The organism is Streptomyces antarcticus (assembly GCF_026627255.1).
Lineage (GTDB): Bacteria > Actinomycetota > Actinomycetes > Streptomycetales > Streptomycetaceae > Streptomyces > Streptomyces antarcticus.
Map to the genome: position 1 here is coordinate 57,672 of NZ_JAPNLM010000014.1, position 115,343 is coordinate 173,014.

92 protein-coding genes and 3 pseudogenes (2 of these 95 cut by a window edge) are annotated in these 115,343 nt (G+C 73.8%); 49 read left to right on the forward strand and 46 right to left on the reverse strand.

Annotation, left to right across the window (positions count from 1 at the left end; genetic code table 11):
- Nucleotides 1–6,647, reverse strand: partial view of a type I polyketide synthase gene (locus OTB16_RS21505; RefSeq protein WP_267722053.1) — the 5' portion only. 466 nt of this gene lie to the left of the window's left edge; the window shows 6,647 of its 7,113 coding nt (coding positions 1–6,647); the start codon lies at nt 6,645–6,647; the stop codon falls past the left edge of the window.
- A 707-nt stretch (nt 6,648–7,354) separates the two neighbouring features.
- Between OTB16_RS21505 and OTB16_RS21510 the strand changes: the two genes are divergently transcribed.
- The 4 genes from OTB16_RS21510 to OTB16_RS21525 all read left to right on the forward strand — a co-directional run bounded on the left by OTB16_RS21510 (nt 7,355) and on the right by OTB16_RS21525 (nt 11,762).
- The gene (locus tag OTB16_RS21510; protein WP_267722054.1) at nt 7,355–8,248 is read left to right on the forward strand and encodes a LysR family transcriptional regulator; all 894 of its coding nucleotides are present in this window, start codon (nt 7,355–7,357) and stop codon (nt 8,246–8,248) included.
- A 110-nt stretch (nt 8,249–8,358) separates the two neighbouring features.
- The gene (locus OTB16_RS21515) at nt 8,359–9,624 is read left to right on the forward strand and encodes a putative Ig domain-containing protein (protein ID WP_267722056.1); all 1,266 of its coding nucleotides are present in this window, start codon (nt 8,359–8,361) and stop codon (nt 9,622–9,624) included.
- Nucleotides 9,625–9,798: 174 nt separating this feature from the next.
- Entirely contained in the window at nt 9,799–11,058 is a 1,260-nt protein-coding gene (locus OTB16_RS21520; RefSeq protein WP_324290172.1) for a cytochrome P450 family protein, read from the forward strand.
- Between the two features lie 50 nt (nt 11,059–11,108).
- Nucleotides 11,109–11,762, forward strand: coding sequence for a GOLPH3/VPS74 family protein (locus OTB16_RS21525; RefSeq protein ID WP_267722059.1), 654 nt, complete (start codon nt 11,109–11,111; stop codon nt 11,760–11,762).
- A 213-nt stretch (nt 11,763–11,975) separates the two neighbouring features.
- Here OTB16_RS21525 and OTB16_RS21530 read toward each other — a convergent pair whose 3' ends face one another.
- From OTB16_RS21530 to OTB16_RS21555, 6 genes are all read right to left on the reverse strand, one after another.
- Complete coding sequence (locus OTB16_RS21530; RefSeq protein WP_267722060.1) at nt 11,976–13,052, reverse strand: alpha/beta hydrolase; 1,077 nt, start codon at nt 13,050–13,052, stop codon at nt 11,976–11,978.
- Nucleotides 13,053–13,226: 174 nt separating this feature from the next.
- The gene (locus OTB16_RS21535) at nt 13,227–14,168 is read right to left on the reverse strand and encodes an anti-sigma factor (protein WP_267722062.1); all 942 of its coding nucleotides are present in this window, start codon (nt 14,166–14,168) and stop codon (nt 13,227–13,229) included.
- Nucleotides 14,165–14,725, reverse strand: coding sequence for an ECF RNA polymerase sigma factor SigK (sigK, locus tag OTB16_RS21540; protein WP_267722063.1), 561 nt, complete (start codon nt 14,723–14,725; stop codon nt 14,165–14,167). Before sigK ends, OTB16_RS21535 begins: the two co-directional genes overlap by 4 nt.
- Before the next feature lie 85 nt (nt 14,726–14,810).
- The gene (locus OTB16_RS21545; protein ID WP_267722065.1) at nt 14,811–15,098 is read right to left on the reverse strand and encodes a hypothetical protein; all 288 of its coding nucleotides are present in this window, start codon (nt 15,096–15,098) and stop codon (nt 14,811–14,813) included.
- Nucleotides 15,099–15,338: 240 nt separating this feature from the next.
- Nucleotides 15,339–17,735 carry an alpha-N-acetylglucosaminidase gene (locus tag OTB16_RS21550; protein ID WP_267722066.1) on the reverse strand — a complete coding sequence of 799 codons (2,397 nt, stop codon included), beginning with the start codon at nt 17,733–17,735 and terminating at the stop codon, nt 15,339–15,341.
- Nucleotides 17,736–17,849: 114 nt separating this feature from the next.
- Nucleotides 17,850–19,538 carry an alpha-galactosidase gene (locus tag OTB16_RS21555; protein WP_267722067.1) on the reverse strand — a complete coding sequence of 563 codons (1,689 nt, stop codon included), beginning with the start codon at nt 19,536–19,538 and terminating at the stop codon, nt 17,850–17,852.
- Nucleotides 19,539–19,733: 195 nt separating this feature from the next.
- On the opposite strand from OTB16_RS21555, the gene OTB16_RS21560 reads away from it, so the two are divergent.
- Nucleotides 19,734–20,375 (forward strand): TetR/AcrR family transcriptional regulator, encoded by a 642-nt coding sequence (locus tag OTB16_RS21560; protein WP_267722069.1) that lies wholly within the window; start codon nt 19,734–19,736, stop codon nt 20,373–20,375.
- A gap of 14 nt (nt 20,376–20,389) precedes the next feature.
- Nucleotides 20,390–21,331, forward strand: coding sequence for a serine/threonine dehydratase (locus OTB16_RS21565; RefSeq protein ID WP_267722070.1), 942 nt, complete (start codon nt 20,390–20,392; stop codon nt 21,329–21,331).
- A 7-nt stretch (nt 21,332–21,338) separates the two neighbouring features.
- Here the strand turns inward: OTB16_RS21565 and OTB16_RS21570 are convergent, their stop codons facing one another.
- Nucleotides 21,339–21,800: a universal stress protein gene (locus tag OTB16_RS21570; RefSeq protein WP_267722071.1), complete on the reverse strand. Its 462-nt coding sequence runs from the start codon at nt 21,798–21,800 to the stop codon at nt 21,339–21,341.
- An 835-nt stretch (nt 21,801–22,635) separates the two neighbouring features.
- On the opposite strand from OTB16_RS21570, the gene OTB16_RS21575 reads away from it, so the two are divergent.
- From OTB16_RS21575 to OTB16_RS21615, 9 genes are all read left to right on the forward strand, one after another.
- Nucleotides 22,636–23,970 (forward strand): ABC transporter substrate-binding protein, encoded by a 1,335-nt coding sequence (locus tag OTB16_RS21575; RefSeq protein WP_267722072.1) that lies wholly within the window; start codon nt 22,636–22,638, stop codon nt 23,968–23,970.
- 146 nt (nt 23,971–24,116) lie between these two features.
- Nucleotides 24,117–25,010, forward strand: coding sequence for a carbohydrate ABC transporter permease (locus OTB16_RS21580; RefSeq protein ID WP_267722073.1), 894 nt, complete (start codon nt 24,117–24,119; stop codon nt 25,008–25,010).
- Nucleotides 25,007–25,882 carry a carbohydrate ABC transporter permease gene (locus tag OTB16_RS21585; RefSeq protein ID WP_267722074.1) on the forward strand — a complete coding sequence of 292 codons (876 nt, stop codon included), beginning with the start codon at nt 25,007–25,009 and terminating at the stop codon, nt 25,880–25,882. The genes OTB16_RS21580 and OTB16_RS21585 overlap by 4 nt, the downstream gene beginning before the upstream one ends.
- A 54-nt stretch (nt 25,883–25,936) precedes the next feature.
- A complete protein-coding gene (locus tag OTB16_RS21590) occupies nt 25,937–28,960 on the forward strand; it encodes an alpha-mannosidase (RefSeq protein ID WP_267722075.1) in 3,024 nt (1,007 codons plus the stop codon).
- Between the two features lie 213 nt (nt 28,961–29,173).
- Nucleotides 29,174–31,195, forward strand: coding sequence for an NADPH-dependent 2,4-dienoyl-CoA reductase (locus tag OTB16_RS21595; protein ID WP_267722076.1), 2,022 nt, complete (start codon nt 29,174–29,176; stop codon nt 31,193–31,195).
- 93 nt (nt 31,196–31,288) lie between these two features.
- Complete coding sequence (locus tag OTB16_RS21600; protein WP_267722077.1) at nt 31,289–31,702, forward strand: PaaI family thioesterase; 414 nt, start codon at nt 31,289–31,291, stop codon at nt 31,700–31,702.
- 243 nt (nt 31,703–31,945) lie between these two features.
- Nucleotides 31,946–32,311, forward strand: coding sequence for a hypothetical protein (locus OTB16_RS21605; RefSeq protein ID WP_420717767.1), 366 nt, complete (start codon nt 31,946–31,948; stop codon nt 32,309–32,311).
- Nucleotides 32,312–32,385: 74 nt separating this feature from the next.
- Nucleotides 32,386–32,838: an SRPBCC family protein gene (locus tag OTB16_RS21610; RefSeq protein WP_267722079.1), complete on the forward strand. Its 453-nt coding sequence runs from the start codon at nt 32,386–32,388 to the stop codon at nt 32,836–32,838.
- Between the two features lie 22 nt (nt 32,839–32,860).
- A complete protein-coding gene (locus tag OTB16_RS21615) occupies nt 32,861–33,049 on the forward strand; it encodes a hypothetical protein (protein WP_267722080.1) in 189 nt (62 codons plus the stop codon).
- A 29-nt stretch (nt 33,050–33,078) separates the two neighbouring features.
- On the opposite strand, the gene OTB16_RS21620 is transcribed toward OTB16_RS21615, so the two are convergent.
- From OTB16_RS21620 to OTB16_RS21650, 7 genes and pseudogenes are all read right to left on the reverse strand, one after another.
- Complete coding sequence (locus tag OTB16_RS21620) at nt 33,079–33,711, reverse strand: alpha/beta hydrolase (protein WP_324290865.1); 633 nt, start codon at nt 33,709–33,711, stop codon at nt 33,079–33,081.
- Between the two features lie 10 nt (nt 33,712–33,721).
- A pseudogene (locus OTB16_RS21625) lies at nt 33,722–34,107 on the reverse strand (epoxide hydrolase N-terminal domain-containing protein); the annotation flags it as partial.
- 194 nt (nt 34,108–34,301) lie between these two features.
- Nucleotides 34,302–35,882 carry an alpha/beta hydrolase gene (locus tag OTB16_RS21630; protein WP_267722082.1) on the reverse strand — a complete coding sequence of 527 codons (1,581 nt, stop codon included), beginning with the start codon at nt 35,880–35,882 and terminating at the stop codon, nt 34,302–34,304.
- Nucleotides 35,883–36,055: 173 nt separating this feature from the next.
- Nucleotides 36,056–36,622, reverse strand: a complete 567-nt coding sequence (locus OTB16_RS21635) for a hypothetical protein (RefSeq protein WP_267722083.1) — start codon at nt 36,620–36,622, stop codon at nt 36,056–36,058.
- Nucleotides 36,623–36,821: 199 nt separating this feature from the next.
- A complete protein-coding gene (locus OTB16_RS21640; RefSeq protein WP_267722084.1) occupies nt 36,822–37,886 on the reverse strand; it encodes an SCO0930 family lipoprotein in 1,065 nt (354 codons plus the stop codon).
- Between the two features lie 142 nt (nt 37,887–38,028).
- Entirely contained in the window at nt 38,029–39,444 is a 1,416-nt protein-coding gene (locus tag OTB16_RS21645) for an NADH-quinone oxidoreductase subunit NuoF family protein (RefSeq protein ID WP_267722085.1), read from the reverse strand.
- 29 nt (nt 39,445–39,473) lie between these two features.
- A complete protein-coding gene (locus OTB16_RS21650; protein WP_267722086.1) occupies nt 39,474–40,316 on the reverse strand; it encodes a hypothetical protein in 843 nt (280 codons plus the stop codon).
- Between the two features lie 1,155 nt (nt 40,317–41,471).
- Here OTB16_RS21650 and OTB16_RS21655 point away from each other — a divergent pair.
- The gene (locus OTB16_RS21655) at nt 41,472–42,317 is read left to right on the forward strand and encodes a PucR family transcriptional regulator (RefSeq protein WP_267722087.1); all 846 of its coding nucleotides are present in this window, start codon (nt 41,472–41,474) and stop codon (nt 42,315–42,317) included.
- A 151-nt stretch (nt 42,318–42,468) separates the two neighbouring features.
- On the opposite strand, the gene OTB16_RS21660 is transcribed toward OTB16_RS21655, so the two are convergent.
- The 6 genes from OTB16_RS21660 to OTB16_RS21685 all read right to left on the reverse strand — a co-directional run bounded on the left by OTB16_RS21660 (nt 42,469) and on the right by OTB16_RS21685 (nt 50,792).
- Nucleotides 42,469–43,287, reverse strand: coding sequence for an RNA polymerase sigma factor (locus OTB16_RS21660; RefSeq protein ID WP_267722088.1), 819 nt, complete (start codon nt 43,285–43,287; stop codon nt 42,469–42,471).
- A gap of 163 nt (nt 43,288–43,450) precedes the next feature.
- Nucleotides 43,451–44,812, reverse strand: a complete 1,362-nt coding sequence (locus OTB16_RS21665; RefSeq protein ID WP_267722089.1) for a DUF1996 domain-containing protein — start codon at nt 44,810–44,812, stop codon at nt 43,451–43,453.
- A 9-nt stretch (nt 44,813–44,821) separates the two neighbouring features.
- Complete coding sequence (locus tag OTB16_RS21670; RefSeq protein ID WP_267722090.1) at nt 44,822–45,523, reverse strand: DUF4142 domain-containing protein; 702 nt, start codon at nt 45,521–45,523, stop codon at nt 44,822–44,824.
- 616 nt (nt 45,524–46,139) lie between these two features.
- Nucleotides 46,140–46,376 (reverse strand): hypothetical protein, encoded by a 237-nt coding sequence (locus tag OTB16_RS21675; RefSeq protein WP_267722091.1) that lies wholly within the window; start codon nt 46,374–46,376, stop codon nt 46,140–46,142.
- Nucleotides 46,377–46,724: 348 nt separating this feature from the next.
- Nucleotides 46,725–47,729, reverse strand: coding sequence for an ABC transporter substrate-binding protein (locus OTB16_RS21680; RefSeq protein WP_420717769.1), 1,005 nt, complete (start codon nt 47,727–47,729; stop codon nt 46,725–46,727).
- A gap of 279 nt (nt 47,730–48,008) precedes the next feature.
- Nucleotides 48,009–50,792, reverse strand: coding sequence for a SpoIIE family protein phosphatase (locus OTB16_RS21685; RefSeq protein ID WP_267722094.1), 2,784 nt, complete (start codon nt 50,790–50,792; stop codon nt 48,009–48,011).
- Between the two features lie 132 nt (nt 50,793–50,924).
- On the opposite strand from OTB16_RS21685, the gene OTB16_RS21690 reads away from it, so the two are divergent.
- On the forward strand, nt 50,925–52,115 hold the full coding sequence (locus OTB16_RS21690; RefSeq protein WP_267722095.1) for a PP2C family protein-serine/threonine phosphatase: 1,191 nt from the start codon (nt 50,925–50,927) through the stop codon (nt 52,113–52,115).
- A 124-nt stretch (nt 52,116–52,239) separates the two neighbouring features.
- Nucleotides 52,240–52,398 (forward strand): hypothetical protein, encoded by a 159-nt coding sequence (locus tag OTB16_RS21695; protein WP_267722097.1) that lies wholly within the window; start codon nt 52,240–52,242, stop codon nt 52,396–52,398.
- A gap of 2 nt (nt 52,399–52,400) precedes the next feature.
- Here the strand turns inward: OTB16_RS21695 and OTB16_RS21700 are convergent, their stop codons facing one another.
- Nucleotides 52,401–52,628, reverse strand: coding sequence for a hypothetical protein (locus OTB16_RS21700; RefSeq protein ID WP_267722099.1), 228 nt, complete (start codon nt 52,626–52,628; stop codon nt 52,401–52,403).
- 218 nt (nt 52,629–52,846) lie between these two features.
- On the opposite strand from OTB16_RS21700, the gene panD reads away from it, so the two are divergent.
- Both panD and OTB16_RS21710 read left to right on the forward strand, forming a co-directional pair.
- A complete protein-coding gene (gene panD / locus OTB16_RS21705; RefSeq protein ID WP_267722101.1) occupies nt 52,847–53,266 on the forward strand; it encodes an aspartate 1-decarboxylase in 420 nt (139 codons plus the stop codon).
- A 116-nt stretch (nt 53,267–53,382) separates the two neighbouring features.
- Nucleotides 53,383–54,024: an aspartate/glutamate racemase family protein gene (locus OTB16_RS21710; RefSeq protein ID WP_267722103.1), complete on the forward strand. Its 642-nt coding sequence runs from the start codon at nt 53,383–53,385 to the stop codon at nt 54,022–54,024.
- 398 nt (nt 54,025–54,422) lie between these two features.
- Here the strand turns inward: OTB16_RS21710 and gndA are convergent, their stop codons facing one another.
- On the reverse strand, nt 54,423–55,868 hold the full coding sequence (gene gndA, locus OTB16_RS21715; RefSeq protein WP_267722104.1) for an NADP-dependent phosphogluconate dehydrogenase: 1,446 nt from the start codon (nt 55,866–55,868) through the stop codon (nt 54,423–54,425).
- A 184-nt stretch (nt 55,869–56,052) separates the two neighbouring features.
- Here gndA and OTB16_RS21720 point away from each other — a divergent pair, with 184 nt between their 5' ends.
- On the forward strand, nt 56,053–57,411 hold the full coding sequence (locus tag OTB16_RS21720) for a transglycosylase family protein (RefSeq protein WP_267722106.1): 1,359 nt from the start codon (nt 56,053–56,055) through the stop codon (nt 57,409–57,411).
- Nucleotides 57,412–57,504: 93 nt separating this feature from the next.
- On the opposite strand, the pseudogene OTB16_RS21725 reads toward OTB16_RS21720, so the two are convergent.
- A pseudogene (locus OTB16_RS21725) lies at nt 57,505–58,251 on the reverse strand (DMT family transporter); the annotation flags it as partial.
- Between the two features lie 312 nt (nt 58,252–58,563).
- Here OTB16_RS21725 and OTB16_RS21730 point away from each other — a divergent pair.
- From OTB16_RS21730 to OTB16_RS21740, 3 genes are all read left to right on the forward strand, one after another.
- A complete protein-coding gene (locus OTB16_RS21730; protein ID WP_267722107.1) occupies nt 58,564–60,045 on the forward strand; it encodes an SDR family oxidoreductase in 1,482 nt (493 codons plus the stop codon).
- A 692-nt stretch (nt 60,046–60,737) separates the two neighbouring features.
- Nucleotides 60,738–60,911 (forward strand): hypothetical protein, encoded by a 174-nt coding sequence (locus OTB16_RS21735; RefSeq protein WP_267722238.1) that lies wholly within the window; start codon nt 60,738–60,740, stop codon nt 60,909–60,911.
- Nucleotides 60,912–61,103: 192 nt separating this feature from the next.
- Entirely contained in the window at nt 61,104–62,087 is a 984-nt protein-coding gene (locus OTB16_RS21740; protein ID WP_267722110.1) for an NAD-dependent epimerase/dehydratase family protein, read from the forward strand.
- Here OTB16_RS21740 and OTB16_RS21745 read toward each other — a convergent pair.
- From OTB16_RS21745 to OTB16_RS21755, 3 genes are read right to left on the reverse strand one after another with little or no spacing between them, the layout of a single operon-like run.
- On the reverse strand, nt 62,073–63,512 hold the full coding sequence (locus OTB16_RS21745; RefSeq protein WP_267722111.1) for a lipase maturation factor family protein: 1,440 nt from the start codon (nt 63,510–63,512) through the stop codon (nt 62,073–62,075). The genes OTB16_RS21740 and OTB16_RS21745 overlap by 15 nt on opposite strands.
- Before the next feature lie 20 nt (nt 63,513–63,532).
- Nucleotides 63,533–64,066: a DUF1990 family protein gene (locus OTB16_RS21750; protein WP_267722112.1), complete on the reverse strand. Its 534-nt coding sequence runs from the start codon at nt 64,064–64,066 to the stop codon at nt 63,533–63,535.
- Nucleotides 64,063–64,905, reverse strand: a complete 843-nt coding sequence (locus OTB16_RS21755; protein WP_267722114.1) for a YndJ family protein — start codon at nt 64,903–64,905, stop codon at nt 64,063–64,065. Before OTB16_RS21755 ends, OTB16_RS21750 begins: the two co-directional genes overlap by 4 nt.
- A gap of 326 nt (nt 64,906–65,231) precedes the next feature.
- Here OTB16_RS21755 and OTB16_RS21760 point away from each other — a divergent pair, with 326 nt between their 5' ends.
- The 4 genes from OTB16_RS21760 (at nt 65,232) to OTB16_RS21775 (ending at nt 70,146) form a co-directional block, all read left to right on the forward strand.
- Entirely contained in the window at nt 65,232–66,551 is a 1,320-nt protein-coding gene (locus OTB16_RS21760; RefSeq protein WP_267722116.1) for a DUF6777 domain-containing protein, read from the forward strand.
- Nucleotides 66,552–66,558: 7 nt separating this feature from the next.
- The gene (locus OTB16_RS21765) at nt 66,559–68,619 is read left to right on the forward strand and encodes a SpoIIE family protein phosphatase (protein WP_267722117.1); all 2,061 of its coding nucleotides are present in this window, start codon (nt 66,559–66,561) and stop codon (nt 68,617–68,619) included.
- A gap of 235 nt (nt 68,620–68,854) precedes the next feature.
- Complete coding sequence (locus OTB16_RS21770) at nt 68,855–69,715, forward strand: Fpg/Nei family DNA glycosylase (protein ID WP_267722118.1); 861 nt, start codon at nt 68,855–68,857, stop codon at nt 69,713–69,715.
- Nucleotides 69,716–69,741: 26 nt separating this feature from the next.
- The gene (locus tag OTB16_RS21775; protein ID WP_267722119.1) at nt 69,742–70,146 is read left to right on the forward strand and encodes a hypothetical protein; all 405 of its coding nucleotides are present in this window, start codon (nt 69,742–69,744) and stop codon (nt 70,144–70,146) included.
- Nucleotides 70,147–70,227: 81 nt separating this feature from the next.
- Here the strand turns inward: OTB16_RS21775 and OTB16_RS21780 are convergent, their stop codons facing one another.
- Nucleotides 70,228–70,692, reverse strand: coding sequence for a hypothetical protein (locus OTB16_RS21780; protein ID WP_267722227.1), 465 nt, complete (start codon nt 70,690–70,692; stop codon nt 70,228–70,230).
- Nucleotides 70,693–70,923: 231 nt separating this feature from the next.
- A complete protein-coding gene (locus tag OTB16_RS21785) occupies nt 70,924–71,463 on the reverse strand; it encodes a sigma-70 family RNA polymerase sigma factor (protein ID WP_267722120.1) in 540 nt (179 codons plus the stop codon).
- 303 nt (nt 71,464–71,766) lie between these two features.
- Here OTB16_RS21785 and OTB16_RS21790 point away from each other — a divergent pair, with 303 nt between their 5' ends.
- A complete protein-coding gene (locus tag OTB16_RS21790) occupies nt 71,767–72,960 on the forward strand; it encodes a CapA family protein (protein ID WP_267722121.1) in 1,194 nt (397 codons plus the stop codon).
- Between the two features lie 84 nt (nt 72,961–73,044).
- On the opposite strand, the gene OTB16_RS21795 is transcribed toward OTB16_RS21790, so the two are convergent.
- A complete protein-coding gene (locus OTB16_RS21795) occupies nt 73,045–73,506 on the reverse strand; it encodes a universal stress protein (protein WP_267722122.1) in 462 nt (153 codons plus the stop codon).
- 59 nt (nt 73,507–73,565) lie between these two features.
- Here OTB16_RS21795 and lysX point away from each other — a divergent pair, with 59 nt between their 5' ends.
- Together lysX and OTB16_RS21805 are read left to right on the forward strand one after the other, a co-directional pair.
- Nucleotides 73,566–76,868 (forward strand): bifunctional lysylphosphatidylglycerol synthetase/lysine--tRNA ligase LysX, encoded by a 3,303-nt coding sequence (lysX, locus tag OTB16_RS21800; RefSeq protein ID WP_267722123.1) that lies wholly within the window; start codon nt 73,566–73,568, stop codon nt 76,866–76,868.
- Nucleotides 76,869–77,015: 147 nt separating this feature from the next.
- Nucleotides 77,016–77,909, forward strand: coding sequence for a polysaccharide deacetylase family protein (locus OTB16_RS21805; protein WP_267722124.1), 894 nt, complete (start codon nt 77,016–77,018; stop codon nt 77,907–77,909).
- A 179-nt stretch (nt 77,910–78,088) separates the two neighbouring features.
- On the opposite strand, the gene OTB16_RS21810 is transcribed toward OTB16_RS21805, so the two are convergent.
- Nucleotides 78,089–78,751, reverse strand: a complete 663-nt coding sequence (locus OTB16_RS21810) for a class F sortase (protein ID WP_267722125.1) — start codon at nt 78,749–78,751, stop codon at nt 78,089–78,091.
- A 363-nt stretch (nt 78,752–79,114) separates the two neighbouring features.
- Here OTB16_RS21810 and OTB16_RS21815 point away from each other — a divergent pair, with 363 nt between their 5' ends.
- Nucleotides 79,115–79,615 carry a hypothetical protein gene (locus OTB16_RS21815; RefSeq protein WP_267722126.1) on the forward strand — a complete coding sequence of 167 codons (501 nt, stop codon included), beginning with the start codon at nt 79,115–79,117 and terminating at the stop codon, nt 79,613–79,615.
- Between the two features lie 109 nt (nt 79,616–79,724).
- Here the strand turns inward: OTB16_RS21815 and OTB16_RS21820 are convergent, their stop codons facing one another.
- The 3 genes from OTB16_RS21820 to OTB16_RS21830 form a co-directional block, all read right to left on the reverse strand.
- Entirely contained in the window at nt 79,725–80,468 is a 744-nt protein-coding gene (locus tag OTB16_RS21820; protein ID WP_267722127.1) for a hypothetical protein, read from the reverse strand.
- A 224-nt stretch (nt 80,469–80,692) separates the two neighbouring features.
- Nucleotides 80,693–81,463 carry a bestrophin-like domain gene (locus OTB16_RS21825; protein WP_267722128.1) on the reverse strand — a complete coding sequence of 257 codons (771 nt, stop codon included), beginning with the start codon at nt 81,461–81,463 and terminating at the stop codon, nt 80,693–80,695.
- A gap of 37 nt (nt 81,464–81,500) precedes the next feature.
- Complete coding sequence (locus OTB16_RS21830) at nt 81,501–81,659, reverse strand: hypothetical protein (RefSeq protein WP_267722129.1); 159 nt, start codon at nt 81,657–81,659, stop codon at nt 81,501–81,503.
- 819 nt (nt 81,660–82,478) lie between these two features.
- Between OTB16_RS21830 and OTB16_RS21835 the strand changes: the two genes are divergently transcribed.
- From OTB16_RS21835 to OTB16_RS21845, 3 genes are read left to right on the forward strand one after another with little or no spacing between them, the layout of a single operon-like run.
- A complete protein-coding gene (locus OTB16_RS21835; protein WP_267722228.1) occupies nt 82,479–83,309 on the forward strand; it encodes an SAM-dependent methyltransferase in 831 nt (276 codons plus the stop codon).
- A gap of 59 nt (nt 83,310–83,368) precedes the next feature.
- The gene (locus OTB16_RS21840) at nt 83,369–85,588 is read left to right on the forward strand and encodes a putative bifunctional diguanylate cyclase/phosphodiesterase (RefSeq protein ID WP_324290866.1); all 2,220 of its coding nucleotides are present in this window, start codon (nt 83,369–83,371) and stop codon (nt 85,586–85,588) included.
- Nucleotides 85,585–86,535: an RNA-guided endonuclease InsQ/TnpB family protein gene (locus OTB16_RS21845; protein WP_267722232.1), complete on the forward strand. Its 951-nt coding sequence runs from the start codon at nt 85,585–85,587 to the stop codon at nt 86,533–86,535. The genes OTB16_RS21840 and OTB16_RS21845 overlap by 4 nt, the downstream gene beginning before the upstream one ends.
- Here the strand turns inward: OTB16_RS21845 and OTB16_RS21850 are convergent.
- Nucleotides 86,494–86,844 carry an FAD-dependent monooxygenase gene (locus OTB16_RS21850; protein WP_324290863.1) on the reverse strand — a complete coding sequence of 117 codons (351 nt, stop codon included), beginning with the start codon at nt 86,842–86,844 and terminating at the stop codon, nt 86,494–86,496. The two genes, OTB16_RS21845 and OTB16_RS21850, sit on opposite strands and share 42 nt — an antisense overlap.
- 128 nt (nt 86,845–86,972) lie before the next feature.
- Here OTB16_RS21850 and OTB16_RS21855 point away from each other — a divergent pair, with 128 nt between their 5' ends.
- On the forward strand, nt 86,973–87,617 hold the full coding sequence (locus tag OTB16_RS21855; protein WP_267722130.1) for a TetR/AcrR family transcriptional regulator: 645 nt from the start codon (nt 86,973–86,975) through the stop codon (nt 87,615–87,617).
- Nucleotides 87,618–87,635: 18 nt separating this feature from the next.
- Here OTB16_RS21855 and OTB16_RS21860 read toward each other — a convergent pair whose 3' ends face one another.
- Nucleotides 87,636–88,514, reverse strand: coding sequence for a LysR family transcriptional regulator (locus OTB16_RS21860; RefSeq protein WP_267722132.1), 879 nt, complete (start codon nt 88,512–88,514; stop codon nt 87,636–87,638).
- Nucleotides 88,515–88,609: 95 nt separating this feature from the next.
- On the opposite strand from OTB16_RS21860, the gene OTB16_RS21865 reads away from it, so the two are divergent.
- The 5 genes from OTB16_RS21865 to OTB16_RS21885 all read left to right on the forward strand — a co-directional run bounded on the left by OTB16_RS21865 (nt 88,610) and on the right by OTB16_RS21885 (nt 94,826).
- A complete protein-coding gene (locus OTB16_RS21865; RefSeq protein ID WP_267722134.1) occupies nt 88,610–89,314 on the forward strand; it encodes a succinate dehydrogenase in 705 nt (234 codons plus the stop codon).
- Nucleotides 89,315–89,316: 2 nt separating this feature from the next.
- A complete protein-coding gene (locus tag OTB16_RS21870; protein ID WP_267722136.1) occupies nt 89,317–91,272 on the forward strand; it encodes a fumarate reductase/succinate dehydrogenase flavoprotein subunit in 1,956 nt (651 codons plus the stop codon).
- Nucleotides 91,269–92,015: a succinate dehydrogenase/fumarate reductase iron-sulfur subunit gene (locus OTB16_RS21875; RefSeq protein ID WP_267722138.1), complete on the forward strand. Its 747-nt coding sequence runs from the start codon at nt 91,269–91,271 to the stop codon at nt 92,013–92,015. The genes OTB16_RS21870 and OTB16_RS21875 overlap by 4 nt, the downstream gene beginning before the upstream one ends.
- Nucleotides 92,016–92,246: 231 nt before the next feature.
- The gene (locus OTB16_RS21880; protein ID WP_267722140.1) at nt 92,247–94,121 is read left to right on the forward strand and encodes a stealth family protein; all 1,875 of its coding nucleotides are present in this window, start codon (nt 92,247–92,249) and stop codon (nt 94,119–94,121) included.
- Between the two features lie 63 nt (nt 94,122–94,184).
- Nucleotides 94,185–94,826 (forward strand): hypothetical protein, encoded by a 642-nt coding sequence (locus OTB16_RS21885; RefSeq protein ID WP_267722142.1) that lies wholly within the window; start codon nt 94,185–94,187, stop codon nt 94,824–94,826.
- A 51-nt stretch (nt 94,827–94,877) separates the two neighbouring features.
- Here OTB16_RS21885 and OTB16_RS21890 read toward each other — a convergent pair whose 3' ends face one another.
- Nucleotides 94,878–97,394, reverse strand: coding sequence for an excinuclease ABC subunit UvrA (locus OTB16_RS21890; protein ID WP_420717770.1), 2,517 nt, complete (start codon nt 97,392–97,394; stop codon nt 94,878–94,880).
- Nucleotides 97,395–97,404: 10 nt separating this feature from the next.
- The gene (locus tag OTB16_RS21895) at nt 97,405–98,394 is read right to left on the reverse strand and encodes an LLM class flavin-dependent oxidoreductase (RefSeq protein ID WP_267722145.1); all 990 of its coding nucleotides are present in this window, start codon (nt 98,392–98,394) and stop codon (nt 97,405–97,407) included.
- A 114-nt stretch (nt 98,395–98,508) separates the two neighbouring features.
- Between OTB16_RS21895 and OTB16_RS21900 the strand changes: the two genes are divergently transcribed.
- Nucleotides 98,509–99,000, forward strand: a complete 492-nt coding sequence (locus OTB16_RS21900) for a phosphatase domain-containing protein (protein WP_267722147.1) — start codon at nt 98,509–98,511, stop codon at nt 98,998–99,000.
- 30 nt (nt 99,001–99,030) lie between these two features.
- Here the strand turns inward: OTB16_RS21900 and OTB16_RS21905 are convergent, their stop codons facing one another.
- Complete coding sequence (locus OTB16_RS21905; protein WP_267722148.1) at nt 99,031–99,246, reverse strand: dodecin; 216 nt, start codon at nt 99,244–99,246, stop codon at nt 99,031–99,033.
- 165 nt (nt 99,247–99,411) lie between these two features.
- Between OTB16_RS21905 and OTB16_RS21910 the strand changes: the two genes are divergently transcribed.
- From OTB16_RS21910 to OTB16_RS21920, 3 genes and pseudogenes are all read left to right on the forward strand, one after another.
- On the forward strand, nt 99,412–100,674 hold the full coding sequence (locus OTB16_RS21910) for an extracellular solute-binding protein (RefSeq protein WP_420717771.1): 1,263 nt from the start codon (nt 99,412–99,414) through the stop codon (nt 100,672–100,674).
- Nucleotides 100,675–100,862: 188 nt separating this feature from the next.
- Nucleotides 100,863–101,753, forward strand: a complete 891-nt coding sequence (locus OTB16_RS21915) for a GNAT family N-acetyltransferase (RefSeq protein WP_267722150.1) — start codon at nt 100,863–100,865, stop codon at nt 101,751–101,753.
- A pseudogene (locus OTB16_RS21920) lies at nt 101,750–102,277 on the forward strand (lysophospholipid acyltransferase family protein); the annotation flags it as partial. The gene OTB16_RS21915 and the pseudogene OTB16_RS21920, both read left to right, overlap by 4 nt.
- A gap of 229 nt (nt 102,278–102,506) precedes the next feature.
- Here OTB16_RS21920 and egtD read toward each other — a convergent pair.
- Genes egtD through egtA form a run of 4 tightly spaced genes read right to left on the reverse strand, consistent with a single transcriptional unit; the run spans nt 102,507 to nt 106,895 of the window.
- Entirely contained in the window at nt 102,507–103,481 is a 975-nt protein-coding gene (gene egtD, locus OTB16_RS21925) for an L-histidine N(alpha)-methyltransferase (protein WP_267722152.1), read from the reverse strand.
- Entirely contained in the window at nt 103,478–104,254 is a 777-nt protein-coding gene (gene egtC, locus OTB16_RS21930; RefSeq protein WP_267722154.1) for an ergothioneine biosynthesis protein EgtC, read from the reverse strand. The genes egtD and egtC overlap by 4 nt, the downstream gene beginning before the upstream one ends.
- Nucleotides 104,254–105,576, reverse strand: a complete 1,323-nt coding sequence (gene egtB / locus OTB16_RS21935; protein WP_267722156.1) for an ergothioneine biosynthesis protein EgtB — start codon at nt 105,574–105,576, stop codon at nt 104,254–104,256. Before egtB ends, egtC begins: the two co-directional genes overlap by 1 nt.
- Nucleotides 105,573–106,895: an ergothioneine biosynthesis glutamate--cysteine ligase EgtA gene (gene egtA / locus OTB16_RS21940; RefSeq protein ID WP_267722158.1), complete on the reverse strand. Its 1,323-nt coding sequence runs from the start codon at nt 106,893–106,895 to the stop codon at nt 105,573–105,575. Before egtA ends, egtB begins: the two co-directional genes overlap by 4 nt.
- A 106-nt stretch (nt 106,896–107,001) precedes the next feature.
- On the opposite strand from egtA, the gene OTB16_RS21945 reads away from it, so the two are divergent.
- Nucleotides 107,002–107,826: a TIGR02452 family protein gene (locus OTB16_RS21945; RefSeq protein ID WP_267722159.1), complete on the forward strand. Its 825-nt coding sequence runs from the start codon at nt 107,002–107,004 to the stop codon at nt 107,824–107,826.
- 193 nt (nt 107,827–108,019) lie between these two features.
- On the opposite strand, the gene OTB16_RS21950 is transcribed toward OTB16_RS21945, so the two are convergent.
- From OTB16_RS21950 to OTB16_RS21960, 3 genes are all read right to left on the reverse strand, one after another.
- Nucleotides 108,020–108,493: a type II toxin-antitoxin system PemK/MazF family toxin gene (locus OTB16_RS21950; RefSeq protein ID WP_267722160.1), complete on the reverse strand. Its 474-nt coding sequence runs from the start codon at nt 108,491–108,493 to the stop codon at nt 108,020–108,022.
- A gap of 99 nt (nt 108,494–108,592) precedes the next feature.
- The gene (locus OTB16_RS21955) at nt 108,593–109,960 is read right to left on the reverse strand and encodes an amidase (protein WP_267722235.1); all 1,368 of its coding nucleotides are present in this window, start codon (nt 109,958–109,960) and stop codon (nt 108,593–108,595) included.
- 252 nt (nt 109,961–110,212) lie between these two features.
- Nucleotides 110,213–110,908 carry an alpha/beta fold hydrolase gene (locus OTB16_RS21960; protein WP_267722161.1) on the reverse strand — a complete coding sequence of 232 codons (696 nt, stop codon included), beginning with the start codon at nt 110,906–110,908 and terminating at the stop codon, nt 110,213–110,215.
- Nucleotides 110,909–111,824: 916 nt separating this feature from the next.
- Here OTB16_RS21960 and OTB16_RS21965 point away from each other — a divergent pair.
- The 3 genes from OTB16_RS21965 to OTB16_RS21975 all read left to right on the forward strand — a co-directional run.
- A complete protein-coding gene (locus OTB16_RS21965; protein WP_267722163.1) occupies nt 111,825–112,880 on the forward strand; it encodes a LacI family DNA-binding transcriptional regulator in 1,056 nt (351 codons plus the stop codon).
- 252 nt (nt 112,881–113,132) lie between these two features.
- Nucleotides 113,133–114,332 carry a thiolase family protein gene (locus OTB16_RS21970; protein WP_267722164.1) on the forward strand — a complete coding sequence of 400 codons (1,200 nt, stop codon included), beginning with the start codon at nt 113,133–113,135 and terminating at the stop codon, nt 114,330–114,332.
- 137 nt (nt 114,333–114,469) lie between these two features.
- A protein-coding gene (locus tag OTB16_RS21975) for an aldehyde dehydrogenase family protein (protein WP_267722165.1) crosses the window boundary here: on the forward strand, nt 114,470–115,343 show its 5' portion. The gene runs 566 nt beyond the window's last position; 874 of the gene's 1,440 nt are visible here — the first part of the coding sequence; its start codon is at nt 114,470–114,472; its stop codon lies beyond the right edge, outside the window.

Sequence of the window (115,343 nt, forward strand, 5' to 3'; positions counted from 1 at the left end):
ATGCCGTCGAGCCGGCCGTGGCGGGCCCGCACGCCGGCCACGACGTCCCGTACCGCCCGCTCGTCCGTGACGTCCGCGCAGTGGTAGCGGACGGAGGCGGCCACCGCCCGCAGAGCCGCGAGGCCGGCCCGGACCTCGCGCGCGGCCAGGACGCGCGAGGCCGCCGCCTCGATCTCGGCGGGCGTTCGCAGACCGGTGGCGATCAGCGCGGCCCGCAGCGCCACCCGGTCGAGGGCCTGGCCGAACCCGTCGCCGTCCGGCGGGGGTTCGGGCGTACGTCCGATCAGCTCGACGTGGCATCCGGGGGCGGACCGGGCCAGGGCGAGCGCCGTCCGCGCGGTGATCCCGCGGCCCCCGCCGGTGAGCAGCACCACGGAACCCGGGGCGAGCGGCGCTACCCCGGGCCCGGTCCGCGGCAGCGGTGCGGGGACCGGGGTCCGGGTGACCCGTACCCCTTCGGCGGTGTACCCGACGGAGGCCGGGCCGTCCGCGGCGGCGCCCCCGGCACGGTCCGTGCCGCCGGTCGTTCCGCCGGTCGTCGCGGGGGTCGTCCCGTTCGCCGCCGGGCCGTTGGAGCCGTCGGAGCAGTCGCGGCCGGCTTCGCAGGCACAGCCCAGCTCGGCCAGGAGCTGCGCCGCGATCCGCTCCGGGTCCTCCTTGGGATGGACCTCCACCGCGCGGACGAGCCGCCCCGGGAACTCCAGGGCGCAGCTGCGGGCGAAGCCGTGCAGGCCCGCGCCCGGCGTGCCGTGCGCGGTGACGAGGAGCAGCCGGGGCACGCCGCCGGTCAGGGCGCGCTGCAACCCCGGGAAGGCCTCGGGGAGTACGGGCTCGGCCCCGGCCCGCAGTGCGGACAGGTCCACGATCCCGTCGTACCCGGCCGCCGCCTCGCCGAGGAGGTGCACCTCGGCGCCGTGCGACCGCAGGGCACCGCCGAGCGCGAGTGCGACACCCTGGCCGTCGCCGACGATCCCGACGCGCAGGCCGCGCAGGGCCCCCGGGTCCCCGGCGGGGGCCGGCGCGGGCAGCACGTCCACCCGCAGCCGGCCGACCGCCGGCGCTGCTGCCGGTGCCGGTGCCGGTGCCGGTGTTGGCGTCGGTGTCGTGACCGCCGGCCGCGGTCGTACGGGTGGCGCGGGGGCAGGGGTGCGCGAGGTGACCCACTCGACGATCCCGCGCAGGGTCTTGATCCGGGACAGCTCCTCGACCGCCGACTCGGCGGAGCCGCCGGGGTCCTGGGGGAGACCGATCCGGTCGGCCAGGGCGCCGATGATCTCGACGCGCTTGATGGAGTCCACGGACAGGTCCGCCTCCAGGTCGAGTTCGGGGTCGAGCATCTCCCTGGGGTATCCGGTCCGGACATGGACGATCTCCAGCACCACGTCCATCACCTCCTCGGCGGAGCGCGGACCCGGGGCGGCCGGAGCACCGGCCGGAGCATCGGCCGGCGCGGGCCGTGCCTCGTGCACCGGGGCCTCCGGTGCCGCCGCGGAAACCGGTACTCCGATGCTGCGCGCCGCGTCCCCCGTGACGACCGCGTCCACCGCGTCCACCGCGGGCGCCGCGTCCGCCGGTGACGTCGCGGCCCGGCCGCCGGGAGCCGCGCCGAGATAGCCGAGCAGGACGTCCCGCTGCGCCTCGACCAGCGCGCGCGAGCCGCGGAGGTACTCCATGACCGCCGCTTCCCGGTGGCCGTCGGCCGGAGCCGCGCCGGTCACGCGCGGTGCCGCGGCCGGCAGCGTGGCCGCGGGCTCGGCCGCAGCGGCCGCCCCGGCGGTCGGGGCCGTCATCCCAACCGCCGGTTGAGCGGAAGCGGACAGTCCCGAAGCCGGCAGTCCCGAAGCCGGCGGTTCCGCCGCCGGGAGGACGCGGCGGGCCGGCTGGAGCCCGCCGGCGACCGGGGTGCCGTCCGCCGTGCGGACGAGGTGGCCGTCGACCAGCCAGCCCGGGCGGCGCGGGGCCCGCTCCGGGAGCCTGCCGGTGCGGCCTCGGAACAGGGCCTCCGGCGCGACCGGCACGCCCGCCGCCGCCAGCTCCGCCAGCGCCGACACCAGCCGGACCAGACCGTGTTCGCCGGGCACGTCCAGCGGGACCGCCGTGTGCGGCCGCCCCCGCAGGATGCGGCCGACCAGGCCGCTCAGGACCCGCCCCGGGCCCGCCTCCACGAAGGTGCGGACCCCGGCCGCGTACATCGCCTCCACCTGCTCGGCGAACCGCACCGGCTCCGCCAACTGCCGCGCCAGCAGGCCCCGTACGTCCTCGGCCGCCTCCGGGTACGGCCCGGCCGTCGTGTTCGACCAGACGGGCACGGCGGCCGGTCGCAGCTCCGTCGCGGCCAGTTCCGCGGCGAGCGCCGCGCTCGCCCCCGCCACCACCGGGCTGTGGAAGGCGCAGGCCACCGGGATGGGCTCCGCCGTCAGGCCCGCGGCCCGCAGCGCGGCCACCGCCCCGGTCACCGCCGCCGTCGTGCCCGAGACCACGCACTGCCGCGGCGCGTTGTGGTTCGCCACCGCGCACCCGGCGCGGGCGGCGATCTCCCGCACCTCCTCCGGGGCGGCCGCCACCGCTGCCATCGTTCCCGGGTCCGCCCCGGCGGCCGCCACGATCGCCTCGGCGCGGCACGCGCTCAGCCGCAGCAGGGTGCCGGTGTCGTACGCGCCTGCCGCCCAGAGCGCCGTCAGTTCCCCGTACGAGTGCCCGGCCACGCAGTCGGGCCGGACACCGAGCGCCCCGAGCAGCCGGTGCGCAGCCGATCCGGCCAGCCCCAGGGCCGGCTGCGCCACCCGGGTGTCGGTGACCGCGGCCCGCTGCGCCGCGCGCTCCGTGGGGGTGAAGGCCGACGGCGGGAACACCGCGGACACCACCGTGTCCGGGGCCTCGTCCAGCAGCGTCCGCAGCGCGGGGAAAGCCATGAACAACTCGCCTAGCATGCCCGTGCGTTGGCTGCCCTGCCCGGGAAAGAGGAAAGCCACCCGCCCGGGGTCGGCCGACTCCTCCCGTACGTGGACCCCCGCGCCGGCGGCGAACGCCCGCGCCCGTTCCAGCCGAGCCGCCAGTTCGTCCAGGTCGGCGGCCACGACCGCGACCCGGATCACACCCGGCCCGGCGGCGGTCTCCGCGGCGAGGTCCCGCAGCGTCCACGGCCGCCCGGCCGCGTCGTTCTCCTCCAGCCGGGCCGCGAGCCGGGCCATGGCGCGGCCGGCGGCGCGCCGGTCCTGACCGCGGAAGCAGAACAGCTCGGCGGGCCACTCCTCAACGCCGTGCGCCGGCTCCTCCGCGCCGTCGTAACCGGCCAGCACGGCGTGGTAGTTGGTTCCGCCGAAGCCGAAGGCGCTCACGCCCGCGATGCGCCGCCCCGGGGGCGCCGCCCAGGGCCGGGCCTCGGTGTCGAAGAAGAAGGGACTGCTCCGCGCCCGCCACGCCGGGTTCGGCGTCTCCAGGTGCAGGGTCGGCGGCCGGACGCCCGCGTGGACCGCCCGCGCCGCCTTGATCAGCCCGGCCAGCCCGGCCGCGCACTTGGTGTGCCCCAGCTGGGACTTGACCGAACCCAGCGCACAGGCCCCCGGCGCCGCTCCCGAGGCGGTGAACAGCGCGGTCAGCACGGTGAGTTCGGTCCGGTCACCGACCACCGTCCCGGTACCGTGCGCCTCCACCAGGCCGACTTCGCCCGGGGTGATCCCGGCCCGCGCGTACGCCCTCTCCAGTGCCCGCCGCTGCCCCTCCGGCCGGGGCGCGGTCAGGCCCAGCGACCGGCCGTCGCTGGCGGCGCCGACGGCCTTGACGACGGCGTACACCCGGTCCCCGTCGCGCTCGGCGTCCGCGAGCCGCTTGAGGACGAGCGCTCCCACCCCCTCCCCGAGGGCGATCCCGTCGGCGTCGGCGTCGAACGGCCGGCACCGCCCGCCGGGGGACAGGGCCCGGACGGAGGAGAACAGCAGGTAGTCGTTGATGCCGTTGTGCACGTCGGCGCCGCCGCACAGCACCATGTCGCTGTCTTTGTCGCGGAGTTGCCGGCAGGCCAGGTCCAGCGCGGCCAGCGAGGAGGCGCAGGCGGCGTCGACCGTGCAGTTCGCCCCGCCGAGATCGAGGCGGTTGGCGACCCGGCCGGCGATGACGTTGGCGAGGACCCCGGGGAAGGAGTCCTCGGTGAGCCGGGGCAGTTGCGCGTCCAGCTCGGGCGGCAGCTCGCCCAGGTAGGACGGGTGCAGCGCGCGCAGCCCGTAGGCGCCGGCCAGTTCGGTGCCGGCCTCCGCGCCGAAGACCACCGACGTCCGGGACCGGTCGAAGTCCCGGCCCTTGTCGTACCCGGCGTCCGCGAGCGCCCGCGCCGAGATCTCCAGGGCCAGCAGCTGGACCGGTTCGATCCCGGCCAGCGAGGCCGGCGGGATGCCGTGCGCGAGGGCGTCGAAGGGGACGGGGCCGAGGAAACCGCCCCAGCGGGACGGGGTCCGCTCTCCGGCCCGCGCCGGGTCGGGGTCGTAGTAGAGCGCGGGGTCCCAGCGCTCGGCCGGCACCTCGGTGACGGCGTCCGCCCCCGCCAGGATCCGGGCCCAGTACGAGGCCAGGTCCGGCGCTCCGGGGTACGCGCATGCCATGCCGACGATGGCGATGTCCAGCGGGTCGGCGGCCGCCGTCACGGGCCCGGGCGCGGCCAGCGCGCGGGCCCGCCGCTCCAGCAGCCCGGTCGCCCCGTCGGTGACCTGCGCGTGGAGAGCGGCCACGGTGGTGGTCCCGGACCGCAGCGCGGCGGCCTGCCCGAGCATGAACAGCCCGTCCGCGTACTGCTGTTCCTCCCCGACGGCCTCCAGACCTCCGCTCGACGCCCCGGCCGGGTCCTGCGCGCCGGCGTCGGGAGGGCTCCCCGTCGTGCGCGCCGTTCCGGTCGCGGGCCGGCGCAGCCCCTTGCTGGCGATCCGCAGCCGCCCCAGGTTGAGCCGCTCCAGCTCCTCCCACACCTCCCGGGGCTGCGCTCCGCTCTCCGCGAGGCGCAGCCGGGTCGCCTCGAAGGTCTCGGCGTACGGGGTGGCCGCGCAGCGGGTGGCATGGCCGGGGGCCGTGCGCAGCAGCACCGTCTCCGTGCACTCCACCGCCGCCCGCTGGAAGCGCGGCAGCACCGCCCCGGCCGCCACGGCCTCCGCGGTGAACAGGTACGCCGTGCCCATCAGCACGCCGACGCGGGCCCCCCGATCGGCCAGCGGCGCGGCGGCCGCCGCCGCCATCGCGGCGGAGCGGGCGTCGTGGACGCCGCCCGCGAACAGCACGTCGAGCGCCTCCGGTTCGGGGCACGCGAGCAGCCGCTCGATCTGCTCCTCCCACAGCGGGAACGAGGCGCGCGGCCCCACGTGCCCGCCGCACTCCAGCCCCTCGAACACGAACCGCCGCGCCCCCTCGGCGAGGTACCGCTCCAGCAGCCCGGGGGAGGGCACGTGCAGGTGGGTCCGGGTACCGGCCGCCTCCAGCGGAGCCGCCTGCGCCGGAGTGCCGCCCGCGATGACGGCGTACGGGGGGTGCACCTCGGCGACGGCCGCCAGCTGCTCCCGGCGCAGCTCGGGCGGGGCGAAGCCGAGCAGGCCGACGCCCCAGGGGAGGTCCCCCAGCCGCTCGGCGGTCTCGGCGAGGAGCCGGCGTACGTCCGGGCCCTCCATCACCGCGAGCGCCAGGTACGGGACCCCGCCCTCGGCGGCCACCGCCGCGGCGAAGGCCGCCCGGTCGCTGACCCGGGTCATCGGGCCCTGCGCGACGGCCAGCGGCCGCCCGAGCGGCCGGCTCCGTACGGCTGCCTCCAGGTGCCCGCTGACGGCTGCCCGTACGGCCTGGAGCACGCCCGCCGTCGTCCGGTAGCGGGCGGCGAGCCGGGCCGCCGAGGCGCCGTCCTGCCCGACCGGCAGCAGCTGCCCGCGCAGGTCCCGGGCGCCGAGCAGGGCGGCCACCGGTCCCTCTGGCGGGGTCAGGCCCGGCCGGGAGTACACGCGGTGCCCGTCCGCGATCCGGGTCTCCGAACCGTCCATCGCCCGCAAGGCGTCGGCGACTTCGGCGGGCAGCCCGGGTTCGCCCTCCGCCGTCAGGGCGAGCTGTACGTCGAGCAGGACCCCGGCGGCCCCGCCTGCGACGGCCGCCGCCGCGGTGTGCCGGCCGATCCCGCCGTACGCCCGTACGGGCACTCCCGCGAGGCGGGGGTCGGCGAGCAGCTGCTGGAGGAGCACGAAGGTGGTGGCGCCGCCCACCCGGCCACCCGCCTCGTGCCCCTTGGCGACGAGGCCCCGCGCCCCGGCGGCCACGGCGGCCAGCGCCTCCGCCGGGCCGGTGACCTCGGCCCACACCCGGGGCCGTCCCTCGGCCGCCGCCCAGGCCGCCACCCGCCCGGCGGTGTGCGCGCCGGGGTCGGCGAGCAGCACCGTGTCCACCGCGGCGGGCAGGTCCCGCGGCCCGAGGGGGCAGCCCGGGGGCACCCGCACCCCGTGGCGGCCGCCGCGCAGCCCGCGGGCGACCCCGGCGAGGCCGCGCCGCGCGGCGCCTTCGTCCCGGCCGAGGTCGAGCAGGCCGAGGGCTCCGGCCCGTTCGGCGGCGGTCACGATCCGCGGGTGCGGCTCCTCGAACGGGCTGACCGCGACGACCAGGTCCCGGGAGGCGGGTCGCGGGGACGACACGGGGGGCGCGGACGAGGCGCCGGGCGGGGAAGGCTCGGGCCGCGGGGACGGCTCGGGTCGCAAGGACGCCGGGGTCTGGAGGGTTTGCGGGCTCTGGGGGGACTGCGGGGACTGGGGGGACTGCGGGGACTGGGGGGACGGCTCGGGCCGCGGGGACGGCTCGGGATGGGGGGTCACGGGCGCTCCTCTTCCAGTGCTGTGTGACATGTCGCAGTACAGGGCGGAGGACGGGGGAGCGGTGCCACGAGCGGAGTCCCCCGGCAGACGGCGGAGCCGGGACGTGCGAGACGCATGAGGCGTGTGCGAGCGTGCGACTGTGCGACGTGTGCGTCGGTCGGGCTGCCCGCCACAGAGGGGCGGGATCGAACCGTGGTCTAAATCCCCGACGCCGGGATGCATCGTGCGGTGGCCACCCCGCAGTGTCAACGGGCATGCGGAGGAGGGCGTTTCGCCCCAACCGGGCGTCCGGACCGTTCCGGAGCCCCCGCGCCCGGCCCCGCCGGGCACCCCCGCCCGGCCGGTGGCCTGCGGCGTTGTCCGGACCGGCGCACCGCCCCCGGCGCGCGGTCGCGCGGACCGCGCCGCTCGGGCTCATGCCGCACCGGTATACCTCGTCACCGACCCGGCATGAACGCCACCACCGAGTCGTACGCTTGTTCACCCGATGTGCTCTTACGGGTACAACCTCGCGAGGTTACCGTCCGGTCATGACCCCCACACTCGCGCAGCTTCGCTACCTCGTCGCCGTCGCGGACTGCCGCTCCATCACCGGCGCGGCGGCCGCGGTCTTCGTCGCCCAGTCCGCCCTGTCCCGGGCGGTCCAGGCCATGGAACGCGACCTCGGCGTCGAACTCCTCGCCCGCCGGGGAAGGGGGGTGGACCTCACACCGGAAGGGGCCCGGGTCGTCCGGCTGGCCCGCACCGTGCTCGACGCGGTGGAGGCCATAGACGACATCGGGACCCCGCACTGCGGGGACACCCGGGCCGTCCTCACCCTCGTCACCACCCCCACCCTGGCCCTCGACCTGGCCTCCGACCTGGTCCCGGCCTTCACCCGACGCCACCCGGGCGTCGACGTCAGGCTCCAGCAGTACGACAGCCGCGAGACCATCGTCCAGGAACTCACCCAGGGGCGAGCTGAGTTGGCCCTCGTCGACCTGCCGGTCGACAAGGAGCTCACCACGCACTACATGCAGGAGCGCGAGGTGGTGCTCATCTCCCCGGCCGGTTCGGCGCTGCCCGACCCGATGTCGTTCCGCCTCCTCGACGGGCTCCCGATGGTGCTCCCGACGCCGGGAACCGGCCGGCGCACCGAGCTGGAGGCCATGTTCAGCTGCCTGGGCGTCCGCCCGGTGCCCACGCTGGAGGTCGACGAACGCCTCGCCTGGGTGACCGGCGTGACGGACGGACGCGGCTCCCTCATCTGGTACCGGGACGTCGTCCAACGGGCCTTCGGCAGCCGGGCGGAGATCCGCTCCTTCACCCCGCCCCTGCTGCGCCCGGTGGGCATCGCGCACGCCCGCAGGCCGCTCAGCCGCGCCGCCCGCGCCTTCATCGCGCACGCCAGGCACGACGCCCCCGTACGGGAGCCGGCCCGCTGACCGGAGCGGCGGCCGCCGTGCGCAGTCATGCCCGCCGGGCATTGAACGATGCTCGAACGGGGGGCGGTTGCCCCTGGCGCCCTGCGCTGACCAGCCGTCACATGGTGCGCATGCCCCGACTCCTCACGCCCCCGCCGACCGCGGCGCTCGCCACCGCGGTCCTCGCCACGATCCTGTCGGCCGCCGCATGGGCGGCGACCTCCGGCCCCGCCACCGCGGCCTCCCCGGCCGTGTCCGCACCCCCCGTCGTACGCCCGGCCGCGGCCGGGGAGGCCCTGGCGCCCGAGCGCGCGTGCACCCTCCCCGGCGGACTGGCCGAACTCAGCGGGCTCGCCGCGAGCCGCAAGCACCCCGGCGTCTTCTACGCCGTCAACGACAGCGGCAACACCAACCAGGTCTTCGCCGTCGACTGCGCCGGCGCCACCGGAGTGCTCCGGGCCACCCTGACCGTGTCGGGGGCGGGCAACACCGACTGGGAGGCACTCGCGATCGGCAAGGACGCCGCGGGCGGTCCGGCGATCCTCGTCGGCGACATCGGCGACAACCTCGGTGCCCGCGCGGAGATCACCGTGCACGGCTTCGCCGAGCCCGATCGGCTCGCCAACGCCACGGTGACACCCGTGACGCACCGCTTCGCGTACTCCGACGGCCGGCACGACGCGGAGTCCCTGCTCGCCGACCCGGCCACCGGCCGGATGTACGTCGCGAGCAAGCTCATCGGCGCCGCCGGGCGGCTGTACCAGGCCCCGCTGCCGCCCGTCACGGGCCAGGTCAACTCCCTGACCCCGGTCCGGCCCGGGCCCGTCTTCGCCACCGACGGCGCGTTCTCCCCGTCGGGTGCCTCGTACGCCCTGCGCAGCGGCGGGCCGCTCGGCGCCAACACGGCCTCCGTGTACGACGCGGCGGGGACCAGGCTCGCGGACGTCGCCCTGCCCGCCCAGTCGCAGGGCGAGACGCTGACGTACGCCGACTGCACGAGCCTGCTCGTCGGCTCGGAGAACGACACCCAGCTCTGGAGCGTCCCCCTGCCCCCGGAGGCCACCCCGGGCTGCGACACGACGCCGACTCCCACGCCGACCCCGACGCCCACCCCCACCCCGACTCCCTCTCCCGGCGGGCTGAAGCTGGTCGACCCCGGCCCCCGGACCTGCGCCTTCAACCAGACCTGCACCATCCAGCTCACCGCCACCGGCGGCAAACCCCCCGTCCGCTACACCGCCACCGGACTCCCCTGGGGCCTCACCCTCGACCCCGCCACCGGACGCATCACCGGCAAACCCTGGGCCACCGGAACCCTCCGCATCACCGCCACCGCCACCGACACCACCCCCACCACCGCCACCACCACCTTCCCCCTCACCCTCAACTGGTTCTGAGACGCGGCGGGGTGGTCCGCGGGGGCGACGTGGTGCGGTGCGGTCTTGTACAACCCGTCCGCCAAGCGCCACTGTTGACCGTGTCGTGCCCATCAGGTCAGGAGAGCCGACTTGTCCCGCCACCCTTCGGACGTCCCAGATGTCCCGGACACCCCAGACTCAGCCCCGCACGTGATCGACCCCGCCGGCGGCTCCCCGCACGCCCTCAACGCCCGGCTGCGCGCCGCGGGCGCCGTGGCGGAGGTGGTCCTTCCCGGCGGGATCGCCGGCGCGGTGGTCCTGGGCCACGAGGAGCTGAAGGACCTCCTCGCCCGCGACGACGTGGCCAAGGACGCCCGGCACTGCCCGGCCCTGCACGACGGCACCATCCCCCGGGACTGGCCGCTACGGGTCTTCGCCAATGCCCAGGGCATGCACACCGCCGACGACGCCGACCACCGCCGGCTCCGGGCGCTGGTCGGAAAGGCCTTCACGACCCGCCAGGTCGAGCGGCTGAGGCCCCGCGTGCAGGAGCTCGCCGACGACCTCCTCGACGACCTCCACCGGGCCGCCGCCGCCTCACCGGACGGGACCGCCGACCTGCGCGCGCACTTCGCCCTCCCGCTCCCGATGAGCGTCATCTGCGAACTGCTGGGCGTCGAACCGGAACACCGGGGACGGCTGCACCACCTGTCCAACACGGTGATCGTCGCGACCGACACCACCCCCGCCGAGGCGATGGCCGCCGTACGCGAACTCGTCGAGCTGATCGGGACGATCGCCGCCGCCCGCCGGGCGGCCATCGCGGAGGGAACCGCGGGCGAGGACCTCACCAGTGCCCTGATCGCCGCCCGGGAGGGCGACGGCGACCGGCTCAGCGAGGCCGAACTGACCGGCACCATGCGGCTGATGCTCATCGCCGGCCACGAGACCACCCTCAACCTCATCAGCAACGCCGTCCGCGCCCTGTGCGCCCACCGCGACCAGCTCGCCCTGGTCCTGGCGGGCAAGGCCAGCTGGTCCGCCGTGGTGGACGAGACCCTGCGCTGGGACGGGCCGGTCAGCTGGTTCCCCTTCCGCTACCCCACCCGCGACCTCACCCTCGGCGGCGTGGTGATCCCGCGGGGCACCCCGGTGCTCGCCGGGTACACCGCCGCCGGCCGGGACGAGGCCTTCCACGGCCCGGACGCCGACCGCTTCGACGTCACCCGCCCCACTGCGGCCCGCCACCTCTCCTTCGGGCACGGCGCGCACTACTGCGTGGGCGCCCCGCTCGCCCGGCTGGAGGCCACCCTCGCCCTGGAGCGGCTCTTCACCCGCTTCCCCGACCTCGACCTGGCGGTCCCCGAGTCCGAACTCCCGCGACAGCGCAGCTTCATCGGCAACAGCGTCGAGACGCTCCCGGTCCGCCTCGGCCGCGACCGGGCCGGCTCCGACGGGGAACCTGCCGGGTGAGCGGGACGTCCTTACCGGTGAGAGTGCTGTCGAACGCGGGGGTGGCGGGTATGGCGATCACGCTGGCCGAGGAGATCATGCTGCTGTCCCTGGACGACGAGTCCGGATCGGCCAAGCAGCGGGAGGCCGCCGGGTGGGCGGTGGCGGGCGGGATCCTGCTCGAACTGGTCCTGGCCGGGCGGGTCTCGGTCACCGGCAGGTTCCTCGAACTGAAGGACACCACTCCCACCGGGGAGCGACTGCTCGACAGCCGGACGGCACTGATCGAAACCTGGCTGCGGGGCCGCGGCAAGCGCCGGGTCACGGACTGGCTGACGAAGGACCAGCCCAAGGCCGTCGCGGCGGCGCTCGAGAGCCTGTGCGAGCGCGGGGTGGTCACCGAGGAGAGGCGCAAGGCGCTGGGCGTGTTCCCGGTCCGCCGCTACCCCGAGGCCGACGGCGCGATCGAGGGCGAACTGCGCGCCCGCCTCCGGGCCGTCGTCCTCGACGGCGCCGAGCCGGACGCCCGGACGGCGAGCCTCATCGCGCTGATCCACTCCGCCAAGCTGCACCGCCTGGCCTTCCCCGGAACCGACCGCAAGCAGGTCGCCGCGCGGATGGCGGAGGTCGCCACAGGGCAATGGGCGGCCGAGAGCGTCCGCAACGCCATCCGCGACATGCAGCTGGCGATGATCGCGGTCACGGTCGCCGTGGTCGGAAGCTAGTGCTGTGAGCGGCAGGGTTCACCGTGTCGCGGCGCCCGGCACGGCACCTCGCCGCGTTGTCGGACCACACCGGTAGGCCCAGTACGAAGCGTGGCCCTCCGCCTTGCGACGCACCGCGCCGGACCGCGCCGGACCGCACCGCACCGGCCTGGCACCACGACCCGGCAAACCACCCGCCAGCCGCCGCGTCCCCAACCTCACAGGGCAAGACAACTAGAGCGTCCCTCTACTCGGCGGCGCGAGTTCCGTGCTCAGCCAGGCCAGGGCGTCCGGGTACATGCCGATCCAGGTCTGGACGTTGTGGCCGCCGACCGGGCGGACGAGGGTCTTGACCCGGACCCCGCTGCCCGCGGCGGCCGCGCTGAAGGCCTCCAGCTGTTCGGGCGGGCTGTCCTTGTCCTGGGCGGACGTGGCCAGGAACAGCCCGACGTCCGCCTTCCCGGAGTGCCCGACCAGCCACATCGGGCTGTTGCGCTCCCGCAGGCCCCGGTCCGGCAGCACGTCCGGGTCGCCCGTCAGTGGATCGGGGTCGAGGGCCGCGCCCGCCCGGAACACCTTCGGGTACTGGAGCGGCAGCTTGGCCGCGCAGAAGCCCCCGGTCGAGACGCCCATGAGCCCCCAGCCGCCCGGGGACGGCAGCGTGCGGAAGTTCCGGCCGACCAGCTCCGGCACGTCCAGCGCGAGCCAGTCGGCGATCCTGCGGTCCGGGGTGTTGCTGCAGTCGGTGTTCACCCCGCCCGGGTTGATCTCCGGGATCACCACGACGAACGGGTGCGCCGCCCCGGTCCCCACCAGCCGCGTCAGCTGTCCGGGCAGGTCACCGGGGTCGATCCAGGTACGGGGCGTGCCCGGGTAGCCGTGCAGCAGCACCAGCACCGGGAACCGGGTCCGGTCGGCGCCCGGCGCGGCGTACTCCGGGGGAGTCCAGACCGTCACCTGCCCGGCGAGCTTCGAGTGGGAGCCGCGGAAGTACGTGCTCCGCGTGCCGTCGCCGCTCTCGGTGAACCGCGCCCGGCCCACCGGCGGTCCCGTCATCGCGCCCGCCGTGTCCGGGCCGGTGTCGGTGCCCAGCAGGTCGTCCCATGAGGAGTACAGCCCGTAGCTGCCATTGATCCAGGTGGCGACCACGCAGATAGCGGTGAGCTGGCACAGCCCGAGCATCAGCACCCGCGCGGGCCACCGGGCCCAGTCGGGCCCGGGCACCCGGTTCCACAGCAGCAGCGCGGCGAGCATCGCGAGCGCGGTGACGCCGATCAGGGTGACGAGGAACGCCGTACTGGTGAGCTCCACGGCGCCGGCTCCCGACGTACGGGACGACATGCGACTGATGTCCGGATTGCGTGGTCAATGTACCGGCGCACCGGGACAGCTCCGCGCACCGGGACAGGTCCGCGCCGCGTGCCGGTCGTGCGGGGCCCGGACCCGCAGGGCCCGGCGCTACGGGGCCTACGGGGCTTGCGAGGCCTACGGGGTTCCGGGCGCGGGAAGGGCCAGCACCATCAGCGGTTCGGTGGTCGGGGCGGGGGAACCGCCCGCGGGTTCCAGCGTGACCCCGACCGCGGTGGATCCGCTCACCGGGCCGGTCATCAGCTCCGGAGCGCCGGGCCGTGCGGGGTCCATCAGCCCGGCCGGGCGCATGGAGCCGGCCGGGTCGGCGAACCACAGCTGGTACACCTGCCCCGTCGGCGGGGCAGGCATCCCGGAGGCCACGAACACCGCCCGGTTCCGGTCCTCGGAGACCACGACGGTGCCGGTACCGCCGTTCGCGAGCTTGCCGGTGACGGGCTTGGCGTCGGGGGCGGCCAGTACCTCGGCCAGCTCCGCCGCCCGGGCCTCGGCGCGGCGCGCGTCCTGCCGCGCCGTACCGGCCTGCTCGGCCTGCCAGACCGCGACCCCGCCCAGCCCGGCGACCGCCGCGAGGGAGGCCGCCAGCGCCCACCGGAGCCACGGCCGGCCGGGCCGTGCGTGCTGGACGCGACCCCGGGCGGGGGCGGCGCGAGCCCCCGCCCGGCCGTCTTCCGCCCGGCCGTCTTCCGCCCGGTCGTCTTCGGAGGCGGTACGGGACCCGGCGGCTCCCGGCGCCTCCCGGACCCCGCCCGGCGGCACGTACTCCCCGGCCCCGGCCCCGTCCCCGGCCCCGATCTCGGCTGATGCCCCGGCTCCCGCGGCCCCCGACGGTTCCGCCGGGAGCTCCCGGACGCGGCGCATCACCGCGTCGAACAGCTCCGGCGGCGGCCGGACGGCCACGGCCCGGCCCAGCAGCGCCACCGTCGCGGCCAGTTCCCGTACCTCCCGGGCGCACGGCGGGCACGTCTCCAGGTGGGCCTCGAACGCGGCGCGCTCCGCTGCGGGCAGCGCGTTCGCCGCGTACGCACCCGTCGCCCCGTGCATGCTCTCCGTGCTCATCCGTCGCTCACCCCGAGACAGTCCCGCAACCGCAGCAAGCCGTCCCGCAGCCGGGTCTTCACGGTACCCAGCGGTACCGACAACGACTCGGACACTTCACGGCAGGTCAGCCCCCGGTAGTAGGCCAGGGCCACCGTCCGGCGCTGGATCTCGGTCAGCGAGCCCAGGCAGCGCCGCACCCGGTCCCGCTCCTCGCGGTCCTCGACCGCCTCGCTCACCTCGTCGAACTCCGGCAGCGCCGCCTCCAGCCGCGCCGCCCGCCGCTCGCGGTCGGTCGCCGCCTGTGCGGAGCGGACCCGGTCCACCGCCCGCCGGTGGGCGATGGTCAGCACCCAGGTGCGGACAGTGCCCCGGTCCGGCCGGTACCGGCCGGCGGAGCGCCAGACCTCGACGAGTACCTCCTGGGCCACCTCCTCGGCCTGGGACCGGTCGCGCAGGACCGACAGCGCCACACCCAGCACCGAGCCGCTCACCGCCTCGTACACGGCGGCGAACGCCGTCTCGTCGCCGTCGGCGACCCGGCCGAGCAATGTGCCGAGCTGTTTCACGTCGTCCACGGGCCGATCCTCCCGGATCCTTCCGCTCAAGTGGTGATTCGGAGCCGCGGCCCCGACGGATTGCCCGGGTGCCGCACCGGACGCGTCATGCACGCGGCCGTCCGGCCCGGTCCGCCGCCCGGCGGGCCATGGCCTCCAGTCGGGGGTCGGGCACCTCGTTCCCCGCAGCGTAGTGCGCGTCCCGGGCATCGGCCTCCCCGGCCGGGGCGCGGCCGTCCTCCGGAGGCGTCCGCCGGGCGGCGGTGCCCCCGCGCTTGCGCAGTTCCACCACCCCGTCGGCGAGGAGGGCCAGGTGTTCGGGCGACGCGCCGGGGGCCCCGCCCTCGCCCCCGTCCCGCTCGGGCCGGTCCTGACCGGACTCGGACTCGGACATGGTCGGGTCCCCTCCTGGCGGTCGGCCGCGGCGCGGATCCACGGCGGCGCGACGGCGACGGCAGGGGCGGCCGCCGGAGTTCCCACCGGCGGCCGCCCTTGATCGTTGCGGGTCAGTGAACCCAGCGCCGGCCCCACCCGGCGGGCCGTCGGCCGAGCGGTCCCCCGAACGGGTACCGAGGTTCCCCCGGATGGGTGGTGCTCGTCGGGAAGCGGCCGAAATGGCATCGAGTGGTGTATGTCAGGGGGCGGCCGCCGCCGGGAGGGAGACGGCGATCGCGGCCGCCAGGGCGTACGGGTCCCCGCTGGGCCGGTCGGGATGCCGGGTGGTCCGCCGGGCCCACGCCTCCTCCTCGGCGTGCCAGTCGATCTCCCGTGGCGCGGTGCCCCCGGCGAGGGCCTCCTCCAGCGAGTCGAAGTACAGCTCCCACCGCGGTCCGTACAGTTCCGAGACCAGGCCGCTCCACTCGCGGTTCGCGTAGTCGTGGAGGAAACCGCCCTCGCTCGTGCTGCGGCGGCCCCACACGCTCAGGATCGAGCGGGCGTCGTACTCGTACCGGTCGCGCTCGGCCTCGTCGGCGCCCCAGGAACGGGCCGCCTTCAGCCAGCCGCCGAGCAGGAAGTTCGGGTCGGATCCGATCAGCTCCTCCAACTGCCGCTCCGCGCGCCGCCATTCGGCCGTCAACTCGCGGAAGCGGTCCAGGTCCCCGGCCTCGTACGCCGCCTTGATCTTCGGCAGCAGCACCCGCGAGTGGTTGGCGAGGGCCTGCCGCGCCGTGTCCACCAGGTCGAAGCGGTACGCGCTGGAGGCGCGCAGCCGCGGATCCACCCGGAGCAGGTGGTCCAGGGCCCGGCGGACCGAATCAGCCGGGTAGCGCAAGGACTTGGGGCTCCAGTACGCCGACCCGACCGCGGTCAGGGCGGGCCGGGCGGTGAACAGGCTGTCCTGGGACTCCGACCACAGCCCCGAGGAGGTGCTGTACGGCCCCTTGCGCAGCTCCTCCCAGGCCGCGGCGGCCGCGGCGTCGGGGCGGCCGTAGCGGCGGGCCGCGAAGTCCGCGAACCACTTCCGCTGGTCGAGCGGCCCCGGTTCCCAGGCCAGGTCGGTGAAGAGGTCGAAGGCCGCCGGGTTGGTCCCGGTGGCCTCGGGGAGGTAGGCGATGCCGCTGAGGGCGCTGCCGTTCTTGCCGCGCCAGGCGGGGAAGCGCTCCAGCCACACGGAGGTGTTGGCGCCGATCGTCGTGTGCCCGCCGAAGTTGTAGATGGTGCCCATCGCGTACGGGACGCCGCCCCAACGCGTCTCGCGGTCCAGGCGGTTGTACCGGTCGGAGAGTCCGTCGAGGATCAGCAGCTTCGAGGTGTCCACTCCGGCGAGCAGCTCCGCCGTCGGGTCGTCCTGCCAGCCCAGCACCGCCCACAGGGCGCCCGGGTGGGCGGCGTGCAGGGCCTTCTGGATCGCCCCGGCGGCGGACCGTACGTCCACCGAGCCGGTCTGCCCGCCCTCGTGCAGCGGGCTCATCCGGTACATCGTGCTGTCCCCGAACACCGCGCGCTGCTCGGCGTAGTACGCGGCGGCCAGCTTCCCGAACACCGGGGTGGCGGGGTCCAGCCAGTCGGGCCGGTCGAATCCGGCCCAGTCGCCCTGTGGCACCGTCCCGGCACCGGGGTTGCGCGCGGCGAACTGCGGCGGGACCGTGCCGAAGTATCCGGGCAGCACCGGCGTCATGCCCAGCCCGCGCAGCTGCTCCGCGATCCGCCCGCCCAGCGCGGCGCGTTCGCGCATCAGCCGCTCCGTGACCGGGCCGCCGAAGCCGCTCAGGTTCTGTAGCAGCCACCAGCTCTGGTGGGCCGGCCCGGGGATCCACGCGCGCAGCTCGGCGGCCGAGTAGCCGAAGCCCTGGAGCGCCCGGTAGTACGGGTACTCCGCGCCGACCTGCACGAACACCTCGTTCACCCCGTGCAGGGCGAGCAGGTCGATCTGCCGCTGGTGCTCCTCGAAGGTGCGGTACGGGCCCGCGTACCCGTCGTCGGTGTCGTTCAGCGCGTACCGGTGCGGGACGAGCGCGCTGCGGGTGACCGGCGCGGGGACGGCCGGCAGGGTGGCGGGCAGCATGCCGATGCTGTCGCCCGGCCAGCCGATGTCGGCGCCGGCGACGTGCTGGAGGTACCAGCCGACGCCGGTGAGCAGGGTGGCGCCGGTGGAGCCGCGCACGGTGACCGCGCCGGCCCTCCCGGACACGGTGAAGGTGTCGGCCGCGGCGCCGGTGTCGGGCACCAGGGTGAACTGCCCGGCGTGGCGCGGCAGCAGCCGGGCCAGCGCCGCCCGCGCGGGAGCGGTGTCGAAGCTCCGCGGCCGGGGCGCGCCGGGCCGCGCGGCCGCCAGGGCGGCAGCCCGTACGTCGCCGGGCATGCCGCCCCGTACGTCGGTCGCCCGTACGTCGGCCCGTACGTCGGTCCGCGCGGGCGGCCCGGCGCCCGGGGCGGCGGCCCCGGGCGCGGCCCCCGCGCACAGCAGGGTCAGCAGCGCCGCCGGAAGCGCGGCGAGGGCGGCCGGGCGGGGCAGCGCCGGCCGCCGCCCGCCGCGTGGCGTCGGGTTCGTCGTCGGCTGGGTCATCCGCTCGGCCATCCTCGGGGTCATCCGCTTCCTCGTCCGCTTGTCTTCCGCCCGCTGCCCGCTGCCCGCTGTCCGCTGTCCGCTGTCCGCCGTCCGGATCCTCGGCCGGGCGGTCTCCGGCTGCCGGTCCGCGTGCCGTCAGACCGGCAGGGCCCAGGCCTGGTCGACCCGGTGGTCGCCGCAGGACTCCAGGCGCAGCCGTTCGGCCGGGGCGTCCGGGGTCGCGGCCGCCGCAGGCGCCGTCAGGCACAGCCCGGTCGCCGCGTCGGTCAGGGTTCCGGCCCGGTCGTGCGTCCAGTCCTGCCCGGGCTCGCGCGACTGCCGGGGTGCGCAGGAGGCCAGCTCCACCAGCCCGTCCCCGCCCGCCGTCAGGCACTTGCCGGCCAGGCGGAGACTGCCGTCGCGGCCGGCCGTCCACCGCTGGTCGGGGGCCCCGGTGCAGGCGGCCATGACGACCGAGCCGACGCCGGTGGTGCTCGCCCCGTCGGCACACTTGGCGGCGGCGCCGACGACCTGTCCGGTCGGGACCGCCTCGGCGCAGCCGCGCGGGGTGAGCCGCCACACCGCGGTGTCGTGGGCGGCCAGCCGCCCGGTCAGCGCGTCCGCGACGTTCCGGCGCTCCCCGCTCCACAGGTCCTTCGCGTCGGCGGTGCAGCCGGTCAGGCCGACCTCGTCGAGCGGCACGCGGATGTCGCGCGCGCTGCCCGAGCGGTTGAGCACGGCCACCGCGCGGTCGCCGTTCGCCAGGTCCCGCGTCAGGATCTCGAAGCTGGCGTTGGAGGAGACGACCGCGCCCTGACGGCCCATCGGGTCCTGGTCCAGCTCGATCAGATCGGTGTTCCCGAGCGCGGCGAGGCCTTCGGGCGTCAGCTCGGACACCTGCGAGGACAGGATGAACGGGGCCGCCATCATGGCCCAGAGGGCGACCTGGCTGCGGCCCTCGGCCGCGGTGAGTCCGGGGGCGCCCGCGATCAGGAAGTCGGGATCGTTCCAGTTGCCCGGACCCGCGTACCGGCCGAGCCAGCGGTTGTAGCCGTAATTGCCCATCACCGATTTCCAGCGGGAGGCCGAGGGCGTAGCCGGCTTGTACACCTGGATGTCGCGGCCCTCGCGCCACAGCTGGCCGGTCTCGCCGACCCAGCCGAGCACCCGGTGCCAGTCGGTGCCGCCCCACTCGCCCTGCTGGAAGTAGGCGGGCGCGGAGGCCGACAGCACCATGTCGCGGCCGCTCTCGCGCAGCCCCTTCGCGACGGCGTTGTAGGCGTCGCGGTAGGCCTGCTCCTTCGTCGTACCCGGCGGCACCCAGAGGTTGCAGCCGTCCATCTTGACGTAGTCGACCTTCCAGGACGCGAACTGCCGCGCGTCCTCGGCGTAGTGGTCCGCGCCTCCGCCCTGGGGTGAGCCGCTTCCGGGGTACTTCTCGCAGGTGAGGTACCCGGCGTCCTGGTAGATGCCGAACTTCAGGCCCTTGGCGTGCAGGTACTCGCCGAGCCAGGCCATGCCGTGCGGGAACTTCTCCGTGTCGACGACCAGCGCGCCCTGCGCGTCCCGGCTCTTGGTCATCCAGCAGTCGTCCACGGTGACCGTGTCGTAGCCCTTGGCGGCGAGTCCGGTCGACACGAGGGCGTCGGCGTTCGCGACGACCTTGGCCTCGTCGATGTCGCACATGTAGTGCGCCCAGTTGTTCCAGCCCATGGGCGGGGTGAGCGCGAGCGGGGTGTCCGAGGTCGCGGTCGGCTCGGCCGCCGCGGGGGCGGGGGCGAGTGCGAGGGCGAGCAGGGCGGCCGCTGTCAGGCAGGGGAGCGTCGCACGCAGGCGAGGCGGCACGGAGACTCCTTGACGTGGGGGCTGTCGTGGACGTGGGGCTGTCGTGCGCCCAGTGCAGCGGGGCGGCTACCCACTGTCAACGCATGTCGATGGTTATCGCACAATGACCAGCAATATGGCCGCAGTCGGCATCACGCGAAGGAGTGAAAGGGCGGCGCCGCAGCACGAGATACGTCGTATGTTACGGTGTATCTCATGCCGAGACGATCAATGGCCCTGGACCGCGCGACCCCCGAGGTGATCGCCATCGCCGCCCTGCGCGTCCTTGACGAGCACGGGCCGGAGGGCCTCAGCTTCCGCGCCCTCGCCGAACGGCTCGGCGTCTCGCACGCCACCGTCCAGCGGCGCTGCGCCGACCTCGCCGGACTGCTGGACCTGTGTACCGAGCACCTGGCCGCCCAGCTTCCCGACGTGCCCGCAGGCACCGACTGGGCGCAGGCGACCGAGCAGCGCTTCCGCGCGCTGTACCGGCTGCTGGTCGCCCACCCCGGGCTGCTGGTGCTGCGCGGCGGCCGGCCCTGGCTCGGTCGGCAGCTGCTGGCCCGGCTCGTCGAACCCGCCCTCGCCGACAGCGTGGCCGCCGGGATGACCCCCGCCGAGGCGATGACCGCGTACCGCCGGATGTACCTGCTCACCCTGGGCAGCGCCGCCTTCGTGGACCACCGCGACCCGGAGGGGGCCACCGCCGCCTCCCGGGCGGCCCTGGCCGCGCTGGACCCGCGGGAGTTCCCGGTGCTGTCCGGCGGACTGGCCGACGTACTGCCGCCCCTGACGGACCACGAGGTCTACCACGGCGCCCTGCGCCAGCTCATCGACGCCGCCCGGCCCACCACCTGACGGGGAGACCGCCCATGCAACCGGAACAGCAGCTCGACTACGCGGCCGTACGCGCCGCCGCCGGCCGGATCTCCGGCGCGATACGGCCCGTCGCCGTGGCCCCGGCCGCCGACGGGGTCTGGTACGCGCTGGAGCACCTCCAGCACACCGGCTCCTTCAAGGCCCGCGGCGCCCGCAACTTCCTCGCCGCCCACCACCGTGCCGGCACCCTCCCGGCCGCCGGCGTCACCATCGCCTCCGGCGGCAATGCGGGCCTCGCCTGCGCCTGGGCGGCCCGCGCCCAGTCCGTGCCCGCCACCGTGTTCCTGCCCGCCAACGCCCCGCGCGTGAAGGTGGAGCGGCTGCGCGGCTACGGGGCCGAGGTCCGGCTCGTCGGCGACCGGTACGCCCACGCCCTCGAAGCCTGCCGGGAGTTCGCCGCCGAGAGCGGCGCCCTCAGCAGCCACGCCTACGACCATCCGCTGATCGCGGCCGGCGCCGGAACCCTGCTCGACGAGATCCGGGCCGCGCTGCCCGGGCTGGACGCCGTGGTCGTCGCGGTCGGCGGCGGCGGACTGTTCGCCGGGGTGGCCACCGCCGCGCGCGAGCACGGCGTACGGGTGATCGCCGCTGAGCCGGAGAACTGCCGGGCGCTGAACGCGGCCCTGGCCGCGGGACGTCCCGTGGACGTCGAGGTCGACTCGGTCGCCGCCGACTCCCTCGGAGCCACCCGGGTCTCGGCGGACGCCCTCGCGGCCGCCCGGCACGGGCACGTGCGGTCGGTCCTCGTACCGGACGCGGCGATCACCGCCGCCCGGCGCTCCCTCTGGGAGGAGCACCGCCTCGTGGTCGAGGCGGCCGCGGCCACCGCCGTGGCCGCGCTCAGGGGCGCTTCTGAGCCGCTGGGAGAGCGGGTCGCCGTCATCCTCTGCGGGGCGAACACGGACCCGGCGGACCTGGCGGCGCCCGGGGTGTGAGGCCCCGTCAGCCGGCGGCCGCGTCCGGGTCCGCGCGCACGACGACGACGGTGCTCGTGGCGTACTGGACCACCTGCTGGCTCACCGAGCCCAGCAGCGCGCCCTTGATGCCGCCGTACCCGCGGGTGCCGACCACCGTCAGCTCGGCCTCCGCGGACGCCTCCACCAGCACCCGGGCCGGCGCCCCGTGCTCGACCCGGCGGAAGACGGGCACGCCGGGCGAGGTGCCCACGGCCTCCGCCACCGTGTCGGCCAGCTTCAGGCGGGCGGCCTCCTCGGCGGTGACGAGCTCGGCCCGCGCCACGTCCGGGGCCACCCCGAACGGGTTGGTGTTCCACTCCCAGCTCATCACGGCGTGCACCCGGGCGCCGGTGGCCTTGGCCTGGCGGACCGCCCAGCGCAGGGCCTCCTTCGAGTGCTTCGAACCGTCCACGCCGACGACGATCAGCGGCTCGGCGGGCTCGCTCATGGTGCTTCCTCTCGGTCCGTCCGGATGATCCCTTCTCTCCCTGTATACACGGGAGAGGGGGGCCGACCCCGAACGACGATCGTCGCGCGTCCAGACGACTTTCGACGACGGTGCCGGGCCACCGCCCCCTGCGAAGGTCGGAGCGTCACGGTGAACGGCCCCGGACGCGGCACGGCTTGGAGGAACGGCGTGGCTCAGCGCAAGGGTTGCCTGATCGGGTGCGGCATAGCGGCGGTGGTGGGCATCGGCGTCATCGCCGCCCTCGTCTTCGGGGCCTCCAAGATCCTGGACGCCGCGGACAAGACCCTGCTCGACCCGAAGGTGTACGCGGAGGCCGAGGTCGGCCGGCCGGAGCAGGAGGTGCGCGACCGGCTCCCGTCGGGCGAGACGTTCATCAAGTCCACCCCGCCTTGCCCGTGGTCACCGGGGCCACGGACCGTACGCACCCCACGCGGGCAGCCGCCCGGACCGGCCGCCGGACGCTTACGCCGGCAGCCGTCCCGCCTCCGGGGGAAAGGGTTTCGCGGCCTGCGGGATAAAGCGCATGAGTGCGCGTCGCCGAGAACCGTCGATATGAAGTCAAACACCGGCGGTCGGGCAGGCTTCGCCATCCGCTCGGTGTCGTCTGCGACGTTCTTTCCGCTAAAGCGCATCAGTCCAGTCCGGGGTGGGTGTGGAGAGAGTTTGGGTGCGGGCGGGGCACCCCTTGTCGGCAGGGTCGGCCCGGATGTCACCGGCCATCGGGTCCGCCGCCTCGTTGACGCGATCTCGCGTGCGGACGACCGTGGTCACCGCTCTCCGGCAGAGAGGCCGGACTTCTGCGAAGGCGGCGACGATGACGCGATCGAACCTGACCCGTACCGCTGTCGCCACGCTCGTGGCGGGCACGCTGCTGTCGACTTCCGCGTGCGGTCTGAGCGGTGGGGCCGCAGAGGTGGAGGAGGCGGAGCGGACCGGCAAGGTGTCCGGTGGGATCACGTTCCGCACCCTGCAGCTGAAGCCCGCCTTCACGTCCTACGTACAGGGTGTGATCGACGCCTTCGAGGAGGAGCACCCCGACGTCGAGGTCAGGTGGGAGGACGTCCCCGGAGACGGCTACAACGAGAAGCTGGTGGCCGACGCCCAGGCCGGAGCCCTCCCGGACGTGGTCAACCTCTCCACCGACTCCTTCCAGCTCCTCGGCGACCGGGGCATGCTCGCCGACGTGGCCAAGCTCGACGGGGCACTGGCCCAGGACTACGTGCCCGGTGCCTGGGAGCAGTTCAGGCTCCCCGGCAAGGGCGACGGCGTGTACGCCTACCCCTGGTACGTGACCCCGGAGATCCTCACCTACAACAGGGAGCTGTTCGAGAAGTCCGGTCTGGACCCGGCCGAACCGCCCACGAGCGTCGAGCAGTTCTTCGACCACGCCGAGCGGATCGCCGCCGGATCCGGGGGCCGGTACGCCGCCTTCATGGCCGACCCCAAGGGCAGGCTGCCCGGGGACTGGCAGAAGATGGGCGTACCGATCCTCAACGAGAAGCGGGACCGGTTCACCTTCGACACCGGCAAGGCCGTCGAGTGGGTGGAGCGGATGAAGGACCTCTACGCCAAGGGCGCGATGCCCAGGGAATCGCTGCTCAAGTCCGACGACATCAACCAGCTCTACGGCGCCGGCAAACTCGTCTTCGGCCCCGGCTCCCCGGGCTTCGTCAAGGACATCAAGCAGAACGCCCCCCAGGTGTACGCGAAGACGCGGGTCGCCGGAGCCGTCACCGGAACGCTCGGCCACATCGGCATCTACGCCCAGTCGCTCGGCATCAGGAAGGACACCAGGCACCTCGACGCGGCGGCCGCGTTCGCCCGGTGGGTCACCAACGGGCCCAACCAGGTGGAGTTCTCCCGGAAGGCCACCATCTACCCGTCCAACGCCAGGGGCCTCGCCGACCCGCTGTTCTCCGACCGGGGCGACGGGAAGGACGCGGAGACGGTCGCCCGGGCGGTCGGCGCCGAACAGCTGAAGAGCGCCGCGCTCGACGCCAACACCCCGGTCCAGTGGACCAATCAGGTCGGCGACGCCGTCGTGCGCGAGATGCAGAAGGCCATCAAGGGCGAACAGGACCCCCGGTCGGCGGTGAAGAAGGCCCAGGAGGAAGCCAACAGGCTCCTCGCCGACGCGGCCGCCCAGTGAGCGCGGTGGACGAGGCGGCGGGGCCGAAGACGCCGGGATCCAAGACGCCGGGATCGAAGACGCCGGGATCGAAGGCGGCGGAATCGGAGAACGGGCGCGCCGCCCGGAGGGAGGCGGCCGGGCGGGGCAGGCGGGCGCGGGCGGCCATGGAGGCGGACACGGGGCTGGTGCACCGCTCGTGGTGGACCCCGTACCTGTTCCTCGCGCCCGGGCTGGTGATGGTGTGCCTGTTCAGCATCTGGCCGTTCGCCAACACCGTCATCCTCTCCTTCACCGACGCGCGGATCCTGCGCGGCGGCACCTTCGTCGGCTTCGCCAACTACGCCCGCGCCTTCGCCGATCCCGGCTTCTGGGTCGCGGCCGGCAACAGCGTGCTCTACCTCGTGGTCGTCGTACCGTGCCTGGTCTTCCTGCCGCTGGCCCTCGCCGTCCTCGTACAGACGAAGATCCCCGGCATCGGCATCTTCCGCTCCGCCTTCTACACGCCGGTGATCGCCTCGGCCGTGGTCGTCGGCCTGATCTGGCAGTGGGTGCTGCGCAGCGACGGCCTGGTCAACACCGTCTTCCTGAAGCTGAGCATCGTCTCCGAGCCGATCCCGTTCCTGACCGACAGCACCATGCTGCTGGTGTCCGCGATGATCGTGACGGTGTGGAAGGGCCTCGGCTACTACATGGTCTTCTACCTCGCTGCCCTCGGGAACGTGCCCGCCTCGCTCCACGAGGCGGCCGCGATCGACGGCGCCGGCACCGTGCGCCGCTTCTTCAGCATCACCGTCCCCCAGGTGAAGCCGATGATGCTGCTGGTCGGCACCCTCTCCGCGATCTCCGCGCTCCGCGTCTTCACCGAGATCTACATCCTCGGGGGCGAGAGCGGCGGCCCCGGCGGCGGCGCGCGTACCCTGCCCTTCCTCATCCGGCAGGTCGGCCTGGGCTTCGCCGGCGAGACCGGCTACGCCTCCGCCCTCTCCATCCTGCTGTTCCTCCTGACGCTGGTCTTCAGCCTGCTGGGCCGCCGTCTGTCGAAGGGGGACGAGACGTGAGCGCACCGTCCCCTCCCGGAGGGCGGGAGCCCCGGCGCTCCCGCCCCGGCCGCGGGCGCCGGTGGACCGGCCTGGCCGGCCGGTACGCCGCGCTCCTGCTCATGCTCGTCGTCATGCTCGGGCCGATCGTCTGGCAGTTCCTGACCTCGATCCGCGGCCGCACCGAGAACGTGTACGACGGGATGCTGCCCTCGCAGCCCACCCTCGACAACTACGTCCGGGTCGCCGAGTCCTTCCCGCTCCTCCAGTACGCGGGCAACACCCTCGTCGTCGCGGCCCTCGCCGTCTCCTCGAACACGCTGTTCGCGGCGATGGGCGGCTACGCCCTCTCCCGGGCCGCGTGGAAGGGCCGCAAGGTGGTCTTCACCCTGCTCGTGGCGACCCTGATGTTCCCGTTCGAGTCCGTCATGATCTCGATGTTCCTCACCGTCCGGGAGATGGGCCTGGTCGACACCCTCATCGGCGTGTGGCTCCCCGGGGCCGTCTCCGTCCTCAACGTCATGATCATGCGATCGGCCTTCCTGGCGGTGCCCAGGGAGGTCGAGGAGGCAGCGGTCCTTGACGGCGCCAACGAGTGGACCCGTTTCGCCCGAGTCTTCCTGCCCTCCGCCAAGGGGGCCCTGGCGGTCGTCTGCCTCACCAGTTTCATGGGCGCCTGGGACGACTTCCTCTGGCCCCTGCTCGTTCTCACCGACAGCGACAACTACACCCTGCAACTGGGCCTGAAGACGCTGGCCGGCGCCACCACGGTCAACGACCAGCGGCTCATCGCCGCCGGCGCGATGGCCGCGCTGATCCCGATGGTGCTGCTCTTCCTCGCCCTCCAGCGCTTCTTCTTCAAGGGCGTGGGCGAGGGAGCGGTCAAGACCTGAGCCGCCGGCCCGGCCCCGCCCGCCGTACGCACCCGCCTCCCTGGAGTAGCCGTCATGCACGACGACCGCAGCATCACCGAGCACCGCCTCCGCCGGGTCCTCAAGGAGCGCATCAAGCCCGCCGTCCGCACCCGGCCGGTCCCGCTGAGCGTCGAGCGCTGGGAGGCCCCCGGTGAGCCGGTGCCCGTCGCCGAGGGCCTCGGCGCCGCGTACGGGCCCTGCGCGGTCGGCGATGCCTGGGGCCCCGCCTGGGGCACCACCTGGTTCAAGGTCACCGGCACCGTACCGGCGGAGTGGGCCGGCCGTACGGTGGAGGCCGTCCTCGACCTCGGCTTCGACCGGATGATGCCGGGGTTCCAGTGCGAGGGCCTGGTCCACCGGGCCGACGGCGGCGAGATCAAGGCGCTCAACCCCTACAACGACTGGGTGCGCGTCGCCGACCGGGCCGAGGGCGGCGAGCGGATCGAGTGGTACGTCGAGGCCGCCTCCAACCCCGTCCTCGTCGACCACGCCGCGACCTACGAGGGCGACCGGCAGACCAGCGGCGACCAGCCGCTCTACCGGCTCGCCCGGATGGACCTGACCGTCTTCGAGACCGAGGTCTGGGAACTGGTCCAGGACCTGGAGGTGCTCCACGACCTCATGACGCAGCTCGGCACGGGCGACGCCCGCCGGTACGGGATCCTGCGCGCCCTCGACGCCGCCCTCGACGCCGTGGACCTCGGGGACGTGCCCGGCTCGGCCGCGGCCGCCCGTACCCACCTCGCCGCGGTGCTGGCCGCGCCCGCCCACGCCTCCGCGCACCGGATCAGCGCGGTGGGCCACGCACACATCGACTCCGCCTGGCTGTGGCCGCTGCGCGAGACGGTCCGCAAGGTCTCCCGCACCGCGTCCAACGTGGTCGCCCTGATGGACGAGCACCCCGAGTTCGTGTTCGCGATGTCCCAGGCGCAACAGCTCGACTGGATCAAGGCCTGCCGGCCGGAGCTGTTCGAGCGGATCAAGAAGAAGATCGCCGACGGCCGGTTCGTGCCCGTCGGCGGGATGTGGGTGGAGTCCGACACGAACATGGTGGGCGGCGAGGCCATGGCCCGCCAGTTCCTCTACGGCAAGAAGTTCTTCCTCGACGAGTTCGGCGTCGAGACACACACCGTCTGGCTCCCCGACTCCTTCGGCTACACGGCCGCCATGCCGCAGATCGTCAGGCTCTCCGGCTCCACGTCGTTCCTGACCCAGAAGATCTCCTGGTCCCAGGTCAACGCGTTCCCCCACCACACCTTCTGGTGGGAGGGAATCGACGGAACCCGCGTCTTCACGCACTTCCCGCCCGTCGACACCTACAACTCCGACCTCGGCGGAGCCCAGTTGGCGCACGCTGCCCGCAACTACCGTGAGAAGGGCCGGGGTTCGCGCTCGCTGGTCCCGTTCGGCTGGGGCGACGGCGGTGGCGGCCCCACGCGCGAGCACCTCGCCCGCGCCCGGCGGCAGCGGGACCTGGAGGGCTCCCCGCGGGTCGAGATCGAGCGCCCCGACGCCTTCTTCGACAAGGCCCGCGCCGAGTACGAGGACGCCCCCGTCTGGGCCGGCGAGCTCTACCTGGAGCTCCACCGCGGCACCTACACCTCCCAGGCCAAGACCAAGCAGGGCAACCGGCGCAGCGAGTCCCTGCTGCGCGAGGCCGAACTGTGGGCGGCCACCGCCGCCGTGCGGGCGCCGGAGTACGCGTACCCGTACGAGGATCTGGAGCGGATCTGGAAGACGGTGCTCCTGCACCAGTTCCACGACATCCTGCCCGGGTCCTCCATCGCCTGGGTGCACCGCGAGGCGCGCGGGACGTACGCGCGGCTGGGAGAGGAACTCGCGGGGATCACCCGGACCGCGCAGAGCGCGCTGGCGGGGGAGGGTGACCGGGAGCTGGTCTTCAACTGCGCCCCGCACACCCGGCGCGGCATCCCCGCCGGCGGCGCCGGCCGCCCCGCCGGGACCGGAGAGCCGGTCACCGTGGAGGAGCGGCACGGCGGCGGGCAGGTCCTGGCCAACGGGCGGCTGCGGGTGGAGGTCGACGGCCGGGGCCTGATCGTGTCGGCCTACGACCTCGAGGCCGGCCGGGAGTCCGTCGCACCGGGAGCGGCCGCCAACCTGCTCCAGATCCACCCCGACTTCCCGAACATGTGGGACGCCTGGGACATCGACGCGTTCTACCGCAACAACGTCACCGACCTCGTGGACCTGGACGCCCTGGAGGTCACCGGGGACGGGCCGGAGTCCGCCACCGTCCGCGTCACCCGCTCCTTCGGTTCCTCCTCGGTCGTCCAGTCGGTGACGCTCCGGGCAGGTGCCAAGGCGGTGGACATCGTCACGGTCGTGGAGTGGCACGAGACGGAGAAGTTCCTGAAGGCCGCGTTCCCGCTGGACGTGAAGGCCGAACGATCCGCCTCCGAAACGCAGTTCGGGCACGTATACCGGGCCACGCACACCAACACCTCGTGGGAGGCCGCCAAGTTCGAGATCTGCGCCCACCGCTGGATCCACGTGGAGGAACCCGGCTGGGGCGCGGCCCTGCTCAACGACTCCACGTACGGGCACGACGTGACCCGCGACGTACGGCCCGACGGCGGTCAGACCACCACCGTACGGCTCTCCCTCCTGCGGGCCCCGCGCTACCCGGACCCGGAGACCGACCAGGGCTCCCACACCCTGCGCTTCTCCCTCGCGCCGGGGGCCGGGATCGCCGACGCTGTCCGCGAGGGCCACGCGCTGAACCTGCCCGAACGCACCCTGACCGGCGCCGGCCCGGTGGCGCCCCTGGTGGCCGTGGACGACGACGCGGTGGTCGTCGAGTCGGTCAAGCTCGCCGAGGACCGCGGCGGCGACGTGATCGTCCGCCTCTACGAGTCCCGCGGCGGCCGGGCCCGGGCCACCCTCGCGGCCGGTTTCCCGCTCGCGGCGGCGGTCGAGAGCGACCTCCTGGAGCGGCCGCTGGAGGGGACGGCGGTCGGCCCGGCCACCCCGGCGGGGACGGTCCCGCTGACGCTGCGCCCGTTCCAGATCGTCACGGTCCGCCTGCGCCGCGCCTGAAAGGGGGCGCGGCGACGCTGCCGGGGCGGCCCGCGGGGGAGGCCGTCCCGGCAGCGCCGCGGCCGTGAACTCCGCCACAGACGACCGCGGCCCCGGCCCGTGGTTGCGGTCCGCACCACGCGGAACGTCCACATTCGGTTATGCACCTAGTTGCAAAACCTGCCCCGGCTCGCTAGAACAGGGTCATCACCCCCGCGCGAGGAGGCGCCCCCCATGACGCAGAGCCGGTACCCGCACCTGTTGAGCCCCCTGGACCTCGGTTTCACCACGCTGCCGAACCGCGTGGTCATGGGCTCCATGCACACCGGCCTCGAGGAGCACGCGGGCGGCTTCGAGCGCCTCGCCGCCTTCTACGCCGAGCGCGCCCGCGGCGGCGTCGGCCTGATCGTCACCGGCGGCATCGCCCCCAACGACGCCGGCCGCCCCTTCGAGGGCGGCTCCCGCCTCACCACCGAGGAGGAGGCGGCCGAGCACCGGGTGATCACCGAGGCCGTGCACGCCGAGGGCGGGAAGATCGCGATGCAGATCCTCCACTTCGGCCGCTACGCCTACCACAAGGACCTGGTCGCCCCCAGCCCGCTCCAGGCCCCGATCAGCCCGTTCGTCCCGAACGAGCTCACCGACATCGAGGTCGAGCGCACGGTCGAGGACTTCGTCCGCGCCGCCCGCCTGGCCAAGCTCGCCGGCTACGACGGCGTCGAGATCATGGGCTCCGAGGGCTACCTCGTCAACGAGTTCATCGCCGCCGCGACCAACCGCCGCACCGACCGCTGGGGCGGCGCGTACGAGAACCGCGTCCGCTTCCCGCTGGAGATCGTCCGGCGCACCCGCGCGGCCGTCGGCGAGGACTTCATCATCGTCTACCGCCTCTCCATGCTGGACCTGATCCCCGGCGGCTCCACCCTCGACGAGGTCGTCCGCCTCGCCAAGGAGGTCGAGGCCGCCGGCGCCACCATCATCAACACCGGCATCGGCTGGCACGAGGCCCGCATCCCCACCATCGCCACCTCCGTCCCGCGCGGCGCGTACACCTGGGTCACGAAGCGGCTGATGGGTGCGGTGAGCGTCCCGCTCGTCACCAGCAACCGCATCAACACCCCCGAGATCGCCGAGGAACTGCTCGCCGACGGGCGCGCCGACCTGGTGTCCCTGGCACGGCCCTTCCTCGCCGACGCCGACTTCGTCGCGAAGGCCGCGGCCGGCCGCTCCGAGACCATCAACACCTGCATCGGCTGCAACCAGGCCTGCCTGGACCACACCTTCAGCGGCAAGATCACCAGCTGTCTGGTCAACCCGCGCGCCTGCCACGAGACCGAGCTGGTCCTCGCGCCCACCCGGCTGAAGAAGAGCGTCGCCGTCGTCGGAGCCGGCCCGGCCGGTCTGGCCTGCGCCGTCTCCGCCGCCGGCCGCGGCCACGCCGTCACCCTCTTCGAGGCCTCCGGGCACATAGGCGGCCAGCTCGACATCGCCCGCCGCATCCCCGGCAAGGAGGAGTTCGAGGAGACCATCCGCTACTTCGGCACCCAGCTCGTGGAGAGCGGGGTGGAGGTCCGCCTGAACACCCGCGCCGACGTGCGGACCCTCCAGGGTTACGACGAGGTCGTGGTCGCCACCGGGGTCACCCCCCGCACCCCCGACATCGAGGGCGTGGACCACCCCAGCGTCGTCGACTACCTCGACGTGCTGCGCGACGGCGCCCCGGTCGGCGAGCGCGTCGCCGTCGTCGGGGCGGGCGGCATCGGCTTCGACGTCGCGGAGTTCCTCACCGACAGCGGCGAAGGCGCCTCCCAGGACCCCGCCGTGTACTTCCGGCACTGGGGCGTGGACACCTCGTACGCCGGACCCGGCGGGCTCACCGCCCCCGAGCGGCCGGCCCCGCCGCGCCAGGTGCACCTGCTCCAGCGCAAGACCACCAAGGTCGGCGCGGGCCTGGGCACCACCACCGGCTGGATCCACCGCGCGGAGCTCAAGCACCGCGGGGTCGTCTCCGTCGCCGGGGCCTCCTACGACCGCATCGACGACGAGGGCCTGCACATCACGGTGGGCGGCGAGCAGCGCCTCGTATCCGCCGACACCGTGGTCCTGTGCACCGGCCAGGAGCCGCGGCGCGACCTGTGGGAGGCGCTGCGCGAGGCGGGCGTCGAGGCGCACCTGATCGGCGGCGCCGACGTGGCCGCCGAACTCGACGCCAAGCGGGCCATCCGCCAGGGCACGGAGCTGGCCGCCGGCCTCTGAGCCGGAGGGCTCCGGCCGGGAGATCCTCCGGGGGATGATCCTTTATGCTCCAGGGTGTTGTGGCGGCCGGGCCCCGGCCGCCACAATCTCCTGGTGACGCTGACACCGGCAGACGCAGAGAAGATCCTCGCCGACCACTTCGCCCCCTGGGTGCTCGCCCTGGGCCTGACCGTCCAGGAGACCGGGGAGCGGCACGCCGTGCTGCGGCTGCCCTGGTCCGACACCCTGGCCCGGGACGGCGGCGGCCTCTCCGGACAGGCCCTGATGGCCGCCGCCGACACGGCCACGGTCATCGCCCTGTCCGCCGCGCGCGGGGAGTACGGGCCGATGACCACCGTCCAGCAGTCGACCAGCTTCCAGCGGCCGGTGGTCGGCGTGGACGTGCTGATCCGCGTACGCGTCACCAAGCTCGGCCGGCGGATGGCCTTCGCCGACGTCACCATGACCCCCGAGGGCGCCGACGAGCCGGCGGCGACGGCCTCCACGGTCTACGCCCTGCTCGGCTGAGACCGTTCCGGGGCGCCCCGGCGGCGCCGCCGCGTCAGCTTCCGGCTGCGACCGACGCGGCCGGGCCGACGCCGGTGAGGCGTCCCGCCTGGGCCCAGAGCCGTGCGTTCGCGCCCGGTCCAGGGCCCGGCGGGTGATGCGGGCCTCCGTGCCGGGTCCGACCAGGCCGAAGCGTCCGCCCGGTCCGTGGTAGCCGCCCGCGGTCGCGTCCGGGCTGGTGGCGCGTGCGTCGCGCGGGCCTTCGTGGAGCGGCCCGTCCGGTGCGACCTGATCGGCGCCCGCGCCGCCGTACCGGAGCGCAACGTCTCCCCGCAGGTCGCCGCCCAGTACACGAGGGCCGCCATCGCCATCGCCACCGCGCCGGCCGGGCGGGTCGCCCACCACCTGCCCGAGCCGGGGGAGCGCGACGCCTTCCGCTTCGTCGCCTTCCGCTTCGTCGCCGGAACGCTGATGGTCACCGGGGCCGTCTGGGCGCACGCCCACCCCTCCGCCGCCATGCTCGCGGCGTACGAGGAGGACCCGTTCCCGGCCGCGCTGCGCCTGGTCTTCGCCGCCACCCTGCGCGAGACGCTGGAGGTCCTGCTGTCCGGGCTGTTGGCGCGCGCCTGAGCCGCTCCTCTGCGATCGTGGGTCATCATTGCGGATCGCGCGGCGGACCGCACCGGGTCGCACGAGGAGTGGACATGTCCGGACAGTTCGAGGCGAGCGTGGAGATCGACCGGCCGATCGAGGCGGTCTTCGCCTACCTCGCCGACGGGCGCCACGACCCCGAGTTCAGCCCGCGGGTCCAGGAGATCACCAAGACGCCCGACGGCCCGACGGCCGTCGGCACGGTCTTCCGCAGCACGGTCAAGGACGCCGGGATGAAGACCGGCCGCGAGTTCCGCATCACCGCGTACGAGCCACCGGGGCTGATCCGCTGGACGGAGCAGACCAAGAACCTGGTCACCGCGTCCGGCGGCTACGACCTCGAAGCCCTCCCCGGCGGCCGCACCCGCGTCCGGATCTTCAACACCCTGGAGGGCCACGGGATCGGCAAGCTCCTCGTAGGCCTGGCCGTGAGCGCGGCCCGCAAGGACGCCCCCGACTTCGGCCGCCGCATCAAATCGGCGGCCGAGGCGTCCCTCGCCCCCTAGGGTGTGCCGTCAAAGTCGTTCGGTGGGCCGTGAAGTCCTGCTCGCACCGCCCGACTCGCTGCTGTACGTGAGCCGTTGGTGCAGCGAGGAGGACCTGGTGGCCTACGCCCGCGGGCACTGGCGCGACCGGCCCGTGCTGCTGCCGGGCAAGGGTGGGTACCTCGAAGAACCGCTTCGCGTACGCCACTTCGTGCGCGCACCGCCGGCCTGACCCCTCGGGGCCGCCGGGGCTCCGGCCGATCAGCCGCGGCTCCAGCGGAAGTCCGCCTCCGGGAAGCGGGCCGAGGGGGCGTCCAGGAGGGGTGAGCGGCGGCCCAGCAGGAACCGGTCGAAGAACGCGCGGGCATAGGCCCGGATCACTTCCGCGGACCGCGCCGGGGCCAGGGTGCCCAGCAGCTCCGCGTACAGGTCCGCCGGCCAGGCGTCCCGCAGGCCGCCCGGCTCCGCGAAGTGCGGCAGGTCGGTGAACGCCAGGTGGCCGCTGCCCGTGATCCGCACCTGGCGTGCCCAGCCGCGCTGGTGGCCGCGCCACCGCCGCCAGGTGTCGTGGTCCTCCAGCGCGGTGAGCAGGAGGTAGGGCCGGTCCAGCCCGAGGTCCGCCACCGGCGAGCCGAAGAACGCCCCGTCCAGGCCCAGTCCGGCCCGGAAGCGGCCGTCGACGCGCAGGGCCTCGGCCGCCGCGGCCCCGCCCATCGAGTGGCCCAGGACCCCGATCCGTGCCGGGTCCGCGACCGGCCACCCCGGCCGCCGTCCCCGTACGCCCGGCGGCTCAGTTCGGGTCCGCCGCCGACGCAGTCCGGTAGGGGCGGAACAACGCGCGCAGTTCCTCCGCGTACAGCTCGGGTTCCTCGAAGGCGGCGAAGTGACGGCGATCGAGTCGAGGGCCGCGCCGGCCGGGGTCGGTCAGCAGCGGGACGGCCTTCTGGTAGCGCCAGAACGAGTCCGGCCAGCCGTGGCAGAGGACCAGCGGCAGCACGGGCCCCGCCGGCGCGACGGCCCGGGCGGGCACGAAGTGGATGCCGAGTCCGCCGAGCGGGACGCGGAAGCGGGGGAGCCGGGCGAGGGCGGCCTCCTGGGCCGGCCAGTCGAACCCGTCCGCCCAGTACGCGACGAGTTCGCGGAGGTGGGCGAGGTCGGTTCCGAGCGACCACCCCGCGTCCTGCGGCGCGTCCGGCCACCGCGTCGCGCGCAGCCGCGCGCGGAAGTCCTCGAGCGCCGCGGGCGCGGCCGCGGGGTGAACGGCTCGGGGCGGGGCAGGGCGTCCGGCATGGGGCGCATGCTGGCGCGCCGGCCCCGTCCGCCCGCGGCGGTACGGCCCCGCCCGCGCCTGACGGTACGGCCCCGTCCGCCCGCCGCGGCGCGGCCCCGGTGCCGGGCGCGACGGTACGGCCCGGGCGCCGCCCGCTGCGGCGCGGACGGTGCCCGGGCCGGGGCCCGTCGCGGTGTGCCGACCGGTCAGGCGGTCAGAACCGCCCGGGCCCGGCCGGGAACGGCAGCTGCTTCGCCGGGTTCCGGGACAGCCGCTGCCCCGGGTCGGCCGGCGGGCTCTGGCAGGTCACGTCCTCCGCGGGCAGCCGGCCGGTGGTCAGGTAGGCGTTGACCGTGGGGTTGACGCAGGAGGCCGGGTCGACGAGGTACACGGCGTGGCCCTCACCGCCGGCCGCCAGCACCATGCGGGAACCCTTGAGCGCGCGGTGCAGGCCCTGGCCGCTGGAGAGCGGGGTCTGCGAGTCCCACTCGTTCTGCACGGTCAGGACGTTGGCCCGCTTGTTCATCGGCGTGGCCGACTCGACCGGCCGGTCCCAGAAGGCACACGGCTTGATGTTGGACGCCATGTCCCCGTACAGCGGGTACTTCGCCTTGTCCTTCGCCGCGTCCCGCGCGTACTGCTCGGTGTAGCGGGGCCAGGCGCCGGTGTCCCCGCACAGGACCGACCACAGGACAGCGGTGCCGTTGTCCGCGACCGGCTGCGGGTCGGCGGCCCGCCCGCCGGCGATCAGCTTCCTCAGGTCCGGCGCGGCCGCGCCCCCGGGCACGGGGGTGCCCTCGGCCGCGGCCTTGATCTGCTGGACGACGGCCGAGGCCTGCGCCGGGTAGAAGAAGACGGCCCGGGCGGCCCGGATGTCGACGCCCGTGATCTTCGTGCCGAAGTAGTCGATCGGCTCCCGGTCCGCGCGCGCCACCAGACCCCAGAACGTCTCCGACACCGCCCCGGGCGTCGCCCCGAGCCCGTACTGGTCCGAGCGCTCGGCGGCCCACCGCGTCCACCGCTCGTACGCGGGCTCTGCCTCGGTTGCCCACACCTGGATCATGCCGCGCCAGATGCGCTGGGGGTCCACCCCGCTGTCCAGGACGAAGCGGTCGGTGCGCTGCGGGAACATCTGCGAGTACACCGCGCCGAGGTACGTCCCGTACGAGTAGCCCACGTACGAGATCTTTCGCTCGCCCAGCACCGCGCGGATCGTGTCCATGTCGCGCGCCGTGTTGCGCGTGGTGATGTACGGGATCACGTCGCCGGACTTCTCGCGGCACTTCTCCGCGACGGTACGGGCCCAGGCCACGTCGGCCGCGTAGGTCTCGGGCCGGTACGGCCGGTCGATGACCTCCTCGGCCGGGGTCAGCCCGCAGGTGACGGGGCTGCTCCGGCCGACGCCGCGCGGGTCGAAGCCGATGAGGTCGTACTGGTCCCGTACGTCCTTCGGCATCAGCTCGTTCATCATCACCGGGTCGGAGAGCCCACTGCCGCCCGGTCCGCCGGGGTTGAACAGCATGACGCCGTGCCGCCTGGCGGGATTCTCGGTCTTCAGACGGGATATCGCGAGGTCGATCGTGCGCCCCTCGGGGCGCCGGTAGTCGAGCGGGACCTTCAGGGTGGCGCACTCGTACGAGGCCGGCTGGTCCTCGGCACAGCGGTGCCAGGCGGGCTTCTGCTTGAGGTACGCCGCCTCCGGTGCGGCGAAGGCCTGGGTCGCACCCAGCATGGGAAGCGTGGTCGCGATGAGACCGGCGATGGTGAGCAGCGGTGCGAGGCGTTTCAGACGCACGGGCGGTTCCTCAGGGTCGGTGAATTCGACGAATTCGCTTACCCGTCCACCTTGTTGCATACATCAGCGGGACCGAATCATCCCGAAGGGCCGGTCCCTGTGCACCTCGCGAATGAGCTGAAATCTGGACAACTGGCCGACACGCCGCGTTTGATGCGTGAGACCGCGGCGCGTCAGTGGCCCGTGTGGTCGGCGCCGTTCTCGAGGGAGCCGCCGATCCGGCCGCGCAGGCCGCCCAGGGCGTCCGCCGACTGTGCGGTGACCACCCACCGGTCGCCGACCAGGTAGAGGCCGCCGTACGCTTGGGCCTCCGTCAGCCAGGAGCGCAGTCCCTGCTCGGCGGCGAAGGTGGCGATGCGAAAGGGGCCCTGCGTGCTCTCGCAGCCGCCCTGACGCAACTCCTCTGCCTGCACGCTGACTTCGGCGGCGCAGCCGATGGCGGCGGCGATCTCCTCGATCGTGGTGGAGGGGGCGCCGGGGGACGGGGCGCCGGGGGAGGGGGCGGCGCTGCCGGCGGGCGGGGAGGCGTCGCCGGACGCGGACCCGGTCTTCGCCGCCGGGTGGGCCGAACCGTGCCCGGCCACGGGGTGCGCCGCCGAGGCGCCGGAGCAGCCGGCGCTCAGCAGCGTGGCGCAGACCGCGGCGATCGCCGCGAGTGCGTGCCGCGGCCGCCGGATCCGGCGGATCCGGTGGACCCGGCACGGTCGGATGTCGTCACGCTGCGGTTCGGTCCTCGGCATGGGTACCTCATCGGCTGGTCGGAAGGACGGCCGCGGTGTCCCGGGCGCGGGGAGCTCGCCCGGGACACCGCGAGTAAGGGGTGCGGGATCGTCCGGACCGCCCTTTCGGGGCGGGCCCGGCCCGCGAGCGACGGCCTGGGTGCTGTCGTCCAACCGGCCCAGGCCGCTCGGGGATGCTTCTGGATCGGAGCGGGGACGCCTAGCTCACGGCCTTGGCCTTCTTGCCCTTCTCGGTCACGGCGAACCAGAGGCCCTGCTTGTTGTGACCGGTGATGTCACCGGCTTCCTTGTCACCGGTGAAGGAATAGACGGGCCAGCAGTCGATGGTCAGCTGCTCGCTTCCGTCGGGCCTTTTCACCGTCCCGATCATTTCGGCGGCAATTCCCTTCACCTTCGTCTTGTCGACGGGCTTGGCGGGCTTCCAGGTATCGAGGCAGGCCCCGACGCAGCCGATTTTCATCGGCCACGCGCTGTCCTTGTCGAAGCGGTAGAGCGTCCGCCCCTCCGCGTCGGCGACGATGGTGCCCAATACGGCATTCGTGCGGGCGGAAAGCTCGATCGCCGCTTCCTTCTGCTTCTCCTCGGACGCCTCCGGTGCCGGGGCGGGGGCCGGCGCCGCGCCGGCGCCCGATCCCTGGCCCTCGCCCTTCCCGCCCGCCGCGGCCGGCTTCCCGTCGGCTCCCAGGACGTGCCAGGTACCGCCGACGCCCTCACCGAGCGTGTCCCCCGGCTTGGTGTCCTTCGCGTAGCGGTACACGGGCCACCCCGCGAGCGTCAGCTGCCGGGTGCCGTCGGCCCGGGCGACGGAACCGAGCAGGCCCGCGTCGATGCCCGCCCCGGCCTTCGCGTCGTCCGCCGCCACCGCGGGCCAGACCTTCGCGCAGTCGCCCTCGCAGTTCGACTTGGGGGGCTTCGGTGTGTCCTTGTCGAAGCGGTAGAGCGTCCAGCCCTCACCGTCGGTGACCGCGGAGCCGAGCCCCGGGACGTCCCGCACCTTGAGCTCCCCGGCCGGACCGGCCTTGGCGGCCGCGCCCGCGGCGTCGGGGGTGACGCTGCCGTACCCGGCGCCCGCCCCCGCGCCCGCTTCCATTTCGGCCCCGTAGCCGCCGTTCGAATCGTAGGCCGAGCCGAGCTGTTTACCGGAGCCCGCCGGCTGTACTGCGCTCGCATTTCCGGAGGACGTGTCGGCGGCTCCGCACCCTGCGGTCAGCAGCAGTACCGCTACCGCCGATCCGGCGATTACTCCACGACGCCTTGTGTTCACGATCTCTCCTTCAATTCGGTTCCGTGTTCGTGTGCCTTCGCTCATTGATACGGGGCCCGCGTCGGCGGGCGTTCATATCCCACGGAATTTGTCAGATCGCGCCAACATTGAACTCGCAAGCCGTCCAAGGCCGTTCACGGCCTCATTCCAGGATGCGCAGGGCGAGCGCCGGGCAGCGCCGCACGGCGCGCAGCGCCTTCGTCCGCAGCCGGCCCGGTACGGCCATGGAGGCCTCGGCGGGATAGCCGTCCGCGTCGAGCCGCACCACGTCGGGAAGGATGTCCACGCACAGCCCGTGCCCCTTGCACAGCGTCCAGTCCACGACGAGCCGCTCCGGGCTCTCGTCCTCGGGCAGCGGCAGGGCTCCCAGGACCCGCCTCCCGCACCCGCTGCCGAGCGCGTGGTCCCGGAACTCGTCGGGGAACGCGGACAGGGCCGAGGCGACGAAGCGCGACGTGCCGTCCGGATGACTGCACGCACCGCGCTTCATGACGCCCGCCATCCGCGCTTCCAGCATCTCCAGCGCCGTCCTGCCGCCGCCCCGCAGGGCCTCGTCCAGTACGTCCGCAAGCGCGGGCAGCCCGCGTACGCAGGGTCCGCACTGGCCGGCGGTCTCGTTCGCCATCCAGCGGGTGACCCGCGCCACCTCGCCCATCGGGCAGGTGTCCTCGGGCAGCGGGAGCACCGCTCCCGCGCCCAGTCTCGCCCCCAGGGACTCCAGGGACTCCCGGGAGATCTCCGCGTAGCGGGCGGATCCGGGGTCCAGCCACTTGCCGTGGTAACCGCCGACGAGCACGCCCTGCCCGGGGCCGGTGCCGCACAGTTCCAGGACGTACGCCATCGAGGTCCCCGCCGGCACCTCGACGACGGTGGCCCCCGCGACGGTCAGCATGATGGTGCCCGGCTCCGAGGGGAGCCCGACCGTACGGAAGTCCAGCGCGCCCAGCCGTGCGGCGAGGGCCAGCTGGGCGAAGGTCTCGGTGTTCGACAGCAGGGTGGGCACTCCGCCCAGCCCCCGCTCACTGGTCCGTACCTTCTGCCCCGAGGGAAGGGTCGGGCCGCCGTTCAATCCGCTGATCATCGCGGTGCCCTCGCCCGTGACGAAGCGTTCGGGAAGCCGTCCCACGCGCACCCGGCGACCGGACGGGCCGCGCTCCGCGATGGCCTCCCGCACCGACTGCTCCACGTCGTCCCGGGTGACGGCGACCACGACGTCCTCGGCGTCGAGCGCCGCGGCCGCCAGCAGCGCGCCGTCGATGACCAGGTGCGGGGCGTGCAGCAGCAGGGCCTTGTCCTTGAGGCAACTCGGCTCCCCCTCGCTCCCGTTGACGACGACCGCGGTCCGGCCGTCGCGGCCCCGGGCCGAGCGCATCACGGCGCGCAGCTTGCGGTGGAAGGGGAAGGCGGCCCCGCCGCGGCCCCGGAGGTCGATGTTGTCGGCGAGTTCGACGAGCTCGTCCGGGCGGTAGAGGGGGAGCGAACCGTGGGTCGTCAGGTGCGCGACCCGGTCGAGCCGCGGAACCTGGTCGAGTCCGGCCAGCAGCCGGGGGGCGCCCACGCAGCCGAGGCTGGGGCGCGGCCCGCCGCTCACAGCCACCGCTCGCGGGTGGCGAGGCGCTCGGCCGGGACGTCCTGCGCTCCGGAGGCCTGGTTCGGGATGTAGACGGTGGCGACGTACGGCGGGTTCGTGGCGACGTACGGCGGGTTCTCGGGCCGGGGCGGCGGCGCGGCGGGCTGCGGGGGCGGCCCGTCGGCGCCGCGTTCCGGGCGGGTCCGCGCGAAGGAGCCCTGCCTGAGCCGGGTGGGTGCGATGCCCGGCTGCGCCGGCGGCCGGGAACCCGTGCCGTCCATGCGGGCCTTGATGCGCAGCGCGACGAGGGTGGCGACGCCGATCAGGCACAGGGCGTAGGCCACCGTCACCCAGCCGCTGGCCGAGCGGCCGGACTTCAGCCCGTGGACCAGGGAGGCGCCCCAGGCCGGGTAGGCCCCGAAGTGCAGGACCCGCCACCACAGCGAGCGGGTCTTGGTGGCGAACACGCTGCGCAGCGCGCCGGACACCGCCACGGACACGAACAGGTAGCCGGCCAGGGTGCCGAGGCCGATGAGCACCGGCTGGTCCACGTCGGTGAAGGGGAGGGCCGCCGCCGTGGCGGTGGTCTGTGACTTGGCGACCTTGACCCAGATGTGCAGGGCCAGGAAGCCCAGCCCGGACACGGCCAGGCCCCGGTGCACGCCCTGGGCGATCAGCCGGTGGCCCGAGCCGAGCAGGGTTCGGTCGGTGGCCACCAGTCCCCACAGGACGGTGGAGGTGAGCGAGACGAGCGAGAGGACGCCCGCTCCGAAGTCGAGGAAGTCCCACAGCTGGGTCAGCGCGCCCGCGCGGGCGGCGATGACGAGGGTGACGACGGCCGCGCCGGTGGCGGCGACCACACCGGGCCGCAACCGTCCGGACGCGGGCAAGAGAGGGGGTCGCCGAACGGCACGCCTGCCCGCGGCCGGAGCTGTCGCCGCCGCGTGGCGGCTCCGGGAGCGGGCTCTGTGCGAGCGTGGCATGTGGGGCTGGGACAGGGGCATCCAGATCTCCTGTGCGCCTGGGTGCCGAGCACTCCACCGGCGCTCGGCACCCGGGGGTCGTGGTCGGTAGTGCCCGGCAGCGCTGTGAACTCCCGCGCCGGCCGAGGGAGCTTGGGGCCGGAGTGCAGAAGCATCGTGGAGCGGTCAGGCGGCTCCACGGGATTTATCGAAACGTGATAATTTCTCGCACCGCGTCTCCGGCGCATCGAACAACACCGGAAGATTCCCCTCCAGCGGAGGTTGCGACAGGCCCCCGCACCGCCCGCCATCTACGCGTACTCGTCGGTAAAGACACGGCAAAGTCGCGGGACCGCAGATGGCCGGACCCCTCTAGGAGGGAGTACGAGGGCCTCAAGTCTCTATGTCAGACGCCACTGTTGACAAGGAGTCAACCTCGGCGGGCTTGCCGCACTCCGGGCAGGCCTCACCCCGGCACGAACGAGGAAAACGATGTGCGAACTTCTGAACCGCATCTGGTCCCGCCCAAGAGGCGAGTGGACCCGCGTACTGCGCAGGGAACTTCCCACGCTGGCCGCCGAGATAGTGGAGGAGCTTCTGCATGGAATTCCGGGACTTTCCACTCTTGTCTATGACAACGATGCCCTCGACGACGAACTGCTCAGACAGTGCGTGGAAGAGGCACTGCTGAACGCCCTCGGCTATCGCGACGGGCAGACCCGGGCACATGCCCAGCCCTCTTCCCCGGCCCACGCGCCGGCGCGGCCCGCAGTGCCGCGCCTGTCCAAGGTGCCGTCGCAAGTGCGGCCGCGTATCGCGGAAGTGAAGGACAAGGAGAAGGATCGGCACGACGGCCGGCAGACCGTCCTGGAACACACCCGTGCCCATACCCGGGAACCCGCCCGAGAACCCTCCCGCGAACACAGCCGCGAGGACGGACCGGGCGGCGGGCACGGGGGCGGACGCGGAGAGGCGCGCGGAGAAACGCGCGGAGACGCGCGTGAAGAGACACGCGGAGACGCGCGTGAAGAGACGCGCGAAGACACGCGTGGAGTGACGCGCGGAGACCCGCGTGGGGACCGGCCGGAGCCGGCAACCGCGCCCGACGGGGCGCGCCAAGAGCTCTTCGACGCCCTGACCGACGACCGGCAGGCGTCCGAGAGCTCCATCGGCGAACTCGCCGAGGCGGCCGGCTGGCCCCTCCCGCCCGCCGTACGGGCCGTGGCGCTCGCCGCTCCCGGTGACGCCCAGCAGCTGGCGGCCGTACTGGACGACACGCTCGCCGGCATGTTCGCGGGCCGCCCCTGCCTGCTCGTCCCGAGCGCCGAGACCGACGCCAGGGCCCCCCTGGAACTGCCCCTGCGCGGCCGGTTCGCCGCCGTCGGCCACGCCGTGCCCCTCCGCGACACGGCGTCCTCGCTGCGCTGGGCCGTGCGCCTGCTCGCGCTGACCCCCAACCGCGGGGGCCTGGACGCCCGGGCCGTCTTCGTGGACGACCACCTCTCCACCCTGCTCCTCCTCCAGGACGAGCCCCTGGCCCACGCACTCGCCGCCCGCTGGCTGCGGCCGCTCGCGGACCTGACCCCGCGCCAGAGCGAGCGGCTGGAGGTGACGCTGCTCGCCTGGCTGGAGGGCGGCGGAGCCCCCGAGGCGGCGAAGGCGCTCAGTGTGCACCCGCAGACCGTGCGCTACCGCATGCGCCAGCTGGAGAAGCTCTTCGGTACCGGCCTGCGGGACCCGCGCACCCGCTTCGAGCTGGAGATGGCCCTGCGCAGCCGCCGGCTCATGGCCCAGGTGCGGCGCCAGCACTCGCGGGTGGGCCGCCGGGCGGCCCGTGTGGTCACCGCCGACTTCCCGGCCCTGGCCGTCGGGAGGATGGCCCGCGTCAACGGCCTCTGACCCGCGGGCTCCGCAGCCCCCGTACGAAAGGAAAGGCCCCGGCCCGGACCCGCCTGAGGCGGGTCCGGGCCGGGGCCTTCGTACAGGGGGAGGTGGCAGTGGGGGCGACTTCGGTCCGGGCGAACGCCGTGCGGCGGCTACCGGTCGGCGCCTACCGGGCGGCGAAGGGGGCGGACACCGCACCGCGCATCGTCGAGTTGAGGTCCAGGAGTTCCGTGTACGCCCGGGCGCAGCTTCCGCACTCCGCCAGGTGGCGGGCGAGTTCGCGGGACAGGCGCGTACCGCCCCTGCGGACGGCCGGGCCGAGCAGGCCGGCGTAGTGGCGGCAGCGGCCGTCCGCCGCCGCCTCCACGTGGGCGCGCAGGTACGCCTCCCGCAGCCCCTCCCGGGCCCGGAACGCCAGCGAGGTCACCGCGCTGGGGGTGATGCCCAGCAGCGCGGCGACCTTGTGGGGGGAGCCCTCCTCGACGAGCGTGTGCCACAGCACGAGCCGCCACCGCTCCGGCAGCCCGGCGAAGGAGCGGGCGACGAGCCTGCGGTCCTCGCCCGCCACCCACTGCTGCTGCGGGTCCCCGCCGATCGGGCCGGGCTGGCGCCAGGTGTCGAAGTCGGAGGTCAGCAGTGTCCTTCCGGCGCCGTCCCGCCACTGGATGGCGGTGTGGCGGACGACAGACAGGAGGTACGAACGCCAGGGCCCCCGCGGTCCCGCCCCGGCGCGAACGGCCTGGAAGGTCCGCAGGAAGGCCTCCGACACCAGGTCCTCCGCGTCCTGCGGAGACCGGCAGCACGTGCGCGCGTACGCCAGGGCGGCCCGCCGGTGGCGCCGGTACAGCAGGGCGCATACCGCCGGGTCCGCCTCGCCCGCGCCGTACCCGCGGCGCAGCAGCAGGGTCAGTTCCGCGTCGGAGGGCGGGGGCGCGGCCCCGCCCGGGGGCCGCGGGCCGGCCGCGGAGTCACCAGAGCCTGACATGCCACTCCTCGGAGGTCGGACCCGGCGGGACCGGGTGCCGCGGGGCGGTGCCGGCCCGAAGTCGGCTCCGGACCGGCACCTTTCCCGAACCGGGCGCGATCGTGGGGGGAGGAGGGGCGCCCGGCCCGGGAGCATGGGAACGCGCGGCGCGCGGCGAGCGGTGTCAGCGGCAGACGCGACCGCCGTTGATGCAGTTCACCGCCTTGTTCATCAGGCCGTTCGACATCACGTTGATGAAGTCGCCGTGGTCGGTCACCGGCTTGTGCAGCTGCTCGGGGAAGCTGTCGACCGCGAAGCGGGCACCCGGTGCGACGCCGTAGGTGATCCGCTGTACCAGCTGCGGGATGGCGGTGAACCCGTTCGGGCAGCGTCCGGCCTTGTCCGGGAAGGCCACGTGGGTCCGGTGGTTGGCGCTGTCGGCGTTCTTGCCGTCCCAGCAGCTCTGGAAGGTGAAGGTGCGGACGACGTCGCTGCCCTGCGGGCAGATCGGGTACTTGTCCTTCAGCTGGCGGTTCTCGAAGCCGGTGCAGCTCCACGAGGCGTTGGCGTTGGCGGTGCCGTTGGTGAACGCCTTGGCGTCACCCGTGATGATGCGCAGGAACCGGGGCATGGTCTTGACCTGACCGACCGGACTGCCCTTGAAGGTCATCGTCACCTGCTTCGGCTGCAGGATCGTGCCGACGTTGCCGTCCTGACCGCCGCCGGGAGCCTGGGCGTCCCGCTCCGCCTTGCCGTCGCGCAGCCGCAGGACCGGCCAGTAGTAGGTGGACTGGTCTCCGTTGGTGCAGGTGGTGCCGGAGGCGGCGAGGCTGTTGTTGGTGGAGAACGCGTCGGTGGTCTTGTTGCCCACGTAGTCGTGCATGTGGTGCGCGCCGTTGGAGACGCCGGGGGCGACGATCACGTTGTCCGGGTTGAAGTGCTTCTCCTCGTTCCGCCCGCAACTGGAGCTGAAGGAGCCTCTGGAGGCGCCGGACTGGGCCGCGGGGGTGCGCACGTTCGGCCGTACCTTGTTGATGTTGACGAAGTCGCTCTTGGCCGGGCCGCCCTTCTGGCCGCTCTCACGTGCGGCGCTCGCGTCGGCTGCCTGGTTGGCGTCAGCGGGCGCCTGCTTCATCTCGCAGCCGCTCAGCGCCTTCAGTTCCTCGGGCTTCTGCGCGCCGTTGTCGCCGATCGCCCCGGCCACCTTCTCGATGGTCTTGCCGCGCTGCTCCCGGAGCTCCCCGAGGAGGGCGTCCCCCTTGGCCTGGTCCGCGGCGAGCTTCTTGTAGGCGTCGGCCACCTGGGCGTCGAGCTCGGCGAGGTTCTCGCCCACCTGCGCCTTGGCCTGCTCGGGGACGGCGGTGAGCTTGTCGCCCACGTCGGGGCAGTCGATGGTGGCGACGGACTTGCCCCCACGGTTGTCGTCCTGGCCGGCGGAGGCGTTGCCGGCGACGACGGCGACTCCGCCACCGCCCAGCACCAGAGCGGAGACCACGGCGAGGAGCTTGTTCGAGATCCGGGGGCGTTTGTGGCCTTTTTGGCTCATGTGATCACTTCACTTCGTCGATCGGACAGAGGAGGGGAGGGCGGGAGCGCCCAGGAGTGCGACGGGCTTGGGGGAGGGGGGAGCGGGCTGGTCCGACAGCGTGTCGAAGTCGACCAGCCCGCTCTCCTCCAGCACCGAGATGTGGTCCAGGACGGTGGCGTTGGCGGACGTGGCGAGGGCGCGGACCATGGAATTGCGGGTCTGGGCCCGGATGGTGGCCACGAGCGCGAAGACCTTGCCGTGTGCGCGCCGCAGCAGCTGGACGAACACCCGCTCGTACGGCTCCCCTTGAGCGGCCCGCGTCATCTGCGCGAGCCAGTCCTGCTGCTGCGCGGTCGGCTGGTCGGGCAGGGCGACGCCGAGGGCCTGACCGACCTGGATGACCTGCCGGTCGAGCTCCGTGTGGCCGTCGACCAGGTGGTCCCCCGCCGTTCGGATGGACGGGCGGGTGCCGCGCTGCTGGGCCTGCCGTCCCGCGGGCAGTTCCCACAGCCCGGCCAGGCGCACCTTCCGTATGAAGTCGCGGTCGGCCGCGGTCAGCGGCCCGTACGCCGTACTCATGGTTCCCGCGCCGTCGTCGTCGCCCGCCGGGCCCGCCGCCGCGGCAGCGGTCCGCCCGCCGAAGCTGTCCACGGGGATCAGCAACGCGATCAGCGTGACGGCGAGGGCGGCGATGACGACACCGCTTCCGATCGTGTATCTCGTGGCCACCGACAAGCCGCTGGCGGAACGCCGCCGGAATGACAGCACTGTGCCTCCTTGCTCAAGGGCCGGGAGGGGTGCGGGGGCTGGAGGTTCCGCACGTGTCGTGCGGTGCACGCCCGCATTCCCGGGGTGCCACGGGACGCTAGTGCCACAGGTGGTGCCGGTACCGCCGGACCATCACCATTGGATAAACATCCGGGCAATCACTCGGAAGGCTGGTACCTTGCCGCGTCCCCCACCGGAACCGAACCCCGCTTTCCACGCCCCGGACGAGGGCCGGGGCGCGGGCGGAGGCGCCGTACGAGCGGATGGGGGAGTACCGCTCCGGCCCGCGGATCGACGCGCCCCGCCTCCGGCGTGCCCGTGGCCGGATATCCCCCACCGGGGGCGACGCCGCCTCGCGGGCGCCCACGTGCTGGGCACTCCACCGGCGGACCTCAGCTCGGGGACGGCTCCGGGCCGAGGGTCTCCCGGCCGATCCGGTTGCCGTTCCGGTAGATCGTCACGGTGTCCCCGTCGATGCGGTAGCTGTACGGGTCGTTGCGCGCCTCGAAGCCGTTCGTGGTCTCCTCGGCCTCTTCCTTCCCCTCTTCCCCTCTTCCCGACGTCCGTCGTGAGCCGGTCAGGACGCCGGTTCGGTCGAGATCCGGTCGAAGACCTCCCGGGACAGCTCCTCGGAATCCTGGTTCGAGGGGCCCGTGATCCAGTCCCCGTCATCCCGGGGAACGCGGCTCACGGCATGCTCCCGGCCGTCGTCGTCCGCCGATCCGGCGAGGCCGTACCCGGCGCGCACGTCCGCCACGAACCGTCCGGCCGAGGCCACGTACTGGGCGGGAACGCCGAGCCGGACCATGACCATCCCACGCGCCCCCTCGCCCGCCCCCTCGGGCCGGAACCGGAAGACCAGCTGTGCTTCGCCCTGTTGGCCTTGGACTCGAAGTGCAGCGTCAGGTCCCACACTTCGGCGATCGGGTCCTGCCACCTTCGCGGACTGCTCCTTCACCGCCGTCTGACTGCGCGCGTAGCCCCACTGCTCGAAGAGGACACGGCGGAGGACCAGGACACGGGGGCCACCGCGCTGGGCCGCATGACGCTCACGGGGCCGCCACGGTGACGACGAGTGAAAGATCTCGACCGGGGCCCGGACCCCGCGGGCAAAACGGGCACGGGGTGCCAGGGTGTCCTTTGGACACGACGTTCTCGGCCCTCAGCCCGAGACGGCCTCGGCCCAGCCGCGGTTGACGGCCTCTCTGGCCTTCTCCGTCTGCGCCTCCGTCGGAAACGTCGGCGTGCCCTCGACCGTCGGCAGCTTCTCGGCGGCGGCCTTGTCGAGGGTGCCGTCCTTCTCCATGGCATCCACGAGGACGGGGCGTGCATAGGCGCCGAGCCGGAGGTTCTGGCCTTCCGGGCTGAAGACGTACTCCTGCCACAGACGTGCCGCCGCGGGGTGCGGGGCGTCCTTGTTCACCCCGTTCGCGTAGTACTCGGCGAAGCTGCCGTCGAAGGGGATGGCGGTCCGCCAGTCGACGTCCGCGCCCTTCTCGCGGAATTCGTCGGCGTATCCGAGGTTGAGGAAGTCCCAGTCGATGCTGATCGGGGTCCGGCCCTTCGTGATCGTGGCCGGTGAGGATTCGACCGGGATGTAGTTGCCGTTCCTGCTGAGCTCGGCGAAGAAGTCGAGACCGGGCTGGATGTCGTCGAAGGAACCTCCGTTCGCCAGGGCCGCCGCATAGACTCCGGCGAAGGCGGAGCCGGATTTGGTGGGGTCGCCGTTGAGCGCGACCTGGCCCTTGTACTCGGGCTTGCGCAGATCGGCGAAGGTCGCGGGGCAGGTCTTGACGCGCTTCGCGTCGCAGCCGATCGAGATGTAGCCGCCGTAGTTGTTGTACCAGCGGGCCTTCGGGTCCTTCTGTTCCTCGGGGATCCGGTCGAACGCGGCGACCTCGTAGGGAGCGAGCAGGCCCTGCCGGGCCGCAGACTGCGCGAACGATCCCCCGACGTCGACCACGTCGGGGGCGCGGCCGTCGCTTCTGTGCTCCTTGAGGGCGTTGATCTCGTCCTGGCTGGTGCCTTCCGGGTTCTCCACCGTGACCTTGATCCCGTACTTCTTCTCGAAGCCGTCGATCAGTGCGCCGTAGTTGGCCCAGTCCCTCGGGAGCGCGATCGTGTTGAGCGAGCCCTCCTTCTTCGCCGCTGTGGTCAGTGCTGCCATACCGCCGGCGTCCGCGGCCGAGGTGGCCACCGCGGGTGCTCTGGGCGCGGCAGGGGGCTTGTCTCCGCAGGCAGCGAGGGGCGCCGCCGCGAGGGCCAGGCAGGCGGCGACAGAGGCTGTCCGGAGACGGGGTGTGGGCACAAAGGCTCCATAACGGTCGCGTACTGATCGAGGCCAGCGTACGTTCGGCCGCCTCGCCCGCGCAGTCCCAGACCGTGGTGTTCGCTGCTTCCTGCTTCCTGCTTCCTGCTTCCTGCGGCTGCCGTACCGGCGCGTACTTCAGAACCCCTCGTCGGCCCAGCCGGCCAGGAGGGCCTCCCCGAGGTCCGTCGCGGGCGGCGCGGCCCCGTCGTGGAGGACCTGCTCGCTCCAGATGATCTTCCCGCGGGCGGTGTAGCGGGTGCCCCAGCGCTCGGCGAACTGCGCGACGAGGAACAGGCCGCGGCCGCCCTCGTCGGTGGCCTCGGCCCGGCGCAGGTGCGGGGAGGTGCTGGACCCGTCGGAGACCTCGCAGATCAGGCTGCGGTCGTGCAGCAGCCTCACCCGGATGGGCTCGGTGCCGTAGCGGATGGCATTGGTGATCAGTTCGCTGAGGATGAGTTCCGTGGTGAAGGCGATGTCCTCCAGGCCCCAGTCCGCCAGTCGGCGGGCGCACGCGTTGCGCACCGGGGACACCGCCGCGGGCTCGGGTTGCACGTCCCACTCGGCGATCCGCGAGGGGTCCAGCAGGCGGGTGCGGGCCACCAGCAGCGCGACGTCGTCGACGGGCCTGCTGTCCAGCATCGTGTCGATCACCGCGGTGCAGGTTTCCTCCGGGGTGCGGGCGGGCCCGGCCAGGGCGGCGCGCAGCGCTGCCAGGCCCGCGTCCGGATCGCGGTCGCGGCTCTCGATGAGCCCGTCGGTGAAGAGCGCCAGCCGGGAGCCTTCGGGCAGGGTGACCGTCACGGTCTCCATCGGCAGACCCGCGCCCAGGCCCAGCGGCGGGGAGACCGGCACCTCGGGGAAGGACACGGTTCCGTCCGGGCGGACCAGAGCGGGACCAGGATGCCCGGCGGTGGCGGCCGTCACCTGCCCGGAGACGGGATCGTAGATGGCGCACAGGCAGGTGGCTCCGGTGATCCCCTGCCACTCCTGCTCGTCGGTGTCGATGTGGGTGACCAGCTCGTCCAGGTGGCTCAGGAGTTCGTCCGGGGGCAGGTCGAGGGTGGAGAAGTTGTACACGGCGGTGCGCAGGCGGCCCATGGTGGCGGCGGCGTGGAGACCGTGGCCGACGACGTCGCCGACCACCAGGGCCACGCGGGCGCCGGGCAGCGCGATGACATCGAACCAGTCACCACCCACCCCGGCCCGGGCGGGCAGGTAGCGGTGCGCGACCTCGACGGCGGACTGCTCCGGTACCCCCCGGGGCAGCAGGCTGCGCTGCAGAGTGACGGCCATGTTGTGCTCGTGGGTGTAGCGGCGGGCATTGTCGATGGACAGAGCCGCCCGGGCGGTCAGCTCCTCCGCGAAGGACACGTCCTCCTCGTCGAACGGCGGGGAGTCCTGCTCCCGCCAGTAGCCCGCCATCCCCAGCACCACGCCCCGGGCCCGCAGGGGAACGACGATCAGGGAGTGGATGCCGCGGTCCAGGATCTGCAGGGCGTTGCCCTGGTTCTGGGCCCGCCAGCGGTGGGTGGTGCGCAGGTCCGCCTCCAGGACCGCACGGCCGCCCGCCAGCCCGACGGCCATCGGACCGGTGGGAGCGAACCGGATCAGCTCGCCGACGGGGGAGAGCGGATGGTCGCCCTGTAGGCCGACGACGGCGGTGCGGCGCATCTCGGTGACCGCTTCGGGCGGCTCCTCGCCGCGCAGCACCCGGTCCAGCAGGTCGACCGTGACCACGTCGGCGAACCGCGGGACCGCCACCTCTGCCAGTTCCTCCGCGGTGCGCTCCACGTTCAGCGTCGTTCCGACCTGCACCCCCGCGTCGTAGAGCAGCTTCAGCCGCTCGCGGGCCACCTCGGCCCTGCCGGAGAGGGCCCGCAGCTCGGTGGTGTCCCGCAGCGTGACGACGGTCCCGGCCTTCCCGTAGGGGGCGGTGGGCCGGATGTTCACCGCCAGCAGCCGATCGGCTGCCATGTGCAGCTCGTCGGTCGCGGAGCGGCCCGATGCGATCGGACCGGCGATCCCCTCCTCCAGACCCAGGTCCGCGACGGGGAGCCCTTCCGCGTCCACCGGCAGATCCAGCAACCGCCGCGCCTCGTCATTGGCCAGCAGCAACCGCCCGCCGCCGCCGACGATCAGTACGCCCTCTCGCACGGCGTGCAGCACCGCGTCGTGGTGCTCGTACATCCTCGTCATCTCGGCCGGTCCCAGGCCATGGGTCCGGCGCAGCAGCCGTCGGCTCACCAGAGCGGTTCCGCCGGCGGACAGGGCGAGCACCGCGGCCGCGCTGCCGGCGACGACCGGCAGCTGCCGGTTCACCATGCTCTGGACGTTCTGGACCGTGACCGGGGAGGAGACGACGGCGATGACGCGGCCGCCGGAGTCCTTGACCGGGACCACCGAGACCACGGACTGGCCCAGGGACCCTTCGAACGTCTCGGTGAAGGACCTGCCCGCCGCCGCCTTGGAGAAGGGGCCGACGACGCGCTTCCCGATCTGCCGAGGGTCGCTGTGGGTGAGGGTGACTCCGTCGAGTGAGTACACGTTGATGCCATCGACCCCGGCGATCTTCCGGGCCGCCTCGGCGCTCGGCTGCAGCACCGCGCTCGGACGGGGGCTGCGCAGGGCCGCGACGATGCCCGGAGATTCCGCGAACGTTCCGGCGGCGGCGAGCGTACGGTTCCGGGCGTCCGACATGGCGGCGCTCCGGGCCTGCACCACGAGCGCCACCACCGCAGCGGTGACGAGAAGCACCACGACGGCCAGCTGCAGGAGGAACACCTCGCCGGCCACGCTGCGCACGCTCAGCAGGGAGGACAAGCGCTGCGGCCGCCGTGACGCCTTCTTCCCGGGGGGAGAGGAAGAGCTCGTGGTCGAGTCGAGCAGCCAACGCCGGACATGTCCAAGGAGGTCGCTCATACTTCATTTTCTAACCTCTACGGGTCATCGGCAGCGGGGAGCGACGGGCGCCCGGCAGCAGCGATCCGGGCGCCCACGGGGATCGGTGAACTGCAGTGGCGGCCATGCGGCGGGGCGAGGCAGTCTGTACTCATGAGAGCGCCTTTGCGCTCGCCCCCTGGACCGGGAGCCGGCGGCCACCACCAGGTCCTTTTCGCCCTAGCGGAGTGCGTGCCCTTCGTGATCGCCCTGCTGGTGCTCCTCGTCGAGCTCACGCCTGCGCACGTCGTGTACACCGGCCCCCTGCTGGTTGCGACACCCGCTCTGGCGGCGGTGACGATGGGCCCCCAGGGCACGCTCGCGGCGACGGGAGTGGCCGTCGGCGTCAGCGTGACCACCGCCGCCTACAACCACGCCTGGGGTGGTCAGCAGGTCTACACGAACTTCCTCGCCCTGTTCCTGGTCTCGGCGGCGAGCTTCATGACGAGCCGCGCCGCGCGCACGCGCCAGGAGAACGAGCTCAACCAGGTCCGCCGGATCGCCAAGGCCGCCCAAGAGGTCCTGCTGCGGCCGGTGCCGGACCGGCTGGGCCCCGTACGGGCGGCCAGCATGTACCTGGCGGCCGAGACGGGCGCGCAGATCGGCGGCGATCTGTACGACGTGGTCCAGACGCGGTACGGGGTCCGGATGATCGTCGGGGATGTCCGGGGCAAGGGACTGCCCGCCGTACGGGCCGCCGCGGTCGTGCTGGGCGCATTCCGGGAGGCCGTGCACTACGAGGACGACCTGGTGGAGGTGATCAACCACTGCGGAGCGGCCCTGCGGCGGGACGCCGTCGTCGGGGGCGCGGGCGCGGGGGCGGGGGCGGCCGACGGTAACGACGCCCTCCTCGAGGGATTCGTCACCGCGCTCGTGGCTCAGATTCCCGACAGCCCTCACGTCGAGGTGATCAACCGGGGCCATCCGCCACCGCTGCTGCTGCGCAACGGCGCGGTCCGGTCCTTGATGCCCACCGCCCCCCTGCCGCCGCTCGGTCTCGAGGAATTCATCGACGGCCCTCCCGGACGCACGGACCGCTATCCGTTCGCACCGGGGGACCGGCTGCTGTTGTGTACCGACGGTGTCATCGAGGCCCGCGACCGGGACAACACCTTCTTCGACCTGCCCGAGGCCATGGTGACCATGCGCGACCACACCCGGCAGGCGTTCTTGGACGGCCTGCGCGAGGCATTGCTCCGCCACACGCAGAGCCGCCTGGCGGACGACGTGGCGGTCGTCCTCCTCGACCGGCGCGAAGACGAGGGGCACGGGTCGACCGGAGGCCCGGCCCGGGGTCCGCGGTAGGCCCCGTGGTCACGCGCCCGCCGCTGCGCGCCTGGCGCCGGTTGCCCGGTTCGAGGGCGGCCGGTCCGTACGGGGCGACTACCTGGTCGATCTGCGGGGCGGGGCAGCGAAGGCGGCACCCGCCGTGCAGGAATGGCTGCGCGGGCCAGCCCTCCAGCGCAGCTTCGGCGCCAACGTCCCCAGGTTCACCTACCGCTTCCACCTCGCACCGCTCGTACCGGCCGAGGAGTACGACGGGATCGCTTTCGTGGCGAAGTCGACCTGCTCCCGCTCTCTGGAGTGATCTCAGCCAAACAGGGAGGCACCGGCCACGGTCATCGTGACACGGGTCGTGTCCCGCGTCCCGATCGGCACGTGGGACTCCAGCGGCGTCCCCTCCGCCCTGCGAACCACCGCCCTGGGAATGGCCTCCCCCTCGACGATCAGCTCGCCCGCCTTCTCGTCCAGCCGGACGTCGACCCTTCCCAACAGGGGATCGTCGACGGGGACGTAGTCGAAGACGTGAGAGGACACGGGACTTTCGGCGATCTGTTGAGGACGCTCCTGATCCTTGCGCTCAAGCCGCGGGACTAGAAGGGCGCGCTGGCTCGACTGCGGGCTCAGCAATTGGTCAGCGTGAGTCCTGAAAGACTCGGGGAAAGCTGACCGAACATGCGAATGGTTGTAATCTGCGGAGACCGCCCTTGACCTGCAATGAGCAGGCAGGGAGCAGACATATCGGGAGTTTCCACATGCTTCGTACCATGTTCAAGTCCAAGATCCATCGGGCCACCGTCACCCAGGCCGACCTGCACTACGTCGGCTCCGTGACCGTCGACGCCGATCTGCTGGACGCGGCGGATCTGCTGCCCGGTGAGCTCGTCCACATCGTGGACATCACCAACGGCGCACGGCTGGAGACCTACGTCATCGAGGGCGAGCGCGGGTCCGGGGTCATCGGGATCAACGGTGCCGCCGCGCATCTGGTGCACCCCGGGGACCTTGTCATCCTCATCAGCTACGCGCAGGTCGAGGACGCGGAGGCGCGGGAGTTGAAGCCCCGCGTCGTGCACGTCGACGGCGGCAACCGGATCGTCGGACTGGGCGCGGACCCGTCCGCCCCGGTGCCGGGCACGGACCAGGAGCGCAGCCCGCACGCCGTGGCCGTCTGAGGGGGCCGGGGGACCGTGGCGGACATGACGCCGATCGAGTGCGCGGACGGGCGGAAGGCGGGACCGCCGCTCGCCTCCGCGGCCGGGGTGCCGTCGGCCGGCGGGACCGGCCCGTGGTGAGCGGGGCCGCCGGTCTGGTCCTGCTGCACACCTCGCCCGCGCACGTCCCGGTGTTCGACGCGCTCCGCGACCGGAACCATCCGGGTGCCGTCCTGCGGCACCTGGTGGTTCCGGGACTCCTGGACCGGGCCAGTGGTGAGGGCCCGGACGCGGTCGCGGCGGAGCTGTCGGCGCTGCTCGTCGGCGCCGGACCGGGGCCCGTGCTGGTCACCTGCTCGACGATCGGGGCGACCGCCGAGTCGCTGGCACCGGCCCTCGGCGCTCCGGTGCTGCGTGTGGACCGCCCGATGGCGGCCGCGGCGGTCCGCGCGGGGACGCGGATCACCGTGCTGGCCTCCCTCGAGTCGACGCTCGCCCCGACCGCGGCTCTGCTGGTCGACGAGGCTGCCCGGCCCGGCTGCCGCCCGGTGGCGATCCGTACGCACCTCGTCGCCGGGGCGTGGGACCGCTTTGCTTCGGGCGACCCGGACGGCTGCCGCGCGCTGGTGGCCGCGGCCGCCGACGAGGTGACCGGCGCGGACGTGATCGTGCTGGCCCAGGCCTCCCTGGCCGGCGCCGAGGACCTCGCCGTGACCCGGGTCCCGGTGCTCTCCAGCCCGGCTCCGGGACTCGCGGCCGGGCTGGCCCTGCTCGCCTGAGGCGCCGCCCCGCACCCGTACGACGGTGCCCCCCCCGCCGCTGCCGAGCCGCCGGGGGCGCGGTCGATGCCGGAGGAGCCGGGGGACCGGAGGGCGTACGCGCCGCGTTAGGGGGAAGGTGGGACACATGGTGCGAAACGTAGAGCAGACCCAGCCGCCCGTCCCCGGCCCCGATCCCGCCCCGGGACCGAGCCCTTTCCCGGACCCCGCGCCCGTCCCGCGCCCCGCGCCGCCGGTACCCGGCCCCGTGCCCGAGCCGGACCCGATCCCGGCGCCGCCGGGGCCCGCGCCGGTCCCGCAGCCCGGACCCCTGAGCTGAGCCACGCGCCTGCGCGCATCCGCAGGTGCGCGGGCCCCGCGGGGCCGGTCCCCGCGGGGCCCGCGACTCGGTTCCCGCGTCAGTTCGTGCCGACCTCGGAGCGGTCGCCGCCCCAGAGCGTGTGGAACGAGCCCTCGCGGTCGGTGCGCCGGTAGGTGTGCGCCCCGAAGAAGTCCCGCTGCCCCTGGGTCAGGGCCGCCGGCAGGCGCTCGGCGCGCAGCGCGTCGTAGTACGCCAGTGACGCAGAGAAGGCCGGCACCGGGATGCCCTGGCGCACGGCCGCGACGATGACCGACCGCCAGCCGTCCTGGGCCGCCCCGATCTCGTCGGCGAAGTCCGCGTCCGCCAGCAGGCTCGGCAGCTCGGGCCGGGCGTCGTAGGCGGCGCGGATGCGGTCCAGGAACGCCGCCCGGATGATGCAGCCGCCGCGCCACAGCGAAGCCACCGCGCCCGGATCCACCCCCCAGCCGTACTCCGTGCTGCCGGCCTGGATCTGGTGGAAGCCCTGGGTGTACGAGACGATCTTAGAGGCGTACAGGGCCTCCTCCACCTGCGCCGCGAAGGCGTCGGCCTCCGCGGCCGCGAGCGGGGCGGCGGTGGGACCGCCGAGCCCGCGGGCGGCTTCGCGCAGGTCGGCGTGGCCCGAGACGGCGCGGGCGAAGACCGCCTCCGCGATCCCCGACACCGGTACGCCCAGGTCCAGGGCGATCTGCACGGTCCAGCGGCCGGTGCCCTTCTGCTCGGCGGCGTCGGCCACGACATCGACGAACGGGCGGCCGGTCGCGGCGTCCGTGTGCGCGAGGACCTCCGCCGTGATCTCGATCAGGTACGAGTCGAGGCGTCCCCGGTTCCACTCCCGGAAGGTCTCCGCGATCTTCGCGGGGGAGTAGCCGGCGACCTCGCGCAGCAGGTGGTAGGCCTCGGCGATCAACTGCATGTCGGCGTACTCGATGCCGTTGTGCACCATCTTCACGAAGTGCCCGGCGCCGTCCGGCCCGATGTGCGAGGTGCACGGGGTGCCGTCGGCGGCCTTCGCGGCGATCTTCTCCAGCAGCGGGCCGAGGGACTCGTACGACTCCTTCGAGCCGCCCGGCATGATGCTCGGGCCGAGCAGCGCGCCCTCCTCGCCGCCCGAGATGCCCACGCCCACGAAGTGGATGCCCTGCTCGCGCAGCTCCTTCTCGCGGCGCCGGGTGTCCTCGAAGTGCGCGTTGCCGCCGTCGATGATGACGTCCCCCTCCTCCAGGAGCGGGGCGAACTCGCGGATGACGGCATCCGTCGGCTCCCCGGCCTTCACCATGATGACGAGGCGCCGGGGGCGCTCCAGCGCGTCGACGAACTCCTTCGCGGAGGTGGCCGCGACGAAGGAGCCCTCGTGGCCGAACTCCTCCACGAGCGCCGTGGTCTTGGCGGTGGTGCGGTTGTGGACGGCGACGGTGAACCCGTTGCGGGCGAAGTTGCGGGCGAGGTTGCTGCCCATGACCGCGAGGCCGGTGACGCCGATCTGGGCTGTGCTGGTGCTCATGATGCGCTCCTGCGTGCTTCGGTGTGCGGGGAACACCGACGCTACATCGACGCGGCCGCCGGACGATCACTTACCGGGTGAGAGTCGGTCAATTCCCCCTGGAGAGGCCCCCGTTGCGCCTCTTGCCACAGTCGAATCGTGACGTTAGGTTGTGCGGTTCCTGACGTCTTCAATGGGGGCTCGCATGGGTGTACGGGGCCGGCACCGCCGGTACCAGCCGAGCAGCATCAACCGGGCCTCGCTCGCCGTCACCGCCGGTGGCGCCGGGATAGCGCTCCCTCTCATCGGCGCCGGAGTCGCCCAGGCAGCATCGGTGGACACCTGGAACAAGGTCGCCACCTGCGAGTCCACCAACAACTGGGCCATCAACACGGGCAACGGCCACTACGGCGGCCTCCAGTTCAGCCAGAGCACCTGGCGGGCCTTCGGCGGCACCGCCTACGCCCCCCGCGCCGACCTGGCCACCAAGGACCAGCAGATCGCGGTCGCGGAGAAGGTGCTCAAGGGGCAGGGCCCGCATGCCTGGCCCCACTGCGGCAAGACGGCCGGACTCAGCCGCAGCGGTCCGGCGCCCGCCGTCACGCCGAAGGCCCCCGCGTCCGCACCGGTGTCGGCGTCCGCGCGGGACACCCGGGGCCAGGGTCAGGGGGTGAAGGCCCCGGCACAGCAGGCGAAGGCGCCCGCGCCGCAGACCGCCGCGCCGCAGAACGCCCCGGCCGGCAGGTCCGGAGGTCCGGTCCTGCCGAACCCGTACGTCGTCGCCCAGGGGGACTCGCTCTCGGCGATCGCCACCCGGCAGCAGGTCGAAGGCGGCTGGCAGGCCCTGTACGAGACGAACCGGGTCACCGTGGGCGGCGATCCGGACCTGATCTTCCCCGGACAGCGGCTCACCCTGCGCGTCACGGCCGCGCCGCCCGCGCAGAACCCCGAGAAGCCGCCGCGGACGGCCGAACCGGTCAAGCCCGTGGAACCGGCGGCGCAGAAGCCGGCCGAGAAGCCGACGCCGCCCAAGGCGGCCGAGAAGCCGGCGGAGAAGGCGGCAGCGAAGCCGGTAGCGAAGCCGGTAGCGAAGCCGGCAGCGAAGCCCGCGCCGAAGCCGGCGGCGCAAGCGCCGTCAGCGCAGCAGCAGCCCGCGTCGGGGGGATACTCCGCGCCCGTCGACGCCGCCCTCGGCACCGCGTACCGCGTCGCGGGATCCTCCTGGTCCAGCGGCTACCACACGGGCATCGACTTCCCGGTGTCCACCGGCACCACCGTCAAGTCCGTCGGGCCGGGGCAGGTCGTCTCCGCCGGCTGGGCCGGGGCCTACGGCTACCAGGTCGTCATCCGGCACACCGACGGCCGGTACTCCCAGTACGCCCACCTCTCGGCGCTCGGCGTGAAGGACGGGCAGCAGGTGTCCGGCGGCCAGCGCATCGGGCGCTCCGGCTCGACCGGCAACAGCAGCGGCCCCCACCTGCACTTCGAGATGCGCACGGGAGAGGGCTACGGCTCCGACATCGACCCCCTCAAGTACCTCCGGGGCCACGGGGTCCGCATCTGACCCGCGCACGTGCGGCGGCACGGCCGTGAGCAGCACCAGGCCGGCCGCCGCGACGGCGGCGCTGGCCACCGCGGCGGCCGTGCCCGCGGCCCCGTACCGGAAGCCCTCGGCGAACAGGGAGATGCCGACCGCCGCCGCGACCACCGGGTTGACCACGGTCACGGTGGCCAGCGGCGCGGTCAGTCCCGCGCCCCGGTAGGCGGCCTGCGACAGCAGCAGCCCGCCTCCCGCCAGCACGGCGACGGCGGTCAGGTCGGGCCACAGCGCGACCAGGGCGCCGGGGCCGAAGGACTCGGCCACCGACTTGGTGAACACCGATGCCATGCCGAAGGCCGTACCCGTGGCCGCCGCCAGCAGCACGCTGCGCAGCACCGCCCGGTGCATCCGGTGCGCCGCCAGGAACATCGCGGCCACCCCGGCCCCGGTGAGCGCGAGCAGCAGGCCGCGCTCACCGCCCGCGAGGGACTGCCCCGACCTGCCGTCCCCGCCCGTCAGCGCCAGCAGCCCGACCAGGCCCGCGGTGGCCACTACCGCCCCGCGCCAGGCCGCGGCGCCCGCCCGGCGCCGTACGAAGACCGCCGCCATGGGCAGGGCGAAGACGATGGTGAGTGCGCCGAGCGGCTGGACCAGACTCAGCGGTCCGTACGCGAGCGCCACCACGTGCAGCAGCGCACCGAGGCCGTTGAGCCCCACCGCGAACCACCACACGCCGTGGTGCAGCGGCGCGTAAGCGCGGTGGTCCGGCGTGCTCGCCGCGACCCGTTCCTGCACGATCGCGCCGCCCGCGTACGCCAGGGCGGACACGAGGCACAGCAGGACCGACAGCGCCAGTGCACTCATGAACTCCACAATGCCCGACCCGAGCGCGCTATTCCTCAGCCCACAGGGGGTCACGGGTCAAACTCCGGGCGTAGTACGGGAGTACGTACACACCCCGCGGCACGCCCTCCACCGCGCGAGCGGCGGGGAACCGGTGCCCGCGCGCGCGGATGCGGAGCGTGACGAACCCCTCCATACCGTCACAGTCCGCTCGCGGTGCGTAAGGGTGCGGGAGCGGGTTTGTCTCCGGGCGCGTGGCGTCCGTACAGTTTCCCTTTTGGGGACTTCCGCAGCAGGCGGATGCGGACGAGTGAGCAAGGAACGACAGCGGCCATGACGGTGACCGAAGACAGTCAGGACCAGGACTACGGGCACGCCTACGGACCGGGCATCGACCCCGAGCGGCTGGCCCTGTGCCTCAGCGTGCTCGACGAGCTGGACAAGCTCGACGTCGACCACCCCGACGCGGTCACCGTACGCCGCGCCACCGCGGGCCTCTACCGCACGGTCAAGCAGCGCCGCCGTCAGGACCGCCGCGCCGCCAAGACCGCCAACGACAAGGCCGTCACCGAGGCGACCGCGACCGGCTCCGCCGAGCGCATCGACGACGAGACCCAGGGCAACGCCCTGACCGCCGCCGCCAAGGGTCCGATCGCCGGAATACTCCAGCGCCCGCGCTCCTGCTACGTCTGCAAGACCCGCTACGTCGAGGTCGACGCGTTCTACCACCAGCTCTGCCAGGACTGCGCCGCCTTCAACCACGCGCGCCGCGACGCCCGCACCGACCTGACCGGCCGCCGCGCGCTGCTCACGGGCGGCCGCGCCAAGATCGGCATGTACATCGCGCTGCGGCTGCTGCGCGACGGCGCCCACACCACGATCACCACGCGCTTTCCGGCCGACGCGGTCCGCCGCTTCAAGGCGATGCCCGACAGCTCCGAGTGGCTGCACCGACTCAAGATCGTCGGCATCGACCTGCGCGACCCGGCCCAGGTCGTCGCGCTCGCCGACTCGGTCGCCGCCGAGGGCCCGCTCGACATCCTGATCAACAACGCCGCGCAGACCGTACGCCGCTCCCCGGGCGCCTACAGCGAGCTCGTCGCCGCGGAGAACGCCCCGCTCCCGGCCGGCGAGCTGCCCGCCTCGGAGGTCATCGGCACCTTCGGCAGCGGCACGGTCGACCGGGTGGCGGCCCTGCCCACCGGCAAGGGCGAGAAGCTCAGTGCCCAGGACATCACCGAGCTGGCCCTGGTCTCCGGCTCCGCCTCGCTGGAGCGGATCGCGGCCGGAACAGCCATCGACGCGGGCGGTCTCGTCCCGGACCTGCACGACACGAACAGCTGGATCCAGACGGTGTCCGAGGTGGACCCGATCGAGCTCCTCGAAGTGCAGCTGTGCAACTCCACCGCGCCGTTCATCCTGATCAGCAAGCTGCGTCCGTCCATGGCCGCGGCCGAGGCCGGCCGCCGGTACGTGGTCAACGTGTCCGCGATGGAGGGCGTCTTCAGCCGCGGCTACAAGGGCGCCGGCCACCCCCACACCAACATGGCCAAGGCCGCGCTCAACATGCTGACGCGCACCAGCGCCCAGGAGATGTTCCAGAAGGACCAGATCCTGATGACCGCCGTCGATACCGGCTGGATCACCGACGAGCGCCCGCACCCCGACAAGATCCGGCTGGCGGAGGAGGGCTTCCACGCCCCGCTCGACCTGGTCGACGGCGCGGCCCGGGTCTACGACCCGATCGTCCGCGGCGAGCTCGGCGAGGACCTGTTCGGCGTCTTCCTGAAGGACTACGCGCCCGCGAACTGGTAGTCCCCGACCCGTCCCGCGCGTTCCCGACCGCCCCCCTCGGCCTGCCGAGGGGGGCGGTCGCGTATCCGCTCGTCCATGCGTGCCAGGCGGCGCGCCCGGCACCCGCCCTCACCCGGACGGAGCAGAGGTCCAGACCATGAACAAGGCCTGCGATCTGGAGTTCTTCCCCAAAGGGGCGCGGTCCGCGCAGCGGCCCCGCCGTGCGGAGCGCATGCTCGACCTGACGAGCCGGGTCCCCGCCGCGGCAGGCGTGGAGGAGATCTTTCAGCTGCTGCAAGGCGGTGACGTACGGCAGTTGGGACTCCGGCACCCCGGACCCGACCGCCGCCCCTCCCTCCGTCGCTCCGCGGGAATCCGGCGTCGGGCACACCACCCGTAAGGGCCGAGCCGTACCCGTACGGGGCCGAGCGGCATCCGGCACGGGCCGAGCGGCACCCTTCGTGGGCCGCCAGGCACCCGGCGCTGGGCCGATCGGCCCACGACTTCACGAACTCGGGGCGAAAACCTGAGGAAGGAGAGGATTTTGCCTTTCCATCGAGCGGGGGTCCGCTCATATGTGTACTCTGAGGGGCATCAAGTCGGCCCCCACCCGGGCCGCGCTCCACCAAGGCGCCACCGCGTCCGGAAACCCTTTATCCCTTGCCCGGCGCGCGGTCCCGCCCACCGGGTTACGCGACACAAAGGAGTGCGCGGTGACAGAGACGACGCAACCCGAACCGATGGTCCTGGAGCGAACGGGATGGCGGGCCAGCACCCGCACCGACGAGCTCGGCAGCCTCGAAGTCTGGGCCCTGTCGGCCCCGATCCGACTGGCGGGCTACGAGGACGACCCGGCGGAGTCGCACATCCTGCGCGGCATCGACTAGTCCGGAGCGAAGCCGCAGCGAGCGCCCCCCGCGCGAACCCGCGCCGGGGGCGCCGCCTTGTCCGGATCCGCGCGGAGCGCCGCCGACCGCCCGGCGGCGCCCGGGAGTTCCCGTTCCGCGTACGCCGGGAGCGTCATCGCTGACAGCGATCACCGCTTCCGCCGCGTCGGGCGGACCGGGCACGCTGGGCCCATGAAACTGCTGATGCTGGGTGGGACCGAATTCGTCGGACGTGCGATCACCGAGGACGCCCTGGACCGGGGCTGGGAGGTGACCGTCTTCCACCGCGGGCACCACGCGCCCCCGGGCGGCGTCACCGCGGTGCACGGGGACCGCACCGCCCCCGGCGGCCTGGACGCGCTGGCCGAGGGGGAGTGGGACCTCGTCGTCGACACCTGGGGCGGCGCGCCCACCGCGGTCCGCGACAGCGCGGCCCTGCTGCGCGACCGGGTCGGACGGTACTCCTACGTCTCGAGCCGCTCCGTGTACGCCTACCCGGCCCCGGCCGGGCTCGACGAGGACGGCCCGCTGGTGGGCGGCTCGCCCGACGCGGACGCCACCTCCTACGCCGAGGACAAGCGGGGCGCCGAGCTCGCCGCCCTCGACGCCTTCGGCGACCGGACCCTCCTGGTGCGCGCCGGGCTGATCCTCGGCCCGTACGAGAACGTCGGCCGGCTGCCCTGGTGGCTGAACCGCACCGCGCGCGGCGGGCCCGTGCTCGCCCCCGGTCCGCGCGAGCTGCCGATCCAGTACATCGACGTACGCGACCTGGCGCGCTGGACCCTGGACGCCTCGGTGGCCGGCCGCTGCGGCGCGTACAACCTGGTCTCGCCGGTCGGGCACGCCACGATGGGCAGCCTCCTCGACGCGTGCGCGGCCACCACCGGCGGCCGCGCCGACCTGCGCTGGACCGACCCCGACCGCATCCAGGAGGCCGGGGTGCAGCCCTGGACGGACCTCCCCGTCTGGGCGCCGGCGGGGGAGGGCCACGACTCCATGCACGGCGGCAGCGTGGCCAAGGCCCTCGCGGCGGGCCTCACGTGCCGCCCGGTCGAGGAGACCGTCGCCGACACCTGGGCCTGGCTCGGAGAGATAGGCGGGACGCCGCCGCAGCGCCCCGACCGGCCGGCCCCGGGCATCGACGCGGCCCGGGAGGCCGCGCTACTCGGGCTCTGACGCTGCGGCGTCCGCCAGGCGGGTCGGCGGCAGGTACTCGCGTACCAGCGTCCGGTGCCACCAGGCCCCCGTCTCGCGGAGCTCGCGCCAGGTGGTGAACCGGTAGCGGTACAGCAGGGCCCGCACGTACACGGGCGGGGCGTCCGGGAAGGGGTTGTGGCCCAGCAGCCGCAGTGTGTCCCGGTCGCCCGCCAGCAGCCGCTCCGTGAACGGCCCGAACCAGTCCCGGGCGTAGCCGGGGGAGAGCGCCGCGAACCACATCAGCCAGTCCAGGCGCAGGTGGTACGGGGCGAACTGGCGCGGCAGCCTGCTTGGATGCCCCGGTTTGCCCTTGAAGCCGTACTCCCGCCAGGCCCCGTCGGGACGCGGCAACCGGTCCGCGGTGCCCTCCACCACCACCTCCTCCCGGACGCGGCCGACCGAGCCGAAGGCCCCGTAGGTGTTCACGAGGTGCAGCGGGTCGAAGGAGCGGTTCATCACCTGCCGGCGCGAGACCATGTTGAGCACCGGACGCCGGCTGAGCACCAGCACCAGCGCGGTCACCGCGCAGACCAGCACCGCGAACCACACCGGCGCCGGCCGCGAGGCGGCGGCCGGCGGAGCGCCCGCCAGGCCGGTGAAGTCCACGGCCGACAGGGCGAGCGTGATCGTCAGCCAGTTCAGCCAGGCGAAGTTCCCCGACAGGACCAGCCACAGCTGCGTCGCGATCACCGCCCCGGCGGCGTACGACGCCACCGGCTGCGGGGTGAACAGCAGGACCGGCAGTGCCAGTTGGGTCACGTGGTTGGCCGCGCACTCCACCCGGTGCAGCGGTTTGGGCAGATGGTGGAAGAACCAGCTCAGCGGCCCCGGCATCGGCTGCGTCTCGTGGTGGAAGTACAGGCAGGTCAGCCGGCGCCAGCAGGGATCTCCGCGCATCTTGATCAAGCCGGCTCCGAACTCCACCCGGAAGAGCACCCACCGCAGCAACCACAGGACCAGCACCGGAGGCCCGGTCCGCGCGTTGCCGAGGAAGACGGCGAGGAAGCCCGCCTCCAGCAGCAGCGACTCCCAGCCGAAGGAGTACCAGGTCTGCCCCACGTTCACGATCGACAGGTACAGCACCCACAGCAGCGCCCACATTCCCATGGCCGCACCCAGCGGGACCCGGTCCCCGGCGCCCGCGGCCAGCGCCGCCGCGAGCGCCGCCCCCGTCCAGGCGCAGCAGGCGAAGAGCCGGTCGGAGTAGCGGAGTTGGAACAGGCTGGGGGCGCGTCGGAACGGCACGTCCCGCACGTGGCGCGGAACGGGCAGCATGCCCCGGGCCCCGATCAGGGCCCGGAACTGCAAGGCGGCCCCGACGAAGGCGAAGAGGTAGACGCCGGCGAGGGCCCGCTGGAAGACCAGCCGGGCCAGCCAGTATCCGGGCGCGGTGAACCAGTCCATCGCCTCCAGTATCCGCCCGGTCAGGCGGCGGCGGCCAGCGCGCGGACGTGCCGGCCGAGGCGGCGGGCATAGCGCAGCTGGAGGAAGGGGACCACCGGGCCGGCGAGGCGGGTGTACCAGCGCGCCGGCCGGCTGAAGGCGGTCACCGTGAACCAGACCCCGCCCTCGGGGTCCCGCTCCACGACGAAGGACTCCTCCCCGCACTCGGGGTGGCCGTCCAGGGTGCCGTAGGCGAACCCGACGCGCGTGGGCTCGTACGCCGTCCAGATCACCCGGCACGGAGCGGTGATCCGCAGGGGACCGAACCCGATCCCGACCTCGACACGGGCCCCGGGGCGCGCGTCGGCCGCGTCCGACCGCACCCGCATCCCCGCGGCCCGGTGCGCGAGGAAGGTGGTCACCGCGGTCCCGGCGGTCTCGAAGGCGGCCTGGCCGTGACCGACCCGGGTGCGGTGGCGCAGGTGGTGGTAGCCGTCGGGCAGGGGCTGCCGGGCCGTGGCACCCCGGTCGGGGTAGGTGACGGTGTCCCGGCCGGCGCTGATGAGGCGGGTCATGGGGTCATCTCCTGTCGGTCTGCGGTCAGTCGGCGCCAGGCCAGCACCGAGCACAGGGCGAATCCGAGGGCGTTCCCGAGGCCGTGGGTCGCGGCCATCCAGGTCAGGGTGGGGTGGACGAGGCCGGTGGCTTCGCCCACGGCCCACCAGAGGGCGAGCAGCATGGTCGCCACCAGGATCGCCGACGAGGCGGCGAGCAGGGTCCGCGTGGTCCGGTCCCGGCCGGCGGGGCGGATCTCCCGCCAGGTCAGCACGGCCACGGCCCACATCCCGCCGGTCAGCACCACCGCTCCGGCGAGCTCGGCCCAGTCGTCGACGAAGTAGCCCGCGAGCACGAGCAGGGTGCCCGCCGGGACGCTGTACGCCGCCCAGCGCGCGAGGCCCGCCGCCGAACCGGTGCGCAGGGTCCGGCAGACCAGCCCGGCGACGAGCGCGGCCGCGAAGCCGGCGAAGTGGAAATGGGGCACGGTCAGGGCCAGGACGTCGAGGTCGAAGCCGAACAGCCGGTACCCGGCGCGCTCGGCGACGAGGGCGGTCGCGGCGATCGCGGGCGAGGCGAGGGCGGTGGCCACGGCGACGTCGGCCGGGGCGGGCGGGCGGCCCCGCGGCAGCCGGGCCGGTATCCGCGCCGCCAGGGCGACGGTGGCCGCCGCGTAGAGCGCGGCGAGAACGGTGGCGGGCGCCCCGCGCGGCAGCCACAGGCACAGGGCCCCGGGAGCGGCGAGCAGCGGCCAGAGGCGGGCGGTCCGGCGGAGCCCGGCGGGGTCGATGAGCCGGAGACCGGCGGGAACGACGTGGAGCATGCCCAGGGTGACGATGATGTTCACCAGTACGGTCACGGCGGACTCCCCCCGAGGCGCGGCCGAACACCTTGAACGTGTTCAACTCACAGTCCTGAGCTTACGAGGTTCCTTGAACATGTTCAAGAAGGAGGGGGGTCTCAGGGCATAGGCAGGGCCCCCGGCGGCCCCGGCCCGGCGGCCGCGGGGCTCCGATGCCCGCCGCTCCTCCGTGGCCCGGGGCCCCCGGTGGCCTCCGTGCCCCCGGTGGTCCTTCCGTGCGCCGGTCGTACTCCGGCCGGACGCCGACCGCGCCGCTCCGGTTGCGGCACTCCCGCTGATACGGCAGACAAGAGGCAGCAACCGGGGCGAAAAAGGAGACGCACGTGCACGCACCGAAACCTCCGACACCTCGTCAGGCACCACGCCGTCACGCGCCCGCGGGCGCCGCCCTCTTCGCGGGCCTCGGACTGTTCGCCGCCGCCTGCGGCGGTTCCGAGGAGCCCGTGGGCCGGGCGGGCGCGGAGAGCAGGGAGCTCTACCTCCAGCCCGTCGGCGCGGCGGGCTCCGACCCGTTCACCGCCTCCTCCGCCACCCGCGAGTCCGCCCCCGTCCAGCCCCCGCTGCCCAACCCGACCGGCCGGGGCATCCGCACCGTCAACGCGGCCACCCCCGGCCTGTACGGCGGAACCCAGCGCCTCGGCAGCTGCGACGTGGAACAGCAGGTCACCTTCCTCACCGCCGACAACGCCAAGGCCCGCGCCTTCGCCGAGGCCTCCGGCGTCGAACAGGCGAAGATCCCCGACTTCCTGCGCGGCCTCACCCCCGTCGTGCTCCGCGCCGACACCCGGGTCACCAGCCACGGCTTCCGCGGAGGCCGCGCCGACGCCTTCCAGTCCGTGCTCCAGGCCGGCTCCGCCGTGCTCGTCGACGACCACGGCATGCCACGCGTCCGCTGCGCCTGCGGGAACCCGCTGCTCGCCCCCCGCGCAGCCAAGGGATCCCCGGTGCACAAGGGCGACCAGTGGGACGGCTACCAGCCGAACCAGGTCGTCGTCATCGAACCCACCATCCAGGTGATCAACAACCTGGTGATCGTCAATGTCGCCGACAACACCTGGATCGAGCGCAAGTCCGGCGACGACGGCGCCCAGGACCGGACGCCCCGGACACCGCCCCCCTACGACCCCGCCGACGGCATCCCCGACGGGCCCGCCACCCCGACCGGGCCGGGCGACCCCTGCCCCAGCCCCGTCACGAACAGCCTGGCCCGCACCGCGCCCCCCACCGCGCCCGACGCCGCCGCGCCCCCGCCCGACGCGCCCGAAGACCCCGCCGCGCCGGGTGCGCCGACGCCCGGGGTGACCGACTGCCCGCCGAGCCGGCAGGCGAGCCCCGACCCGGACGCGGACCCGGACCCCAACGCGAACCCGCACCCGAAGCTGCCGTCGAACCCGGCCGCCCCACCGCAGCGCCCGCCGTCGCAGGCCCCGGCGCAACCCCCGCTGGAGCCCGACGGCCCGGCGCCGGACGACCCGTACGCGGACCCGAGCGACCCGTACGCGGACCCGAGTGACCCGTACGCCGACCCGTCCGGTCCGGCCGACCCGTACGCCGATCCGTACGCGGACCCGGCGGACCCGTACGGCGTCCCGGACGAGCAGCAATCGCCCCCGGACCCCGACTTCTCGTTGGAGAGCGCCTGACCGGCCCGTGTGTCATGGTGGACCGGTGCCGACCACCGTATCGCTGCCGGACGACTGGCCCGCACACCCGGACCGGTCGCTCCAGCTGAACCGCATGGGCAGCTTCGACTGGGACCTGGTCGCAGGTCTCATGCACCTCGACGAAGCCGCCCTCGAGGTCTTCGACATGGCCCCGGACGAGTACGACGGCCGGCCCGAGTCGCTCTCCTCGCGCGTTCCGCCCGCCGAGGCGACCCGGCTGGACGCGCTCGTCTCCAGCGCCCTCAACAGCGAGGTCGAGAACTACGGCGCCTACTTCCGCATCCGCCGCCACGACGGAACCCTGCGCTGGACGCACACCCAGGGCCGCGTCATGCGCGGCCCCGACGGGCGCCCGTACCGGATCATCGGCATCGTGCGCGACGCCACCGAGGAGCTCAGCCACTCGGCGGAGCGCCTCGGACTCGACGAGGAGCGGCGCAGACAGACGTCCGTGGTCGAGAGCACCACCGCCGCACTCGCCCACGCCCGGACGGTCAAGGACGTCATCGACGCGCTCGGCGACGCCCACGGCCTGGAGCGCCTCGGTTCGATGGGCATGGTGATGGGCCTCGTCGAAGCCGGCCGGATCCATCTGGTGGCCGAGGGACCGGACGGCAGCTTCGTGCCCGGCACCCGCTACACCCGCATCGACGAGCAGTACCCGATGAGCGAGGTCGTCCGCTCGCTCCAACCCCTCTTCTTCGACTCGGCCGAGGAGTTCGCCGACGGATTCCCCGACCTCTGGGCGAAGATCTCGTACATGCGGATCTCGGCGGCCGCCTACCTCCCGCTGATCGCCCAGGGCCGCCCGATCGGCGCCATCGGCCTGCTCTACCAGGACAAGGACGGCTTCACCCAGGACGAGCGGAACCTCCTCGTCGCGCTGGGCAGCAGCATCGCGCAGAGCCTCCAGCGGGCCATGCTCCTGGAGCAGGAACACGACCTGGCGGAGGGTCTGCAGCAGGCCATGCTGCCCCGTCGGATCCCGTCCGTTCCCGGCGCCGAGATCGAGGTCCGCTACCGCTCCGCCCGGATGGGCCAGGACATCGGCGGAGACTGGTACGACGTCATCCAGCTGCCCGGTGGCCGCGTCGGGGCGGTCATCGGGGACGTCCAGGGCCACGACACCCACGCGGCGGCGGTGATGGGACAGCTGCGGATCGTCCTGCGGGCCTACGCCGCCGAGGGGCACGCGCCGGCCACCGTGATGGCCCGGGCCTCGGTCTTCCTGCACGAACTCGACACCGACCGCTTCGCCACCTGCACGTATGTGGAGGCCGACCTCGCCACGGGCGTCCTCCAGACGGTCCGCGCCGGACACATCGACCCGCTGCTGCGCACCCGGGACGGGGACTGCCGCAGGGTCCGGGTGGCCGGCGGGATGCCGCTCGGCCTCTCGGCGGAGTTCGGCCGACTGGAGTACCCGGTGACCACGGTGGAGCTCGAACCGGGAGAAACGCTCCTGCTGTGCACGGACGGCCTGGTGGAACAACCCGGCGCGGACCTCGACGACGGAATCCGGCTGCTCGCGTCGCTCATCCGCAGCGGCCCCGCCGACCTGCGGCTCCTGGCGGACCTGCTGTGCGGCGTCGTCGACGAGCGCGGCGGGGCCGACGACATGGCCCTCCTGCTGCTGCGCCGCGACATCGCGGACGCCCCGCAGGGCGGCGGCCGCCTCCAGCAGCACGTGGCCCCGGGGGACCCGGAGGCGCTGGTGGCGGCCCGGCACATGATCGGGGCGGCGGTGCGGGCGTGGGGCGCGCGGGAACGGGCCGACGAGATCGAACTCGTCGCGGACGAGCTGATCGTGAACGCCCTGATGCACACGGACGGCCCGGCGATCGTGACCCTGCGCGTCCTGCACGGCCCGCAGCGGCGGCTGCGGGTGGAGGTGGAGGACCGCTCCAGCGCGCTGCCGCGGCGGCGCGACGCGGGAGAGGCCGGGGTGTCGGGGCGGGGGCTGATGCTGGTGGACCGGCTGGCGGACGTGTGGGGGGTGGAGTCGCGGGGGAGCGGGAAGTGCGTGTGGTGCGAGTTCGTCATGTGAGGTGGCCGACCGGATCCTCGGGTCCGGCGTCCGGGTCCGGCGCCCGGGACGTCGCCGCGGCCGGCCCCGCCGCGGACGAGGGGGACGGCGAGACCCCGCCCGACCCCGACGGGGAGTTCCGGCCCTCGGCGGCGGCCGTGGCCCCCGGCCGTCCCCCCTGCCCCCGCGACCGCGTCGGCTCCGCCGGACCGGTGTCCGGCTCGCGTTTCGCCCGGGTCGGCGGCAGTCTGGAGGCATGCCGGAGCTGCCTGAGGTCGAGGCCCTGCGGGAGTTCCTCGACGCCCGCCTCACGGGGCGGGTGGTCGAGCGCGTCCTCCCGCTGGCCGTGAACGTGCTCAAGACGTACGACCCGCCGCTCACCGCCCTGGAGGGCGGTACGGCCGGCGCCACCGCCCGGTACGGCAAGTTCCTGGCCGTGCCGATCGGCGGGCTGTACCTCGTCACCCACCTGGCGCGGGCCGGCTGGCTGCGCTGGCAGGACACCCCGCCCGCACAGCCTCCGCGCCCCGGCAAGGGTCCGCTCGCGTTGCGCGTCGTCCTGGAGGGCGGCGGCGGCTTCGACCTCACCGAGGCCGGCACCCAAAAGCGCCTCTCCGTGTACGTCGTGCGCGACCCCCGGGAGGTGCCCGGGATTGCCCGGCTCGGCCCCGACCCGCTCGCCCCGGCCTTCGACCGGGAGGCCTTCACGGCGCTGCTCGCCGGGGAACGGCGGCAGATCAAGGGCGTTCTGCGGGACCAGAGCGTCATCGCGGGCATCGGGAACGCCTACAGCGACGAGATCCTGCACCGGGCCCGGGTCTCCCCGTTCAAACTGGCCGCGTCCTTCGACGCGGAGCAGGCCGGCCGGCTCCACGAGGCCGTCGAGGACACCCTGCGCGAGGCCGTGGAACGGGCGCACGGGGTGGCGGCGGGGAACCTCAAGGCCGAGAAGAAGAGCGGGCTGCGGGTGCACGGGCGGGCCGGGGAGCCCTGCCCGGTGTGCGGGGACACCGTCCGCTCGGTGTCGTTCGCGGACTCCTCGCTCGAGTACTGCCCCACCTGCCAGACCGGCGGGAAGCCCCTTGCCGACCGGCGGCTCTCGCGCCTCCTCAAATAGCCTGGCGCTGCGTAGACTCCACCACCATGGCCGAGGAGCAGCCGCCGCCGCCCCGGCGCGAGACCGTCACCGGCGTGCCCCGGGGGACCAGGCGCCGGGCGTCGGCGCACACCCCGGCCCGCTCCGAGATCTCCGAACAGACCACCCTCGGCGCCACCTACGTACGGGCCCTCATGCGGAGCCAGTTGCGTGCCGGGCTGGCAGCGCTCGCGGCGCTGACGGTGCTGGTGGGGACGCTTCCGCTGGCGTTCCTCCTGCCGGGCGCCACCTCCGGGCCGCTGGTCTGGGCGGCGCTCGGCCTGCTGGTGTATCCGGTGATGTGGCTCATCGCCCGCTGGTACGTCACCCGGGCCGAGCGCAACGAGGCCGATTTCACCGGGCTGGTGACGGACCCGGCGCAAGCCCCGCTCCCGCGCCGCCGCCCCGCCTAGGGGTGTCGTCACACTCGTTCCTGCCGTGCGGCGCCTGGCACGCACGCTCGTGTACCCGGGTTCGCCCGGAGCCACCGGTGGTCAGAAGAGGTGCATGGCCAAGTGGCCCAGCGGCAGGCCGAGTTGCCAGGCCGGCGTCCATACGCGCGCGTTCTCGTCCAGTCCCGGTGCGATGTCCGCCGGGCCGGGCCGGCCGGGGTCGAGGTTGGTGGCGAGCAGCTCGGTGCGGTCCAGCCAGCGCCATGCCGCCCGGGCCAGCTCCAGGTCCGGGTCCTCGCCGCGGTCGCGGTCGCGGGCCTCCTCGCCCAGGGTGAGGAACCTGGTGTGGACCCAGTCGCGCCAGGGGTGCCCGTACGCCGTCAGTGACAGCCACTCGTCGAGCTGCGAGACCACGCGGATCCCGGAGAGTTCGCCGACCGCGTCCGAGAGGTAGATCGTCAGCGCGAGCGTGTCCCGCCCGGCCCGGAACTCCAGGGTGCTGACCGGGATCAGCCGGCCCGTGCGCAGCAGCTCGTCCGCGATGTACTCGGCGTAGAGCCAAGCCATGGGCACCGCCAGCCCGCCGTCACTGGTGCCGTTCGTACCCTCGGGCTGCACCGTTCCACCTTCTCCCGCGCGTCGAGCGTCCCGTCGTCAGCCCCGAGCCTTCCCCGAGTGGCTCGCGGAGCGGGGGATGTTTACTCAACTTGCACGGTCTGATGCCGAATTCGATGCGTTTCATGTCCGGTCCGGTCGGATTTCGGGGCGTTTCCGGTTCCTTCCCGGGGTGTCGCCGGCTCAGGCGCCGAGGCCGTACCCGTACCCCTGGAGGTCCTTGCGGAGGGCCCGGAGGGCGTAGTGCGTACGGGATTTGACGGTGCCGGCGGGGATGCCCAGCTCCGCGGCGGCCTCGGCCACCGAGCGGTCACGGAAGTACACCTGCATCAGCACCGCGCGGTGCTCTGGTCCGAGGGACCCCACGGCGCGGCGCACGTCGATCGCCGTGACCGAGCCGGCCACCGTGTCCTCGGGGGCGGGTGCCTGCTCCAGGTCCTCGGCGTCCACCTCCTGGGGCCGCGACAGCCGGGCCCGCCGGGCGTCGATCGCGAGCCGCCTGGCCACGGTGAACAGCCAGGGCCGCATCGACTCGTGCCCGCTCGCGAACGCCTCCGGATGCTGCCAGACCCGTACGAGCGTCTCCTGTACGAGGTCCTCGGCGCGCTGGGCGTCCCCGGCGGTGAGGCCGAGCAGGAAACCGAACAGGGCCCGCCCGTGGTCGCGCTGGAGTTCGGCCAGCGCTTCGGGATGGGTGCGCCGGAGGGTGGGGGAGAGCGGCACGAGGGGCTCCTTCCAGGGGCTCGAGGGGACGGGCTGAGAGCCGTTGCATCCACCCTGACCTGCACCGGGCCGACCGGGAACCGTCCGGTGCCGGTGGTGCGCCCAACCACCCGGGTGATCCGGTGGGCGGCCGCGCGGGGCGGTGAACGGTCGAACGGCGCGGCGAACGGCAGCCGGGCCGGGCGAACCCCGCCGCCATTGGAGTGGGTGCGGGCATGCGGACGGATCCGTTCCTTGACTTGAGGCGTCTCTTTCTGTGGATTGCAGGTGATCAGGTAGTCGTATTAATGAGAGCGGGGATCGATGACCACGCGCACCCGGCACACCGTCGCCCTCCTGTCGGTCCTCCTCCTGGCGACCGCCGCCGGCTGCTCGGCGGCAGGGGGGTCCGCACCCGCCCGCCTCGCGGATTCCCCCGGCCCGACGAGCTCCAGCGCCGCCGGGGCTCCCGCCGCCAAGGGCTTCACCCTCGTCGCGAGTGGTGACGTACTGCCGCACACCTCGGTCATCCGGCAGGCGGCGAACGACGCGGACGGCGACGGGTACGACTTCAGGCCGATGTTCGCCGAGGTCAAACCGCTGGTCTCGGCGGCCGACCTGGCCCTGTGCCACATGGAGACGATCTACGGCGAGGAGGGCGGCCCGTTCAGCGGCTACCCGGCCTTCGTCTCCCCTCCGTCGGTCGCCGACGCGCTGAAGGACGCCGGGTACGACGGCTGCTCCACGGCGTCGAACCACACCCTGGACGACGGCGCCGAGGGGCTGCGCCGCACCCTGGACCGGTTCGACAAGGTGGGCCTGGGGCACGCGGGATCGGCCCGGACGGCGTCCGAGGCGGCCACGCCGAAGGTGTACCGGGCGGGCTCCGCCAAGGTCGCGCACCTCGCGTACACCTATGACACCAACGGCTACCCGATGCCCGAGGGCCGGCCCTGGGCGGTCAACCTGATGGACCAGGACAAGATCGTCGCCGACGCGCGGGCCGCCCGGACGGCGGGCGCCGACGTGGTCTTGGTCAGCCTGCACTGGGGCACCGAGTGGGAGACCGAACCGGACGAGAGGCAGCTCTCGCTCGGCAAGGCGCTCACCGCCTCGCAGACCGGCGGCCGCCCGGACATCGACCTGATCCTCGGCACGCACGCGCACATCCCGCAGCCCTACGAGAAGGTCAACGGGACCTGGATCGTCTACGGCATGGGCGACCAGGTCGCCGGCGAGATGTTCAACCACTCGGGAGCCCGCGACCTGCGCGGCAACTACGGCTCGATCGGCCGCTTCACCTTCGCCCCGCCGGCCGTGCCGGGGCAGCGCTGGCAGGTCACCGGAGCCGAGTTCGTGCCGCAGATGATGGACCTGCCCGGAGGCAAGGTCGTCAACCTCCCCCGGAGCCTTGCCGCGCACCCCGGCCGGAGCGACTACGAGAGCGCCCGGGACGCCGTCACCGAGGCCGTCCTCAGGCGCGGCGCCGCCAAGGACGGCCTGAAGACGGGCCGATAGCCGCCCGCCCGCCGCGAGCGACCGGCCACCGCCCCTGCCGTACGTCGGCCCCCCGCCGGGCGCGGGGGCTTTGTCGGCCGCGCGCTACGGGACGACCGTCACCGGCCAGCGGCCCGCCCTGACCAGGCGGATCGCGACCGAGCCGGCGAAGCGGTGGCCGGCCTGTTCCGAGGCCCCGACGACCACCGCGTCCGCCGTCAGTTCCTCCGCCGCGCCCACCAGGCCCGCGTACGGGTCCCCGTGGAACGTGTGGAACTCCCAGCGCACGTCGTAGACGCCCTTGAGGCGCTCCGCCGCTTCCCGGATCCCGGCCACCAGCCCCTCCGCGATCTCCCCGGTCGCACCCGCCACCGGTGCGCCCAGCGAGGCCCCGGGCGGCATCACCGGCTGGACGTACACCAGCGCCAGCAGGGCGTTCTGCCGCCGGGCCAGCCCGGCCGCGTACGCCGCGGCCCGCAGCGAGGACTCCGATCCGTCGACCCCGGCCAGGATCACCCTGGGCCCGTCGGTTCCGCGTTCGAATCCCGTGTTCACGTGCTCCGTCACGCTCCGAGGCTATCGGGCTCGCCGCGCGGAGCGGCGCCGCCCTCCCTACAGTGCGAACCATGAGTGCCACCGTGGAGGAGACGCGCGGGACCCGAAACCGCTTCCTGAACCGGGTGCCGGACGGATTCGGCGCGTTCTTCGGAACGCTCGGCCTGCTGTGCGCTCTGCTGGCGCTCTCCCCGACGCTGCGACGGCTGCTGCGGCACGTCGTGCGCTTCCTCGACCTCATCGTCGTCCCGGTCAGCGCGAACCTCGCGTACGCCGTCTTCCTCTTCCTCCTCGCCGCGGCCCTCGGCACCCGCAAGAAGGTCGCCTGGTGGATCGTCGTCACCTATCTGGCCCTGCTGATCCTCGCCGACGTGGTGGCCATGGCCGACGGGGACTACTGGATCGGCGTGCCGTCCATGGCCATCGCCGTCGCGGGCCTGGTGCTGCTGATCGCCGCCCGCCGGGAGTTCTACGCCGCCGTACGGCCTGGCGCCCTGTGGCGGGCCATGATCGTGCTCGGGCTCGGGCTGCTCGCCGCCGTCCTCGTCGGCTGGGGCCTCGTCGCCCTGTTCCCCGGCACCCTGCCCAAGGGCCAGTGGCTGGACTGGGCCGCCAAGCAGGTCTTCGGCGGGCTCTTCTCCGCCCGCCAGTTCGACGGGCGCCCGCCCCGCCCGATCTACTTCCTCCTCGGCCTCTTCGGAGCCCTCGCCCTGCTGAACGCCGCCACCACCCTCTTCCGCTCCCAGCGCCTCACCGCCGCCCTGCACGGGGACGAGGAGCCCCGCATCCGCGCCCTCATCGGCGCGTACGGGCGGGCCGACTCCCTGGGCTACTTCGCCACCCGCCGCGACAAGGCCGTCGTCTTCGCACCCAACGGCAAGGCTGCCGTCACCTATCGCGTCGAAGCCGGCGTCTGCCTCGCCAGCGGGGACCCGGTGGGCGACCCCGCCGCCTGGACCCCCGCCATCGACGCCTGGCTGGACGTCGCCCGCCGCCACGGCTGGCAGCCCGCCGTCATGGGCGCCTCCGAGGACGGGGCCACCGCGTACGCCCGCTCCGGCCTCGGCGCCCTCCAGCTCGGCGACGAGGCGATCCTGCACGTCGCCCGCTTCGACCTCGACGGCCGCGACATGCGCGTCACGCGCCAGGCCGTCAACCGGGTCCGGCGCACCGGCGCCACCACCGTCATCCGCCGCCACCGCGCCCTCTCCGAGGACGAGATGCAGATGATCGTGGACCGGGCCGACACCTGGCGCGACACCGAGACCGAACGCGGCTTCTCCATGGCCCTGGACCGGCTCGGCGACGCCGCCGACGGCGACTGCCTCCTCGTCGAGGCCCTCGACGCGCAGGGCGAGCTGATCGCCCTGCTGTCCTTCGTCCCCTGGGGCAAGGACGGCATCTCGCTCGACCTGATGCGCCGCGACCGCACCGCCCCCAACGGGGTCATGGAGTTCATGGTCGCCCAGCTCTGCGCGGCCGCCCCCGCCCTGGGCGTACGCCGGATCTCGCTGAACTTCGCCGTCTTCCGCTCGGCCTTCGAGGAGGGCGGCCGGATCGGCGCGGGCCCGGTCCTCAGGCTGTGGCGCAAGCTGCTGCTGTTCTTCTCCCGCTGGTGGCAGCTGGAGGCCCTGTACCGCTCGAACGTCAAGTACGGCCCCGAGTGGTACCCGCGGTTCCTCTGCTACCAGGACGCCGGCTCGCTCGCCCGGGTCAGCCTCGCCTCCGGCATCGCCGAGGGCTTCGTCTCCGTTCCCAGCCTGCGCACCCTGTGGGGCAACGGACACCCCAAGGGCCTCACCAACCCCGCCAACACCGAGGGCCTGCCGTCCATCGCCTCCATGAACCTCGACGCCGTGGGGGAGGACGCGGCAGCCGCCTCCGCCGAGCGGCTGCCCGAACAGGTCCGGGTCCGCCACGACAAGCTGGAGCGCATCCGGGCCGCCGGCACCGACCCCTACCCGGTGGGCGTCCGCGCGCGCACCCACACCGTCGCCGAGCTCAAGGCCGCCCACCCCGGATACCCGCCCGGCACCCGCACCGGCGAACCGGTCACCCTCGCCGGACGCGTGATGCTCGTACGGGACCTCGGCGGCGTCATCTTCGCCGTCCTGCGCGACTGGTCCGGGGACGTCCAGTTGATGCTCACCCGCGACGAGGCCGGCCGGGAGGTGCTGGACGCCTTCACCTCCCAGGTCGACTTCGGCGACCACGTGGTCGCCACCGGCGAGGTCGGCGCCAGCAGGAGCGGCGAGCTCTCCCTCGTGACCGACTCCTGGCAGCTCACCGGCAAGTGCCTGCGCCCCCTGCCCGACAAGCGCAAGGGCCTCGCCGACCCCGAGGCCCGGGTCCGGCGCCGCTACCTCGACCTCGTCTCCAGCCCCGGGGCCCGCGACGTCGTACGGGCCCGCTCCAGTGCGGTCCAGGCCCTGCGGCAGGGGCTGCTGGACCGCGGCTACCTGGAGGTCGAGACCCCGATGCTCCAGCAGATCCACGGCGGCGCCAACGCCCGTCCCTTCCGCACCCACATCAACGCCTACGACCTCGACCTGTACCTGCGCATCGCACCCGAGCTGTACCTCAAGCGGCTCTGCGTCGGCGGCATGGAGAAGGTCTTCGAGATGGGCCGCACCTTCCGCAACGAGGGCGTCTCCTACAAGCACAACCCCGAGTTCACGATGCTGGAGGCCTACCAGGCCTTCGCCGACTACGACGTCATGCTCGACCTCACCCGCGAGCTGATCCAGGGCGCGGCCACCGCCGCCTTCGGCTCGCCCGTCGCGCACAAGGCGGACCCGGACGGCAAGCTCGTCGCGCACGACATCTCCGGAACCTGGCCGGTGAAGACGATGTACGGGGCGATCAGCGAGGCCCTCGGCGAGGAGGTCGACGCCGACACCGGGGAACAGGTCCTGCGCCGGCTCTGCGACCGGGCGTCGGTCCCGCACACCCCCGAGAACACCCGCGGCGACGTGGTCCTGGAGATGTACGAGCGGCTGGTGGAGGAGAAGACCAAGCTGCCCACCTTCTACAAGGACTTCCCCACCGACGTCTCCCCGCTCACCCGCCAGCACCGCAAGGACCCGCGGCTCGCGGAGCGCTGGGACCTCGTCGCCTTCGGCACCGAACTCGGCACCGCCTACTCCGAGCTGACCGACCCGGTGGAGCAGCGGCGCCGGCTCACCGCCCAGTCCCTGCTGGCGGCCGGCGGCGACCCCGAGGCGATGGAACTCGACAACGACTTCCTCGACGCCCTGGAGTACGCGATGCCGCCGACGGGCGGTCTCGGCATCGGCGTGGACCGCCTCGTCATGTTCCTCACGGGGCTGACGATCCGCGAAACCCTTCCGTTCCCGCTGGTGCGGCGCGGCTGAGGCCGGAGCCGGGTCGGCGGCGCGGCAGACGCCGGAGCCTGGCCGGCGGCGCCGCGCGGCGCTCCCGGCTGGTCCGTGCGGGTGAGGGCGACGGGTCGCCTCCGCGCCACTCGACATCTCCGGCGATGTCGTTGATACGTAGTAATAATGAAAAATGACGAGCCGACAGTAGGGCGACGCGTGCTCCTGCGTACCGCCGTCTTCCTCGGAGTCGCGGCCGCCGCCGGACTGGTCACCTCGGGCGGGGAGGGCCTGCCCGGTACGCCCGCCCCCGGGTCCGGACCGGGGGCCGGTCCGGGGCCGAACCCCGCCGCCGGAGCCCCCGGCGCGCTCTCCCGGGGGCTGCCCGAGAAGGCGTACCGGCTGCGCCCGATGACCGCCGAGGCCCCCGCCCGGCCGCCCGCCGCGAAACCGGCCGTCCGGACCCGCCCCATCGAGGCGCTCCCCGCCGAGGCCGGCACGGCCAGCGCCATGGTCCTCACCTTCGACGACGGCCCCGACCCCCGCTACACGCCGGGCATCCTCGACGTCCTCGCCCGGTACGGCGTCCGCGCCATGTTCTTCGTCTGCGGGGAGATGGCGGACGAGAACCGGGACCTGCTGCGCCGGATGGCCGCCGAGGGCCACGTCATCGGCAACCACACCTGGACCCACCCGCTCATCCCCAAGCTGAGCCGGCCCGCCCTCGTCTCCGAGATCGGCCGCACGAGCGACGTCGTACGCCAGGCCGTGGGGGAGGCACCGGTGTGGTTCCGGGCGCCCTACGGGGCATGGAACCGGGCCGCCTTCGAGATCGGCGCCGAGCTGGGGATGGAGCCGCTGGCCTGGACCGTGGACAGCCTGGACTGGACCGAGCCGGGCACGACCGCGATCGTCTCCCGGATCCTCAAGGGCGCCGCGCCCGGTGTGGTCGTCCTCTCCCACGACGCGGGCGGCGACCGCTCCCAGAGCGTACGGGCCATCGAGTCCTACCTGCCCCAGCTCCTCGCCCGGGGCTACCGGATGACCCTCCCCGTACTGCCGGCCGCGCGGATGCGCTGAGGAGGCGGCCCCGCGACGGAGCACCCCCGCCCGGGCCGTGGTACGGGCCCGGGCGGGGGTGCTCACGCGGCCGTCCGGGCGGGTCCCGCCTCAGCGGGACCCCGGCGGGCCTCCCCATCAGGCCGCCTCAGCGGGCCGCAGCGGCGGACTTCAGCAGCTGTCCTCAGCGGCGGTCCTCCTCAGCGCGCCTCCACCATGCGGGCGAAGACGACCACGTTGCCCTCGTAGCCGCCGGCCTTCGAGTAGCCGCCGCCGCACGTGATCACCCGGAGCTCCGGATACCCGGTGTCGCCGTACACGCGGGCCCCGGGGAAGGCGTCCTTGGAGAACACCTCCACGCCGTACACCTCGAAGACCGCGGTGCGCCCGTCGTAGCGCTCCACCTCGATCTGGTTGCCCGGCTTGACCGAGCCCAGGCCGTAGAAGACCGCCGGTCCCTGCGCGTTGTCCACGTGGCCGACGATCACCGACGAACCGCGCTGGCCCGGCGAGATGCCGTTCAGGTACCAGCCGGCGAGGTTGCGGTCCTGCGGCGGCGGGGCGTCGATCCAGCCCTCGGCGTCCAGTCCGACGGTCATCACCGGAGCGTCCACGTTGATCGTGGGGATCCGGACGCGCTGCACCGAGGAGTGCTCCAGCACCTCCATGTCCGCGGGGGGCGACGGAGGGTTCGCCGGCAACTGGCCGGCCGTCACCGCGACGGCCGAGGCCGCGGTGGGCTGGGGCGGCCCGTCGTCGGTGTTCACACCGTTGCGCACCATGGCGAGGCCGGTGAGCATGACCAGCGCGAGCGCGCCCCACGGTGAGCGTTTGCGTGACTGCCCGGTCTCGTCCTCGCCCATCGTTCTCCCTTCCCGACGCGGGGGTCCCGACCCGCGTTCGTGTCCCGCCCCAGTACGCCCTACTTCACGCACGCTAAGGCTGCGTCGACGGGACGGCGAGAGGGGAGGGGCGAACGGGTGGCGGGGCTCAGAAGGGGCCGGAAGGGGTGCGCCCATCCAGGTAATCGTCACATAAATGCCTGACGGGTCGTGACCTGCGGATCCGTCAGTTCCACAGTCCGCTCGTCGGCGTGTCGCTCAACCGGGCGGCCCAAAGGTGGAAATGCGGAGCTTGCGGGCCGCACCGAGGGTTCGTCGTGGGAGGCGTTCTCGTCGATCATCCGGGGCCGACGCTCCGGGGCGCTTCCCGCTGGAGGTTCCACCATGCGTGCTTTCCGCGCTCTTACCGTGACGGCGGCAGCCTGCGCCGTCGTCGCCCTCAGTGCCCCATTCGCCTCTGCGAACCCCCCTCAGGGCGGGGGTGGCGGCCCGAGCAACATCTCGGTGAACCCGTACTCCGTACACCAGGGATCCACGATGCAGGTGAGCGCGTCGGGCTGCGGACACGGCGGTACCGTCACGTCGCACGGCAACTTTCCGCCCGCCAACCTGTCCGCCGGTTCGATCGGCTTCGCCACCGTCCGGATCTTCAACCACGCCTCTCCGGGCCACCACACGCTGTCGGTCAAGTGCAACGACAACAGCCTCGTGGCCACCCACCGCTTCACGATCCTCGAAGGCCGGCCCTCCCAGGGCGGCATCGGCGGCTCCCTCGGCCCGTCCGCCGCCGAGACCGCCATCGGCGCGGGTCTCGTCGGCGCCGCGGCCCTCGGCGCGGGCGTCCACGTGATGCGTCGCCGCCGTCCGATCAGCGGCAGGGTCTGACCGGCCGACCTCCCCGGTCGGACCCGGGGACACACCCCGAACCGCCGATCGCCCCGAGTCCTGGCCAGGACTCGGGGCGACCGGCGGTTGCGTTGCCGTGTCGCGCGGTTCAGTGGCTCCTGCCGGGGCCCCGGCGGCGGCGCAGCGCGTACGCGGTCCCGCCGGCCGCGGCGAGGAAGAGTCCGGCGCCCGCGCCGAGCTCCACCGGGTTCAGCCCGGCGACGCTGCCGCCGAGCCCGCCGCGCACCCCGCGGGCCGAGGTGAGGGTGCCGGCGGCGGTGCCGGTCGAGGCGCTCGTACGGACGGCCGTGGCGACGGCCGTCCCGGTGTCGAACGGGCTGCGGGTGGCGGTGCCGGCCGCGGCGGTGGGCGTGGCGGTGCGGGTGGGGGTGCGCGGGGCGGCGGGGTTGGTGCGGGTGGCGGTGGGCGTCGCGGTAGCCGTCGCCGTCGCCGTCGCCGTCGAGGTGGAGCTGGTGGTGGGGCTGCTCGTACCGCCGGTGATGGTCAGGTCGGTCGAGCCGGTCTCGCCGTTGCAGGTGAAGGAGACGGAGTACTGGGCTCCGCGCCGCGCGTCCTGGTCCACCGTGACCCGTACGGTCCGGCCCCGCGCGATGCTCACGGTGTCGAAGACCCCGGAGGAGGAGGTCGCGAAGGCGGCGTCGCACCCGGTGACGGCGAGGACCACCTGGCCTCCCGGGGCGACCGTGGAGGGGGTGAGGGTGAAACCGAACGAGGTGACGGGGGCCGCCTCGGCCGCGTGCGCGGCGGTCGCTCCGAGGGCGCCGAGCGCGAGTACGGCACCCGTGGCACCGGCGCTCAGCAGGGCTGTGGCGGAGGTACGTATCGCACCCATGGTTGTTCTCCGGATCCCCGAGGAGCAGCCGCGGAACGGTTTCCGCACGTGGGGGGTCGTGCGCCTCGATGTCCGACACGCTAGGTGCGGGTGCGGTGACCCGCGATCAGGAACGGGCGAATGGGGCATGGCCGTAGGCCGAACCGGGGACGGGAGGCCCGCCCCCGGTTTGCCGGTGCTTTCGGGGTGCGCCGGGAGCGCCCCGGGCCGGCCCGGGGCCCGTGTCAGTCCTCCAGTCCCAGATGGGGGAACTGGGCGTAGAACGGCTCGGCCGTGGCCGAGATGCCCCGGCCGAACGGGGCGTCGAAGTCCCAGATCAGGAACAGCAGGAACGCGATGAGCGCACTGAACAGGCCCGCGAGCAGCATCTCCCGGAACGACCGCCGGATCTGCAGGGTGAAGATCAGCCCCACCGTCACCAGGGCTCCGGCGATCAGCCCGAACCACACGACGCCGGGCATCGTGGCCCCGGCGCTCTGACCGCGCGCGTTGCGGGCGTCGTCGGCCACCGCGACCTGGTCCACCAGCGGCTGGTACGCCTGGCCCTCGTGGTCGGTCTGCGGCTCGTAGTCGGTGACGTCCCGGCGGATACGTTCCAGCAGCTCCCCGCTGCGCTGGGTGAGTTCCCCGGTCTCGCCCATCGCCTTCCACTCCGTGTCCACCACGTACGTCACGTACGCGTCGACATCGGACCGGATCCGCTTGCGCACCTCGGCCGGGTAGACCTCGGAGCGGACGTGGACCTCGTGCAGGGCCTGCGCCTCCTGGCGCACGTACTCCTGGGCGGCTCCGCGGCCCTCCCAGACACCGGCGATCGCCAGGCCCAGCACGATCGCGTAGATCACCCCGATCATCATCGTCATGTACTCGATGACGTCCGGGGTTTCGTTCGGATCGTCGTCCTCGCCGATCCTGCGGTGGTTGAAGAAGGCGATGGACAGCACCACGGCGCACGCCGCGGCCATCGCGAGGGACAGGACGAGCCATTCCGACAAGATGACTCCCAATCGGTTATCAGGTGGTGTCTCGGGGCTACCGGGGGCGCAGCGCGACGATCGCGAGCACCGCGGGAGCCGCGGTCAGCAGGGTGAAGGTCACCGGCGAGATGTGGTGCTCGACCGGCTTGCGGGACGGGGCGTGGTACGAGGGACGGGCCACCGGCTTCGGCGGCGCCTGCGGCGGGGTCACCACGGGCGCCGGCGTCGGCGGAGGTGCCGGGGGCGGCGGGGGCTTGGGGATCGGCTCGGGGGCCGGCTTCGGCGCCGGTCTGGGCGGCGCCGGGGGTGGTGTGGGGACCGGAGGCGCGGTCGGCTCGGGCGGTGGCGTGGGCTTCGGGGTGGGCTTCGGCGGCGGTGTCGGCGTGGGGGTCGGGGTGGGCGTGGGCTTCGGCGGGCACGGCGGGCACGGCGGGGGAGGCGGCGGCGGGCCGTGGTGCCCGCCGTGATGTCCGCCGTGGTGTCCCCCTCCGTGCCCGCCGCCGTGGTGGCGGCCGTGATGTCCGCCACCCGGACCACCGCCGCGGCCGCCGCCGAGGACCGCCGCGACCGCGGCGGCGGCGTGCGCGCCGTCGCCGGAGTCGGTCGTCGCGTAGGCGCTGCTATCAGCCACGGCCGGTGTGACGGCCAAGGCCGCCCACAGCAGGACCGGGACCGCCAGCAGGCGCCTGGCACAGGCTCTGTTCACCCGGGGAGCATGGGCCCGCGCGTGCCCGCGCACGCGAGGGTCGGTCTTGGTTCGCCTGAACGGGTGGACTGTCGACCGGAGAGGTTTGAGCCAGCTTGCCGGTCGTCGTGTAACGGGCCCGATCGGTCGGCGATCAATTCCCAAAAGGGATTTGTCGGTAACTGTCATTCCGCCCGGGAGGGCTCGCCAGGGCCTTTGGTGTGTGACGAAGAACGGATCGTCAATTTCCGCTTTTGCTCGCCCTGTTGGGCAATGATCAGTACATTCGGCTCGTACAGGAGTCCGACCTCGGACGGACCGCCACAGGAACAAGGCTTGGAGACCTCGATGGAGCGCCCCGCCTGGGCCCCGCCGGGCATCGACATATCGGTGCCGAGCGTGTCCCGTATCTACGATTACTACCTGGGCGGCTCCCACAATTTCGAGGTCGACCGCCAGGCCGCCCGTCGCGCCATGGAATTCATGCCGGGCCTGCCCAAGATCATGCAGGCCAACCGGGCATTCATGCGCCGGGCCGTGCGCTACGCCGTCGACCAAGGCGTCACGCAGTTCCTCGACATCGGCTCCGGCATCCCCACCTTCGGCAACGTCCACGAGATCGCACAGGCCGCCGACCCCGAGTCCCGCGTCGTGTACGTCGACCACGACCCGGTGGCCGTGGCGCACAGCCAGGCCGTCCTGGACGGAAACGACCGCACCGGCGTCGTCGCCGCTGACCTGCGCAAGCCGCAGGACATCCTGACGGACCCCGAGGTGACCCGGCTGCTGGACCTCGGCCGCCCGGTCGCCCTGCTGCTCGTCGCCGTCCTGCACTTCCTGGAGGACCAGGACGAGCCGTACGCCGCCGTCGCCCGGCTGCGCGACGCGCTCGCCCCCGGCAGCCTGCTGATCCTGACCCACGCGTCCTACGAGGGCATTCCGCTCACGGAGGAGGTCGCGGGCGGAACCGTGGGCGTCTACCGGGAGATCCGCAGCCCCCTCGTCATGCGCAGCGGGGAGCAGATCGCGCGCTTCTTCGACGGCTTCGACCTGGTGGAGCCCGGGCTGACGTCCATGCCCGGCTGGCGCCCCGAGATCTCCGCGGGTGCCCACGACCTCGAGGCGGAGGAGGACCCGTACGCCTTCTCGGGCTTCGCCGGCGTGGGACGCAAGGCGTGAGACTTCCGGCACAGACGGCCGGCGCACCGGCCGCCGCCGCAGCGACCGCGGCGCCCGCTGTGGCCGAGGGGGCACCGGCTGCGGCGGCCCCCCCGGGACCGCAGGGCGGCCTGGAGGACCGGATCGCCCGCTTCGCGACCATCTGGGGCCGGGCGATCTTCCCGGTCACGGCGACCTCGCTGACCCGCCCCGAGTTCGAGCGGCACCTCCTGCCGCTCACCCGGACGCTCGCCGAGGCCCTGCACGCCCGGCCCTTCGACGCCGGCGTGGCCCAGCGGGTCGGGGCGGAACTCGTCGCGGTGCACTGCACCGACCCCGAGGCCCTCGCGGGCACCCTCGGCGTCATCGAGTCCTACCTGGTCCTGTACTGCGGCTCGGTGGCCCCGGCGGGGCCCGTGGCCTCCGGAGCGGGCGGCACCGAGGAGTACAGGTCCCGCTGCGCCCGGCTCCAGCACGGGATCGCGGCCGGCTTCGCGCGGGCCCTGCGCGAGCGGACGCTCAAGGAGCAGGAGGCCATCGCCCGTTCCGCGCTGACCGCCCGCATCGACGCCCAGCAGGCACTGCACGCGAGCGAGGCGCGCTTCCGGGCGGTGTTCGAGGGAGCGGCCGTCGGCATCGGGATCGCCGACCTGGACGGCAACGTGCTGGAGGCCAATGACGCGCTGCTCCAGATGTTCGGCGGCCTGGAGGGCCACGTCCGCGGCCGCAAGGTCAGCGAGTGGGGACACCCGGACGACACCCCGCACGTCTGGCGGATGTACGGCGAACTGGTCCGCGGCGAGCGCGAGAGCTACCGCGTGGAGAAGCCCTACTACCGGCACGACGGCACCGTGCTCTGGACCAACCTGACGGTGTCGCTGCTGCGCGACGCCGAGGGTGTGCCGCAGTACCAGCTGGCACTGATGGAGGACACGACCGAGCGACGGCTGCTGAACCTGCGGCTGCGCTACGAGGCCACCCACGACGCCCTGACCGGGCTGCCCAACCGGACCCTGTTCTTCGAACGGCTGGAGAAGGCCCTGAGCGGGGCCGGCGGCAGCCGCTTCGGCCTGTGTTACCTGGACCTCGACGGATTCAAGGCGGTCAACGACAGCCTCGGCCACTCGGCGGGAGACCGGCTCCTGGTCGAGGTCGCCGACCGGCTGCAGAGCTGTGCCACCGGTCCCGGCGAGGTGGTCGCCCGGCTCGGCGGCGACGAGTTCGTCGCGCTGACCACCGGCTCGGACACCGAGGAGAAGGTGACCGACCTCGCGGTCCGCATCCTGTCCGCGCTGTCGACGCCGATCCGCATCGAGGGCCGGGAGCTGACGGTCCGGGGCAGCATCGGCATCGTCGAGGGCCGCGCCAGGGAGCGCACCCCGGCGGAGGTGCTGCGCAGCGCCGACATCACCATGTACCGGGCCAAGGCGGCCGGCGGGAACCGCTTCGAGTTCGCCGACGCCGAGGCCGACGCCCGGGCCATCACCCGGCACGGACTGACCAACGCCCTGCCGGCGGCGCTGGAGCGCGGCGAGTTCTTCATCGAGTACCAGCCGCTGGTGCACATGCACGACGGAAGCGTGCACGGCGCCGAGGCGCTGGTGCGCTGGTCGCACCCGCAGTACGGCGTGCTCGGGCCGGACCGGTTCATCCCGCTCGCGGAACGGACCGGGCTGATCATCCCCCTCGGCCGATGGGTCCTTGAGGAGTCCGTCCGCCAGGCCCGCAACTGGCAGCGTCAGCTCGGCGGCGCGTCCCTGCGGATCAACGTCAACCTCTCGCCGACCCAGCTGCACCACCCCGGCCTGGTCGCCGACACCGTTGCGGTACTGGAGAAGTCGGGCCTGGCCCCCGGGGCGCTGTGCCTGGAGGTCACCGAATCGGCCCTGATCGGCGCCGACGACGAACTCCTCGAACCGCTGCGCCGGCTCGCCGCCCTGGGTGTGGACATCGCCCTCGACGACTTCGGCACGGGCTACTCGAACCTCGCCAACCTGCGCCGCCTGCCGGTCAGCGTCCTGAAGCTGGACCGCTCCTTCACGCAGGGGATGCAGCAGAGTCCCGCGAACCCGGTCGACGTCAAGATCGTGGAGGGGATCGTCGCCCTGGCCCACAGTCTCGAACTGGCCGTCACCGTCGAGGGCGTGGAGACCGGCGCGCAGGCGGCCCAGCTCCGCGCCCTCGGCTGTGACACCGCGCAGGGCTGGTACTACGCGCGCCCCGGAGCACCGGACCGCATCCACACCCTCTCCCTCTCGGACGCCGTGCCCACTCCCGCCCCCAGCTCCACCTTCTCCTGACGCGCGCGGCCGGGAGCCGATGGCAGAGGACCCCCGGCTGCCCCCGCTTTCGTGGGGTGAACTGGTTCGACACGGTGGACTTCCCCAAGGATGGCGACGGTTGCCGCTGGGATGCCACCCCGCACGACCCGGTGACCCGCGTCCGCTTCCAAGGTGTCGGGCACGTCAAGGTGCATCAGCACCGGCCCGTGGTCGGCAGGGTCAAGACCGTGTCGGTCAAGCGCGAGGGCCGTAAGTGGTTCGTGGTGCTGACCGCCGAGCAGGACCAGCCCGAACCGCTACCCGCGACCGGCTCGGTAGTCGGCATCGACATGGGCATCGCGAACTTCCTCGCCGACTCGAATGGTGCCTTCGTCCCCAACCCGCGCCACGGCCGTACCAACGCGGACCGGCTCGCCTCCGCTCAGCAGGCTCTCGCCCGGTTCCCCCGTGTCCGCCGCGACAAGCGCACCGCCCACCACCGGCGGGCTGTCGGGAAGGTCGCCAAGCTGCACGGCAAGGTCCGGCGCCAGCGCCTGGACCACGCGCACAAGACCGCGCTCGGCCTGGTCCGCGAACACGACTTCATCGCGCACGAAGACCTCAAGATCCGCAACATGGTCAAGACGGTCGCGCCGAAGCCCGACCCCGGGCAGCCGGGCAGCTTCCTGCCCAACGGTGCAGCCGCCAAGACCGGACTCAACCGTTCGATCTCTGATGCCGGTTGGGGGGTGTTCCGCGCGATCCTGAACGCAAAGGCTGAGAGGGCCGGGCGGGAAGTGATGGCCGTGGACCCCCGCGACACCTCCCGGCGGTGCCCCGAATGCGGGCACACCGCCAAGGAGAACCGGCCCACACAGGACACGTTCCACTGCGTTAGCTGCGGCCACCTCGCGCACGCCGACACGGTGGGCGCCGTCAATGTTCTACGGGCCGGGCTGGTCCGTCGCGAGCCTCAACCGGCATAGCGAGAAGCCCCCTCCTTCAGGAGGGGGAGAAGTCACGAAGAGGGCCCCTTCGTAGGGGGTGTCGCTGACATGGGCGCCGTCGAAGTACTTGCGGAAGACGAGCCCGCGGCTGCCGATGCCTGCGAGCCGCCCGGCCACGTCCAGCCCTTCGAGGAGCTCCAGGGTGTCGGGGTGAAGCGTCTTGCCGCGGGATTCGCGGTGCGGCGCGGAGCGCTGGTCGACGATCCGCACCCCCGCACCGCGGCGGGCCATTTCGCACGCCAGGGTCAGCCCTGTGGGGCCGGCTCCGGCGATCAGTACGTCAGTCATCGCGAGTCTTCCTCTGCGTGTGATCCCCGTCGACCTCGTGTCGATGTCTCAAGGGAAGCGCCTCGCGGGATAAAAAGCAACCTGGTTACAAAAATTACTCAGTCACGAATCCGTGCTACGGTGTACGCATGGAAAACACGACGGGTCTCCGTGAGAACAAGAAGCTGCGTACGCGCCGCCAGCTGGCGGCCACGGCGCTCGAACTCTTTCTGGAACGCGGCTTCGACGCCGTCTCCGTGGCGGACATCGCCGCCGCGGCGGAAGTCTCCAAGCCCACGCTGTTCCGGTACTTCCCGAGCAAGGAGGATCTGGTGCTGGACCGGTTCGCCGACCACCAGGACGAGGCGGCGCGCATCGTGCGGGACCGGATGCCGGGGCGGGGCCCCGTCGGCGCCCTGCACGAGCACTTCGTCGTGGCCCTGGCGGAGCGCGATCCGATCACCGGTCTGTGCGACCACCCCGACGTCCTGGCCTTCCAGAAGCTGGTCTACTCCACCGCCGGCCTCGAGACGCGGCTGGCCCACTACGGCGCGCGGGAGGCGGACCTGCTCGCCGATGTGCTCGAAGCCGAGTCGGTTCCGCCGCTCACCGCCCGGCTGGCGGCCCTGAACCTGGTGACCGCCCGTCAGGAGCTGGGCCGGGCGAACTACCGTCGGATCGATTCAGGCAAGAGCGCCGACGAGGCCCACCCGGAGGCCGTGGCTGAAGCCGACCAGGCCTTCGGAATGCTGGCCGGCGGGCTCGAGCGGGTCCTGCCCATACGCGGGGCCTGATCCGCGCGGGCCGCCAGGTCAGCCGATCAGGATGCGCTTCAGTTCGCGGGCGGCGCGCGGCGGAGCCACGTCCGTGCGGTGCGCCAGGGCGATCGTGCGGCGCAGGGGCGAACCGGCCAGCGGAGTCGCCCGCAGGCCCGGGCCCGCGCGGTCGACCACCATCGCCGGGACCACCGCCACCCCCAGTCCGGCCCGGACGAAGCCGAGCACCGCGTCCATCTCGCCGCCCTCCACGGTGAACACCGGCTCGAAGCCCTCCGCGCGGCAGGCCGTCACCGTCATCTCCCGCAGGTCGTAGCCGTGCCGGAACATCACCATCGGCTCGTCCCGCAGCCCGGAGATGGTCAGCTCTCGGCCTCCGCCGGGCGCCGGAAGCTCGGACGAGGACACCACCACCAGGTCCTCCGTCAGCAGCTCCACCGTCGTCAGCGCCGGAGCCGAAGGCGGCAGGGGCAGCGCGATCAGAGCCAGGTCCAGCGCCCCGCGCGCCAGTTCCCGTACGAGGTCGAGAGAGCCGCTCTCCTCGATGAGCAGCTCGATCCCCGGATGCGCCGTGTGGAAGGCGCGCAGCACATCCGGCAGCAGACCCGTGCACACGCTCGGGGTGGCGCCCAGCCGGACCCGGCCGCGCCGCAGCTGAGCCAGCTCCTGCACCTCCAGGCGGGCCGTGTCCGCGTCCGCCAGGATCCGCCGAGCGAGCGGCAGCAGGGCATCACCCGCGTCCGTGAGCGCGATGTTCCCCCGAGCCCGGCTGAAGAGCTCCGCCCCCAGCTCCCGCTCGAGCGCCTTGATCTGCTGGGAGAGCGAGGGCTGGGCCACGTGCACCCGCTCCGCGGCCCGGGTGAAGTGCCGGGTCTCCGCCACGGCCACGAAGTACAGGAGTTGCTGGAACTGCATACGCCCAGGTTACGCCCCCTCATAGGCAGGGGCTATCGACAGGAGCTCCATCATGTCTTGGACCTTTCAGGACCTTGGTCCTTACCGTCTGTGCCATGGCTCTGGCAACGCGGACGGACCGACGGCCGTCCACCACACGCACGATCTGGGACTCGTCGGTCGGCAAGAAGGCCGTGATGGCGGTCTCCGGCCTGGTCATGCTCGGCTACCTCGTCGTGCACATGCTCGGCAACCTCAAGATCTTCTTCGGGGCGGACGAATTCAACGGGTACGCCCACTGGCTGCGCACCCTCGGCTCGCCGTTCCTGCACCACGAGTGGGCACTGTGGATCGTGAGGGTGGCGCTGCTGGCAGCCGTCGCCGCCCATGCCGTGTCCGCGTACCAGCTCAGCCGGCGGGACATAAAGGCCCGCCCCGTGAAGTACGCGCACAAGCGCCGCCGTGCGAGCTACGCCACCCGCACCATGCGCTGGGGCGGCGTCATCCTGGCCCTGTTCATCGTGTGGCACCTGCTCGACCTCACCACGCTCACCGTGAACGAGCGCGCGTGGGCCGGCCACCCCTACGAGAACGTCCTCTCGACCTTCTCCACCTGGTACGGGAACACCGTTTACATCGTGGCGATGGGAGCCCTCGGCCTGCACGTCCGCCACGGCTTCTGGAGTGCCGCCCAGACCCTCGGCGCGGGCAGCGCCCGGCGCGACCGGGCGCTGAAGTTCCTGGCCAATGCCCTGGCCCTCGTCCTCTTCGCGGGCTTCGTGTCCGTCCCCGTCGCCGTCATGACCGGAGTGGTGAGCTGACCATGAGCCCCAACGACAGCAGCTTCGTCCACTACACCACCGGTGAGCCCCTGGCCGACGCCAAGGCCCCCGAAGGCCCGATCGCGGAACGCTGGGACCGCCGCCGCTTCGGGGCCAGGCTCGTGAACCCGGCCAACCGCCGCAAGCACACCGTCATCGTCGTCGGCACCGGCCTGGCGGGCGGTGCCGCCGGCGCCACCCTCGCCGAACAGGGCTACCACGTCGTCCAGTTCTGCTTCTCGGACTCTCCTCGCCGCGCCCACTCCATCGCCGCTCAGGGCGGCATCAACGCCGCGAAGAACTACCGCAACGACGGCGACTCGGTGCACCGCCTCTTCTACGACACCGTCAAGGGAGGGGACTTCCGCGCCCGCGAGTCCAACGTCCACCGCCTCGCGCAGATCTCCGTCGAGATCATCGACCAGTGCGTGGCGCAGGGCGTCCCCTTCGCCCGCGAGTACGGCGGCCTCCTCGACACCCGCTCCTTCGGCGGAGTCCAGGTCTCCCGCACCTTCTACGCCCGCGGCCAGACCGGACAGCAGCTCCTCCTCGGCGCCTACCAGGCACTCTCCCGGCAGATCGCCGCTGGCAACGTCGAGATGCACGCCCGCACCGAGATGCTCGACCTGATCGTGGTCGACGGAGTGGCCCGCGGAATTGTGGCCCGCGACCTGGTCTCCGGGGAGATCACCACTCACCACGCCGACGCGGTGGTGCTGGCGAGCGGCGGTTACGGCAACGTCTTCTATCTCTCCACCAACGCCATGAACTCCAACGCGACGGCCGTCTGGCGCGCGCACCGGCGCGGGGCGTACTTCGCCAACCCCTGCTTCACCCAGATCCACCCCACCTGCATCCCGCGCACCGGCGACCACCAGTCCAAGCTCACCTTGATGAGCGAGTCCCTGCGCAACGACGGCCGCATCTGGGTCCCCAAGGCCGAGGGCGACCACCGCCCCGCCGCGGACATCCCCGAGTCCGAGCGCGACTACTACCTGGAGCGGATCTACCCCTCCTTCGGCAACCTCGTCCCCCGCGACATAGCCTCCCGCGCCGCCAAGAACGTCTGTGACGAGGGCCGCGGCGTCGGCCCGGGCGGCCAGGGCGTCTACCTCGACTTCGCCGACGCCATCCGCCGCATGGGCCGGGACAAGGTCGCCGAGAAGTACGGCAACCTCTTCGAGATGTACGAGCGGATCACCGCGGAGAACCCGTACGAGGTCCCCATGAGGATCTACCCCGCCGTCCACTACACGATGGGCGGCCTGTGGGTCGACTACGACCTCCAGACCACCGTCCCCGGTCTCTTCGCGATCGGGGAGGCCAACTTCTCCGACCACGGAGCCAACCGGCTCGGCGCGTCCGCCCTGATGCAGGGACTGGCCGACGGCTACTTCGTACTGCCCTCCACCATCAACGACTACCTGGCCCGCCACCCCCACCGGGAGGCCGTCGACGACACCCACCCCGAGACCGCCGCCGCCCTGCGCGAGACCCGCGAGCGCCTCGCGAGGCTGCTCTCCGTCGACGGCGACCGCACCCCGGACTCCTTCCACCGGGAGATCGGCGAACTCATGTGGGAGTACTGCGGCATGGCCCGCACCGAGGAGGGGCTGCGCAAGGCGCTCCAGCGGATCCCGGAGATACGCGACGAGTTCTGGCGGCGGATCAAGGTCCCCGGCCGCGGCGAGGAGTTCAACCAGTCGCTGGAGAAGGCCAACCGCATCGTCGACTACCTGGAACTCGCCGAGCTGATGTGCCTCGACGCCCTCCACCGCGCGGAATCCTGCGGCGGCCACTTCCGCGGGGAGTCCCAGACCGCGGCGGGCGAGGCCGAGCGGCGCGACGAGGAGTTCTCGTACGCCGCGGCCTGGGAGTTCACGGGCGGCGCCCCCGTCCTGCACAAGGAAGACCTCGTCTTCGAGTACGTCCACCCCACCCAGCGGAGCTACGCATGAAGCTCACCCTGCGCGTCTGGCGCCAGCAGAGCCCCGACGCCCCCGGCGCCATGGCCTCCTACGCGGTCGACGGCATCTCGAAGGACATGTCCTTCCTGGAGATGCTCGACACCCTCAACGAGGACCTCATCCTGCGCGGCGAGGACCCGGTCGCCTTTGACCACGACTGCCGCGAGGGGATCTGCGGCGCGTGCAGCCTCGTCATCAACGGCGACGCCCACGGGCCCGAGCGCACCACCACCTGCCAGCTCCACATGCGGTCCTTCGCCGACGGCGACACCATCGACGTCGAGCCCTGGCGGGCCGCCGCCTTCCCCGTGGTCAAGGACCTCGTCGTCGACCGCGGCTCCTTCGACCGGATCATCCAGGCCGGCGGGTACATCACCGCCCCCACCGGCGCCGCCCCCGAGGCACACGCCACCGCCGTGCCCAAGCACGACGCCGACCACGCCTTCGAACACGCGGAATGCATAGGCTGCGGCGCGTGCGTGGCCGCCTGTCCCAACGGCTCGGCGATGCTCTTCACCTCGGCCAAGATCAACCACCTCAATGTCCTCCCGCAGGGCTCGCCCGAGCGGGAGACCCGCGTCCTGGACATGGTGGCCACGATGGACGAGGAGGGGTTCGGCGGCTGCACCCTCGCCGGGGAGTGCGCCACGGCCTGCCCCAAGGGCATCGCGCTTCCCTCGATCACCGCGATGAACAAGGAGTGGCTGCGGGCGCTCCGCAAGGGACTGCGCTGATCCGCGCGGCACGGGAGACCGCCGGGAGGCGCCCCGGGAACGCGCCGGGACGGCGCCGGGAGGGCGCCGGATCCCCGGTGGGCACGGGCATGAGAGTCGGATGAGAAACCACCGGGAGACGGAAGTCCCGTTCATCCGCCGTAGGCGTCGGCTTATGCTGACGTTGGCTTTTCGGGGGGCTGCCGGACCGGCAGAAGGCCTGTCGCGTCCGCGAACCCCGAGGTGTAGAAGATGAGTGGTATCCGCCGGTACCTCAACTGGGCGGGGCTCCGGCGCCTGGCCCGCGTACTGGGGCGACCCGGCGGCGTCCCACGACAGCCCTCCGCGCACGAGCGGGAACGGACCGGCCCCGGTGACCGGGCGGCGGCCGCGCCCCGCGGGCCCGGCCGCGAGGACGAGATCCTGACCGCGCTGGGCGCCGCCGAGGGCGTCGTCCGCTACCGGGGCCGACTGGCCGTCGTACGGGACGACCTGCTGCCGGCTGGGCTGCGCGCGGCGAACCTGCGGGCCGCCGCCGAGGCGTTGGAAGCGGCGGACATCGGCTACGGCCTCGTACCGGACGGGGGACTGAGCCACCGGGTGGCCATCGCCCCCGGCCGCCGCGACGCGGCCCTCACCGCCTGCGCCGAAGCCTTCACCGGCCGGCCCGTCTACGCCGAACTCCTCGGCGACGGCGGGGTGCTCGCCACCGTACTCGCCGAAACGCTCCCCGCGGCCGTGGCCTCGGCGGAAGCCGCCGCGCAGGACGGCGCACCGCGCCCCGGCGTCAAGGGCATCCGCCTCCACCAGCCGGTGGTGACCTCCGGCCGTACCCTCCACCTCGGTTCCGACCACGGCTGCGACCTCGAGTTCTGGGACGCCCCGCACTCCGGAACCGGCGGGGTCGCCTCGCTGCGCGAGACGCCGTTCGGCTGGTGGGTCCCCTCCCTGGCCGCCACCGGCACCCACCGCGTCGGAGACCGGGAGTACCCCGTCGTGGACGCCCTCGCCCGGCGCTTCCCCGACGACATCGACTTCCCGATCGACGCCGTCATCACCTGGGTGGACGCCTCCGACCCCGCGTGGCGCCGCCGCCGCGAGCAGGCGGCCGTAGCAGCCGCAGCCGCAGCCGTCCCGGCGCAGGTCCCGCCCGGCGCCGGAGCCCCCGACGCGGACCTCCCCGCCCCGGATGCCTGCGCCGCTCCCGCCGTGGACCGCGGCGAGCACCGCTACCGCGACCGCGGCGAACTGCGCTACTGCCTGCGGTCGATCGCCGCGCACGCGCCCTGGATCCGGCACGTCTTCCTGGTCACCGACGACCAGGTCCCCGCATGGCTGGCCGCCGACCACCCGGGCATCACCGTCGTCGACCACCGTGACCTGTTCGCCGAGCCGGACGTCCTGCCCGTCTTCAACTCCCACGCCATAGAGACCCAGCTGCACCGGATACCCGGCCTCGCCGAGCACTTCGTCTACTTCAACGACGACATCTTCCTCGGCCGGTCCCAGCGGCCCCAGAACTTCTTCCTCCCCTCCGGCCTCCCCAAGGTCTTCCACGACGACCGCGCCGTCCCGCCCAGTTCCCCGGACTCCGAGGACGACGTCTTCACCCTCTCCCAGCGCGCCACCCGCCGGGCCGTCGAATCCGCCGTCGGCCGCACCTATCCGCGGATCCTGGCCCACACCCCCTACCCCCTCAGCCGCTCCCTCTTCGAGCACCTCGAAGCGCGTCTGCCCGGCGGCCTCACCGGCACCAGCCGGTCCGTGTTCCGCAGCGCCACCGACATCGCCCCCGTCACCCTGGCCGTCCACCTGGCCCTCGCCGACGGCCACGCGGTCGAAGGCGAGCTGGCCGCCGCCTACGTGTCCACCGGCCACGCCGACGAGCTCGAACGCCTGGGCGACATGGTCCACCACCGCGAGTCCGACGCCTTCTGCCTCGCCGACGACGCCGGTACGGGGCTCTCCCCGCAGGCCCAGCAGCGCGCGGTCGGCGCGTTCCTGGAGGCCTACTTCCCGGTCCCCTCCCCGTACGAGAGAACGTCCGACCCGTCAGCACCCCTGCCCTCCACGTCCCTGTCCATCTCGTCCGCCACGCCCCCGTCCCCGTCTGCGCCGATCGGCTGACCCGGGCCTCCCGCGCCGCGCCGCGCCCCGGCAGACCCCCGCCCATGCGTGACAGTGGGCCCTATGCCACATGCCCCCACCGGGTCCGGACCGCGCCGCCGCAGCGTGCTGGCCGCCGCCCTCGCCCCGCTGGCCGCGGCCGGCTGCGCGGACCGGGAGCACCCCCCGGCCCCCGGTCCGCCCGCCGGACCGCGAGACGCCCTGGTCATGGTGATCCGGCACGCGGAGAAGCCGTACGCGGGCGACACCGCCGAGGACGACGAGGGCGTCGAACACCCCGGCTCCCTGTCCGGCCGGGGGCTGCGCCGCGCCGAGGAGCTGCCGCGTCTCTTCCCACCGTCGGCCCGCTCCTCCCTGCCCCGTCCCGCCGCCGTCTTCGCGGCCGGCGGCAAGGCCGCCCCCGAGCGGTGCGGGCAGACGGTGGCGGCCCTCGCCACCGTGCTGCGCACGCCGGTGCGCGCCGAGTTCGCCGTCGGCGCCGAACCCGTCCTCGCCCGGGCCGTGCTGGCCGCCCCGATGCCCGCCCTGGTCTGCTGGGAACCGGCCGGCATCCCCCGCCTGGTCCGGGCCCTCGGCGCACACCGGGTCGTCGGCGTCCCCGCCGCCTGGCCCGACCGGTACGACCTCGTCTGGATGTTCACCCGCCGCCAGGGCCTGTGGAGCTTCCGCGAACTGCCCCAGAACCTGCTGCCCGGAGACGCGTAGCACCGTCACCGGCCGCGCCGCGCGGGACCGGGCCGGGCCGCGCGGGACCCGCTACGGACCGACCCGGCCCCCGTCCTCCGCCAGCGCCCGCGCCAGGTAGAGCGCCGTGCGGCTTGTGCCCGACGCCGCGACCTCCGCCGGGGTGCCCGTCGCCACGATGCGGCCGCCCTCGGTGCCGCCGCCCGGGCCCAGGTCGATCACCCAGTCCGCGCCCGCCACCACCGCCATGTCGTGCTCGACCACGACCACCGAGTGCCCGGCGTCCACCAGCCCGTGCAACTGCCGCAGCAGCACTCGTACATCGGCCGGGTGCAGTCCCGTCGTCGGCTCGTCCAGTACGTACAGGGTGTGGTCGTGGCGCACGCGCTGCAGCTCCGTGGCCAGCTTGATCCGCTGCGCCTCGCCGCCCGACAGCTCCGTCGCCGGCTGCCCGAGCCGCAGGTAGCCGAGCCCGATGTCCTCCAGGGCCCGCAGACTGCGCGCCGCCGCCGGCACCTCCGCGAAGAAGCCCGCCGCCGCCTCCACCGTCAGCCCGAGGACCTCCGCGATGTCCAGGTCCCCGTACCGGACCTCCAGCGTCTCGGGGTTGTACCGGGCTCCGGCGCAGGCGGGGCACGGGGCGTACGTGCTCGGCAGGAACAGCAGCTCCACCGAGACGAAGCCCTCGCCCTGACAGGTCTCGCACCGGCCGCCCGGCACGTTGAAGGAGAACCGGCCCGCCTTCCAGCCGCGCGCCCGCGCGTCCGGCGCCGCCGCGAAGAGCCGGCGCACCACGTCGAACAGCCCCGTGTACGTCGCCAGGTTGGACCGGGGGGTGCGGCCGATCGGCTTCTGGTCGACCTCCACCAGCCGCCGTACGGGGAAGTCCACGTCCGCCAGCCGCTCGCCGACCTCCCGGGCCAGCACCTGGCCCACCAGCGTGGACTTTCCCGAGCCCGACACCCCGGTCACCGCCGTGAACACCCCCAGCGGGAAGCGGGCCTCCACCCCGCGCAGATTGTGCCGGTCGACCGCGCCCAGGTGTACGGACCCGCTCGCCTCGCGCACCGGCCGCCGCGCCCGCCCCGTCCCGGCCGCCCCGGACAGGTACAGGGCCGTGGCCGACCGCGGTACGCCCGCGAGGCCCTCGGGCGGCCCGCTGTACAGCACCTGCCCGCCGTGCTCCCCGGCCAGCGGGCCCACGTCCACCAGCCAGTCCGCGTGCCGCACCACGTCCAGGTGGTGCTCCACGACGAACACCGTGTTCCCGGCCTCCTTGAGCCGGTCCAGTACGCCGAGGAGGGCCTCCGTGTCGGCGGGGTGCAGCCCGGCCGAGGGCTCGTCCAGCACGTACACCACCCCGAACAGGCCCGACCGGAGCTGCGTGGCCAGCCGCAGCCGCTGCAGTTCGCCCGCGGACAGGGTGGGCGCGGTCCGGTCCAGGCTCAGATAGCCGAGCCCGAGCTCCGTGACGGGTCCGATCCGCGTGCGCAGGCCCTCCGTCAGGACCCGCGCCGCCTCTCCGGCCGCGGGTGCGGACTCCCGTGCGGAGGCCAGTACGGCGTCCAGTTCGGACAGCGGCATCCCCGCGAGGTCCGCGATGCCGTACCCGGCGAAGGTCACGGCCAGCGCCTCCGGCCGCAGCCGGTGCCCCTCGCACGCGGGGCACGGCGAGTCGGTGAGGAACTTCTCGGCACGCGCCCTCAGGGCGGCGCTCCTGCTGTCCGCGAACGTCCGCATGACGTGGCGGTGTGCGCTCATGTACGTGCCCTGGTAGGGCCGCTGGATCCGGTCGGCGTCGCGCACCGGGTGCACCGTCACGACCGGCTGCTCCTCGGTGAACAGGATCCACTCGCGGTCCTTCGCGGGCAGCTCCCGCCAGGGCCGGTCCACGTCGTGGCCGAGGGCCTCCAGGACGTCGCGCAGGTTCTTGCCCTGCCAGGCGCCCGGCCAGGCCGCGATGGCACCCTGACGGATCGACAGATGCCGGTCAGGCACGAGCAGTTCCTCGCTGGTGCGGTGGATCCGGCCGAGCCCGTGGCACGAAGGGCAGGCGCCTGCGGCGGTGTTGGGGGAGAAGGCGTCGGAGTCGAGGGGCTCCGCGCCCGCGGGGTAGGTTCCGGCTCGCGAATACAGCATCCGCAGCGAGTTCGACAGCAGGGTCACCGTCCCCACCGAGGAGCGCGAACCGGGTGAGGAGCGGCGCTGTTCCAGCGAGACGGCGGGCGGCAGTCCGGTGACGGAGTCGACCTTCGGCGCGCCGATCTGGTGGATGAGGCGGCGGGCGTACGGGGCGACCGACTCGAAGTACCGGCGCTGGGCCTCCGCGTAGAGCGTCCCGAAGGCGAGCGAGCTCTTGCCGGAGCCGGAGACGCCCGTGAACACGGTCAGCGCGTCGCGCGGGACGTCCACGTCGACCCCGCGCAGATTGTGCTCCCGGGCGCCCCGCACGCGGACGTACGGATCGATGGAACGCGGGTCGGGGGAACCCGGACCCGGGGAACGTGGACCCGGGGAACGGGGATCGGCGGCGCGAGGATCACCGGCCGGGGGGCCGGCGGGGAGGGGTGCGGGCGCGGGCTGGTGCATTCGTCCCAGTTTAGAGGCCCGCGATCCGGGCCAGCCCGCGGTAGGACTCCAGCAGCGCCGTCCGGTCGTACGTGGACGTGGTGACGAGCAGCTCGTCCGCGCCGGTCAGGGCGGCCACCTCGGACAGCTCCGCCGCCACCTGCTCCCCGGTGCCGTGGACGTGCCCGGCGAGGGCGCCCTCGTACAGCTCCCGCTCCTTGGGGGACATGTCCAGCGCCTCGACCTCCTCGGCCGGGCGGAGCGGCGGGAAGCTGCCCCGGGTGCGGGAGTGGGCCAGGGCCCACGCCTCCGGGACCAGGATCCGCCGGGCCGCCTCCGCGGTGGCGGCCACCGCGACGGTCCCGGAGACCACGACGTACGGCTCCGGGCCCCACGCGGACGGCAGGAACTCCCGCCGGTACGTCCCGACGGCCTCCGCGACCCGGTCCCGGGAGCGCAGATCGCCCACCACCAGCGGCAGCCCGGCCCGGGCGGCGATTTTGGCCCCGGCACCGGTGGCCAGGACGAAGGCGGGGATCCGCAGCCCCTCGGCGGGGCGCGCGTGGACCTCGGGGTGCGCCGTCTGGCTGCCGTCGAGCCAGCCCAGCAGCTCGGCCAGCTGCTCCTCGAACCGGTCGGCGTCCCCGGTGTCCCGTCCCAGGGCGCGCCGGATCCCGTCGGTGAACCCGACGGAGCGGCCGAGGCCCATGTCGATCCGGCCGGGGAAGAGGGACTCCAGCACCCCGAACTGCTCGGCGACCACCATCGGCTGGTGGTTGGGCAGCATCACCCCGCCCGTGCCGACCCGGATCCGCCGGGTCGCGCCGGCGACGGCGGCCGCCAGCACGGTGGGGGCGGAGCCCGCCACGCCGGGCACGCTGTGGTGCTCCGAGACCCAGAACCGGTGGTATCCGAGCTCCTCCGCCGTGCGGGCCAGCTCCACGGTGTCGCGCAGCGCCTGCGGGGCGGGGTGGCCCTCGCGGGTGCGGGACCGGTCGAGTATCGAGAGGTTTCGGATCACACTCGTGTCAACGCCGGGCGGCCGCGAGGATTCCCGGACCGGCGCGACGCCAGGCCGCAGGCCTGTCCTGCCCTCCCCGCCGGCCCTCCTGGGGGCGCGCCCTAGGGTGGCGGGATGACCGAGAGCACCGTGCGGCCGCTGGCCGTCTTCGACATCGACAACACCCTGGCCGACACCGGCCACCGCCAGCACTTCCTGGAGGGACGGCCCCGCGACTGGAACGGCTTCTTCGGCGCGGCCCCGACCGATCCGCCCCTCGCCCGCGGGGTGGCGCTGGCGCGGGAGAGCGCGCGGGAGTGCGAGGTGGTGTACCTGACGGGCCGCCCCGAGCGGTGCCGGAAGGACACGGTCGACTGGCTCGCGCGGCACGGCCTGCCCGAGGGAACGCTGTCGATGCGCGGGAACCAGGACCGGCGGCCGGCCCGGACGACGAAGCTGGAGGTGCTCAAGCGGATCGCCCGGGGCCGGGAGGTGCGGATGCTCGTCGACGACGACGAGCTGGTGTGCGGGGCGGCACGCGCCGCGGGCTTCCGGGTGGTCCTGGCGGACTGGGCCGCGGACGCGCCGGAACTCAAGGCGGCCCAGGAGGGCGAGGGCCGCACCTGAGCGGCCCGGCCCGGGCGGTCGGCCCCGGGCTCAGGCGTCTTCGTCGAGGCGGAAGCCGACCTTCAGGCCCACTTGGTAGTGCGCCACCTCGCCGTTCTCGATGTGCCCGCGCACCTGTACGACTTCGAACCAGTCCAGGTTGCGCAAGTGCTGCCCCGCCCGGGTGATCCCGTTGCGGATGGCCTGATCGATGCCCTCGGGGGAAGTGCCGACGATCTCGGTCACCCGGTACGTGTGATTGGACATGGGGGTCTCCCGACACTGGGTGGCTATTGCCTTGTTCTACGGTGCCCCAGTTAGACCGGCTCCGCGAACTTTGCGCGAAGAGTCCCGCGCCTAACCCCCTTGACCCGCCTATTGGTCTATGCCAATTTCAAGCCATCTGAGCCCCGTTCCCAGAAGGTGACCTTCGTGAAGATGCGCTTCCTTGCCGTGTGCACCGCCCTCGCGGCCGCGGCCGCCCTCACGGGCTGCAGCCAGTTGGCCGACTCGGCCGGAGGACCACAGAAGGTGACGCTCTGGCTGATGAAGGGCAGCGCCTCGGACGACTTCATCAGCAAGTTCACCGCGTCGTTCGAGCAGGAGCATCCCGATGTCGACCTGGAGGTGAAGATCCAGGACTGGACGGGCATCGGCGACAAGGTGAGCGGCGTACTCTCCGGCGAGAGCAAGGAGGGAGCCGACGTCATAGAGGTGGGCAACACCCAGGTCTCCCGGTACATCGAGGTCGGCGGCCTCTCCGAACTCACCCTCGAGGGCCTGCGCGAATGGGGCAACAAGGACTGGCTCAAGGGCCTCTCCGACCCCGGCAGTGTCAACGGCGCCCAGTACGGCGTCCCCTGGTACGCCGCCAACCGCGTGGTCATCTACAACAAGGACCTCTTCGCCGGCGCCGGGATCAAGGCCTTGCCCAAGAATCGCCAAGAGTGGATCCAGGCCACCCAGCGGCTCGACAAGGGCGACCAGCAGGGCATCTACCTCGCGGGCCAGAACTGGTACGTCCTCGCCGGGTTCGTCTGGGACGAGGGCGGCGACCTCGCCGTCGAGAACAGCGGCAAGTGGACGGGCACCCTCCACGACGACAGGGCGCTGGCCGGCATGGAGTTCTACAAGCAGCTCCAGGGGCTCGGCGACGGCCCCAAGGACGCCGACGAGGAGACGCCCCCGCAGTCGGAGGTCTTCGCCCGCGGCCAGGTCGCGCAGATCATCGCCCCGCCCAGCCAGGTCAAGGAGATCGAGGACGCCAACCCCGCCCTGAAGGACAAGCTCGGCTTCTTCCCGATCCCCGGCAAGACCTCGGAGAAGGCGGGCGCCGTCTTCACCGGCGGCTCCGACCTGATCATCCCGGAGAAGACCCGGCAGCGGGCTCACGCGGTGGACGTGATCACCGCCCTGGTCAGCGAGAAGTGGCAGACCGAGCTCGCCCGCACCATGAGCTACGTGCCGAACCGGACGTCCCTGGCCCACGTGGTCGAGGGCAACGAGGGGGCGATGGCCATGGCCCCCGGGGCGGCCCAGGGCCGGGCCACCCCGAAGTCCGCCCGGTGGGCCGAAGTGGAGGCCGAGAACCCGATCAAGCCGTACATGACGGCCGTCCTCACCGGCCAGGACCCCAGGCAGGCCGCCCAGGCGGCCTCCGACACGATCAGCCGGGTCCTCGGCTCCGACCGCTGAGCGCCGCCGCACCGCCGCCCGCCCACCCGCCGCACCGCCGCCCGCCCACCCGCCGACCGCCGAGTTCAGCGTCCGCACATCCGGGGGCCTCGGCGCGGCCATGTCGAATCCAGTCCGCCACGGAAGAAGTAAGGAGCCAGGCCGCACACCCGCCGGCCTGGCTCTCCGTGCCCGGCTCAGGAGTCGCCATGACGATCGCACCCCTGTCCCCGTCCCCCCTCCCCAGCGCCCCGGCAACCCTTCCCGGCGCCCCTGCATCCCTCGTCGGCGCCCCGGCCCCGCTCGCCGCAGCCCCGGCCCCCCTCGCCTCCGCCCCGGCCCTCGGCGCGGTCGCCTCCGCCGCCGTCCCCGCCCCCCGCTACGCCGTCCGCCTCGCCCGCGACGAGGACGAGGTGCGCGCCGCCCAGCGCCTGCGCCACCAGGTCTTCGCCGGAGAGCTCGGCGCCCGCCTCGACGGCCCGGAGCCGGGTCTCGACGCCGACGCCTTCGACGCGTACTGCGACCACCTCCTCGTCCTCGACCAGGAGACCGGCCAGGTCGTCGGCACCTACCGGCTGCTGCCCCCGGAGCGCGCCGCCGTCGCCGGACGCCTCTACTCCGAGGGCGAGTTCGACCTCTCCGCCCTCAACCCCATCCGCCCCGACCTCGTCGAGGTCGGCCGCTCCTGCGTCCACCCCGACCACCGCAACGGCGCCGTCATCGCCCTCATCTGGGCCGGCCTCGCCCGCTACATGGACCGCTCCGGGCACGACTGGCTCGCCGGGTGCTGCTCGATCCCGCTCGACGACGGCGGAGTCCTGGCCGCCGCGACCCGTGAGACCACCCTGGCCCGCAACCTCGCCCCCGAGGAGTACCGGGTCACCCCGCACCTCCCCTGGAACCCCGCGGGCATCACCCACCCCGGCCGGATGGAGGTGCCCCCGCTGCTCCGCGGCTACCTGCGCCTGGGCGCCTGGGTCTGCGGCGAGCCGGCCCTCGACGCCGAGTTCGGCTGCGCCGACCTGTACGTCCTGCTCTCCCTGCGCCGTACGAACCCGCGCTACCTCAAGCACTTCCTCTCGCTCGCCCCGGCCGCATGAGCGTCTGGCTGCCCACCTCGCCGTGTACCCCCGAGGGCTGCGCCGGCCACCAGGGACGCACCGCGGGCCTGCCGCGGGCGGTGCTCCGGCTGACCACGGCCCTGGCGCTGGTCCTCGCCGGCGTCCTGTGCGCCCCGCCGGTCCGGCTGCTGCCGGCCGGCCCCCGGCACGCGGTGGTGCGGGCCTGGGCCACCGCGCTCGTACGGTCCTTCGGGATACGCGTCACCCCGTACGGCAGCCCCGGCCCGGACGGGGGCCGTCTGATCGTCGCCAACCACATCTCCTGGCTGGACATCCCGCTCGTCCTCGCCGTACTCCCCTCCCGGATGCTGGCCAAGAGCGACCTGCGGGGGTGGCCGGTCCTCGGCCGCATCGCCCTGCGGGCCGGAACCCTGTTCATCGAACGCGACCGGATCCGCGCCCTGCCCGCCACCATCGGGGACGTCACCGGCGCCCTGCTGGCCGGGGGCCGGGTCACCGTGTTCCCCGAGGGATCCACCTGGTGCGGGCGCGCCCGGGGGCCCTTCCGCAGGGCCGCCTTCCAGGCCGCCCTGGACGCGCGGGTCCCCGTACAGCCCGTGCACCTCGCGTACCTGCGGGGCGACGGGGAGCCGGCCGGGGAGCCCGCCTTCGTCGGTGACGATCCGCTGACCGCCTCCCTGTGGCGGACCGCCCGCGCCCGCGGCGTGCGCGCCGAGGTCAGGCTGCCGTCAACGCCGCCGCGGGCCCGGCGGCGCCACCCGGGATCCCCGCTCAGCCGGCCGGGGCGTGGGCGACCGACAGGGACAGCGCGAAGCGGCCCGCCGCGTCCGTCCACCACTGGGTCAACTCAAGCCCCACGGCTGCCAGTTCCTTGCGCACGCCCTCCTGACGGAACTTCGCCGAGATCTCCGTCAGGATCTCCTCGCCCGCCGCGAACGGCACCACCACGTCCAGCGCCCGGATCTTGACCAGCAGGTCCGACCGGGCCCGCAGCCGCATCTCGATCCACTCCCGCTCCCGGTTCCACACCGCCACGTGATCGAAATCGGCGGTGTGGAAGTCCGCGTTCAACTCCCGGTTGACGACGGCCAGAACGTTCTTGTTGAACTCCGCCGTCACCCCCCGGCCGTCGTCGTACGCCGCCACCAGCACGGCCTCGTCCTTCACCAGGTCCGTCCCCATCAGCAGCGCGTCCCCCGGCGAGAGCATCGCCCGTACGGAGGCCAGGAACAGCGCCCGCTCCGGCGGCAGCAGGTTGCCGATCGTGCCGCCCAGGAACACGACCAGCCGCGGCCCGGGGGACTCCGGAAGCCGCAGGGCCCGCGTGAAGTCGGCCACCAGCGCGTGCACCCGGAGCCTCGGATGCACCTCCAGGAGGGATTCCGCGGCCCCCCTCAGGGCGCTCTCGCTCACGTCCACCGGCACGTACGTGTCCAGCCCGGGCATCGCCTCGATCAGGTGCCGGGTCTTCTCCGAGGACCCGGAGCCCAGCTCCACCAGGGTCCGGGCCCCGCTCGCCGCGGCGATCTCACCGGCCCGCTCCAGCAGGATCTCCCGCTCCGCCCGGGTCGGGTAGTACTCGGGCAGCCGGGTGATCTCCTCGAACAGCTCGCTGCCCCGGGCGTCGTAGAACCACTTGGGCGGCAGCGCCTTGGGGGTGCTCGTCAGCCCGTGCAGGACGTCCGTGCGCAGCGCGGCCTCCGCGGCGTTCTCGTCGAGGGTCCGGGTCAACTGGAAGTCACTCACGAGCGCTCCTTCTCCCCGAGCGGGGTCTCCTTGAGAGGGGTCAGTTCGACCCGCGTACGGGTGGCGGTCAGCAAGGTCCGGTCGGGCACCTCGCACCAGCGGTTGTCGTCGTCGTACGGCTCGGAGGCCACCACCGTGCGGCGGGCCCCCGGCTCGGCCAGGTACCAGAGCGAATCGCCCCAGGCCGTCGCGGCGATGGTCGCCCCGTCGGTCAGCAGCAGGTTCAGCCGGGAGCCGGGCGCGGCCGACGCCACCTCCCGGACCGGTTCGGCGAGCGCCGTGCCCAGGTCGTCCCCGGCGCGCAGCCGGCGCAGGACCAGGGCCCACACGAACGCCGAATCCGTGCGCGCGGACAGCCGGAGCAGTTCCCGCGGCGGCAGCGCGGCCGCGAGCGGCGCCATGGCGTCGGGCCAGTCCCGCACCGCGCCGTTGTGGCTGAACAGCCACGGCCCGTCCGCGAACGGCGCCGCCGCGGCCTCGCCGTCGGCCCCGGCCCGGGTGGCGTCCCGTACGGCGGCCAGCAGGGCCGCGCTGCGCACCACGCGGGCGAGGTCGGTGAAGGTCTCGTCGCCCCAGACCGGGCCCGACCGGCGGTAGCGGCCCGGAACGGGGTCGCCCTCCGCGTACCAGCCGACGCCGAAGCCGTCGGCGTTGACCGTGCCGTTCCGCTGCCGGCGCGGCTCCCAGGACTGGCGCACCAGGGAGTGTCCGGGCTCGCTCAGCAGTCGGCCGAGGGTCACCTCGGGCCCCAGATAGGCGAGGTGACGGCACATCAGACGGCACCGTCCCGTGCCGTGCGGAACCCGGAGAAGATCTGCCGGCGCACCGGGAGGTCCCAGTTGCGGAACGTGCCGCGGCAGGCGACCGCGTCGACCGCGAAGGAGCCGCCGCGCAGCACCTTGTGCTCCGGCCCGAAGAACACCTCCGAGTACTCCCGGTACGGGAAGGCCCGGAACCCCGGGTACGGCAGGAAGTCGGATGCCGTCCACTCCCACACGTCGCCGATCAGCTGGCGCACCCCGAGCGCGGAGGCCCCGGCGGGATAGCTGCCCGCCCGGGCCGGGCGCAGGTGGCGCTGGCCGAGGTTGGCGTGGGCGGGGGTCGGGTCGGCGTCGCCCCACGGGTAGCGGGTCGAGCGGCCGGTCGCCGGATCGTGCCGGGCGGCCTTCTCCCACTCCTCCTCCGTGGGCAGCCTTCGGCCCGCCCAGCGGGCGTACGCGTCCGCCTCGTACCAGCTGACGTGCAGCACCGGCTCCTCGGCCGGCACCGGCTCGGTCACCCCGAAGCGGCGGCGCAGCCAATGGCCGTCCTCCCGGTGCCAGAACAGGGGCGCGCCGATGCCGTGGGCGCGGATCTGCTCCCAGCCGGCCGGCGCCCACCAGCGGGGGTCGAGGTAGCCGCCGTCCGCGATGAACTCCTCGTACGCGGCATTGGTCACCGGGGCCGTGTCGATCCAGAACGGCCCGGTGTCCCGGGTGTGCGCGGGGCGTTCGTTGTCGAGCGACCACGGTTCGGCGGACGTGCCCATCGTGAACGGGCCTCCGGGAACGAGGACTTCGGAGGCGGCCGGCGGACCGAACGGCGCGTCCGGCTCCGGAGCCGTCAGTACGGGGGCGCCCGGCCGGAACTGATGCGTAATCAGCATGGTCTCGTCGTGCTGCTGTTCGTGCTGGGCGATCATGCCGAACACGTACCCGGAGTCCAGCAGCGCCGTCCCTTCCAGAGGGGTGTGCTCCAGCAGGTCGAAGACCCGGCCCCGCACCTCGGCCGCGTACCGGCGGGCCTCGTCGGGGGGCAGCAGCGGCAACTTCGGCCGCTCGGCGCGCGGGTGCTCGAAGGCGTCGTACAGCGGGTCGATCTCGGGGTGCATGGACGGGCGGCCGGCGACGTTGCGCAGCAGCCACAGCTCCTCCATGTTCCCGATGTGTGCCAGGTCCCAGACCAGCGGTGACATGAGGGGCGAGTGCTGCGCGACCAGGTCGGGCTCGCTCACGGGATCGGTGAGTGCGGCCGTACGGGCGCGGGCGGCGGTCAGCGCGGCGGCCGCCCGCTCCCGCAGGTCCTCGGGGGGCGTGCGGTGCGCTTCGGTGGTCACGGGCGGACCTCCGCTCCGGCGAGCCGCCGCCCGGGCGGGTCGTCGGCCGGACAGCGGCCGCGCAGGACGTACCGGTCGGCGAAGGCCGCGACCGTGTCCCGTACGCGGGTGCTCGCGCCGAGCCGGGGCAGCGCCTCGGCGGCGGCCCGGAAGCAGGCGGTCGCCGCGCCGCGCAGCTCGGGGTCGGCCAGGCCGTGCCGGGCGGCGGACCTCCAGAGCGGGTTGCGGGGCGCGGGCGCGTGTCCGTAGGAGTCCGCAAGCGCCTTCGCCACCCGGTACGCCGTCTCGGCGGCCTCCGGGTCGTCGAACAGCGCGTGGACGACGGCCAGGGGCACCACCCAGCCGTCGTCGCCGGGCTGCGCGTCGATCATCCGCAGTTCGAGGTGGCCGCGGGGGCGGACCGGCGGGAACAGCGTGCTCAGGTGGTAGTCGAGGTCTTCGGCGTCCGGGGGCCGCAGGCCGGGAAGCCCGCCGCCGCGCAGCCAGTCCCGGAAGGTCATGCCGCGGGGCACCGCCCACGGGTCGCCGTCGTAGGACCGTACGCACATCAGCTCGGTGTCCAGCGCCTGCCGGACCCACCCGGACCGGGGCGCGGCGTCCATCGGCGGGGCGAGGGCGCGTCGGCTGTCGATGTCGGCCCAGTTCCCCTGGCGGGCGCAGCGCCAGCCGGCGTACGGGGCTTCCAGCCCGGGGGAGTTGGCGAACGCGGCCACCAGCACCGCGCCGAGCAGGTGGGCGAGGCGCCAGCGGCGGCCGAGTCCGAACAGGCCGGGCTCTTCCTGTCCGGCGTCCACACAGACCTGCACGGACGCGGAGCCGCACATCATGGCGCGGCCGGCCGGGCCGGTGTGGTCGAAGTGGGCCTCCATCGCCTCGTAGCGCGGGCTGCGCAGCAGCCGGTGGTACGGGCGGCGCGGGTCCTGGCCGAGGCCGCGCAGGACCAGGCCGCGGGGGAGCAGCGCGGCCCGGACGGCCGCGAGGTCGGACCGGAGGTCGTCCACGCACCCGGTGAGGGAGTCCGACGGGGCGGAGCTGAGCTCCAGCTGGCCGCCGGGTTCGACGGTCACCGAGGAGTGCAGGGGCAGGGCGCGGGCGGCGGCGTGCGCGGAGCGCAGCCGCTCGGGCGGCACGGGCAGGCCGGGACGCTCGACGTCCACGACCAGCCATTCGAGCTCGGCGCCGATGAGCCGTGGCGGGCCGGTCTTGAAACAGATGCCGTGGAGCAGCTCCTCGGCCTCCGTCTCGGTGAGGATCGCGCCGGGGGCCGGCGCGGCCGGGTGTGGGGCCTGTGGTGCGGGAACGGCTGAGTCGTGTGACATGACCGGGTCCTCGTCTCCTGTCGTCGGCCGTGACATCACCGGTGCCTACCCGTCCTCGGAGCACAAATTCCTTTGTTTCCAAGGGCTGCGATGCCCAGGATGAGGTGTGAGCAGCAGATTGCGCGCGATTGCGCGGGAGAACTCCGAGGTCCTGGCGGCCGGCGGCTACCGGGCGCGGTCCGGGCGGCAGGTTTCCCTGGCCGCCGCCCTGGCGGAAGCCAAGGCAGGAACCAGAATATATGGACCAAACCCTGTCATTCCAGGCGAACTGCCACCGGGTGGAGGCGGGCCGACGGCGTTCGAGGTCACGGGGGAGAGCAGCACGGCGGCGGCCCGCAGGCTCGCGTCGCAGGGCTCCGGGGCCGCTTCCGTGGCGGTCCTGAACTTCGCCTCGGCCCGGAATCCCGGGGGCGGCTACGTCCGCGGGGCCAAGGCCCAGGAGGAGGCCCTGTGCCGCGCCTCCGCCCTCTACGAGACGCTGCTGCAGGTGCCGGAGCACTACGCGGCGCACCGGGCGGAGCGCAGCACGTTCTACACCGACCGGGTGATTCACTCGCCCGGGGTCCCCGTCTTCCGCGACGACCGGGGCGCGCTGCTGGAGACCCCGTTCCGGGTCGGGTTCCTCACCTCTCCGGCGCCGAACGCGGGCACCATCCGCCGCCAGGAGCCCGACCGGGCGGCCGAGATCCCCGGCGCCCTGCTGCGGCGCGGGGAGCGCGTGCTGGAGGTAGCCGCGCTGCACGGCTACCGGCGGCTGGTGCTGGGGGCGTGGGGGTGCGGGGTGTTCCGGAACGACCCCGGGCAGGTGGCCGACGCCTTCCGGACCCTCCTGACCGGCCGGTTCACGGACACGTTCGAACGGGTCGTGTTCGGCATCCTCGACCGGGACCCCGGGCCCCGCGCCGCCTTCGCCCGGGCCTTCCCGGCCTGAGCGGCCTTCCCGGCCTGAGCGGCCTGAGCGGCCTGGCCGTCAGGCCGCTCAGGCCTTGGCGGCCGGACTGTCAGGGCCCGAGAGGCCGTGCCTGCCCGGGTACCGAACGCACCCGAAGGGGTGGCGCGGGCAGCGGAGGCGGGCGGTCCGGGAAGGCGTCGGCGCGAGCCCGTGGGGCCCTGGAACGGGCGGGCTACCGCCAGCCGTAGCGCTCGCGCAGCCGGTCGGCCACGAGCTGGAACCGCACCCGCTCCAGGGCGCACGCCTCGCGCCGCATCCCGGACTCGTGCACGCGCAGCACCCGGTCCACGGCCACCCAGGACTCCCGCCCCGCCTTGTCCCAGGGGCCCGTGCCGATCGGCACCCACTCCCGGTCGTGGTCGTGCCGCTTGCTGGACAGCTGGACGGCGAGCAGGGTCCGCCCGCCCGGCTCCCGGGCCACGACCAGCACCGGACGGTCCTTGCCGCGGCCGTCGTTCTCCTCGTACGGGACCCAGGTCCACACGATCTCACCGGGGTCCGGATCCCCGTCGGGGTCGGGCGCGTACTCGGTGCGCACGCGGCCGATGGCGCGCGGATCAGCCTCGGTGGTGGCGGTTCCGCCGTCCCGGCCGGGCTGGTCGGGCTGGTCGGCGTGGCCGTTGCTCTGATGCGAAAGTGCCGTCATCCGGGTGAGGCTACTGGGTTCGGCGGCCCGGGCCGGGCCGGTGGAGGCGGGCCCGCCCTCCGGCGGCTCCGGCCCGCCTGGGCGGCTCGGTGCCGCCGGTCAGGACGGGAGGGCCGGCAGCCAGGCTCCGGCTGCCTCCGCCTGGGCGGCCAGGGCCAGGAGCAGGGGCTCCGAGTGGGCCGGGCCCAGGAGTTGGGCCCCGAGGGGGAGTCCCGTCGTGGTGAAGCCCGCGGGGACGTTCACCCCCGGCCATCCCAGGACGTTCCAGGTCCAGGCATACGGGCAGGCGGCGATCATCGCCCGGTCCGTGGCCATCGCGCCCAGGCCCGCCAACGCGCCGATCCGCAGCGGTGGCGTGGCCGTCGTCGGAGTCAGGACCACGTCGTAGCGGCCGAATATCTCACCCACCCGCCAGCGCAGACCCGCCTCCGACCGGCGGGAGACCCGCAGGGGCAGCCCGCCCAGGATCCGGCCGGTGCGGACGGCCTCGTGCGTACGCCGGTCCAGCAGCGCGCGGTCCGGCACCCGCGCCGCCCAGTCCCGTACGCCCGCGGTCGCCCGGGGCACGAAGGTCAGGCCGATCGGACCGTACCGGGGGTCCTCCGGCACCACCTCGTGGCCCAGCGACTCCAGCCGCCCGGCCAGCCGCTCCACCGCCGAACGGATCTCGGGGTCAAGGGACTTCGGCGTCGCCGTGAACGGCATGCCGAAGGAGAGGGCGATCCGCAGCCGCCGGGGGGCACGCCGGGCGGCCTCGGCGGCCGGGATGCGGGCGGGGCGGTGCAGGTCCTCCGCGTGCTGGCCGGCCGCGGCGTCCAGCAGCAGCGCCGCGTCGGCGACCGTGCGGGCCAGCACGCCGTTGACAGTGAGCCCGTTGAAGGACTCGGGTTCCGGCCAGGTGGAGATCCGGCCGCGCTGCGGCTTCACGCCGATCAGGTGGGTCCAGGCCGCCGGTATCCGTACCGACCCGGCTCCGTCGGATCCGAGGGCCGCAGGGACCAGCCCCGCCGCCACGGCGGCCGCCGAGCCGCCCGAGGAGCCGCCGGGGGTGTAGTCCGGGTTCCACGGATTGCGGGTCTGGCCGAAGGCCGCGCCCTCGGTGAAGGGCCATTGGCCCAGTTCCGGGGTCTGGGTCTTTCCGACGATCACCGCGCCGGCCGCGCGGAGCCTGCGTACGGCCTCGCTGTCCGCGGTCTTCGCCGCGAAGGCCCCCGCGCAGCCGAAGGCGGTCGGCTCCCCCGAGAGGTCCATGTCGTCCTTGACCGCGACCGGGACGCCGAGCAGCGGCAGCCGCTCGCCCGCGGCGAGCCGCCGGTCCGCGGCGTCCGCCTCGGCGAGCGCGCCCTCGGCGCGTACGGTCCGGAAGGCGTTGAGCCGGGGCTGTGCGGCCGCGATCCGGCGCAGGGCCCGCTCGGTCAACCACTGTGCGGAGACGCCTCCTTCGGCGAGCGCGGCCGCCATCTCCACCAGGCCCTCGGGTGCGGGAGCGAGAGCGGGAGCGGCCGTGAGGCCGGGCGGAGCGGCTCCGGCCGCGCCGGACGGCACAGGCACCACGGTCGAAGACGAAGACGAAGGCGAAGGCGAATCCGGCACCGTGACCACTCCCCCTTACCGATCGGTAGGAAGACGGTAACGGGGAGCGGGCGGTGAGGCCAGGCCGTCCTTCTCCCGGAGTCCCGCGCGGGTCCGCGTCGTCCGGCGCGTTCCGAACGGGCCGCCTCAGATCCAGCCCTCCAGGGAGGTCATGAACGCCCCGAAGTCGTCCCGGTGAATGGTGTGTCCGGCGCCGGCGACCGAACGGACCTCGAATCCGCGGGACGTGAGCACGGCCGCCCGTTCCGGTGAGATCAGCGTGCTCGGGTCAGAGAGCTGGACCAGGGAAGGAACCACCGGCGCGGCCGGCAGCAGGTCCGTACCGAGGAGCGGGGCGAGGCCGAGTGCGGTCGACTCGTCCCACAGGGCCAGCGTCCCGATCTCGATGTCGACGTCCGCGTCCTCCCAACGGGGGTTCATCGCCCGTATCTGCTCCCTGGAGGCGTACTTGAACCGCGCCAGCATCTCCGGACCGAACCCCTCGACGGGCGGGGCCAGGTGCCACGCCGGGTCGGAGAACACGGCGCGCCGCGGCCGGAGCCGTTCCACCGCGAGGGACAGGGTGAGGCCGCCGAGCGAGTGGCCGATGGCGAGCTCGGCTCCGGCGGGAAGGGACTCGGCGACATCGTCCGCGTAGAGCTCGGCGGTGTACTCGCCCCGGGGGCTGGCCCCGTGGCCTCGCAGGTCGACGGCGATGACCCGGTAGCCGCGGTCGGCGAGCGCGGGTCCGACCCGGCGCCAGGTGCGGTGGTCGGCCATGATGCCGTGGATGAGGAGGGCGATGCGGTCGCCCTCGCCCCAGGTGTGGGTGTGGAGTTGCACGGGGTGCCCTTCTTGCGGGTGCGGGTGCGGGTGCGGGTGCGGGTGCGGGGTGGGGTCGGGTGCTGGTCTGCCGGTGGTTACACGTGTCAACCGGCGGGTGAACACTGTGTATCCCAGCCGCTCGGTGTTCCGCTAGACCCGCGACCGGACCGTTACGCATGGCCGGGCGGCGCGGGCCGGACTGCGGGGGCCGGGCGTTGTGGGGCCGGGGCCGCTGGTGCGGGAGTGTTGCTGCGGGCTGCGGGCTGCGGGCTGCGGGCTGCGGGCTGCGGGCTGCGGGCTGCGGGCTGCCGAGTGCTGGGCGCCGGGCGCCCGAGCGCTGCTCGCGCGGGTGGCGCTGCCGGGCCGGCCGGGGCCGGGGGCCCGCCGGGCGCTGGAGGCGGGGTCGCTGGCGTACCCGGCGTCGGACGCGGTTCGGCCGAGGGCCTGTGGGGCGGCACGCGGCACGCAGCAGGCGGCCGGCGGCCGGGTGAGAGGTGCCGCCTCCCGCGCGCTCGCTCGCTGTTCGCGGGGCCTCCTCGGGCGGTCCGCGCCCCGTCCGCGGCGGCGGTCCTGCCCCCCCGGCTCCGGATCGGTATCCGCCAATCCGCGGCCCGCCGCCCCGGGGGTACCGGTGCGGATGCGGTACGTCCCGCGCCCCGGCCGCGGCTTCGGGCGCCGGTGCCGCCAGGGCCGTTGGCGGGTGGCGGGGATCGACAGCCCTCCACCGGGCCGGAGTTGGCGCGCCGGGCCGGTCGGGAAACGGTGTGCGGTGGCCGGCCGGACAGCGGCCGGGGGGCGGTTGGCCTGTCCCGCTCCGAGGGGTGCGGCACGGGCGTCCGGCACGCGCCGATGACGCGTGTCATCGCTGTGTAGCATGCCTTTCAGGCCATCCGCCGGGCCTCCGGTGCGACCGGTCTGGAAGGATGCCACGGCAATGTCTCAGTCATCGAAGTCGCCGAAGCCGCCGGCACCGGCCTCCGGACCGGCTCCCACGCCGCCGCCTCCGCCTCCCGTCCCGACCAGTGCCGACGTGGCCCGGCTCGCCGGCGTGTCGCGCGCCACCGTCTCGTACGTGCTGAACAACGCGGAGGCCGTCCGCATCAGCGAGCCGACCCGCGTCAAGGTCCGCCGGGCCGCCGAGGAGCTCGGCTACGTCCCGCACGCGGCCGCCCGCAGCCTGCGCGCCGGGCACACCCGGCTCGTCCTGCTGCCCACCTCCCACGTCCCGGTCGGCCCGCTGTACAGCACCTTCCTGAACGAGCTCCAGTGGGCCCTGCGCCGCCTCGACTACACCGTGGTCCAGTACGGCAGCCTCGGCCTCACCGGGGACGAGGCCGCGCGCGCGTGGGCGGAGCTGCGCCCGGTGGCGGTGATCTCCCTCGGCGAGATCACCCTCTCCGCGCACAACGTCGCCACCCTGAAGCGTGCCGGGGCCCGCGCGGTGATAACCATGGGCCCGCTCGGCGTGCCCGGTGCGCACGCGCTCGTCATGGACCAGCGGGAGGTCGGGGCCCGGGCCGCCGCCCACCTCGTGGAGCGCGGCCGGCGGCGGATCGGCGTGATCGTGCCCGAGGAGGAGGGGCTGGAGCTGTTCTCCGGACCCCGGCTGGAGGGTGCGCGCTCCGTGCAGGGCGCGGAGATCGAAACCTTCCCGATGTCCTACACGGAGGAGTCCGCGGCCGCCCTCGCCGCCCGCTGGCGCGGGCTCGGACGGGACGCGGCGTTCGCCTACAACGACGAGTACGCGATGCTGCTGATGCGGGCCTTCCAGGACGAGGGGCTGCGCATCCCCGAGGACGTCGCCGTCATCGGCGCCGACGACCTGCTCATCGGCAGGCTGCTGCGGCCCCGGCTGAGCACCGTCCAGATCGAGATGCCGACCGGGGACCACCTCGCGTCGCTGGTGGACCGTGCCGTGCGCGAGCCGTCGGAGGTCACACAACGGCACGACCTGATGGCGGCCGCGGCCATCCGGCGGGAGTCGACCTGATCCGTGCGCCCGGCGCGCCCGCCTGATCCGTGGGCGCGCCCCGCACGCCCCGGCACAGCCGGCGCCCGCCCGCCCCCGCCCCGCCCGGCGGCCGTTGACAGGCGGTGACGTGCGGACGGAGACTGCGGGCGCGCCCCACCGGTCGCACCCGGCGATGCTCCCCGGTACCCACGAAGGCACCGTGCGCCCCGCCACCCGGCTCCGGCCCCGCTCCACCCGCCTGCCCGTACGGATCCGCCCAGGAGAGACCCCATGAGCAGCCGCACCGTCCGCGACGTCTACGTGGTCGACGCCGTCCGCACCCCGATCGGCAAGTTCGGCGGGGCCCTCGCCGGAGTCCGGCCGGACGACCTCGCCGCGCACGTGGTGCGCGCGCTGGTGAACCGTACGCCCGACCTCGACCCGGCCCGCATCGACGACGTGGTCTTCGGCGATGCCAACGGCTCGGGCGAGGACAACCGCGACGTCGCCCGCATGGCGGTGCTGCTCGCGGGGCTGCCCGTGACCGTCCCCGGCGTCACAGTCAACCGGCTCTGCGGATCCGGCCTCGAAGCCGTGATCCAGGCCGCCCGCGCCATCGCCCTCGGCGACGCCTCCGTCGCCATCGCCGGCGGCGTCGAGTCGATGAGCCGGGCCCCCTGGGTGGTCCAGAAGCCCGAGCGGGCCTTCCCCGCCGGTCACCAGCAGATGTGGTCCACCACCCTCGGCTGGCGCATGACCAACCCGCGGATGCCCGCCGAGTGGACCGGCTCGCTCGGCGAGGGCGCCGAGCTGATCGCCGAGAAGTGCGGCGTCACCCGCGAGGCGCAGGACGCCTTCGCCCTGGAGAGCCACCGCAAGGCCGCGGCCGCCTGGGCCGCCGGGCAGTACGACGGGGAGGTCGTCCCGTACGCGGGTGTGGACCTGGTGCGCGACGAGTGCGTACGGGAGGGCTCCACGCCGGAGGCGCTGGCCCGGCTCAAGCCCGCCTTCCGGACCGACGGCTCCGGCACGGTCACCGCCGCCAACGCCTCCCCGCTCAACGACGGCGCGGCCGCCCTGCTGCTGACCGACGAGGCGGGCCTCGCGGCCACCGGGCGCGAGCCGCTCGCCCGGATCAGCGCGTCCGCCGTCACAGGGATCGAGCCCCAGCTGTTCGGCCTCGGCCCGGTGGAAGCCGTCCGGCGGGCCCTCGCCAAGGCCGGCCGCGGGCTGGCGGACCTCTCCGTCCTGGAGCTCAACGAGGCTTTCGCGGCACAGGCGTTGGGCTGCCTCGCCGAGTGGCCCGAGCTGGATCCGGGCGTGGTCAACCCGCGCGGCGGGGCCATCGCGATCGGCCACCCCCTCGGCGCGTCGGGCGCCCGGCTGGCCGGCTCGGTCGCACACCAGCTGGCGGCGGCCGGGTCCGGTACGGGCATGGCGGCGCTGTGCATCGGCGTCGGGCAGGGAATCGCGCTGGTCCTGGAACGCTGAGCGCGGGCGTCGATCATTTCCGGTCACGTGCGAATGCCAACTGCCCAATAACTGAACAGAAGTGAGGCCGCAGGTCTGGCACGATGGCGCGTGCTGCCGCCCCCCGCCCCGACCATCCCCACCGGAGGCCCCGCGCCATGCCGCTCCTCGATCCGACGCTCTGGCAGGACGGACCCACCCTCACCGGCGGCGCCGCTCCCGTCGTGGAACCCGCCACGGGACGCACCCTCGCCACCTTCGAGCTCGCCGCCCCGGCCGACGTGGCCGAGGCCGCCGTACGGGCCGGGGCCGCACAGCGGGACTGGTCCCGTGCCACCCACCTGGAGCGGGCCGCCGTACTGCGCCGCGCCGGGGACCTGTTCGCCGCCCACGCCGACGAGCTGGGGGAGTGGCTGGTACGGGAGTCGGGGTCGATACCCGGCAAGGCGGCCTTCGAACTGCACGTCGCCGCCCAGGAGTGCTACGAGGCCGCCGCGCTGGCCTCGCGCCCGACCGGGCAGGTGCTGCCGAGCGAGGCGCCCCGGCTGTCCTTCACCCGCCGCGTGCCCGCCGGGGTGGTCGGGGTCGTGGCGCCGTTCAACGCCCCGCTGATCCTGTCGATCCGCTCGGTCGCGCCCGCGCTGGCGCTCGGCAACGCCGTCCTGCTCAAGCCGGACCGTCGCACGGCCGTTTCGGGCGGCCTGGTCCTCGCCGCGGTCCTCGCCGCCGCCGGCCTGCCGGGCGGGCTGCTGCACGTCCTGCCCGGCGGCGCCGAGACCGGGGCCGCGGTGGTCGCCGACCCCCGGGTCCGGGTGGTGTCCTTCACCGGGTCCACGGCGGCAGGCCGGATCGTGGGAGAGCTGGCGGGGCGTCACCTCAAGCGTGTGCACCTGGAGTTGGGCGGAAACTCCGCTCTCGTCGTGCTGCGCGACGCCGACGTCGAGGCGGCCGTCGCCCAGGCCTCCTGGGGCTCCTTCTTCCACCAGGGCCAGATCTGCATGACCGCCGGACGCCACCTCGTGCACGCCTCGC

What these genes read in the sequence shown, in the direction of transcription:
- OTB16_RS21510 (WP_267722054.1), top strand. Translation starts at nt 7,355, where the DNA reads ATGACCCCCACACTCGCGCAGCTTCGCTACCTCGTCGCCGTCGCGGAC.
- OTB16_RS21515 (WP_267722056.1), top strand. Translation starts at nt 8,359, where the DNA reads ATGCCCCGACTCCTCACGCCCCCGCCGACCGCGGCGCTCGCCACCGCG.
- OTB16_RS21525 (WP_267722059.1), top strand. Translation starts at nt 11,109, where the DNA reads ATGGCGATCACGCTGGCCGAGGAGATCATGCTGCTGTCCCTGGACGAC.
- OTB16_RS21535 (WP_267722062.1), bottom strand. Translation starts at nt 14,168, where the DNA reads ATGAGCACGGAGAGCATGCACGGGGCGACGGGTGCGTACGCGGCGAAC.
- OTB16_RS21545 (WP_267722065.1), bottom strand. Translation starts at nt 15,098, where the DNA reads ATGTCCGAGTCCGAGTCCGGTCAGGACCGGCCCGAGCGGGACGGGGGC.
- OTB16_RS21550 (WP_267722066.1), bottom strand. Translation starts at nt 17,735, where the DNA reads ATGACCCCGAGGATGGCCGAGCGGATGACCCAGCCGACGACGAACCCG.
- OTB16_RS21560 (WP_267722069.1), top strand. Translation starts at nt 19,734, where the DNA reads ATGCCGAGACGATCAATGGCCCTGGACCGCGCGACCCCCGAGGTGATC.
- OTB16_RS21565 (WP_267722070.1), top strand. Translation starts at nt 20,390, where the DNA reads ATGCAACCGGAACAGCAGCTCGACTACGCGGCCGTACGCGCCGCCGCC.
- OTB16_RS21570 (WP_267722071.1), bottom strand. Translation starts at nt 21,800, where the DNA reads ATGAGCGAGCCCGCCGAGCCGCTGATCGTCGTCGGCGTGGACGGTTCG.
- OTB16_RS21575 (WP_267722072.1), top strand. Translation starts at nt 22,636, where the DNA reads ATGACGCGATCGAACCTGACCCGTACCGCTGTCGCCACGCTCGTGGCG.
- OTB16_RS21580 (WP_267722073.1), top strand. Translation starts at nt 24,117, where the DNA reads ATGGAGGCGGACACGGGGCTGGTGCACCGCTCGTGGTGGACCCCGTAC.
- OTB16_RS21590 (WP_267722075.1), top strand. Translation starts at nt 25,937, where the DNA reads ATGCACGACGACCGCAGCATCACCGAGCACCGCCTCCGCCGGGTCCTC.
- OTB16_RS21595 (WP_267722076.1), top strand. Translation starts at nt 29,174, where the DNA reads ATGACGCAGAGCCGGTACCCGCACCTGTTGAGCCCCCTGGACCTCGGT.
- OTB16_RS21610 (WP_267722079.1), top strand. Translation starts at nt 32,386, where the DNA reads ATGTCCGGACAGTTCGAGGCGAGCGTGGAGATCGACCGGCCGATCGAG.
- OTB16_RS21635 (WP_267722083.1), bottom strand. Translation starts at nt 36,622, where the DNA reads ATGCCGAGGACCGAACCGCAGCGTGACGACATCCGACCGTGCCGGGTC.
- OTB16_RS21660 (WP_267722088.1), bottom strand. Translation starts at nt 43,287, where the DNA reads ATGTCAGGCTCTGGTGACTCCGCGGCCGGCCCGCGGCCCCCGGGCGGG.
- OTB16_RS21665 (WP_267722089.1), bottom strand. Translation starts at nt 44,812, where the DNA reads ATGAGCCAAAAAGGCCACAAACGCCCCCGGATCTCGAACAAGCTCCTC.
- OTB16_RS21675 (WP_267722091.1), bottom strand. Translation starts at nt 46,376, where the DNA reads ATGGTCATGGTCCGGCTCGGCGTTCCCGCCCAGTACGTGGCCTCGGCC.
- OTB16_RS21680 (WP_420717769.1), bottom strand. Translation starts at nt 47,729, where the DNA reads ATGGCAGCACTGACCACAGCGGCGAAGAAGGAGGGCTCGCTCAACACG.
- OTB16_RS21685 (WP_267722094.1), bottom strand. Translation starts at nt 50,792, where the DNA reads ATGAGCGACCTCCTTGGACATGTCCGGCGTTGGCTGCTCGACTCGACC.
- OTB16_RS21690 (WP_267722095.1), top strand. Translation starts at nt 50,925, where the DNA reads ATGAGAGCGCCTTTGCGCTCGCCCCCTGGACCGGGAGCCGGCGGCCAC.
- panD (WP_267722101.1), top strand. Translation starts at nt 52,847, where the DNA reads ATGCTTCGTACCATGTTCAAGTCCAAGATCCATCGGGCCACCGTCACC.
- gndA (WP_267722104.1), bottom strand. Translation starts at nt 55,868, where the DNA reads ATGAGCACCAGCACAGCCCAGATCGGCGTCACCGGCCTCGCGGTCATG.
- OTB16_RS21720 (WP_267722106.1), top strand. Translation starts at nt 56,053, where the DNA reads ATGGGTGTACGGGGCCGGCACCGCCGGTACCAGCCGAGCAGCATCAAC.
- OTB16_RS21730 (WP_267722107.1), top strand. Translation starts at nt 58,564, where the DNA reads ATGACGGTGACCGAAGACAGTCAGGACCAGGACTACGGGCACGCCTAC.
- OTB16_RS21740 (WP_267722110.1), top strand. Translation starts at nt 61,104, where the DNA reads ATGAAACTGCTGATGCTGGGTGGGACCGAATTCGTCGGACGTGCGATC.
- OTB16_RS21745 (WP_267722111.1), bottom strand. Translation starts at nt 63,512, where the DNA reads ATGGACTGGTTCACCGCGCCCGGATACTGGCTGGCCCGGCTGGTCTTC.
- OTB16_RS21750 (WP_267722112.1), bottom strand. Translation starts at nt 64,066, where the DNA reads ATGACCCGCCTCATCAGCGCCGGCCGGGACACCGTCACCTACCCCGAC.
- OTB16_RS21770 (WP_267722118.1), top strand. Translation starts at nt 68,855, where the DNA reads ATGCCGGAGCTGCCTGAGGTCGAGGCCCTGCGGGAGTTCCTCGACGCC.
- OTB16_RS21775 (WP_267722119.1), top strand. Translation starts at nt 69,742, where the DNA reads ATGGCCGAGGAGCAGCCGCCGCCGCCCCGGCGCGAGACCGTCACCGGC.
- OTB16_RS21780 (WP_267722227.1), bottom strand. Translation starts at nt 70,692, where the DNA reads ATGGCTTGGCTCTACGCCGAGTACATCGCGGACGAGCTGCTGCGCACG.
- OTB16_RS21790 (WP_267722121.1), top strand. Translation starts at nt 71,767, where the DNA reads ATGACCACGCGCACCCGGCACACCGTCGCCCTCCTGTCGGTCCTCCTC.
- lysX (WP_267722123.1), top strand. Translation starts at nt 73,566, where the DNA reads ATGAGTGCCACCGTGGAGGAGACGCGCGGGACCCGAAACCGCTTCCTG.
- OTB16_RS21805 (WP_267722124.1), top strand. Translation starts at nt 77,016, where the DNA reads ATGAAAAATGACGAGCCGACAGTAGGGCGACGCGTGCTCCTGCGTACC.
- OTB16_RS21810 (WP_267722125.1), bottom strand. Translation starts at nt 78,751, where the DNA reads ATGGGCGAGGACGAGACCGGGCAGTCACGCAAACGCTCACCGTGGGGC.
- OTB16_RS21815 (WP_267722126.1), top strand. Translation starts at nt 79,115, where the DNA reads ATGCGTGCTTTCCGCGCTCTTACCGTGACGGCGGCAGCCTGCGCCGTC.
- OTB16_RS21820 (WP_267722127.1), bottom strand. Translation starts at nt 80,468, where the DNA reads ATGGGTGCGATACGTACCTCCGCCACAGCCCTGCTGAGCGCCGGTGCC.
- OTB16_RS21835 (WP_267722228.1), top strand. Translation starts at nt 82,479, where the DNA reads ATGGAGCGCCCCGCCTGGGCCCCGCCGGGCATCGACATATCGGTGCCG.
- OTB16_RS21850 (WP_324290863.1), bottom strand. Translation starts at nt 86,844, where the DNA reads ATGACTGACGTACTGATCGCCGGAGCCGGCCCCACAGGGCTGACCCTG.
- OTB16_RS21855 (WP_267722130.1), top strand. Translation starts at nt 86,973, where the DNA reads ATGGAAAACACGACGGGTCTCCGTGAGAACAAGAAGCTGCGTACGCGC.
- OTB16_RS21860 (WP_267722132.1), bottom strand. Translation starts at nt 88,514, where the DNA reads ATGCAGTTCCAGCAACTCCTGTACTTCGTGGCCGTGGCGGAGACCCGG.
- OTB16_RS21865 (WP_267722134.1), top strand. Translation starts at nt 88,610, where the DNA reads ATGGCTCTGGCAACGCGGACGGACCGACGGCCGTCCACCACACGCACG.
- OTB16_RS21870 (WP_267722136.1), top strand. Translation starts at nt 89,317, where the DNA reads ATGAGCCCCAACGACAGCAGCTTCGTCCACTACACCACCGGTGAGCCC.
- OTB16_RS21875 (WP_267722138.1), top strand. Translation starts at nt 91,269, where the DNA reads ATGAAGCTCACCCTGCGCGTCTGGCGCCAGCAGAGCCCCGACGCCCCC.
- OTB16_RS21880 (WP_267722140.1), top strand. Translation starts at nt 92,247, where the DNA reads ATGAGTGGTATCCGCCGGTACCTCAACTGGGCGGGGCTCCGGCGCCTG.
- OTB16_RS21885 (WP_267722142.1), top strand. Translation starts at nt 94,185, where the DNA reads ATGCCACATGCCCCCACCGGGTCCGGACCGCGCCGCCGCAGCGTGCTG.
- OTB16_RS21890 (WP_420717770.1), bottom strand. Translation starts at nt 97,394, where the DNA reads ATGCACCAGCCCGCGCCCGCACCCCTCCCCGCCGGCCCCCCGGCCGGT.
- OTB16_RS21900 (WP_267722147.1), top strand. Translation starts at nt 98,509, where the DNA reads ATGACCGAGAGCACCGTGCGGCCGCTGGCCGTCTTCGACATCGACAAC.
- OTB16_RS21905 (WP_267722148.1), bottom strand. Translation starts at nt 99,246, where the DNA reads ATGTCCAATCACACGTACCGGGTGACCGAGATCGTCGGCACTTCCCCC.
- OTB16_RS21915 (WP_267722150.1), top strand. Translation starts at nt 100,863, where the DNA reads ATGACGATCGCACCCCTGTCCCCGTCCCCCCTCCCCAGCGCCCCGGCA.
- egtC (WP_267722154.1), bottom strand. Translation starts at nt 104,254, where the DNA reads ATGTGCCGTCACCTCGCCTATCTGGGGCCCGAGGTGACCCTCGGCCGA.
- egtA (WP_267722158.1), bottom strand. Translation starts at nt 106,895, where the DNA reads ATGTCACACGACTCAGCCGTTCCCGCACCACAGGCCCCACACCCGGCC.
- OTB16_RS21950 (WP_267722160.1), bottom strand. Translation starts at nt 108,493, where the DNA reads ATGACGGCACTTTCGCATCAGAGCAACGGCCACGCCGACCAGCCCGAC.
- OTB16_RS21965 (WP_267722163.1), top strand. Translation starts at nt 111,825, where the DNA reads ATGTCTCAGTCATCGAAGTCGCCGAAGCCGCCGGCACCGGCCTCCGGA.
- OTB16_RS21970 (WP_267722164.1), top strand. Translation starts at nt 113,133, where the DNA reads ATGAGCAGCCGCACCGTCCGCGACGTCTACGTGGTCGACGCCGTCCGC.